This is a genomic window from Marinomonas sp. THO17 (genome assembly GCF_040436405.1).
Classification (GTDB): Bacteria; Pseudomonadota; Gammaproteobacteria; order Pseudomonadales; family Marinomonadaceae; genus Marinomonas.
Window position 1 is genome coordinate 3176949 of record NZ_AP031575.1, and the last position, 115343, is coordinate 3292291.

The window sequence follows — 115343 nt, forward strand, 5'->3', positions numbered from 1 at the left end:
GCGCAAATGGCATGGTACTGATGTTGCTCCAATATAGGGTGCCATCTGGACGCAGCAGAAATAAGCCCGGCTCAGTAAACTCGGCTGGCTCCTCAATGCCGATACTGGTGAGCCCACGGCCAGCACTGCGGTGCAACCCCCAAGCCTGGGACTGTTCCACAGTTAGCCCATAACCGATAGCCAGCTTGTCAACTTCCCATTCTGTGGCAACTTGTTGCGCTCGTTCTTGAGTGTCTGAACTCAGTGCCAATACCCCTACACCTTTATTTTCAAAGTCTTCTAATAAACGACTGAGTTCACGCAAGTAATTCTTACAGATAGGACAATGTAGGCCACGGTACACCACTATCATGGTAAAACACTCTGGTGTTTGCTCGGCCAGACGCCATTTGCCTTGTAAGGTGTTAACGCTGAGTTCAGGAGTTGCTTGTCTTGGTTTTAAAACTTGTGGAGTCATAATGCATCCTCTTGTTAGTGGTAGAACAATGAAGACATGATAGAAGATTTGATGATACGATGGATGCTTTAAAATATCATAAATGTTGCAGATCGTATTTTTAATGGGTGATTGATATGGACAGATTGTCTTCCGTACTAAGTGCTTTTCGACCCAGAACAACGGCCGTAACCGGCCTATTTGCGCAAGCGTCAGCACAGCCGCTGGCGTTAAAATCCCCAGCCTGTTACTGGCTTTATGGGCTAGCAGGCGAGGTGATTCTCAAAGATCAGCAGGACAGACATTTGCGACTGCATCAAGGAGAGGGCGCTTGGTTAGCATCAGGTATACATTTTACCTTAACCACAGGTACGACTGAGCAAGCTTCACAGCTGTTGATTTGCGAATACGATTTTGCCAGTAAAGCGTTAAACCCTTTGCTGGATGCTGATCTGCCTTGGGTGAAAATCACCGAGAAAGAGGACATTGGCCAATCGCTGCGACCCCTTAATGGCATCTTAATAGAAGAATTTGTTCAAGCCAGATGTGGTTCACAAGTGGTGCTGGAACGCTTGGCGGAAGCCCTATTAGTGCAACTCTTGCGCCTCTTTATGCAGAATAACCGTATGCCTTCGGGATTATTGGCCGGCTTGAGTGATGCCAAACTGGCTCGCGCTATTGTCGCTATGCATGAGCAACCAGAGCAGCCTTGGCATCTGGACGATCTGGCCGCCTTGGCGGGCATGTCGCGTTCCAGTTTCAGTCGTGCCTTTCGCGACACCCTCGCCATGACGCCTATGGCCTACCTCACCTTATGGCGCATGCGAGTGGCGGCACAAAGACTCAAAAGTGGCGACAAAAACCTTGCCCTGCTCAGCGATGAATTGGGGTATCAGAGTGAAGCCGCGTTTCGACGCAGTTTTAAAAAAGTCATGGGCGTGCCACCGGGCGCCATCAGCAGAGCTTACTAATACTCGGTCACCACTCACCTACAATGCTTACCTGCAAGGCCCCTTGAACACTAATTGCGTGAATTGACTCGCAAAATTAACATTACGGCTTGGCATCCCCAGCGCTTGTCGCTATAATTCGTTCCGCTTTTCGGGCCTGTAGCTCAGTTGGTTAGAGCATCCGACTCATAATCGGCAGGTCCCCAGTTCAAGTCTGGGCAGGCCCACCATATAAAATAAGCCTCTAGAGAGTTAGTGAATGCTAATTTCTAGGGGCTTTTTTATTCTTTTGGTGTGTAAAAAACGAATGGCAAACCTTATGGCTTTAATGATATGCGTTGGCAATTCCTTTGCTAACAAGTCTTACTTCCGACTTTGAATTATACTAGTATGATTTCATTTTCTATTATTATATAAGCCTTTTTACCAGCACTTTTATACAACAGGATCCTTGTATGACACCTCTTCAAAATATACTGGAACGCTACCGTTCTGTTTCCCAATCTGAACGTGAAAAAGGGACTTACTTTGAAGAGCTGATTGTTACCTACCTAAAGCACGAAGCCACCTACAAAGAGTTATACAGCCATGTTTGGCTTTATGCTGACTGGGCAAAAGAGCAAGGCATTGATGGACGAGACATCGGCATTGATCTGGTTGCGAAAACTCAAGGAACCGACGAATATCATGCAATTCAGTGTAAATGCTACGCAACCGATTACCGTGTACAAAAGCGTGACATAGACAGCTTTTTTACCGCCTCAGGCAAGAAGCCCTTTGCTCGCCGTGTCATAGTGACGACCTCAAATAATTGGAGCGAACACGCTGACGATGCTCTACGTGACCAGCAACCACCTGTCACCAAAATAGACCTAAATGACTTAGAAAATAGCCAAATAGATTGGTCTTTGTACCAGCCAAACCAAACACCGGTATTAAAGACAAAAAAATCCCTTAGAGATCACCAAATCAGAGCCCTTAATGCCGTGGAAAAAGGCCTACTGACTGCTGAGCGTGGCAAGCTCATAATGGCTTGTGGTACAGGCAAAACCTTCACCAGCTTAAAAATAGCCGAACAATTGGTTGGCAAAGGCAAACGTGTATTGTTCCTTGTGCCAAGCTTGTCACTATTATCGCAAACTCTGACGGAATGGACACAAGAAAGCCAAACACCCCTACATAGCTTTGCCGTCTGTTCGGACAGCGAAGTAGGGAAAAAACGTAAGAAAGACGATGATGCTGTTAATACTTACGCTCATGAACTGCGTTTCCCTGCCACCACCAACCACGAAAGCCTCGCTAAAGCGATGGAAAAACGCCACGACGAACAACACATGAGCGTGGTGTTTTCCACTTATCATTCCATTGATGTGATTAACAAAGCGCAAACCCTGTCTGGCTTAGCCGACTTTGATTTGATCATTTGTGATGAAGCCCACCGTACCACGGGTGCTACCTTTGTAGGAGATGATGAAAGCAACTTTGTCAAAGTTCACGATCAAGACTTCATCAAATCCCAAAAGCGCCTTTATATGACGGCGACCCCACGCATTTATCACGACCTTGCCAAAGCCAAAGCCGAGCAAGAAGACGCCGTACTCTGCTCTATGGACGATCCCGCGCTTTATGGTAAAGAACTGTTTACCATCAACTTTTCCGAAGCCGTACAGCGAGGCTTGTTATGTGATTATAAAGTGATTGTATTGACCGTTTCACAAGATCACATTAGTTCACGCCTACAGAGCTTGCTAAAAGACGAAGATAACCAGCTTAAAGTCGATGATGCCGCAAAAATCATTGGCTGCTGGAAAGCTCTTAGCAAGCAAAATGAAGAGGAAAGTGACGACCTAGAGCCAATGCGTCGTGCGGTGGCCTTTTGTCAGGTGATTGAACCAGCCTCTACAAACTCTAAGAGTACAACCCATAAAGTCAGTTCGAAAAATATTGCAGACATGTTTGAAGACGTGGTGGAGGCTTATCAAGCGCAAGACGAAGCGCACCACACATTAAAATGCCAAGCCGAGCACGTAGACGGCAGCATGAACGCCAGCGAAAAAGAAGCCAAACTCAACTGGTTAAAAGAAGCATCGCCAGATAACACTTGTCGTATTTTGAGTAATGTTCGCTGCTTGTCAGAAGGCGTGGATGTGCCCGCCCTAGACGCCGTGCTCTTCCTAACCCCAAGAAACTCCCAAGTCGATGTAGTGCAGTCTGTTGGCCGAGTAATGCGTAACGCGCCGGGCAAAGAACGTGGCTACGTGATTTTACCTGTCGTGATACCCTCTGGCATGGAGCCTCATAAAGCCCTAGACGACAACAAAACCTACAAGGTGGTATGGGAAGTATTGCAAGCCTTGCGCTCCCACGATGATCGCTTTGACGCCATGATTAATAAATTAGATTTGATCGGCCAAGATCACAGCAAGATGGAAGTCATCGCCATCACGGATCAAATTAATAAAAAATCTGACGGCAAAAAAGACAACAAAAACACCGGCAAGGGTGAATACCGCATAGGGGAAAAAGTAGCCAGTTATGATGTTGAAGGCCAAATGACAGATCAGCATGGTCTGCAATTTGAAGTGGGTGAAATCGAAAAAGCTCTGTATGCCAAAGTGGTTAAAAAATGCGGCAATCGTAATTATTGGACAGAATGGGCGAAAGACATCAGCGACATCGCCACAAGGCACATCAGTCGCATTACCGCCATTGTTTCGGACACGAACAATACCAACGAAGTGGCCGCTTTTACGGCTTTTGCTGACGAACTAAGAGACGATCTAAACGACAGTATCACCAATGACGAAGTGATCGAAATGCTGGCGCAGCATCTTATCACCAAGCCCGTGTTTGATGCCCTGTTTAAAGAGCACAGCTTTGCCAATAACAACCCGGTTTCCCTTGCCATGCAGCAAGTGTTGGACTTGTTGCAAGAGCACAACATAGACAAAGAAGCCGATACCCTAGAAAAGTTCTACGCCAGTGTGAAAATGCGAGCCGAGGGCATAGACAACGCTCAAGGTAAGCAAAAAATTGTTGTCGAACTGTACGATAAATTTTTCCGCAATGCCTTCCCGAAAATGACCGAACGCCTAGGAATAGTCTACACCCCAGTGGAAGTAGTGGATTTCATCATCCATAGTATTGATGACTTGCTAAAACAAGAGTTCGGGCAAAGTCTTGGTAGCGAAGGTGTGCATATTATTGACCCCTTCACGGGCACAGGCACCTTTGTCACTCGCTTGCTACAAAGTGGCTTGATTAGCAAAGAGCAACTGCCCCACAAATACCAGCATGAGATTCACGCCAACGAACTGGTGTTATTGGCCTACTACATTGCCGCCGTCAACATAGAAGCGGTGTATCACAGTTTAGTAGGTGGCGAATACCAGCCTTTTGAAGGCATTTGCTTAACCGACACCTTCCAACTCTATGAAAAAGACGACTTGGTAAGTGAATTATTGGCCGACAACAGCGACCGCCGTAACCGTCAAAAGAACCTTGATATTCGTGTGATCATGGGCAACCCGCCGTATTCGGCAGGTCAAACGAACGCCAATGACAACAACGCTAACATCGCCTACAAAGGGCTGGATAACCGTATTCGTGATACCTACGCCGCCCATTCCAGCGCCACCAATAAAAACGCCCTGTATGATTCCTACATTCGCGCCATTCGCTGGGCAAGCGATCGAGTAGGCAACAGCGGTATTATTGGCTTTGTTACCAATGCAGGCTTTTTAGAAGCCAATACAGCCGGCGGTTTACGAAAGTGCTTAGCCGAGGAGTTCTCTTCTATTTATGTGTTCCATTTGCGTGGTAATGCCAGAACATCGGGAGAAATACGTCGAAAAGAAAAAGACAATGTATTTGGTCAAGGCACTCGCACACCAATCGCCATGACTTTTTTGGTGAAAAATCCCGCCGCGATGACGAATAGCAAAATCCATTGGCACGACATTGGCGATTACCTCACTCAACAGCAAAAACTCGATAAAATTGCCGACTTCGCCAGCCTGAAAGGCATTACACAAGCCAATGCCTGGTCAGAATTGATACCAGATGAACATCATGATTGGGTTGGTCAGCGGGATGATAGCTTTGAAAACTTTATTAAAATTGGTGATAAGTCTTCTAGTCAGGATAAAAAGTCTATTTTTGAAAACTATTCTAGAGGTGTTGCTACTGCTAGGGATGCTTGGTGTTTTAATTCTTCCTATTTAAAACTACATGAGAACATGTATACATTGGTTAGCTTTTATAATTCTGAAGTGGAGCGATTAATTAAATATAATGATTTGAAAGAAAAAATTGATGATCTTATAAATTTCGATCCATCTAAAATAAGTTGGAATAGAGGTTTAAAAAATGATTTGATCAGAAAAAAAGAATTGCCTTTCAACAGATTTCTTATCTATAAATCATTATATAGGCCATTTACAGCTCAATGGCTTTACTTTGATAAGAACTTTAATGATATGACGTATCAAATGAAGAAGTTCTATCCGTTAGCAGAATCCGAAAACTTTATAATATATTTAAGTGGTTCAGGAAATGGAGGTAAAGCTTTTTCAGCAATGCTTTCTAAAGATGTCCCAGACCTAAATATGCAACATTCCGGTGGGCAAGGATTTCCACTTTACCTCTACGAAAAAGTTGAAGACGATACCATCGACTTTGGAGACAGTGGCGATTTGTTTGCCGCCAAACCAGAGGCAATAAGTGAAGACGGTTATACCCGTAAAGACGGCATTAGCGACGCAGGTTTAGCGCATTTCCAACAGGCGTACCCTAACGAGACTTTGAGTAAGGAAGACATTTTTTATTACGTGTATGGCTTGCTGCATTCACAGGATTACCGCGACCGATATGCGGACAATTTAAGTAAAGAACTGCCTCGTATTCCTTGTGTGAAAACCGCTAAAGATTTTTGGCATTTCAGCCAAGCAGGGCGCGACTTGGCCGAACTGCACATCAACTACGAAACCGTTACCCCTTACCCTGTCACCTTGGATTGCGGTAAACGCACCATCAAGCAATTGAGTAACGAGGATTTCCGCGTTACTAAAATGAAACTGGCTAAAAAAGGTGAAAAACACACCATCATCTACAACCACGCCATTACTGTGCGAGACATTCCAGTCGAAGCCTACGATTACGTGGTGAACGGCAAAGCCGCCATAGAATGGGTGATGGATCGCCAATGTGTAAAAACCGACAAAGCCAGCGGCATAGTGAACGACGCCAACGACTGGGCAATTGAAACTATGAACAACCCGAAATACCCACTGGAACTACTACAGCGCGTCATCACCGTCAGTTTAGAAACCATGAAAATAGTCAATAACTTACCCGCCTTAGACATAGATTAAAGAAGGAATAACACATGCTATTAGGGAAGATAGAAAAACTGTCTATACGTGAGCCGTTAGAAGCCTGTCTAACTGATTCACACACTACGTTATTTAACCTAGCGGAAGCGCCAGTCGCACAAACCTTATAACCAAGGAGGGTTTTGATTTGTCAAATACGAATGAGACCGCTCTTTATGTTTTGGGATTTACTGTACTTTTTTGCATGGTGCTGTCATATCTCACGTTTTTAAGATTTGAAAGTGAGAATATAAAAAAGGAAGGGCTGAATTTTACTTTAATTGGTGCTTTGTGTTTTATTTTTAGGCCATTAAGGTTTTTTTGGTCTTTTCTTAGAGAAACACTCTTTTTAATTGAGAATCTTTTCAGTGCTGAAGTGATCAAGAAAACGGCTAAAAACATAGCTTCTCCTATTTCATTATTTAAAATTTTGATTTTTCCTTTTAAATTTATAGGTGTGTTTTTTTGGAGGGTGATTTTTATTTTACCCTTTGAATTTATAAATGTGGTGTTTTGGTGGGGGGTTTTGATTTTAAAAAAAATTATGTGCTATGAGTGGAGGTTGCCAATACATTGGAACTTTGGAAACCTTGTTTTAACTTTTTTTGTTTTAATTTTTTTTGTTTTATATGGTGGGTATTTTTGGTCTCTAATATATAAAGTTGATATCTTTCTTATCTTGTCATTGTTTTTTGTATTAACTTTTTTCTCTCTTGCTACTTTTGTTTTGCAGTATGTGTATAAAAAAATGAAATATATTTTTTATTTTTTCGTTTTTTTAAATGTCGTAACGATAACCTTATCCCCTTATTTTACATCTGATTTCTTTTCCTATTATTCTGATGTTTCACCAGAGAAAGTAACACGTTTGCTGTATTTTATTAATGTGGTTGCTTACGTTTTTTGTTTTTATTTACTTTTTTATGTTGTCTATTGTTTTTTTTTCATATGTCTTATTTTTTTGAAGTTTTACTTCTTTTTGTATGCAAGATTTGATTTTTTTGTTGAAAGGCCTAAGCCAAATCCCATTAGGGATTTGTGTACAGGTAATTGGTTTGTTGTGCTTATGATACTGTGCTTTCTGAGTGTTCCTTTTGCTGTTTTTGGTAAAATTTTGGGCAGTCCTAGTTATCGTTTTGAGCAAATCATGTCTGAATATATGTTTACCGACAATAATGGCCGTTGTCATGATTTGAATAGCAAGGATAAAATTTATTTTTATGAGCAAGGAAGGGTTCTGCAATACATTCCAAAAAAAGAGGATCAAGATGAAGAGGAATATAGAGTTAAATACATAGACTATCAATGTAAGAATAAATCCAAAAATGAATCAAACGAGAATAAGTTAAAAGAAAATCAGTTAAAAGAGACGACACAATAAAAGCTCTGCATCTTTGGAAATATTATCAGCAATATGCAGGATTAGATTCTTTTTTACCCTAGCACCTGCCAATAACCTGTTTTATCGCCTCCACACGGGCTAATTTTCCTGCTTACTGTCGTTTGTTAATTGCACACGTAATGGTGCTCACGTCTTTGTTTAATGCAGTGGCAAGTTGTTGGCGTGTCGTCTGGGGGTTGCTTTGCATTAATACGAGAATCGCCTTGGGCTTTTCAGTGCTGACAAGTTTACAGGAGCATTTTGTGTTTCCTTTTACTTTATAGGGCTTACTTGAAAAAGTTAATAAGACCATTTTGTTATATCAGTTATCCAAATAAACGATTTTGGGAATAATGATAAAACCGTAAGAGAAAGGTATTGAGCCAAAATGGATTGGTTTTTGCTTAATCCTAGTGCGTATTTTAGGTGTCATTTTGGCCTCGCGATGGGATTTGAGGAGAATCTCAGTGAGAAAGCAGTCACATTGTCCCTAATTGGTGCGAGTCACCCTGCATAGTGCGTGGGAGTCGGTATGGTTAGATTGACGGATACACAACACCTGTTGCCAAAAAGGCAACAAATCACACCTTAAAAGACAACTTTAAAAAGCGTTTTATGAAAGTGTCATCAAGTTGAAATAACTGGAGTCACAAAATGAACGCACAATCCCCAATATCATTATTATTAAACTGGAGATTGCACTTAATTGTTATTCTATTTTCCGTCATTGCGGAATGGATAGGCATTCAGAGCATCCCCATTGCGAACGCAAAACTCTTATTTTTACCCTTGTTCTATGTCTTTCTATTTTGTCTTTTGTTGAACCCAAATATCATTGGGGCGGCGGCTAAGGTCATCAGCAAGAAAAATGCCGCCATTGCGGCGCCCATTATTAGTATTGCCATCCTGCCTTTTATTGCTAAGTTCGGTACCTTGATCGGCCCTGCTATTCCCAAAATTATGGACGCTGGTGCCGCTATGATTCTGCAAGAGTTAGGTAATTTAGGCACCATGTTGATTGCCATGTCTATCGCGGTATTGGTCTTTAAAATGGGCCGTGAAGCCATAGGGGCCACTTATTCGATTGCCCGTGAGCCAAATATTGCTCTGATTTCAGACCGTTATGGGCTGAAAAGCAGTGAGGGTATTGGTGTGATGGGCGTATATGTCATGGGAACCTTGTTTGGCACCTTGTATTTTTCATTGCTTGCTGGGTTTCTGGCGTCAACCGGTTGGATGGATATTCGAGCCCTTGCAATGGCGTGCGGTGTTGGCAGTGGCAGTATGACGGCAGCTTGTTCAGGCAGTTTGGCCGCATCGGTTCCAGATATGAAAGAAGACATTCTTGCTTTTGCCGGGGCCAGTAACCTTTTGACGAATGCTACTGGGCTGTATGTGGCCATCTTTATTGCCTTACCCTTTGCTGAATGGTTCTACAAGAAACTGGCCAGTAAACAAACACACGCAGAAACCCATGTCACCAACCAGCCATCAGACGATGAGGTAAGTAAAAATGCTTGATCAAGCCGTTAATCATGATGCTAATAATCAGCCTGAAGAAGTGAAACTGAATTTATCAGAAAGTGCGATCACCTTGATAGTGGTTGCTATTGTCAGTCTCTTTGCCAACTGGGCGGGCACTGGCGTGAATCCGCTTCAGGCCTTGCCTGCGATGTTAATTTTGTACGCCATGATCTTTGTCGGGCTCTTGCTGACTAAGTATGTCCCCATCCGTTTTCCTGCGGTTGCATGGGTTTCTTTGCTCAGTGTTTTGTTGACCATTCCCCTTTCCCCTGTCTCTGGGGTGATTCTTAGTGAGCTAAAAGAGCTGAACTTTTTATCTATCGTGACGCCCGTTTTAGCCTATGCGGCGATGGCCATTTCGCAAATGGAAGTGGCTGTTTTTAAACGTTCAGGTATTAAAATTATCGTTATTTCGTTACTGGTGTTTACGGGCACTTATGTCGGTTCTGCCTTGGTCGCGAACCTGTTTCTATAGGTTATTAACCCTCAATCACAATCACAATCACACAGAACAGCAGGAATGCTGTTCTGTATTTCAGCGAAATTTTGTCCTTTTGTTGCTTTTACGGCAACAAAAAATCGCCTCTCTTGTCATGTTAAATATCGTCATAATGGCCATGATTAACACAGCAAAGATAAATCGGTAGGTATTGAACTATGCAAGATGCAATTGGTGTCATTGGGTTAGGGAATATGGGGCGCAATATGGCGGCGACCTTAGTAAAAAAAGCCTTTACTCTTTATGGTTTTGATTTGTCTGAAGAAGCACGTCAGTTAGCCTCAGAGCAAGGCATTGCGGTGGTAAAAGAGATTTCAGAGTTGGCTGAGAAGTGCTCTGTTATCATCTTATCTCTGCCCAAAGCGGAGCATGTTGAAGCGGTTTGTCTTGGCAAACAGGGACTGAAAGCCCTGCTTAAAGAAGGCAGCAAGGTTATTGATACCACCACTTCTGTGGCGGAAACCAGCCGTAAGGTAGCGAATGAGTTGCAATCCATCGGAGTGGAATTTGTTGATGCCCCTGTATCTGGCGGGCCAGCGGGGGCCGCAGCAGGAACCATGAGTATGGTGGTGGGTGGCAGTAAGGAGGCTTATGAAGCCTTGCTTCCTATCTTTGAGGCAATGACTCGGGTGCGCATTCACGTTGGTGAAGTGGGTGCGGGAAACATAGCTAAAATTGCCAATAATCTATTGGCAGCGGCACATCTGATTACCACGGCGGAAGCCGTTTCTATGGCAGAAAAAGCGGGACTGGATCCACAGCAAGCACTGCAAGCCATTAGTGCTGGTTCGGGCAGCAGTGCGGCGAGTCAGGTCATGTTTCCTAATTGGGTGATGAACAAGGCTTATAACTCAGGCTTTACTATGGCGTTAATGCGTAAAGACGTTGGTCTGGCGAAAGACTTAGCCGAATCCCTTGGATTAGATCTGCCTATGTTGCAAAAGACCGCAGAACTGTGGCGCGCGAGTGACGGTAAAGTAGGTGCTGCTGAGGATTTCTGTGCCATTGTTAAATGTACGGACCCAGAACTATTCGGTGAGGAAGGATAGCAATGAAAGAGCAATATAATGCCATCATCCGTCAATACTGGGACGATGTAAAAACGGTCAAAAACTTTGTCGGTGGTGAATTTGTTTCCGGTAAGGGGAGCAAGGTGGTTATTCACAGTGCGCACGATGAAAGTGAATTATTGAGTTATCCCGATGCCGATGCCAGCATTATTGACATGGCCGATAAGGCCGCACAACTGGCTCGTAAAGCATGGTGGGGTCTGACGGCACAGGCGCGTGGTCAGGTTATGTTTCGTATTGGTGCTAAGCTGCGCGACAATTTAGAAGATTTAGCGATTGTCGAAGCCTATTCTTCCAATAAGCCAATTCGTGATGCGAACGTGGAAGTGGCGAAAGTAGCAGAAATGTTCGAATACTATGCTGGCTGGACGGATAAATTGCACGGTGACGTGATTCCCGTGCCAACTTCGCACCTTAATTATGTGACGTATCAGCCTTTAGGGACTGTGTTGCAGATCACGCCGTGGAATGCACCTATCTTTACTTGTGGTTGGCAGCTAGCGCCGGCGATTGCGGCGGGCAATGCGGTTATTTTGAAACCTTCTGAGTTAACCCCTGTTTCTTCTATTCTGGTGGCAGCCTTGGCAGAGCAAGCGGGACTGCCGAAAGGTTTGATCAATGTGATTGCCGGTTATGGCCATACAGCGGGTCAAGCGGCGATTCAAAACGCGGACATTCGTAAAGTGGTGTTTGTTGGCTCGCCTGCCACGGGCAAGAAAATTGCCATGACTTCTGCTGAGCGTGGTATCCCATGTGTGTTGGAATTGGGGGGTAAATCGGCCAATATTGTCTTTGAAGACGCTGATCTTGATTTGGCGGTTCGCGGTGCCCAAGCGGCGATCTTTGCGGGAGCGGGGCAGAGTTGTGTGTCTGGCTCACGTTTGTTGGTGCAAGAGTCAATTTATAATGAATTTTGTACCGCAGTAGCGCAAGCGGCGAAACATTTTATCATTGGTGATCCCTTGTCTGTAGAGACGCAAGTTGGCCCCATTAACAACGCTAAGCAATACGCTCATGTGACCAAAATGCTTGATGTGGCGAAAGCAGAAGGGGCAAAAGTGGTGGATAATGGTTTACCCAGCGTTCCTGAAGGGACAGGTTTCTACGTCAATCCAACCCTGTTGAAAGGGCGAAATTCGATGGCCTGTGCGCAAGAAGAAATCTTTGGCCCTGTGGTGGTGGCGATTCCCTTTAAAGACGAGGATGACGCCATTGCGATTGCCAATGACAGTCGCTTTGGTTTGGCGGGGGCGGTCTGGACCAAAGATGTAGGTCGAGCGCACCGCATTGCCGACCAAGTAAAGGCGGGTACTTTCTGGATAAACAGTTATAAAACCATTAACGTAGCCTCTCCGTTCGGCGGCTTTGGTGACAGTGGTTATGGTCGCTCTTCTGGAATTGATGCACTTCGTGAATACAGTGAAGTAAAGAGTGTGTGGGTGGAGACAGCAAGAACACCCGCTATGAATTTTGGCTACGGTGCAAATTTAGGATAAACAGACTATGCAATTTAATCATCTTATGTTGGATGTTATCAAATGGAGAAAAGAGATCCATCAGCATCCCGAACTGGCTTTTCAGGAGCATAAAACCTCTAACAAGGTGGCAACCTTATTGAGAGAGTTTGGGGTTGATGAAGTCATTGAAGGAATTGGCGAAACCGGGGTCGTCGGTGTTATTAAAAACGGTGATGGTCCTAGCATAGGTTTGCGAGCCGATATGGATGCCTTGCCAATGCAAGAGCTAGGAGAAAGCCAGCATAAGTCACAGAACCAAGGCTGTATGCATGCCTGCGGTCACGATGGACATACCGCTATGTTATTAGGAGCGGCAAAATACCTTAGTGAGCATAGGTCTTTTAACGGCACGGTTTATTGTGTTTTTCAGCCGGCTGAGGAAGGCTATGCTGGTGCGCAAAAGATGATTGATGATGGTTTGTTTGAACGTTTTCAGATGGACGCCATATATGGTCTGCATAACTGGCCAGGCTTACCGGCTGGTGATATTGCGGTCAATGAAGGTGCCATTATGGCATCGGTTGATACCTTTGAAATTAGTGTTGAAGGAAAGGGCTGTCATGCCGCTATGCCGCACTTGGGGGTCGATCCTATTGTCTATGCGTCCGAGTTGGTGCTGGAATTGCAAACCATTGTGTCGCGCCGACTGTCGCCGCTGGAATCGGCGGTGGTCAGTGTTACGACTTTTCATAGTGGCGATGCCTTTAATGTGATACCTGAAGTGGCCTCTCTAACTGGATGTGTGCGGTGTTTGGCTCCTGAAACCCGTGTGCGTGTGGAAGCGCTCATTAAGGAGTATATGGATAGTGTGAATACCGCTGGCAAGGGGGTAACGGCGAAACTTACTTATCATAAAGGGTATCCTGTTACGAAAAACCATAAAGAGCATGCGCACATTGTTTACCAAAATGCCTTGTCTTTGGTGGGTGAAAATAAAGTGCACCTTAACCTTGATCCTTCAATGGCATCGGAAGATTTTTCTTTTATGCTACAAGCCTGTCCAGGAGCCTATTTTTGGCTGGGGGTGGATAAAGCCGGAGAAGAAACCGTGTCTTTGCACAATCCATATTATGACTTTAATGATGATGTGATTGAGACGGGGATTCGTTTTTGGTGTTCTCTGGTTGAAAATAGATTGTTAAAAAGAGACTGAAAGGCGGTAAATTAGTCGCAATTTAGAGAGTTAAAGCGACTGTCCTTGTTCAAGATTAGAAAATGGTAGTAAGTTTTGCTTACTGCCATTTTTTTGTCTGGGCATTTCGTGAAAGAGCAGAGAGGTAAAAGAGCGATGAAGGAAATTAATGATAAACGCGTCAGGTATTTCTATGAGGCCGTCTCTCTTGGAACAATACGTGCCGCGGCAGACAAATTGGATGTGGCGCCATCCGCGGTCAGTAGACAGATTGCCCATCTTGAAGAAGAACTGGCCTGCATTTTAATTGAGCGAAATCGTAAAGGGGTTTGTCCAACAGAAGCGGGGCAAATTTTATTACGTTATTTTCGCGAAACCACTTCACATAAAGAGTCCTGCCTTGCGGATATTGAAGCCTTGCAAGGTCTTAAGTCAGGGCATATTTCTTTGGCATTGGGGGAGGGCTTCATTGGCGATATTATGTCTCGTGCTTTGCCTGAATTCCAGAAGCGTTATCCTAATCTGACCTTATCAATTCATATTGCAGGTACCAATGAACTGATTCGTAGAGTGCATGAAGATGAAGCACATATCGGTGTGTTATTTCATCCTCCGCATAATGAAAAATTGCGCTCTCATCAGATTTCCAGTCATCCCTTATGTGTCATTGTTCCTCCTGAGCACCCATTAACCCAGTTAAAGCGTCCAATAGAGCTTGAAGAAATTCTGCCTTATCAAATTGCTTTGCAAGAAAAAGAATTTGGTATTCGTCAACTGATTGCCGTCGCCGAGTTCAAGAACAGAGTAAGGTTTACCCCATGTATTACGGTAAATTCCATGTCTGTTGTAAAGGAATTTGTTCGCTCTGATATGGGGGTGACGATTTTACCTGAGTTTATTGTTAGACGAGAGGTAGCCGACGGTCATCTTATCTCCTTGCCAATCGTCGATCCTATCTTGTCATCCGGTGAGATTCATTTGGTAACGCGCATTGGTAGACAGTTAACAGAAGCGCCATTGGCCCTGCTAAATCATTTGCAAACTTGGATGAAGCATTTTGATAAGTAAGCGGGGAAATGGGCTTTAGAGGGGGATGGCATGTTTAGCCTTGCTGGCATCCATGCGGTTTTGTTGCGCTGACCCTATTGTCAGCGCTGCTTATTGCTATGTTTGTCTTAGCTCTATTTTGCCTTAGTTATCCATTGCTTGGTTTGTTGGCTGCGCTGTTTGGCTTGCGCTTGCGTCTAGCTGGTGCCAAAGGTTTGCTGCGTAATCCCGGGCCGGGCGTAACATCGGCTTTTGGCGCTGGCTTTTTCGCTTTTCTATTGCTGTTAGCTGAATTGGCCGCCGCATTGCCTGTTTTGGGCTTCTTAGGCTTTTTCGGTTTTTTCGGCTTAATAGGGCGCGTATCCAGTGTGGTATCTGGCAACATATGGGTTGGGAAAAAGTCATCAACATAGCGACGCTCGATGAGCTTTTGGGTGAGTCGCTCAATGGCTTTGAGTTGATCCAGTTCGTCAGCAGATACTAAAGAGATGGCTTGCCCAGTGGCGCTGGCTCGACCTGTACGACCAATACGATGAACATAGTCTTCCGCCACATCAGGTAAATCGAAATTCACCACATGAGGTAACTCTTCGATATCAATGCCGCGTGCGGCAATGTCGGTGGCGACCAAAATACGAATACGGCCTTCTTTAAAGTCTGATAAGGCACGGGTTCTCGCTCCTTGGCTTTTGTTGCCATGAATGGCACTGGCGCGGATGCCAGCGTCTTCTAATTGTTTGGTGATCTTGTTGGCACCGTGTTTGGTACGAGAAAAAACCAAGGCTTGTTGCCATTGCCCTTGGGCAATCAAGTCGATCAATAAGTGGATTTTTTGTTTTTTATCCACTGGGTGTAGCCATTGTTCAACGGATTTTGCTGTCGCATTTCGTGGTGTAACGGAAATTTCCACAGGATGGTTCACTAAACCTTTGGCCAGATCTCGAATCTCTTGCGAGAAAGTCGCTGAGAAAAGAAGGTTTTGGCGCTTTTTCGGCAAAATCGCCAGCACGCGTTTGATGTCGTGAATGAAGCCCATGTCCAACATGCGATCCGCTTCATCCAATACCAAGACTTCAAGTTGGTCAAATTTGATGGCGTTTTGTTGGTACAAATCCAATAAGCGGCCCGGTGTGGCGACTAGTATGTCTGCACCACGGCGCAAGGCCATCATTTGTGGGTTGATTTTGACACCACCAAATACCACGCAGGATTTTAACGGCAAATGCTGACCGTACTGTTTTACGCTCTCACCTACTTGCGCAGCCAATTCACGGGTTGGTGCTAATACCAGCGCACGCACTTGGTTGTGGTTGGCCAGTTTGCCCGCACTTAATCTTTCTAAAAGAGGCAAGGTGAAACCAGCGGTTTTTCCAGTACCCGTTTGCGCGGCGGCCATGACGTCTTGACCTTCTAAAATGTCTGGAATGGCTTGCGCTTGAATGGGCGAGGGTGTGCTGTAGCCTTGTTCTTCAATGGCTTTAAGAATCGGTGCTGACAGACCCAGTTGATTGAAACTCATAGATGTACTCGTGTCATGACAAAGGCAGGTGTACAGACAGGCTGTACAAGAATTGCGCGAAGCTTACCCTATATTCTCTTGTGTCGCCATTAAAGATGACTTAAGTCGCTTTTTTTTAAACGTAAATTCGCTACCATGATGAAGCAAAGTGACCTTATACGTTGAAGGACAAAGAGATTGGATCAAGTAAAGCAGGTAATCATAGCGGGTGCTGGCATTGGTGGGTTAACCGCTGCCTTAGCTTTGGCGCAAGGTGGTAGGCAAGTTGTGGTCTGTGAACAAGCCACGCAGTTAGGGGAAGTGGGCGCAGGTTTACAGATTAGTCCGAACGCCAGCAAGGTATTACGTGCCTTGGGTTTGCAAGGCAGATTGCAAGCTCTCGCCTTTGAACCCCAATACGCCAGTATTCGTGATTATCGCAGTGGCGAATATTATCTGCGCGCGCCTTTGGGTAAAGCGGCGGAATTCCGCTATCGCGCACCTTATTGGCATTTGCATCGTGCGGATTTACACGCCGTGTTGGCAGAGGCTTGTCAGTCTGCTGGTGTATCCATCCGTTTGAATTCACCTGTGATGAGTTATCAACAAGAAGCGGATAAAGTGGTGTTGCAACTTGCTAATGGCGAAACCCTTACCGGAGATGTGCTGATCGGTGCGGATGGTATCCGCTCAAAAATTCGCGAACATTTGTTGGGCCCAGAGCAACCGACCTTCATGGGGCAAGTGGCGTGGCGAGGTGTGATTCCTGTCGATGATTTGGCAGTAGCCATCAAGCCTGAAGCCTGTGTTTGGGCTGGGCCTGGTAAGCATCTAGTGACTTACTATGTAAGTGGTGGTAAGCAAGTGAACTTTGTGGCGGTGGAAGAGAAAGCCGTCTGGCGGTCTGAATCATGGCGCGAAGAGGGCGACATTTCGCATTTGCGTCATGCCTTTGCGGATTGGCATCCACAAGTCACAGGTTTGTTGGACGCTGCGAAAAGCAGTTTTATCTGGTCACTCAATGCTCGAGCTGAGCTAAGCAAATGGCATGACAATCGAGTGGGATTATTGGGCGATGCTTGTCATCCTATGTTGCCCTTTATGGCACAAGGTGCGGCCATGGCGATAGAGGATGCTTATGTGTTGGCCAAGCAGCTCGGTGAGCATGATGTACCTACAGCTCTAATGAATTATGAAGCCATTCGCAAACCCAGAACGACTAAAATTCAACAAATGTCTGCGGCCAATGCAGGCTTGTATCATATGCATGGCGGTGTGTTAGGCAAAGCCAAACTTAAAGCCATGCAGCTTGCTACTGCTGTGGCACCTAAGATTATTCAGTCTAAGTTAGACTTTGTTTATGGTCATGATGTCACAAGCTAATCAAACACAAGAAAAGCGAGCTTGTAGTGAATAAAGCGGAATATCGCTTCCTCATGGATTAAAGTGTTGTCACTGGCGCTGGTTGGTTATGTGCAGTACTCTTGCTTGAGGCGGCGGCTTTAGCAGAAGTATTCAGGTTTTTGCGTCACCGTACGTACCCTTAAAGGGCATGATTAATAAGGACATCCATTGAAACAGGCCAGTCATTTTAAAGCCGAAGCCATTTTAGTCTTGGTAACCATTATTGCCGGTCTTGGTTGGATTTTTTCAAAAGAAGCTCTAGTCGGCCTGCCACCTTTATTTTTCATGGGGATGCGCTTTTTGGTAGCGGGTTTTGTCTTGTTTCTAGTAGGACAAAAGTTCTTTTATGGCTTGAACTGGCAAAGTGTTCGTCAAGCTTGCTTAGTTGGTGTCTTGTTTGGCGTCACCATGATGTTTTGGGTGACAGGTTTGGATCAAGGTTCAAACTTGGGAGTAGGCGCTTTTATTACTAGCCTAGGCGTGGTGTTAGCTCCTTTGGTCGCGCATTTTATGTTTGCTGAACGAACGCCAATGAGTATTTGGGTCGCTTTACCTTTTGCCGTGATAGGTTTGGGCTTTTTGGCTTTGAACAACGGATTGGATTTTGAATTAGCGCATTTTTATTTTTTAGCTGCCGCCTTGGGTTCCGCTTTACAGCTTAACCTTTTGGCACGTTTTTCTTTGCGCATGCATGTTCTGGTATTGACGGCCATTCAATTATTCACCGCAGGTGGCGTGTTGCTTGGGTTGTCTTTGCTATTTGAGACGCTACCCCATAGTATCAGTGTTAGTGTTGCAGGTTGGTTTTTGGCCAGCGCTTTAATTGCCAGTAGTTTACGTTTTTTATTGCAAACCTACGGCATGAGTCTTACCCCAGTTAGTCATGCTGCCGTGATCATCAATCTTGAGCCAGTCTGGGCGGCTATTTTCGCTGTGTTTTGGTTCAATGAAACGATGAATGTAGGACAAATATTTGGCTGTATGCTGATTTTTGTTGCCATGTTGGTGAGCCGTTGGCCGCAAGTTCGCTCTATATTACGTCGTTTTAAGCTTGGTTAATCGGGGAGAATCTGATCGATCACTTGGTTGTAAAGCCTTGTGACTTCCTGACTAAGAGGGCGCTGCTGAAATTCCCAGCGGGCGAACAAACCTTCAGTTAAAGTCACCAAGATTTCGATTTTCGCGCTGGCTTCAGCCTCAGTCATTTCCGGTACTTTCTTTTGTAGTAAGGTTACCGCATGCTTATGGAGGCGCGTTTGTGAGTCCTGACATATCTTGAATACTACTGGATTGCGCGCTGCTTCGGCTTGGATTTCAGCATGCATAACGCGGATTTTATAGGTTTCCTCACTGTCGTCCAGAAAGTGACGATCTAGCCATTTTTCTTTATCTAGAAAGGATGACATAAAGTGTAATTTTTTCTGTGTAGACTGCTCAACTAGGGCGCGAATAATGTCATCTTTGTGGGCAAAGTAACGATAAATTTGTCCCACACTTAACCCTGCGGATTTGGCAATCTCACTCATACTGGCTTTGTGGAAACCTTTAGTCAGTACATGTTGTTCCGTAGCATCAATAATTTTTTGGATGCGTTGGTCCTTGTGACAAGGCTCTTTATTACTTCTCATTTATTTGCACGTTTAGATCGTATATTTGGGATTTGGCTTAGATTATAGTTTTGTGAATGATCATTCTCAATGTTTCTAAAGGAAGTCTCCTCAATGTTGTCTAAATTCAAATACGCATCAGCTTTATTGCTTATATTATTACTGGCGGGCTGTCAGGAAGAACCGGCAAAGTCTGCAAATAATGCTGCAGCCGCTCCAAAAGTAGCGGTGGGTGTCATTACCATAGAACCACAAGCGGCAGAACTCGTTGCAGAATTGCCAGGTCGAACTACCTCCAGTCTGGTGGCGGAAATTCGCCCGCAAGTGGGCGGCATTGTCGAAAAGCGTTTCTTTGAAGAAGGGCAAGACGTTAAAACGGGTGACGTTTTATATGAGTTGGATGATGCCACTTACTTGTCTGCCTATAAGCAAGCTCAAGCGGACCTAGAGTCCAGTCGGGCCAGTCTAAAATCCGCTCAACTTAGATATGAACGTTATCAAGAACTGCGTAAGCAGAATAATGTCTCTCAACAAGATTTGGATGATGCTCAAGTCGCTTATTTGGAAGCCAAAGCCAGTCAGAGGGGGTCCGAAGCGGCTTTAGAAAGCGCCAAGATCAACCTAGGCTATACCAAAATTCGTGCTCCGATTGATGGCCGCATTGGTATTTCGCAGGTGACGGTTGGTGCTTTGGTTACTGGTAGTCAAACTACTGTGATGACAACTATACGTTCTTTAGATCCTATTTTCGTTGATCTAGCGCAAACCAGCTTGGATCAGCTAAAACAGCGTAACTTGCTTAAGCAAGAAGAAGTGGAAAGAGGCTCAAACCGCGTTACCTTAGTGTTAGAAGATGGTACCAAGTACGAATATCAAGGTCAGTTAAAAGCACGTGAAGTCAGTGTGGATGAAAATACCGGCAGTGTGACCTTGCGTGCTGAGTTTCCTAATCCTGATGATTTGTTATTGCCCGGCATGTTTGTGCGCGGCTTTGTACATGAGGCCACTCATACTCAAGCTTTGTTAGTTCCTCAACAGGGTGTAACGCGTGACGTGAAAGGTAACCCAATCGCTTATGTAGTGAACGATAAAAATGTAGTAGAGAAGCGCATTCTGACTGTTGACCGTGCTATTGGTAATCAGTGGTTGGTATTGTCGGGTATCAATGCCGGCGACAAAGTGATTGTGGAAGGTTCTTTGAAAGTTCGTACTGGAAGCGAAGTGACGACTTCTCCAATGGTACGTGATCCTGAAACGGGTGAAATTGTATCCAGCGATAAGACTTCCGCAGCACAAGGGAATTAATCTATGTTTGCTCAGTTTTTTATTAATCGACCTGTATTTGCGTGGGTAATTTCCATTGCGATCATGTTGGTAGGTTTGGCGTCTATTAATAACTTGCCGATTGCACAATACCCAAATGTGGCACCACCAACCATTAGCATTAGTGCTACTTATTCCGGGGCTTCTGCGGAAACGGTTGAAAACAGTGTGACGCAAATCTTAGAACAACAGCTTACTGGTTTGGATGGCTTGTTGTATTTTTCTTCTTCGAGTAGTTCATCTGGTAGTGCCACTATTAATGTGACCTTTGAACAGGGAACAGACGCAGATATTGCTCAGGTGCAAGTGCAGAATAAGATTCAACAAGTGACTTCCAGCTTACCCAATTCGGTTCAACAAAATGGTGTAACAGTTGCTAAGTCAAATTCGGATTTTTTACTGGTTGCAGCCTTGTATGATGAAACGGATAACGATACGGCCAATGATATATCGGATTATTTAGTATCCAGTATTCAGGATCCGGTTGCACGTGTTGATGGCGTGGGAAGCGTACGTGTTTTTGGTGCTGAGTATGCCATGCGTATTTGGTTGGATCCCTTAAAATTGGCCTCGTATAAGTTAATGCCATCTGATGTTTCAGCGGCCATTGAAGCGCAAAATACTCAAGTTGCCGCAGGCAGTTTGGGGGCTTATCCAATTATTAAGGGCCAAGAGCTTAACGTTACTGTGACAGCTCAATCCAAACTGCAAACAGCAGATCAATTTAAAAACATCATTTTGACTTATGATGACAGCGGCGCCACGGTACGTTTGAGTGACGTGGCTAAAGTGGAATTAGGCAGTGAATCTTATTCCTTTATCCCACGCTTGAATGGTCACCCAGCCTCAGGTATTGCTGTGATGTTGGCACCAGGTGCTAACGCATTGTCGACATCGGAAGCGGTGAAAAATGCTTTGGGCAGTTTGGAAAAAAACCTCCCAGACGGGTATAAACTCTCTTACCCTGTAGACAATACTAGCTTTATTAAAATCTCCATTGAAGAAGTGGTAAAAACCTTGTTTGAAGCCATCGCTTTGGTGGTGATTGTGATGTTTGTCTTCTTGCAGAATTGGCGAGCCACCTTAATTCCTGCCATTGCAGTTCCTGTCGTGTTGTTAGGCACCTTTGGGGTATTGGAGCTGTTTAGCTTTTCCATTAATACTTTGACCATGTTCGGTATCGTGTTATCGATTGGTCTGCTGGTGGACGACGCTATTGTGGTAGTGGAAAACGTGGAACGTATCATGGAAGAGGAAAAACTGTCGGCCCGTGAAGCGACGATCAAATCCATGAAAGAAATCACCAGTGCTTTGATCGGTATTGCTGTTGTCTTATCGGCGGTATTTTTGCCAATGGCCTTTTTCAGTGGTTCTACTGGAGTAATTTATCGTCAGTTCTCAGTGACTATTGTGGCGGCAATGACACTGTCTGTATTAGTGGCATTGACTTTGACTCCCGCCTTGTGTGCGACCATGCTCAAACCCAATCATCATGATGAGAAAAAAGGTCTAGGTGCTTGGTTTAACCGTAATTTTGATCGTTTCACCAATAAATATTTTGGTGGCGTGAGCAGTATCATCAAGCGTCCATTTCGTTGGATGCTGGTTTATGGTGCCATAGTAGCCGGTTTGAGTGGTTTGATGATGAACTTGCCATCTGGTTTCTTGCCAACTGAAGACCAAGGGCGAGTGATGGTGATGGTATCATTACCAGAAGGCGCTTCTATGTCTCGTACCGATAAGATAATGCGTCAAATCGAACAACATTTCATGGTAGCGGAAAAAGCGAATGTAGATGCTATTTTCACTATTTCTGGCTTTAACTTTATGGGTACAGGGCAAAACGCAGGCCTGGCTTTCGTTGCATTGAAAGATTGGAGTCAACGAATTGGCCCCGCCAATAGTGCGAGTGCGATTGTAGGTCGCTCTTATGGTGCTTTTGCAGGTATCAAGGATGCGATGATTTTTTCTTTGATTCCGCCGTCTATCCAAGGATTGGGGCAAAGTAATGGTTTTACCTTTCAGCTATTAGCTTCGGGTAATACTGATCGAAGTACCTTAATGGCGATGCGTGATTCTTTATTACAAGACGCTAATGCTAGCCCACTATTAGCCGGGGTGCGTTTAGGTGCACAATCAGAAGCACCCCAGTTGCATATTGATATCGACCAGGAAAAAGCATCGGCTCTAGGGCTGTCTATGGCGGATATCAGCTCGACACTCAGTAGCGCTTGGGCTGGTAGTTATGTCAATGATTTTGTGGATCGAGGTCGTGTAAAAACGGTGTACATGCAAGGTGAAGCGGAATATCGTTCATCACCGGAAGACTTACAGCACTGGTATGTACGTGGAAGTGATAACACCATGACGCCTTTTTCTGCGTTCGCTAAAAGTGAGTGGACTTATGGGCCTAAAACTCTGACTCGTTTTAATGGCACGGCGTCTTACGAAATTCAAGGTTCTGGCGCCAATGGCGTTAGCTCGGGTGCGGCAATGGATGAGTTGCAACGTTTGGCGAATGCTTTGCCTGCAGGTACAACGGGGGCATGGAGTGGTTTGTCCTATCAAGAACGTTTGTCTAGCGGTCAAACGCAAATGCTTTATGCGATTTCCATCTTAGTGGTGTTTTTATGTTTGGCAGCGCTTTATGAAAGTTGGACGGTACCATTATCTGTCATATTGGTGATCCCACTGGGGGTGATAGGTTCTGCTGCTGCAGCGCATTTACGTGGATTGGAAAACGATGTGTATTTTCAGGTGGCCTTATTGACAACCATAGGTTTGTCTTCGAAAAACGCTATTTTGATCGTTGAATTTGCGGAAGCAGGTTACCGTAGAGGAATGAATGTATGGGATGCAGCAGCACAAGCAGCACGTTTGCGTCTGCGTCCAATTATTATGACTTCCATGGCTTTTGTCGTAGGTACTTTACCTTTGGCCCTATCTACTGGAGCTGGGGCAAACAGCCGAATCTCGATTGGCTCAGGTATTGTTGGTGGTACTTTGACGGCCACTTTCTTAGCTATCTTTTTTGTGCCTTTATTCTTCGTTATTGTACGTCGTATTTTTTCAAAACGACCAGAAGCTTTGTCGACTGTTAAGGCTGAAGAGTAAGTTAAGACTGGATAAACAGTAAAAAAACAAAAGTAAAAGAACAAAAAAAAGGAGCCTTGATTTTCTTGGCTCCTTTTTTGTTTGGCTGATATTCGTTTATTTTATAGTCGTTTGTTTTATAGTCGTTTTTTATAGTCGTTGTAGACCCCACAACAAATACAAGCCACCTAAAACAGAAGCTACCATACCGGCTGGGATTTCTTGCGGATAGAGCCATTGTCTGCCTAACCAATCAGCAAATAACATTAAGAAGCTGCCTACTAAGGCCGCAGCAAGCAAATGTTCTTTAGCGCGATTAAAGCCTAATATGCGAGCTAGATGTGGGGCCATTAGACCAACAAAGCTGAGTGGTCCAACCACTAAGGTTGCAGAAACAGTTAAGCAAGCTGAAAGAGCCAAGAGTAACAATCTCGAACGACTTACTTTCATTCCTAACGACTGGGCGCTTGCTTGGCCTAAAGGTAAAATGTCTAACCACTTTGTAAACAGAAAAACCAAACATACCAATGCTATGGTAATGACCAGTGTCATGAGTAAGGTTTGATAAGTGACGTTGTAAGTTGAACCTGACATCCATGCAAGGAATTGATAGTTTCTCGGATCACCGCCTGCTAGGATGATGGTTTGAATCGCATGCATCAAAGCGGTAATGGCGACACCAGTTAATAAGACCCGTTCAGGTTGGAAGCCAGACTTACGGTTTAGCAAAACAATAATCAGCATGCTTAATACCGCTCCGATCAAACCACTTATGTACATTCCTGTAATCCCAGTAGCCAGGCCCGTATACAAGGATAGAATTAAACCAATAGCCGTACCTGAGCTAATACCAATCACTTCCGGGCTCGCCATAGGGTTACCACTGATGCGTTGAATAATGGTACCAGCTACGGCCAACATAGTGCCACCTAACACTGCAGTTAATAATCTGGGTAAACGCCAATCAAGCATGGACCAGTCACCATTGAGTACTAGCCATTGCCAGCCTTGGTTTTGCACTGAGAAGGTGGAAAAAATCCCTACTCCTAAAAACAGTATCAGTGCCGTGAGTAACAGGGATGTTCTGCTAAAATAGCGTATTTTGGGCGTGTGGCGGGTCAGTACCGTTTCGGTCTGAGTTTGGTTTTTCATGGAGAGTTTGGGCAATAGCCACAACATTAGTGGTGCCCCTAATACTGCTGTGGCGGCACCGGTTTGAACATACATCGGCATGTAACCCGGTAGTGCTTGTATTAACAAGTCTGCCAATGTGAGCAGTAAGGCGCCTATGATCATGGCGATGATGAGTTTGGGCGCCAGTCGACGTACGCCCAACAGGCGTGTGATTGCAGGCGCTGCTAAGCCAATAAAGCCAATTACCCCCACACTTGCCACTACCCATGAGGTTAATAACACCGCTAAACCTAGGCAAATAAAGCGTAGTTTAGCTAAAGATACGCCCAAACTTTTTGCACCTGATTCCGTTAACTCCAATAGACTTAAAGGCTTGAGGAAGAGAAAAGCAGCGCCAATTGCGAGGATGACTTTAGGAAATAAGTAATGAACATTTTCCCAACCAGTCTGTACCAGAGAGCCCGCTCCCCAAATCATTAAACCTGAGAGTTGTTCTTGATTCAGAATCAAAAGAACCGTACTAAAGGCACCAAAATAGAGATTAATCACCAAACCTGTTATGACCACAATGGTGGGGGATAGAGCACGTCGCCATGACAAAGCAAAGACCAGTGCCATAGTGATTAAGCCTCCCATCAGAGCAACCAGACTGTGTGATATTTCGATTAACCAAGGGGCGTATAAGGTGGCTAGCATTAAGCTAAAACTGGCGCCAGTTGCGACCCCTAAAGTGGAGGGTGAAGCAATAGGGTTGCGTAAAACTTGTTGCATTAACACGCCAGCGACTGCCAGAGCGGCACCACAAATTAGGGTAGTAAAGACCCTTGGCCACCAAGTCAAAGATAACTTTATCGAGACGACTGACTGCCAGTCCGTATTGGTCATACTTTGTATCGCCAAATTTAGTGGTAATTGTGCCGTCAGTTGTGCATAGCTAATGGCCAATACGGCTAATAAGAGAAGAGTGATGAAGCTAAAAGGTAGAACACGCATTAGTTTGCCTCCTGCTCTTGTATAGCGGACGTTATAAGCTTGGCAAAGCGCACAGTAGACGGAATTCCACCAAAGCTCCATACTGGTTCAATGTTCAATACTGGGTGCCCCGATTCTTTAATTAAGTATTGCCAGAGTTGATCATGTTCAAGATGTTCTCTGGTACCCGCAGGAAGTGGATCCACCACCACAAATTGCCCTTTCATGCCCAATAACTGGTCAATACCAATTAGGCTAAAGCCCCAAGAATTTGTCTTCCCATCCCAAGCATTTTTGATGCCTAGCTGATTCAGAGCAATTTGAAACATGCTGTTTTGACCGAATATGCGTACATGACGAGTATCCATAAACTGAATCATCAGTAGATTGGTTTTAGGTTTGCTTGATAATGACTTCTTAAGTTGCTGAAAGGTGTCTTTAGAGGTTTGAATGAGTTGCTTTGCAACCTCTTCTTTACCAATGGCAGATGCCATGGTTTGAGTAAAGTCTTCTAGCGCTTGCCAGTTCGCTTTGCCATCAGCATAGATAGAAATTGCGGTAACTGGGGCGATTTTTTCCAGCCTAGTTTGGTGATATTGATAAGCTGGGGAGACAAATATGTGGTCGGGTTTTATCTCTGCTAAACGCTCCAAATTAGGTTGCGTTCGTAAACCGATATCAACCGTCTCTGCTGGAATTTTAGGCTCTTTAACCCACGCATTATAAGTGGCTACATCTGTGGCTCCGACTGGTGTTACTCCTAAACCTAGTAAGGTTTCAGTGTGAGACCAGTCAATGGCTGCGAAGCGTTGTGACTCAGCATGCAGGGTCCAACTGCTTAGGCACAAGAATAAGCTCATCAGCCCTAAGCGTATTATCGAGTGAACAATCATGGGAATTCTCATTAAGTTGAGTGTCGAGGCTGTTAAATTGGCATGGCAACTGGGTAGCCTGCAGGGTGATCAGCCACGTGCATGTCAATATCGTAAATCTGTTTTAAATGTTGTTGATCGAATAGCTCATCGACAGCGCCAGCCGCAATTAGCTTGCCGCTGTGTAAGGCAATAATTTCATCGCAAAAACGAGCCGCCATATTGATGTCATGGATAACAATAATGACGCCAAGATTGAGCTGTTGGCTCAGCTTTTTGATCAGTTTTAACATGTCGACTTGATGCGCTATGTCTAAAGCAGAAAGAGGTTCGTCAAGCAGCAAATATTCGGAACGTTGAGCCAGTAACATGGCGAGCCACAGACGTTGGCGCTCACCTCCAGATAGGGTATCCACCATACGATCTGCGTAATCCGAGGTATCGGTTAACTGCATGGCTTCTTCAACAATGGCTTTGTCTTGCTTGGTTAAACGGCCTAACAAGCCATGCCAAGGGTAGCGCCCAAATCCGACCAAATCACGTCCAGTAAGTGTGTCTGTTGAAGGGGTATGTTGAGGGAGGTAAGCGACTTTTTGCGCAAATTTCTTACTCGGCCAAGCGGATAAAATTTTATTATCTAACATAACCTTGCCATCACTTGGTGATTCTTGCTGCGCCAAAAGTTTTAGTAGGGTCGATTTCCCTGAGCCATTGTGCCCGACCAAGGCGTAAATCTTACCGGGTTTAAATTGCATGGAAAAATCGGATAAAAGTGAGCGATCACCAACGCGGAACTGCAGATTCTTAGATTCAATCATTCTAGAAAGCCAAATTAGAGTTGAGTGAAAACTGAGCTTGTTATTAAACAAGCACACATTTTGTTACATTTTATTAGTCTTGCTAATGATAATGCAAATTGTTTGCAATAATAATCTGGTTTTTACTCTTTTACCTTTCTTTTTACTGTCTCGATTTAAAAAGTGATTCAAGGCGTGCCTTTAATGAATAGAGGCGTATAATACGCACAATTTTTAAAAGCTTCTGGAGCGACCTTGCTCGGAGCAAGTGTTCATTTATGTTTGCACTCGTGTAGGGTGCAAAGCGGAGAATTGTTTACATGGCTGAAGCCAATTTTATTAGCGAAGTGAATAAACGTCGCACATTTGCCATTATTTCCCACCCGGATGCGGGTAAAACCACCATTACTGAAAAGGTCTTGCTATTCGGACGTGCGATTCAATCTGCAGGTACGGTAAAAGGTCGTGGTTCAAACCAGCATGCTAAGTCGGATTGGATGGACATGGAGAAAGAACGTGGTATTTCTATTACCACTTCTGTGATGCAGTTTCCGTACAATGACAGCTTGGTGAATCTCTTGGATACACCGGGACACGAAGATTTCTCGGAAGATACTTACCGAACGTTAACAGCGGTAGATTCTTGTCTTATGGTCATCGACGCGGCCAAAGGTGTTGAGGATCGTACTCGTAAATTGATGGAAGTGACGCGTTTGCGTGACACACCTATTGTGACTTTCATGAATAAGTTAGACCGTGATATTCGTGATCCAATGGAATTGTTGGATGAGGTGGAAAATGAATTAAACATCATGTGTGCGCCGATTACTTGGCCAATAGGTTGTGGTAAGGAGTTCAAAGGCGTGTATCACATTCACCGTGATGAGACTGTGCTATATTCCACAGGGCAGGGTCATACGATTCAAGCATTGCGTGTGGTAAAAGGCTTAGATAATCCCGAATTAGATGAGGCAGTCGGCGATGAACTGGCTGCACAATTGCGTGAAGAGCTGGAGTTGGTGATTGGCGCGTCAAATGAGTTTGATAAAGAGCTTTTCTTGGAAGGTGAGCTGACGCCAGTATTCTTCGGCACGGCATTGGGCAACTTTGGGGTTGACCATATGTTGGATGGTTTAACGGAATGGGCACCTGCGCCGATGCCACGACAAACAACAGAACGTGCAGTAGAGGCAACGGAAGAAAAATTTTCTGGTTTTGTCTTTAAGATTCAAGCCAATATGGATCCAAAACACCGTGATCGCATTGCATTTATGCGTATTGTATCGGGCACCTACAAGCAGGGCATGAAAATGAATCACGTACGTATCGGTAAAAACATCAGCATTTCTGATGCGGTTACCTTTATGGCAGGAGATCGATCTCGTGCAGAAGAGGCGTTTGCTGGTGACATCATTGGTTTGCATAACCATGGTACGATTCAGATCGGCGATACCTTTACGCAAGGTGAAAATCTTAAATTTTCTGGCATTCCGAATTTTGCGCCAGAATTATTCCGCCGTATCCGTTTAAAAGATCCATTGAAACAAAAGCAGTTGCTAAAAGGTCTGGTGCAGCTTTCGGAAGAAGGGGCCGTGCAGGTTTTCCGTCCATTGCAAAGCAATGATTTGATTGTGGGTGCAGTTGGTGTTCTTCAGTTTGATGTGGTCGTGGCTCGTCTCAAGGCAGAATACAATGTAGAAGCTATTTATGAAGCCGTGAATGTGGCAACGGCTCGATGGGTCGATTGCGCAGATAGTAAGACTTTGGAAGAGTTTAAACGTAAAAACCAGGCTAATTTGGCATTGGATGGCGGTGATAACTTGTCTTACATTGCACCAACTATGGTGAATTTGAACTTGGCACAAGAGCGTTTTCCAGAGGTTACCTTCCGAGCGACTCGCGAGCATTGATCAATACTTGACTAAAATACTTGGTTAAGCGGATAATTTAACCATTCAAATTTTATATGGTGTTAAAACATGAGTGGGGTTGAATCAGTCGATCCAATTGAATTTACAGAAGCAGCGGCAGCAAAGCTAAAAGCCCTGATTGAAGAGGAAGAAAACGAACGCTTGATGTTGCGTGTTTACGTGACGGGTGGTGGGTGTTCCGGATTTCAATATGGCTTTACCTTTGATGAAGAGCATCAGGAAGACGATACCGAAGTAGTACGTGATGGTGTGACCTTAGTAGTTGATCCTTTGAGTTTTCAGTATTTGGTGGGTTCAGAAGTGGACTACAAAGAGAACTTAGAAGGCTCGCGCTTTACGGTACAAAATCCAAATGCTACTTCTACTTGTGGCTGTGGTGCCAGCTTTAGTATTTAGTTTTCAAAGCTTAGTTAAAAAAACTTAGCTAATAGTTACTTGGTTAATGCTAATAGTTACTTGGTTAATGCTAATAGTTACTTGGTTAATAAATAAAGAGGCTTTCATTTTGGTGAAGGCCTTTTTCGTTTTTTATCTCTGTTTACATCCCTGTAGGGCTAGGTCATTTAAGCTTTGGTGTAGAGTTTTCTGGCTTGACGAGCGCGTTCTTGCTCGCTGATGATGCTGCTATCGATAGGTTTGTGGTGACCAATGAAGATAAGTCCAATCTTTTCATCACCTAGTATTACGGGTGTCAGCACTTTATTACGTACTTTCCAAATTCTCAGGCCGCGTATGGCAGTAGGTAGGCCTATTTCGAGCAGTTTGCTTTGGTTTACTTGCGCATAAAGGGCCGACAGTTGGTCTGCCTCACCGTCTTGATCTAAAAGAATATGATAGTGAGTTAGCTGCTGTTCAATGAAATCTGGTGAATAGGGTGTATTCAAAGGTGCCAAGCGGGTTTCTTTTGGCAAGTTATAGAAAAAGCTTGGTACTTCTGGCGAGCCTTTATGAGGAGACATCAACAAGGTCATCTCAGTTGCTAAACCATAAGCTGGTTTTACCGGAATATGAAAAATAAGCTGTTTAGCAGGTGGGTGATTTTTAATGGCCGGTGCACCATATCCTGCTTTGGGAGCATTGTCATTCATACCAATTGGAGGAACTTGTAAAAAAAGTTGCCAATCTTTTTGATCCAATTCGAGCTCTTCTGGCGAATACACTTTAAGATTGGATTGGATTAAATAGTGTAAAACGTGCTCCAGTAAGTTGGCAAAAATGCTACTGGAGGCAGTTAAAGGTTCTTTTATATTGGCGTCTACATGAATTTCTTTCACTTGGTTAGCCGCGCTGCTGAGAGCTACTGAGTCTTTACTGCTAATGAACAAGCGTGACTTACCTCTGCTCAGAATTCTTCTGTCAGTTGGTTTAGTACTGGTTCTGTTCAATGCCTCAATGAATAGCATGGTGCGGCTCCTTTGATCGCTGTGCAAAGCTATCGGCAAAGGTGATTAAGAGTTTAGTATTTTGCGCACTTATTGCACAAAAATACTATCATAAAGAAGTAAACTAATTGTAAGTAGTAATGAATTGGGAGGAGTGTGAGCCCACTTCCTTGTAGGCTTTGTGCGTTAGTAGGCACGAGATTAACGCAATAGATTTGATAACTTTGGATTGGGTTCTAATGCAGCGCGGTACAAAAGGGCTACTTTACCGATAACTTGTACGGTCTCGCATTTCATGATTTTGCTGATTTCTGCAATGATGGCAGTGCGCACATCGCGATCTGTAATGCTGATGCGAACCTTGATTAATTCGTGGTCTTCTAGAGCTCGGTCTATTTCTGTTAGGACAGCTTCAGTAAGACCGTTTCCTGCTATCATAACGACAGGATTAAGGCCGTGACCGATTAAACGGTACTGTTTTTTTTGGACGTTTGTCAGACTCATAGTAAATTTTTCTCATCTTGGTTAATCCTCTTTATTGGAGGCTTAAGAGGTTAAGCGATATTATAGCGGAATATTGACTGATTTAGGTATGATGAAAACGTGGCAAGGTCAAAAAGTAGTAACAATTGGATGAAGGAACATTTTGACGATCCCTATGTCAAAAAATCCCAACAAGATGGCTATCGCTCTAGGGCGAGCTACAAGTTGATCGAAATTAATGAAAAGGATAAGTTGATGCGCCCCGGAATGACGGTGGTGGATCTGGGGGCTGCACCAGGTGGCTGGTCGCAAATTGCGGCTAAGTTAGTTGGAGATAAAGGCACCATAGTGGCCTCAGACATTCTCGAAATGGCGCCATTGCCAGGTGTGCGTTTTGTGCAAGGGGATTTCACTGAACAAGAAGTGTATGAGGCCATATTAATGGAAATTGGTGATCAGAAAGCCGATCTTGTAATTTCCGATATGGCCCCCAATATGAGTGGTAACAGTTCCTCAGATCAGCCTCAGGCTATGTATTTAGTGGAACTTGCTCTCGATATGGCGGCACATGTGTTGCGTCCTGGTGGTAATTTTTTGGTTAAGGTGTTTCAAGGCGAAGGCTTTGAAGCATATCTAAAAGCCATGCGAGCTCAGTTTGGCTCTGTTGTCACGCGAAAACCGGATGCTTCTCGGGCGCGAAGTCGTGAAGTTTATTTATTAGGAAGACAATATAAGGGTTAATGTGAAATGTTCTGGTATGATAGCCAGAATACTTAAAATTAACCGTTAAGAGGTGTGCTCTTGAACGATATGCTAAAAAATATACTGTTGTGGTTGGTCATTGCGGCTGTGCTACTAACAGTTTTTAATAATTTTAATACCACATCGGAAACAAACCGAATTTCTTATTCTGAGTTTGTTAAAGAAGTGCAAGACGGTCGTATCGCCAAAGTGGTTGTCGATGGATACACCATTAGCGGTACTCGTAGCAACGGCGACAGTTTTGACACGGTTCGTCCGGCGGCATCGGATCCTAAATTAATGGATGATCTGTTGGCTCAAAACGTTGTGGTGGAAGGTCGTATGCCTGAGCAACAGAGTATCTGGACTCAGTTGTTGGTTGCCAGTTTCCCGATTCTATTAATTCTTGCCATCTTCATGTTCTTCATGCGTCAAATGCAAGGCGGTGGCGGTGGTAAAGGCGGCCCAATGTCCTTTGGTAAGTCCAAAGCGCGTCTGCTGCCAGAAGATCAAATCAAAACCACTTTTGCTGATGTGGCTGGTTGTGATGAAGCGAAAGAAGACACTGAAGAATTGGTGGACTTTCTTCGTGAGCCAAGCAAATTTCAGCGATTGGGAGGTAAAATTCCACGTGGTATCTTGATGTGTGGCCCACCAGGTACAGGTAAAACCTTGTTGGCAAAAGCCATCGCAGGTGAAGCCAAAGTACCCTTCTTCACGATTTCTGGCTCAGATTTCGTTGAGATGTTTGTCGGTGTGGGTGCGTCTCGTGTGCGTGATATGTTTGAACAAGCGAAAAAACATGCGCCTTGCATCATCTTCATTGACGAGATCGACGCAGTGGGCCGAAGCCGTGGCTCAGGTATGGGCGGTGGTAATGACGAGCGTGAACAGACCTTGAACCAGTTGCTGGTGGAAATGGATGGTTTTGAAGGTAACGAAGGTATTATCGTTATTGCTGCCACCAACCGACCAGATGTGCTTGACTCCGCTTTATTGCGTCCAGGCCGTTTTGACCGCCGTGTTGAGGTTGGTTTGCCAGATATCCGTGGTCGTGAACAGATTCTGAAAGTGCACTTGAGAAAGGTGCCTTGTGATGATGACGTGAAACCGCGTGATTTGGCTAGAGGAACGCCAGGTTTTTCTGGTGCTCAACTTGCAAACTTGGTCAATGAAGCCGCTTTGTTCGCAGCCCGTTCTAATCGCCGTTTGGTGAATATGGAACAGCTAGATCTCGCGAAAGACAAGATCATGATGGGGGCTGAGCGTAAGACTTTGGTGATGTCAGAGAAAGAGAAGCTGAATACGGCTTATCACGAGGCGGGCCATGCCATTGTTGGTTATCTAATGCCTGAGCATAATCCAGTTTACAAAGTCACCATTATTCCACGTGGTCGTGCCTTGGGTGTGACTATGTTCTTGCCAGAAGACGATCAAACCAGTGAGAGTAAGCTGGGATTAGAGAGTTATATCTCTGGGTTGTTTGGTGGACGTATTGCAGAAGAAATTACCCTTGGTTTTGAAGGGGTAACGACAGGGGCCTCTAACGATATAGAGCGTGCCACTAGTGTTGCTCGTAACATGGTCACCAAGTGGGGATTGTCTGAAAAATTGGGGCCTTTTGCTTACGAGGAAGACGATAACTCTGGTGCTTATATTGCAAGTTCTACCGGCAGCAAAGCTAACTATTTCTCGCCAGAAACAGGAAAAGTGATTGATGCTGAGGTGCAGGAAATCATCAATCGTTGTTATCAGAAAGCGACTCAAATTCTGACTGATAATCGTGATAAATTGGATGTCATGGCGGAAGCCTTGATGCAGTACGAAACCATTGATGCTAAACAGATTAAAGAGATCATGGAAGGTAAAAAACCTTCTGCGCCTGAAGGTTGGTCTGATCCAAGTGCGAATTCTCCTAAGGGGGGTGAGCAAACTCCTGTTGAAGATGAGCCAAAGGATGAAGTGTCATTGGACGATGTAAAGGATTCATCTGATGGTGTGGTAGGTGGAGCTTCTTCGCGACCCGCTGGTGATTAATACAAATTAACTCAGATATGGATATTTCATGTCGTTAATGTCATTTGGGGATAAGTCGCTCGACTTATCCCTTCCTCATGTTATGGGGATATTGAATGTCACCCCAGACTCTTTTTCAGATGGCGGTGCTTTCAACTCCCTCGATTCTGCGTTACGTCAAACCGAAAGAATGATCAGTGAAGGCGCTAGCATGATAGATGTGGGTGGAGAGTCCACTCGTCCCGGCGCTTCACCTGTGTCTTTGCAGCAAGAGTTAGATCGTGTGTTGCCCATTGTTGAAGCAATAAAATCTCGTTTTGATACCATAGTTTCGGTTGATACCAGCACGCCTGAAGTCATGCTAGGTGCTGCGAAATTGCATGCAGGCTTGATTAATGATGTACGTGCTTTAGAGCGTCAAGGGGCCTTGCAAGCGGCAGCGCAAACACAGTTGCCTCTGTGTTTGATGCACATGAAAGGCATGCCGCAAACTATGCAAGAACAGCCAGATTATCAAGCGGTAGTAAAAGAAGTCAGTGATTATTTGCTGTCGCGTGTAATAGCTTGTGAAGAAGTTGGTATTACTGCCGATAAGATTTTGCTGGATCCGGGCATAGGTTTTGGTAAGCAACTGTCGCACAATTTGCAGTTGTTGCAACATACAGAGGATTTTAAGCGTTTAGGCTTTAATGTCCTGATAGGTGTGTCTCGTAAAACCATGATAGGGGATGTGTTGGGCTTGCCAGTGGAAGAGCGTTTGCATGGTACTATGGGCGCTAATGCAGCAGCTTTTGCACGCGGAGCAAGGGTGTTTCGAGTTCATGATGTTAAGCCACACGTGGACATGTTGACGTTAATGTCGCGTATTGAGAGAGAAGAGTAATGCGTAAGTATTTTGGAACAGATGGTATTCGTGGCCAGGTTGGCACTCACCCAATTACACCTGAATTTATGTTGAAGCTGGGTTGGGCTGCTGGCCAAGTGTTTAAAGAAAAAGATAAGAAAATACTGATCGGTAAAGATACGCGTATTTCCGGATACATGTTTGAATCGGCATTAGAGGCCGGGATTGTTGCTGCTGGTGCTGATGTGCGTTTGGTCGGGCCAATGCCAACGCCTGCCATCGCGTATTTAACAAGAACATTTCGTGCCAGTGCAGGCATAGTAATCAGTGCTTCTCACAATCCTTTCTACGATAACGGTATAAAGTTTTTTTCAGCCGAAGGTGGTAAGGTTTCCGACGAAATTGAAGAACGTATCGAGTACTTTTTAGATCAACCTATGGAAGTAGTGGAATCCAGTTTAATTGGGCGTGCACGACGGGTGGATGACGCTGCTGGTCGTTACATAGAATATTGTAAAGGTACCTTCCCAATTGGTTTGCAATTAAGTGGTCTTAAGATTGTTGTGGATTGCGCTGATGGGGCGACTTATCACGTTGCGCCTCGAGTCTTTTCCGAATTAGGTGCCGAAGTTATTCCTATCGGCGCCAATCCAGATGGATTGAATATTAATGAATTCAGTGGTGCAACTAAGCCAGAACTTTTGCGAAAAAATGTTTTGGCGGAAGGTGCTGATATTGGTATCGCTTTGGATGGTGATGGCGATCGTTTGATTTTAGTAGATCGTAACGGTGTGGTTCGAGATGGTGATGATATTTTGTATATTATTGCCAATCATCTCATGTCGACAGGTCGCTTTAGTGGCGGTGTTGTTGGTACTTTGATGAGTAATTTTGGGCTTGAATTGGCCTTTTCTGAAACCGGCATAGGTTTTAGTAGGGCGGCCGTTGGCGATCGCTATGTAAACGAGAAGCTGGTGCAACATGGTTGGGTGTTGGGGGGTGAGCCTTCAGGGCACATTGTATGTCGCTCGATCACGACCACAGGTGATGGTATTGTTGCCGCTTTACAAGTCTTGCAAGCCATGGTTGAAGAAGACAAAGCCTTGGATGAGTTGCTCTCTGGTTTGGTTAAGTTTCCACAAAAACTAAAAAATATTCGTGTTACCGAACGTTTTGTACCGAACGAAGAGCCTGCTTTGCAAAAAGCCATCGCAGCGGCAAATGAAAAATTAAATGGCTTAGGTCGTGTGCTGTTAAGGGCCTCTGGTACCGAACCTTTAATACGCGTCATGGTTGAAGGACGTGATGATGAAACAGTGGATGAATTGGTAGATTTTTTAGTGGAAGAAGTTAACGCTGTTGTTGCAGCGAAGCAGACAGCGGTATAACTACTCACTAGGTTTATCACTCAATAAAAATAAATACTTGAAACCAACAAAGGCTTTCCATAGAATGGGCGCCTCGAATTTAAGGGCTAGATTATGATTCGACAAAAAATAGTGGCTGGAAACTGGAAGATGAACGGCTCGAAAGAGTCTATTTTGAACTTGGTTAATGGCTTACTAGAAGGGTCAAAGTCTAGTGCTGAAGTGGTCATTGCTCCATCATTCCCTTATTTATCTCAGGTTGCTGACTTAACGGCTAATAGTCAACTGACATTGGCTGCGCAAAATGTGAGTGAGCAAGCGAAAGGGGCATACACGGGTGAGGTTTCTTGCTCAATGTTGGCTGACTTCAATGTGAAATATGTGCTGATTGGTCACTCAGAGCGTCGCTCTTTGTACGGCGAATCAGACCAGCTGGTCGCTGAGAAAGTAAAGGCTTGTTTGGCGTCTGGTTTTAAACCTATGTTATGCATAGGCGAGACCCTTGCTGAGCGTGAAGCAGAGCAAACCATTGCGGTGTGTGAGCGTCAAGTGGCAGCGGTTGTCGATACGGTTGGTATCGAAGCGTTTAAAGATATTGTTATTGCATATGAGCCTGTGTGGGCGATTGGAACGGGATTATCCGCCAGCGCGCAGCAGGCTCAAGAAGTGCATCAGGCGATTCGAGCGTATCTTGCAGGATTGTCTGCGTCAGTTTCTGAAGGAGTTCAGATTCTTTATGGCGGAAGTGTAAAAGCCTCAACCAGTGCTGAGTTATTTACTATGCCTGATGTTGATGGAGCCTTAGTAGGTGGCGCATCCTTGGATGCAAAAGAGTTTTTAGACATTATCAAAGCAGCAGGTTAATTGATGGAAGCGCTAATTTTAGTTTTTCATGTTCTCGCCGCAATTGCGATCATTGCATTGGTGTTGTTGCAGCAAGGTAAGGGCGCAGACGCTGGTGCTTCGTTCGGTGGTGGTGCATCACAAACGGTTTTCGGTAGTCAAGGTGGCAGTAGTTTCTTTGGTAAGCTGACCGCTGTATTGGCATTGGTTTTCTTCATTACTAGCTTCGGTCTGGCTTTCTATGCCAGTGAGCAAGCAAAAAGTGTTTCTGGTGCTATTGATTTACCTAGCGCGGCACAAGTGCAAGAAGATGCCGTTGAGTTACCCATCTTAGGTGAAGAGAAAAAAGCGTCGTCTGACCTTCCTGTTACGGAATAACGACGAGATAACAGGTTTTGCCGATGTGGTGGAATTGGTAGACACGCCATCTTGAGGGGGTGGTGGCCTACGGCTGTGCCGGTTCGAGTCCGGCCATCGGCACCAATCTTGAATTGACGTCTTACTTTCTGTATGATGTCGGCTATTACTACAGAGTTGTTTGGGACTCTGCTAATAGTCCGGATTGACTGCCTTCTTTGTTTGTAAAGAAGGATGTTTGCAGCTAAGTCAGTATGCAAGCACCGAGAGCCCCTTTATGGGGTTTTTTGTTATCTGAACTGCATAAATGGGCCTTGAGCCCGTTTTTTGTTTCTGCGTTTTGCAAATCAAAACGTACTTTTCGGAGAAAACGATTGTCAGCTAAATTTACGATTTTAGAAGAACTTATTCGCCCTGTCGTGGAAGGCTTAGGGTTTGAGTTTTGGGGGATGGAGTATTTATCGCAAGGTAAAGATTCTGTGCTGCGTATTTTTATTGAAACTGATGCTGAAAAAGGGATCGACATCGAGGATTGTGCTCGAGTCAGTCGTCAAGTGAGTTCTATTCTAGATGTTGAAGACCCTATTACTGGGGAATATAACTTAGAAGTATCTTCACCGGGACTGGATCGACCTTTGTTTAGTTTGGCTCAATATCAAGCCTATGTTGGTGCCATAGTGTCTTTGCGTTTACGTGTGCCATTTGATGGGCGTCGTAAATTTAAAGGCCAATTAGTGGGCATTGAAAATGAGGATGTCGTCGTTCGCGTCGATCAAGAAGAATACTTGTTGCCAATCGATTTAATCGATAAAGGCAATATTGTTCCACAATTTTAAAAATTAACCTTTAAGAGAGGCTAAAAGGATGAGCAAAGAAATTCTTTTGGTAGTAGAAGCCGTTTCAAACGAAAAAGATGTTCCGAAGCAAGTTATTTTCGAAGCTGTTGAAATTGCTTTAGCCAGTGCTGCCAAGCGTCGTTTTGAAGAAGATGCATTAATTCGAGTGTCTATCGATCAGCGTTCTGGTGACTATCAAACTTACCGTCAGTGGAACATTGTTGCCGACGAAGATTATTCAAACCCGGCGTTTGAATTAACAATTGATGATTCTGAAGAGCAAAACTTAGGTCTCGGCATAGGTGAAGTCTATGAAGAGGAAGTGGAATCTGAACAATTTGGCCGCATTGCTGCACAAACAGCAAAACAAGTTATTGTTCAGAAAGTTCGTGAAGCAGAGCGCGCCAAGATGGTGGCTTTGTACGCGGAGAAAGTGGGCAAATTGGTCCACGGTCAAGTAAAGAAAGTGACTCGTGATAGCTTGATTATTGACCTTGGTGAAAATGCCGAAGCAAATTTGCCAAAAGATCAATTGATTGCTCGTGAAACTTTCCGTATGAATGATCGCATTCGTGCCTTGTTGTTGGAAATTCGTGAAGACAACCGCGGTGCGCAATTAATTCTGTCGCGTAATGATCCTGCTTTCATGGTGGAATTGTTCCGCTTGGAAGTGCCTGAGATTGCAGAAGAAGTGATCGAAATTCGCGGTGCCTCTCGTGATCCAGGTTTGCGGGCTAAGATCGCAGTCAAAACCAATGACCGTCGTATCGATCCTATTGGTGCCTGTGTTGGTATGCGTGGGGCTCGTGTGCAAGCGGTTTCAAATGAAATGAATGGTGAGCGTGTCGACATCGTATTGTGGGACGATAACCCTGCACAATTGGTAATCAATGCCATGGCACCTGCTGAAGTCGATTCTATTGTGATTGATGAAGACGCACACTCTATGGATGTGGCGGTAAAAGGAGACAACTTGGCGCAAGCCATTGGTCGTAACGGCCAAAATGTTCGTTTAGCCTCTTCTCTAACGGGTTGGACATTGAATGTCATGACCAGTGAAGATGCGCAAGCGAAGCAACAAGAAGAATCACAGAAACTGATTGACCTATTTGTTTCTGGTTTGAATATCGACGACGATTTAGCCATTCAAATGGTAGAAGAAGGGTTCACATCACTTGAAGAAGTGGCTTATGTGCCTATGGAAGAAATGTTAGACATCGACGGATTTGATGAGGATTTGGTAAACGAACTGCGTTCACGCGCCAAAGAAGCTCTATTGAATCAAGCGCTGCAAGCAGAAGAGCAGCTTGATGGCGCTAAGCCAGCAGAAGACTTGTTGACAATGGAAGGAATGGACAATCATCTTGCCCTAGTTCTTGCTTCTAAAGGCGTGATTACTATGGAAGATCTAGCAGAGCAATCGGTAGACGAATTGCTGGACGTGGAAGGTATGACGGAAGAGCGCGCAGCCAGCTTAATTTTGACAGCTCGTGCACCATGGTTTACTGAATCTGAATAAAATCTGAGTACAAGAGGGGGAACTTAATGACAGTTCAAACCGTAAAGATACTATCCGAACTGGTTAACAAGCCAGTCGATAAGCTACTAGCTCAGATGAAAGAAGCTGGTTTACCGCACACTGCAGCGGAGCAAGAAGTTTCTGAAGTTGAAAAGCAAGTGTTATTAAATTATTTAAAACGCCAACACGGTGAAGAAGGTGATAGTAATCAACGAATTACGTTACAACGTAAGAAAACCAGTACGCTAACAAGTGGTGATGGTGGTAAAGCGGTCAACGTAGCGGTGAAGAAAAAACGTACCTACGTTAAGCGTGATGATGTTGACGAAGAGGCGCAAAAACAGGAAGAATTGGCAAAACGTCTTGCTGAAGAGCAAGAGCAAGCTCGTCAAGCAGCGGAAGAGCAGGCTCGCTTAGAAGCTGAGCGTAAGCTTGAAGAAGAGAAAGCAGCGAAAGTAGAAGCTGAAGAAAAAGCGCGTCAAGAAGCGGAAAAAGCCGCAGCCACTTTGGACGAAGACGTGCAAAATGCAACGGAGCAAAATGTCTCCGATCTAGGAGCGGCTGAACCCGTGGAAGAAGTAAAGCAGAAAAAAGCGCCGAAAAAAGCATCTCAGCCAGCGATGGACAATAAAAAGTCTAACGCTTCGCCTAAAGGCAAAAAGGGCGCTCGTCATGATAATGACAAAGAGAAAGATAAGCCTCGCGGTCGTAACAACCCTGAGAACAAGCGTACTCGTATCAACGTAAACGATGAAGAAGAGTTTAGTCGTCGCGGTGGTAAACTGGGTCGTAAGCATAAAAAACCGGTGAAACAAGAGCACGGCTTCCAAAAGCCAACGGCGAAAATTGTTCACGAAGTGGCCTTGCCTGAAAGTATTACTGTTGCGGATTTAGCTGAAAAAATGGCGGTTAAGGGCGCAGAAGTCATTAAGGTGATGTTCAAAATGGGTGCCATGGCGACCATTAACCAAACGATCGATCGTGATACGGCGACCTTGGTTGTCGAAGAAATGGGTCATACGGTTAAGTACATTGATGAAAATGCATTAGAAAACGATGTAGTGGATGCCATTGATTATGATGGTGAAGCCATTAAGCGTGCTCCTGTTGTAACTGTCATGGGTCACGTTGACCATGGTAAGACTTCGTTACTTGATTACATTCGTACTACCCGCGTAGCTGCGGGTGAGTCTGGTGGCATTACCCAGCACATTGGTGCTTATCACGTAGAAACACCACATGGTATGGTCAGCTTCTTGGATACACCTGGACACGCGGCCTTTACCTCTATGCGTGCCCGTGGTGCCAAAGCCACGGACATAGTTATTCTCGTGTGTGCTGCTGATGATGGTGTTATGCCGCAAACCATTGAGGCTATTCAGCATGCCCGTGCAGCAGAAGTACCTATGGTGGTTGCCATCACTAAGGTAGACAAAGAAGGCGCTGATGTTGAGCGTGTTAAGAATGAATTGGTAGCGCAAGAAGTTGTACCTGAAGAATGGGGCGGTGACGTTCAATTCGTAGGGGTATCTGCTAAGTCAGGTCAAGGCATTGAAGAATTGCTTGAAGCTGTGTTATTGCAAGCTGAAGTATTGGAATTGAGTGCAGTACCAAGCGCGCCAGCAAAAGGTGTTGTGGTCGAGGCTCGTCTAGACCGTGGTCGTGGTTCAGTGGCAACCTTGTTGGTACAAAATGGTACTTTGCGTAAAGGTGATATTGTTCTTGCCGGTCTGCAAATGGGGCGTGTACGTGCCTTACTTGATGAAAATGGTAAGTCAATTAATGAAGCGGGTCCGTCTATCCCTGCCGAGATTCTTGGTTTGGATGGTACGCCAGAAGCCGGAGAAGAATTCATTGTTGTTGCTGATGAGCGTAAAGCGCGTGAAGTCGCCAATTTCCGTCAAGGCAAATACCGTGAAGTGCGTTTTGCGCGCCAGCATTCTGCGAAGTTGGAGAACTTGTTCTCTGAGATGGGTAAAGACGAAGTTCGTACTTTGAACGTGGTCTTGAAAGCCGACGTACGTGGTTCATTGGAAGCCTTGATCAAGTCCTTGACTGATCTTAATACTGATGAAGTAAAAGTAAACATTGTTTCCAGCGGTGTCGGTGGCATTACGGAAACAGATGCGACTTTGGCCTTGGCCTCAGAAGCGGTTATCTTTGGTTTTAACGTACGTGCAGACAGTTCTGCAAAGCAGTTTATCGAGCGTGAAAGCATTGATCTACGTTACTACAGTGTTATCTACAACATCATCGATGATGTGAAACAAGCCTTGTCTGGTATGTTGACACCGGATCTTCGTGAAGAGATTCAAGGCACGGCTGAAGTACGTGATATCTTCCGTTCACCTAAGTTCGGTTTGATTGCTGGTTGTATGGTGCTTGAAGGGACGGTTTACCGTAACAAGCAGATTCGTGTATTACGTGATGATGTGGTGATTTACGAAGGTGAACTGGAATCTCTACGTCGCTTCAAAGATGCGGTAAACGAAGTGAGCCGCGGCATGGAATGTGGTATCGGTGTGAAGAATTACACAGATGTCAAAGTAGGCGATAAGATCGAGGTTTTCGAAACCATCGAAGTTGCGCGTACTCTTTAATAGGACAAAATCATGGCAGGCGAATTTAGTCGTACTAGTCGGATTGGTGACCAGCTCCAAAAGGAGCTGGCGTCCTTGATCCAGTTTGAAGTGAAAGATCCTCGTTTAGGCTTGGTGACCATTAACGAAGTGCGTGTGGCGAAAGATTTGGGCTACGCGGACGTGTACTACACTGTGTTAGGTAAAGACGATCAGCCAGAAGTCTTGGCTGAGAATCAGGCGGCGTTAGACAGCTCAAAAGGCTTTTTGCGTCGTCGCTTGTCACAAGAAGTGAAATTGCGAGTGATGCCTCATTTGCGTTTTCATTACGACCAGAGTGTGGTGAATGGCTCCCGTATGTCGGCTTTGATTGACGAAGCAATTCGTGATGATCAAAGCAAAAGCGGGAACGAAGACGAGTAATCCAGTTTTATGTCAAAAACCAAATGGCGTTCAGTAGACGGTATTGTGCTACTGAACAAGCCACTCGGCCTAAGTTCTAATCAAGCCTTGCAAAAGGTTCGTCGTTTGTATCGAGCGGCAAAAGCTGGTCATACAGGTGCGCTTGATCCTTTAGCGAGCGGTATGCTACCGCTTTGTCTGGGCGAAGCCACCAAATTTTCGCAATTCCTGCTAGACGCTGATAAGCGTTATATCACCTGTTTGAAGTTGGGCAAACGTACCACGACAGGGGATATGGAGGGCGAGATTTTGAGTGATGAAGCCGTTCCACAGTTGTCTGACGCAGAGTTTGAAGTCATTCTTGATCGTTTTCGTGGCGAAATTGAACAAATTCCCCCTATGTATTCAGCCTTGAAACACCAAGGTAAACCTTTGTATGAATACGCTCGAAAAGGCATTGTGATTGAGCGTAAACGTCGTCAAGTGACTATATCCAACCTTACCTTGGTGTCACGAACGGAAGATACCTTGACACTGGATGTGCAGTGCTCAAAAGGAACCTATATTCGCACTATAGGGGAAGACATTGGTGAGGCTTTGGGTTGTGGTGCGCATTTGCAATCTCTGCATCGTGTGTCAACGGCGGGTTATGATTCGCAAGACATGATGACGTTGGAAGAATTTATGACCTTGGCTGAAGCCGGTGAAGTACAATTAGATGCAAAATTAATGTCTATGGATACTGCCGTTGCACATCTAGATCAGGTAGAATTGTCAGCGCTCGAAGCAAGGGAAATGGTGTTTGGTCGTCAGGTTGAAAATCATACCAATTTGGCGAAAGGCAGCTTGGTGAGATTATATAATCAAGCGGAACATCGTTTTTTAGGCCTTGGCATGATAAAAGATCGTTTTATTAAGCCACATCGACTTATAAATACCAGTGAGTTAGCCAACAAATAGTGTTAAACTAGCTCGCTTAGGGTAACTGAAAATATGCTCGGCTATCCTTTATTTTAAATCGCATATTATTATTTGGAGATAAAGATTATGGCATTGTCTGCAGAAGCTAAAGCAGCATTGGTTAAAGAGTTTCAAGTTGCTGAAGGCGACACTGGTTCACCTGAAGTACAAGTTGCATTGTTGACTAAGAACATCGAAGGTCTACAAGGTCACTTTAAAGCTCATATCCATGACCATCATTCTCGTCGCGGTCTAATCCGCATGGTAAACCAACGTCGTAAATTGTTGGACTACCTTAAGCGTAAAGACGCAGCGCGTTACACTAGCTTGATCAAAAAGTTAGGTCTACGTCGCTAAGACTGAAGAAGGGCCATAGAAATCTATGGCCCTTTTTTTATTGGCCTCCCAAGGGACAGCCTGTACTTCAAATGTGTTTTTCTTACTCCTTGATAGTGTATTAAGAACATATCTGAGTACTGGCTACTAAAGCATGTCTTTGGGAGAAAGTTACAAAAAATAAGTTAAGGAATACCAGTGAGTATTACAACAAAAACCTTCCAATACGGAAACCAAGAAGTGACCTTAGAAACAGGTCGCATCGCACGTCAAGCGACAGGTGCTGTGCTATGTACTGTGGGGGATGCGCAAGTGCTTGCAACTGTGGTTGGTGCAAAGAGCGCTAATCCTGGTCAAGATTTTTTCCCATTATCAGTACACTACCAAGAGCGTACCTATGCGGTAGGTAAAATTCCAGGTGGTTTCTTGAAGCGTGAAGGTCGTCCTTCCGAAAAAGAAACCCTCACGTCTCGTTTGATCGACCGTCCAATTCGTCCATTGTTTCCAAAAGGTTTCATGAACGAAGTACAAGTTGTTTGTACCGTTATGTCGACTAATACTGATTTAGACGCGGACATTCCAGCAATGCTTGCAACCTCTGCAGCGCTTGCTGTGTCTGGCATCCCATTTAATGGCCCAATTGGTGCTGCCCGTGTTGGCTTTACTGATGAGTCTGGTTACCTACTGAACCCAACTAACTCCGAGTTGACAGAATCACTACTAGACATGGTGGTTGCTGGTACAAAAGACGCGGTATTGATGGTTGAGTCTGAGGCACAAGAGCTGACAGAAGACGAAATGTTGGGTGCGGTTTTGTTCGCACACAAAGAAATGCAAGCAGCAGTTAATGCCATTAACGAATTTGCCGCTGAAGCTGGCAAGCCACGTTGGGACTGGGCACCAGAAGCCACTAACGAAGAGCTAAAAACGGCCGTTCAGTCTGGTTTCGCTGCACAAATCGAAGAAGCTTACACCATTAGTGATAAAATGGATCGTTACGCTAAGTTGGGTGAAGTTCGTGAAGCGGCCATTGCTGCTTTAGTGACAGAAGAAGGCCCATACTCTGAAGCCGACGTGGCTGCGACCTTTGGTAAGCTTGAGAAAAACATAGTGCGTCGTCGTGTTATCGATGGCAAACCGCGTATCGATGGTCGTGACAACAAAACCGTTCGTCCGATTGCTGTTGAAGTGGGTATGCTGAAGAAAACTCACGGTTCTGCTTTGTTTACTCGTGGTGAAACGCAAGCCATTGCAACTTGTACTTTGGGTACTAGCCGTGATGCGCAAATTGCTGACGGTCTTGCTGGTGAGTCAAAAGACAGCTTCATGTTGCATTACAACTTCCCTCCATACTCTGTTGGTGAGTGTGGTCGTATGGGAGGGGTTGGTCGTCGTGAAATTGGTCACGGTCGTCTGGCGCGTCGTGGCGTTCAAGCGGTTCTGCCTACCGAAGAAGAATTTCCATACACTATTCGTGTGGTATCTGAGATCACTGAATCTAATGGTTCCAGTTCTATGGCATCGGTATGTGGTGCGTCTCTATCTATGATGGACGCTGGTGTGCCTCTTAAAGCTCCGGTTGCTGGTATCGCCATGGGTCTGGTTAAAGAAGACGATGGCTTTGCAGTCCTAACTGACATTCTAGGTGATGAAGACCATCTAGGTGACATGGACTTTAAAGTAGCAGGTACCGAAGAAGGTATTACCGCTTTGCAAATGGACATTAAGATCGAAGGTATCAATGAGGAAATCATGGACATCGCCTTGAGTCAGGCGTTGGAAGCTCGTACTCATATCCTTCGTGAAATGGCGAAAACTATTGGTTACGCTCGTCCAGAAGTGTCTCCAAATGCGCCTTCTATGGCGACCATTAAGATTGATCCAGAGAAAATCCGTGATGTGATTGGTAAAGGCGGTGCAACTATCCGTTCTATTACTGAGCAAACAGGTGCTTCTATCGATCTTGATGATGACGGTACCGTCCGTATCTACGCTGCAGATAAAGCGTCTTCTGATGCCGCATTGCTGAAGATTCATGAAATCACAGCAGAAGCAGAGGTAGACAAACTTTATAAAGGTAAAGTTGTGCGTTTGGCGGAATTTGGTGCCTTCGTAAACATCTTGCCTGGTAAAGATGGTTTGGTTCACATCTCACAAATTGCTGAAGAGCGTATTCGTGCGGTAACGGATTTCCTAGCGGAAGATCAAGAAGTGATTGTCAAAGTATTGGATGTGGATGCGCGTGGTCGTATCAAGCTGTCCATGAAAGACGTAACCGAAGAAGAAAAAGCCGCGTTTGCTGAGTAATATCTGTTAGCGAGTCTTATGCTTAAAAAAAGGTGCTGAAAAGCGCCTTTTTTGTTCTTAATAAGCATAGATCATAGTATTCTTATCTTTCCATGTTTCTGGATGTAAAAAGGAAAAAGTCATGAAACTAAAATTAGTGAGTGTATTTGCTGCTGGCGTGTTGTTGGCTGCTTGTAGTAAAGAGGTTGTACAACAAGAGGTTGCTGCGCCTGCACCTGCGCCTAGCTGCGTATTTGCAGATGGCTCAAATCAAGCCGCTCCTGATTGGGTATGTGGTGCACCGGTAGAAGGTGTCGCTTTGTCTGCGGTAGGCTACAGCGAGAAGTCTACGGCGGGTCCGAATTACATGAAGCAAATGGCTGCGACCTCAGCTCGTGTTGAATTGGCACAAATTTTAAGTGTTGACCTTCAAAACATGGTGAAGCAGTACGTTGAAACAACAGGCGCTGCTGATGCGGAAACGGTGGATCGTGTGAATAGTGTTGTGACCAAACAAGTCACAGAGCAACAACTTGTAGGCTCGCGCGTGATTCGTCAAATGCCAACACCTAGCGGTGGTCTTGTGGTTTTGGTTGGTTTAGATCCATCACAAGTGGAAGGCGTCGCTGAGAGCATTTTACGTACTTCCATGAAGAATGAAGCAGCTTTGTACCAGAAGCTTGAATCTGACAAGAGCTTTGAAGAGTTGGCTGCAGAAATCGCGAAACGTCACTCTAATTAAGATAATGATTAGATAAAAGCGGCCATTCTTAGAAAGGGGAATGGCCGCTTTTTTGTGTATGCAAGCGTCTCTGTTGAGGCTATAAATTGCCATCTTCATCAAATATCGGTGTGGCCTTTTTGTTCGCATCGACAGCAACGAAGTTAAAATGCCCTGTAATGGCCTTAGTGCGTTTGTCACTGTGCAGTTCTTCCAGAAATATAATGACTTCGACTTTCAAAGAAGTTCGACCAACATGAACGACACGGGCTACAAGCTCGACTAAAATACCTGATGGGATAGGCTGTTTGAAATCCACTTTTTCAGTGGATATGGTGACCATGGGTTTACGGGAAAAACGTGTTGCTGCTATGTAAGCTACTTCATCCATCCATTGCAAAGCGATGCCACCAAATAGAGTATCATAATGATTAGTGGTTCCAGGAAAGACCATTTTGGCCACACGAGTTTCGGAGATTTCTTCACGCTTCTGAATGAGTAGCTTATTCATGTACTTAAAACCTTTTTACACAATATTCTATTTGAGTCTTATTATACTGGTAAGTGGTTGTGATAGTCGTTATCAAGCTCAAAACTTATTAGATGACTATGTAGCGGACTTGAATCGTTCCCAGTTAATTCGTCTGGATTCTCCAGCAATACTAATGCCAATCAGCTTGCCAACAGCGCGAGACCGAGCCAATAGCTTATCGACTTTTGATGTGAGTTTGCTGGAGTTTTTATCATTACAGCAATGTGATGTGGGTATTGTGGCCGGTAGAAAGAATAGCATTCTAGGACGTGTCATGGCTGACAGTCAGCGTTTTCTGTATGAAATAGATATTATCAGAGCCATTGAAAGTTGTTCGATAAAGGATAAGGAATTGGCGCAAACACTCGAACAGGTAGCACAACAGAAGCGTGTAGAGCTTCCCAAAGCCTTTGGCAATGGGATTTTTAATGGCGCAGAAAGTGAGGCTTTTTTCAGCCTGTCGAATGGTTTTCTTCCGTTGACCTACCGCACTGCGGATCAACAGGACTTGATTAATGCTCTTACGCAATTGGTTCAACTGGGAAAGCAGATGCAGACTTTGCCTAAGCTGGACAGTGAGCAGTTTGAACAAAACTTAAAAGTCATGATGGACAGTGAATACGCAGGAAGGCTCTTATTTAGCTTGGTTCAAATTCGAGTTTATCTCACCGCTGTAGGGCAACAAATTCAGGCGTTAACAGCAGATGATTGTGGCGCTCCTATGGCCTATTTGAAACAACAGTTTGAGCGGCATTATGTTAAGCAAATTCAGCCTTATATGGGGCGCATCAGTCAGACGGCTTATCAGGTGTTACCCTTGTTAAATCAGTTGGCGGAATTGTCTTTTCTTAGTCCTAAGATGATGGTGTTTCTGACGCAGTTCGACATGTCGGCAGAACAAAGTGAATGGCGTCGTTATCAGCTTGCTTCACAGCAACATGCTAGGGCCTGGAGTCAGTGGTTTACGCTTTGTGGTGTTGGTATCGCGCCGAGCAATTAGTGGCGGTGTCAGACCCGAGTGTTAATTTGATTTTCTAAGCTTTCCACTAGATCATATTCAAAGCTTGGGCCGTCTGCTAAAGGTTCTTCATTTAAAGCTTTTAATAAAGCAATATTGGCCTCAGGGTTACTGGCGATACCATGAGCAAACTGCATAGGACGAGTAATGGCATGAGGCGAGTGTGCATTTAATTTGTCCTTGCTATTGATCAGAGAAGGACCTGGTTGGCTGAATAAGCTCATCATCAAAGCAAACTGTGGGCTGCCCGAAACGGACTGGCCGGTAATGCTGCTTTGTGTGACTTGTGTCTCGACGATTTCTCTAATGCTCATCAAGCTACCTACTGAATAGATTTGTCACTTTTATCGGCATTGATTGGGTTTTCTTAAGTGAGACGATGAAATATTTCTGTCTGCAAAATAAAGGTGAGATGCTTGGAATCTCTTGATCTGATTGTAATTTTTTGTAGAAAGCTTGCTTAATTACACGCTAAAGATGGCTGAAATTGCTCAAGCATCGTACTATAAGATCTTGTAGAAATGATATTTTTTGATTTATGTATCAGGGACTAGTTGGCTGCTAGGATCTTGTGGCAGGGCGTTATGAATGCAGGATATTAACGAATTAATTGACAATGTTAGGCACAATGAAGCCATTGCACGCAAGTTTTTTGAAATAGAGCGTTGTATTTTGTCGATTGGACGCTGCGATCAATTTGTTTCGACTCTGACCAAAGAAGTTCAGAAACAGTTCAATGTACCCTATGTTTGGGTCAATTTAATTAACGAAGCGCCTTTATCTCACCTAATTGAAAGCCTAGAAAAATTACCTGATTTACGTGATCGCGTGCTGTTTACCCGCCGCGGTGCAATGGTAGACATCATTAAATCAAGCAGTAAAACCATTTTGGTGAATACTAACCTGAGTTTTTGTCGAGAAATTATTCCCTCTGTATATCGTGATGTGATTGGGTCAGTGGCGATTTCTCCTTTGACCATTGATGGAGAATTGGTTGGTTTATTTTGTCAGGCAGATGCAGACATCAGTCGTTACGATGCCAATACCAAGGACACCTTTTTATTGGATCAATTGGCAATCAAGATCTCCATTTGTTTGAGCAATGTAACGGCCAGAGAAAAACTGGAGTATTTGGCGACCCGTGATCCATTAACAGGCTTATTGAATCGTCGACAATTAGAGCTAATGTTAGATCGCGAATTCGCTCGTTCTAAGCAACAAGAACGTGATTTAACCGTGGTATTTATTGATTGTGATGCCTTTAAGTCCATCAATGACACCTTAGGCCATAACTGTGGTGACGAGGTGTTAGAGTACATTGCCAAGCGACTACTAAAATACGTACATAAACAAGGTTTGGCATTTCGCTTTGCCGGAGATGAATTTGTTTTCGTGATGCCAGGTAAAAGTTACGAACAAGCCATTGCGGTGGCTGAATCTATTCAAGAATACCTACAGTCTAATCCTTTAAGGTATAAATCCAATTTGGTTCCTATTACTATTAGCTATGGTGGAGCCAGTGTTTTATCCGATGTTCCAAGTAACTATAAACATCTGCTAAAAGTTGCAGATGAGCGTCTCTACGACTATAAAAATAACCGTAAAAGATTGGTGCCAACCAAGGTCTTTAAATTTTTAAATAAGCTAAGATAGTTTTGTAATTTTATTACATTATTTCCTATTTGCTTTATAAAAATCGGTATTTTTTGCCTGTATTTTGTTGTAAAATTTCAAAAAAATGAATTTAGGGTTCACATATGTCCCATGCTTTAATTGCCGACCTTGGCGGTACTAATGCGCGTTTTGCCTTAGTGCCCATTCACCAATTTGAGCCACTTGAAGTAAAAGTGCTAGCCTGTAAGAACTACACTACTTTCTTTGCTGCAGCAGCCGATTATATTGCCCATTGCAGTGTTGCTATGAAAGATATTGATGCCGTTGTGCTTGCTATCGCAGGCCCAGTCAATCAGCCTGTGATACGCTTTACCAATAACCCTTGGCAGTTCAGCCGAGAAGAGGTGCAAAATTATTTTGGCGTGGATAAAAAAGTCGCCTTATTGAATGATTTTGATGCTATTGGTCATTGTCTTGAAGTCTTGCCAGAAAAAGATAAAGTTCAGTTGGGCGAACCAAGTAAAGTGGATCCGCAAGGTGCCAGTTGGGTAATAGGCGCTGGTACTGGGTTGGGCGTGGCTTGTGTGGTGCCACAAGATAATGGGCCAAACATTGTGCTGCCCGGAGAGGGTGGTCATGTGGACTTGTCTACTTGTAATGAAGTCGAAGATGATATTCTGGTGTTTTTGCGCAAACGACACAAAAGAGTGTCGGCGGAACGTGTTTTATCTGGCATGGGGCTGGAAAATATTTACGAAGCACTTGCCGCTCGCGAAGGCCTTGAAAAGCGTCTTAGTGCGCCAGAAATTGGCGAGGCGTTAACAGTAGGAAATGACCCTATTGCAAAAGCCGCACTTGAACAATTTTTTGTTTTCTTAGGTCGAGTGATAGGGAACTTAGTACTATCTGTCGAAGCCCGTGGCGGTGTTTATATTGCCGGTGGTATAGTGCCACGTTACTTGAAGGATATATTGTGTAGTGGCTTCCGTGAAGCTATGCATGACAAAGGTCGTATGAAAGAGTTTGTATCACCTATACCGACCTTTGTTGTGATGTCTGAATACCCAGGCCTGATGGGATGTGCATGTTATGCTTCCTATCTTGTGTCGAAAGCCTAGATTAGTTGGAGATAAAATAATGAAGGCCAGTTTAAAAGCCTGTGATGTGGTTATCTTTGGTGGCGGTGGCGACCTCGCCATGCGTAAGTTATTGCCTGCTTTGTATCATTTAGATATGGATGGCTTATTAGCACCAACGACTCGCATCATAGGGGCTTCTCGACGTGAAGTGAGCGATGTGGATTACCAAACCAAAGTACGCGATGCTTTGGATGAGTTTGTACCCTCGAGCATAGGTGACAATAAAATTTGGCCACGTTTCAAGGAGCGTTTAAGTTACGTTTCTGTTGACGCTCAACAAGAATCTGATTTTGCTCGTTTCAATGATCATCAAGTCGGCGGTGATGATAGGGATGTTGTTTTCTATTTGGCCACTTCTCCAGATTTGTTTGGCTCCATCTGTTCTTCGTTAGCAACTCATGGTTTAAACCAAGATCGTATGCGTGTGGTACTGGAAAAACCACTTGGTCGCGATTTAATGTCTTCCCGTGCGATCAACGACGAAGTAATGAAAAACTTTAAAGAACAACAGGCATTTCGTATCGATCATTACTTAGGTAAAGAAACGGTACAAAACTTGTTGGCTATTCGCTTTGGTAATACTTTATTTGAGCCTCTTTGGGACAGCGCGCACATTGATAATGTGCAAATCACCGTGTCTGAGACAGTCGGTGTTGAAGGACGTTGGGGTTACTATGACAAAGCTGGCGCCATGCGCGATATGGTGCAAAACCATCTGATTCAATTGTTGTGCTTGGTGGCAATGGAGCCTCCCGGTCGAATGGACTCTGATTCCGTTCGTGATGAAAAAATCAAGGTATTGAAAGCATTACGTCCAATTCTAGGAGCCAATGCCTATACTAAAACCGTTCGTGGCCAGTATGCGAAAGGCATGATCAAAGGCAAAGAGGTGCAAGGCTACTTTGATGAAGAGGGCAGTAATCCAGATTCTCGTACCGAAACCTTTGTCGCTTTGCGTGCTGATATTGATAATTGGCGTTGGGCGGGCGTGCCTTTCTACTTGCGCACAGGTAAGCGTTTAGGTCAGCGTTACTCAGAAATTGTTATTCAGTATAAATCTGTACCTCACAGCATTTTTAGCGACGAAAGCAATCGTCAACTGCAGCGTAACCAGTTAGTGATTCGTCTTCAGCCAGAAGAGAAAATTTCCCTTACAGTAATGAATAAGGTACCGGGGGCTAGTGAAGGAATGAACTTGCAACCTGTTGACCTTAACCTGAGTTTGACGGAAGCCTTTAATGACAAACGCAGTCCAGAAGCCTACGAGCGTTTATTGCTGGATGTAATGCGTAATGACGCTACCTTGTTTATGCGTTATGACGAAGTAGAGGCTGCCTGGAAATGGGTTGACGGTATTATGTCTGCTTGGAGTCAGACCAGCGAACGTCCAAAAGAATACGCTGCTGGTTCTTGGGGGCCTGCCGCTTCCATGGCCTTGCCAATTAAAGATGGCCGTAATTGGCATGACTACTGAGTGAATTTAGGCAGTAGTAATCGATAGAATAAGCTGAGCAAAAGAGTCGAAAAAGGAAAATAAAATGACACAAACTTATACTGCAGAGCAGGTGATGACAGCCACGCCTGTTGTGCCTGTGATTGTTGTAGACGATGTTGATCAAGCTGTCGCTTTAGGCAAAGCCTTAGTAGCTGGTGGTGTGCCTGTGCTGGAAGTCACTTTGCGCACACCCGCTGCTTTAGATGCCATTGCTGCGCTGCGTAAAGAAGTACCAGACGCTATTGTCGGTGCCGGTACTGTATGTTCTCGTGAACAGTATGTGCAAGCTATTGAAGCCGGTTCTCAGTTCATCATCAGTCCTGGAATGACTGCAGACCTATTAACGGTCGGTAACGAATATGATGTGCCCTATCTACCAGCAGTGGCAACCATTTCTGATGTGCTTTTGGGAATGGAGTACGGCTATGATCGCTTCAAATTTTTCCCAGCTGAGGTCAACGGTGGCGTCAAAGCTTTGAAAGCCTTTGGTGGTCCTTTACCTCAGATTAAATTCTGTCCAACTGGTGGTATTGGTGCCAATAACTTCCGTGATTACTTAGCATTAGATAATGTGCTTTGTGTTGGTGGTTCTTGGATAGTGCCGACAGATTTGGTTCGAGCTGGTAAGTGGGATGAGATCACTGAACTGGCCAAGTCGGTCGCTCAATAGCATTGTCAGATGAAATATCAAAAAGGGAAGATGATGCGTCATCTTCCCTTTTTTGTGTTACAGATTTTCTTCAGCAAATTCTGCTAAACGGCTTCTTTCAATGCCGTTAACATGCATGATGCTCGCGTACTTAAAGGATTTTGACTTTTCTACTAAGTAAGTTAATCCTGAAGTGAGTGGCGTAATGTACTTGTTGTCTATTTGAGCTAAGTTGCCTAACACAATGATTTTAGAGTTGCTACCAATTCGTGTCACAATGGATTTGAGTTGGAACTGAGTTAAACCTTGCGCTTCATCAACTATGATCAAAGCGTTGTTGAAGGAACGGCCACGCATAAAATTCAGTGATTTGAATTGAATGTTGGCTTTTTGTTTTACGTAATCAATGCTGCTAATAGAATGCTCATCCGCGCCATGGAGGATTTCCAAGTTGTCATCAAATGCCGCTAACCAAGGAGCCATTTTTTCTTCCTCTGTTCCCGGTAAAAAACCAATGTCTTCTGCCATAGGAGGTGTTGAGCGAGCGACGATGATTTTATTGAAGCGTTTCTCTTCCATGGTGACCTGTAAGCCATAAGCCAGTGCTAATAGAGTTTTACCTGAGCCAGCTGGCCCTGTCATGACCATAAGATCTGAGTTCTCGTGACGTAGTAAGTAAAATGCCATGGCTTGTTCAAGGTTTCTTGGCTGGATACCCCAAAAATTTTGGTGCATTAAATGTTGTTTATTGATGTCCAGTAAATAAACGTATTCCTGATCTATATTGACGACAAAGCCGACAAAATCTTCATCATCGACAACAAACATATTTAAATACAGATTATTGAGTAAACTTTTACTGATGATGTGGACTGTGTGTTGCCCGTGAGCTTCGGTTCTGACACTGTCAATGCTAGACCAAAAACTGCCGCTGAATTCTACGTAGCCCTTGGTCATTAAATCCAAGTCGTCTAGCACCTTGTCCTTACGATAGTCTTCAACCCTTTCTAAGCCAGAGCCCTTGGCTTTGATACGCATATTAATATCTTTGGTGACCAAGCAGACGGAAGATCTCAGATGCGTAGCCTGAAGACTGAGTGCCACATTAATTATACGATTATCGTTAGCATGGTCATGGTTGCCATTAAGGAAGGGGACATTGTCAGTGGAAGTGATTTGTTGGTCAGGAAAAATGGCTAGAGAGCCTTCGCAGGCCTTGGTTTGCTCTGTGTTGTCTGTGTTTTTGTCTAGGGTATGAATAGGAACACCAGCTTGCAGTTCTCTTGGTGTCGCGTCACCTACTATTTTGTCTATGGTGTTGATGGCCAATCTGGCTTCTCGGCTGACGTCTTTGTCACGCCTATCTTTGATGATATCGAGCTCCTCTAATACCGTCATGGGAATGACCACCATATGCTCGGCAAACGCGTAAATAGCTAATGGATCATGAAGTAACACATTGGTATCGAGAACGTAGATTTTTTCCATAGACAAGTACTCCTGTAGTCAGGGTGAAGTTTTTGGATTGTTAAGAATCGGCTTCGAAAAATGCTTTGAACTGAGTAGTAAATAAAAGAAATTGCAGCGAAAAATGTGTTTCTGCCACCTGTTAATGTGCAGAGAGAGGGGAGGATGTGTGGATAATATTGGCTTTTGTACAAGCTAAACCTCGCTGTCTTTATCCAAACTCTAATTCGAGTGTATGACAATTTGGTGTCTGATGCTTGTTTTTATTTAAGTTTTTGAATAAAAAGCAATAAAAAAGCCGTTATGGTCAGTAACGGCTTTTCAAATTGGAGTGATATTTACTCGTCCAAGAAACTGCGTAAATGCTCTGAGCGACTTGGATGACGGAGTTTACGTAGTGCTTTCGCTTCAATCTGACGAATACGCTCACGCGTTACATCAAACTGTTTACCGACTTCTTCCAGAGTGTGATCTGTGTTCATGTCGATACCAAAGCGCATTCTTAGTACCTTTGCTTCACGGGCAGTTAAGCCAGCAAGAACAGTGGTCGTAGACTCACGTAACCCTTCGATTGTCGCAATGTCGATAGGTGATTCTGCGCCATCGTCTTCAATGAAATCGCCAAGATGCGAATCTTCATCGTCACCGATAGGTGTTTCCATAGAAATAGGCTCTTTGGCTATCTTCAAGACTTTACGAATCTTGTCTTCAGGCATATCCATACGAGCAGCTAGTTCTTCTGGTGTCGCCTCACGACCCATCTCCTGCAGCATCTGACGAGAGATACGGTTCAGCTTGTTGATGGTTTCGATCATGTGTACTGGAATACGAATAGTACGTGCTTGGTCAGCAATCGAACGAGTGATCGCCTGACGAATCCACCAAGTTGCGTAAGTTGAGAACTTATAACCACGTCGATATTCGAACTTATCCACGGCTTTCATCAAACCTATGTTGCCTTCTTGGATCAGATCTAAGAATTGTAGGCCACGGTTAGTGTACTTTTTAGCAATGGAAATCACCAAACGTAAGTTGGCTTCAACCATTTCTTTCTTAGCACGGCGAGCACGAGTTTCACCAATCGAAATACGGCGGTTAATTTCTTTTAGCTCAGCGATAGTCAAATCTGTGTCTTTCGCAACAGCACGCAACTTGCGCTGGCTGCGCATGAATTCTGCTTCGTTTTCTTCTAGCGCGCTAGAGTAGTCAGCTCCTAAAGCAATTTGCTCTTGTAACCAATCAGGATTAGTTTCATTACTTGGGAAGCGCTTTAAGAACTCGGTTCTTGGCATACCAGATTTACGCACACAAACTTGCATGATCAATCTTTCTTGCTCGCGAACTTTTTCCATTCGAGAACGCACACGATCAATCAGCTCATCAAAGAGTTTTGGAACCAACTTGATTGGGGCAAACGCAATACTGAGTTCTTCTTGTTTGCTTAACACCAGAGCATCTTGGCGATCACGAGTTTCCAACAAGACTTTCAGTTCATCGTAAATTCGTGAGATCTCATTAAAGCGAAGGGCTGTCTCTTCTGGATCTGGGCCGTTGTCAGTTTCTTCTTCGCTTGCTTCAGAATCGTCGTCATCGTCGTCGTTATCAGTTTCTTCTGCTTCGTCTTCGATTGGTAATTCATCAGCATTGTCTTCAAATATGGGCTCTTCGCCGTCACCGTCGATGAATCCACTGAAGATATCGCTTAAACGACCTTCTTCTTCCTGCACCTTAGCGTAGGCATCAAGCAATACATCAACGGCACCTGGGAAGTAAGAAATGGCCGCCATGACTTCGCGTGTACCTTCTTCGATACGTTTCGCAATGGCAATCTCACCAGCGCGAGTTAATAGCTCAACCGTACCCATTTCACGCATATACATTCGTACAGGGTCTGTTGTTCTAGTAATATCGCCTTCTACCGCAGCAAGGGCGGCAGCGGCTTCTTCAGCAGCCGCTTCATCCGTTGTGTCGCCTTCTTCCATAAGAAGGCTTTCTTTATCTGGAGCATACTCTGAAACCGTGATGCCCATGTCATTGATCATGGCAATGATTTCTTCGACCTGCTCCGGGTCTGAAAGGTCATCGGGGAGGTGGTCATTAACTTCTGTAAAAGTTAGGTAACCTTGTTCTTTACCCTTAGAGATCAACTCTTTAAGACGTGACTGTTGAGTGTCTGGCATTCGACAACCTATCGTTAGAAATTCAATTGAAGTTTTGCAAGCCGCATATTATAACAAAATCAATGAGTTTTATCCACTTAATCCTGTCTTTTTTGAGTGATTTTTAGACAGAATTTATGACTTTTTCTGCCGGATTAAATCCATCAAATTACGCAGTTCTTGTTTGCTGTTCGTATCCTTTATGGATTCGTTGCCTTTATTTTTCAAGCGCTCTTTACTGTTAGTCAAACCCAAATCTCGCTCAAGTGTCGATACCATATCTTGCACTTCTTGCTTGGAATTACTGATTTTTTGCTTGTTTATCGCGTCTTGATGGTTTAATAAATCAATAATTCCAAAATATATGGCATTATCTACCAATTCACCCAGTAGATGACCCGCATTGTTTTTCGGATTTTTTGTGAAATATCTCCATATTTTGCTAAAAATTTTTATTTCGTCATTGGCCTGATTGATAATGGGATCTGGAATATCAAGCTGTTGCGCAATGTGAGGGTGCAAGAGTAAACATAAAGAGGCTTGTTTGATTTTACTCAAACTGGATGGGGCTGGAGGTAAGGTGTTTTCATTTTTGCGTTTACTAAATCTTCCCTTGTACCCTGATTGTTTATTGCTACCTGTATAGGTTTCAGCAGAATAAGCTGGATGATAACTGTCATTAGCAAAGTTATCCTCATGATGAAAGATTTGGTCCTGATCAAAGTGATTATTTATCTCTGTTTCTGTGTTATTAGCACTACTATTAACAGAATGGCTGGGGTTGTTTTTAGGAAGGGCGGTGTGTCCTAAGGTCTCACTGTCGATACCGGATTGCTCACTGAGTTGCTTAATTAAAATTGAGCGAAATGTCAGTTCTTTTGGGATTTGCTGAATCATACCCATGGCATTTCGAGCAAATTGCGCTTCACCTTCTTCATCTGCTAGCGTGACTTGGTTTCTGGCGTGCTCGAAGAGAACGTGTGACAAGGAAGCGGCATCTTCGAGTCGATGATTGAAAACCTCTTTTCCTTCTTTACGAACCAGTGAATCCGGGTCTTCTCCCTCTGGCAAAAATAAAAAGCGAACTTGTTTTTCATCTTGCATGACGGGTAAAGAAGCTTCCAAACCGCGTATAGCAGCCGAGCGTCCAGCCTTATCACCATCAAAACAAAGAATGACTTTGCTCACTAATTTGAATAATTTGCGAATGTGGTTGCTATTAACAGAGGTACCTAAAGTGGCAACCGCATTAGTAATACCGTGTTGTGCTAATACGATGACATCCATGTAGCCCTCAACCACTATGATTTGATCCAGCTGTTGAGTGTTTTGCTTGGCTTCAAATAAGCCATACAATTCTTGGCTTTTTTGGAAAACGGGTGTTTCAGGAGAATTCAGGTACTTAGGTTTTTCGTCACCAAAAGCGCGACCGCCAAAACCAATAACACGACCACGAGAGTCGCGGATAGGAAAAATAATACGATCACGAAAGCGGTCATAATAATGACCTGCCTGATCTTTCTTTTCGATCAGCATGCCGCCACGGAACAATTGCTCTTGATGTTCTGCTCTTTGACCAACGGCTTTTAATAAATTATCCCAACCGCTTGGGGCATAACCCAAGCCAAATACTTTGGCGATTTGACCAGATAAACCGCGTTCTTTGGATAAATAGTCTGTGGCTTTGCGTTTGTCGGGGTGCTCAATTAACTGGCGCTGAAAGAAGGTAGAACTTTCAGAAAGTCGCTTAAGTAATTCAGCGTTTTGCTCATAACGATCAGGGGCACCTTGCTCGCGTGGCACTTCCATGCCTGCGTCTTTGGCGAGGACTTCAATGGCTTCAACAAAATCAAGGTGATCGTGTTCCATAACGAACGAAATAGCGTTACCGCCTGCGCCGCAGCCAAAGCAGTAATAAAATTGCTTGTTAGGATTAAGACTAAAGGAGGGGCTTTTTTCGTTATGGAATGGGCATAGGGCACTGTAGTTTTGCCCGGTTTTTTTCAGACTGATACGGGACGACACCACATCGGTTAAGTCGGTGCGAGCCAATAGCTCATCAATAAACTGATCCGGAATGCGTCCCGCCATAGGATTTAACCTAACTGTGCTTTAACTTGTTTGCTGATTTGCCCCATATCGGCACGACCTTGCACTTGAGGTTTAACAATGGCCATTACCGCGCCCATTTGTTGCATGGAGGTTGCGCCTGTTTCAGCAATCGCAGCTTTTACGATTTCAGCGATTTCGTCCTCACTGAGTGGGGTTGGAAGAAATTCGGCAATGATAGCCAATTCGTCTTGTTCCACTTGAGCGAGATCGTCGCGACCTCCCTCTGTGAATTGCTGAATAGAATCTTTTCTTTGCTTGCTCATTTTGTCAAGAATGGCAATTACGCGAGCATCATCTAACTCAATACGTTCATCGACTTCCACGCGCTTGCATTCCGCTAAGATAGTACGAATAACAGTGACGCGATGCTTTTCTTTTGCACGCATGGCGGTTTTTAACGTATCGGAAATATGTGCTTTTAATTCTGACATGAGGGCCTCTTATAGGTTAAGCAAAAGCGGTTAAATAAAAAAACGGCTAGTTTTTAAAACTAGCCGTTTTTATAAACCTAATCACGGAAAAGGTCTAGGTGTTTGTATACAGCAGGTTAGCTTAGTACAAACGTTGGAATTTTTTCTGCTCGCGAGAAACTTTCTTAGCGTGACGCTTAACCGCAGCGGCTGCAGCACGTTTGCGAAGAGTAGTGGGTTTTTCGTAGCATTCACGACGACGAACTTCAGCCAAAACACCTGCTTTTTCACAAGAACGCTTGAAGCGACGTAGAGCGATGTCAAATGGTTCGTTGTCTTTTACTTTAACTGCTGGCATGTTTCTACCTTTAATAATCTGTTGTATGTTTAAGTTATTCACAAAAACGGCGTGCATCATACCTTGTATTGTATATGCTTTCAAAACTCGTTTCTGTGGGACAGAGAGTGGGCCAAAGTTGGCCGATTTTTCTAACCCTTGAAGACGATAACTTTCGTCTGTGTGTATCAATTTTCTAACATAGGGTGTTCGGTTGTTTCACCTATCACATTCACTTTTTGAAAGTTGTGTGGTGTTCAGAACCAAACGAGAAAAATCACCTGCCTTTTAAATAAACATTGAAAACGCGCGCATTATAATGATTTGACCAAGCATTGTCCAGTCTGTTGTTCTGCTACGCTGCCAAGCGATGAGGAACTGAGGTACAATGCAGCGCAACTATAGAATGAGATTGTTTCGATGAAAGTATTGGGTCTTGAAACCTCTTGCGATGAAACTGGTATCGCCATCTACGATACCGAAAAGGGTTTGTTAGCGCACAAAATTTACTCGCAGATTGCTCAGCATGCGGAGTACGGTGGTGTTGTGCCTGAGTTGGCATCACGAGATCATGTTCGTAAAACATTACCGCTTATCGATGAGGTATTAGCGCAAGCGGGTATTCGTAAACAAGAATTGAATGCCGTGGCGTACACCAGTGGCCCAGGTTTGGTGGGAGCCTTGATGGCAGGGGCAACTATTGGCCGTTCATTGGCTTATGCACTCAATATCCCTGCTTTGGGGGTGCATCATATGGAAGGCCATCTGCTGGCACCTATGCTAGAGGAAACTCAACCAAGCATGCCTTTTATTGCTTTATTAGTGTCGGGTGGCCACACGCAACTGGTACGTGTGGATGGCATTGGACAATATAAGCTGCTCGGTCAATCTTTGGATGATGCCGCGGGGGAAGCCTTTGATAAAGCGGCAAAAATGATAGGTTTGCCCTATCCTGGTGGGCCGCAGATTGCCAAGTTAGCAGAACAAGGTAATAAAGAATCTGGTTTGAAATTCCCGCGTCCTATGACAGATCGTCCAGGTTTGGATTTCAGTTTTAGTGGTCTAAAGACCGCTTTCTTAACTGCTGTACATGACGCCTTAGACGAAGGTCGTTGCGATGAGCAGTTTAAAGCCGATGCTGCTTTGGCGTTTGAATTGGCGATAGTCGATACGCTAGTGATTAAATGTCGTCGCGCCTTAGAGTCAGAGGGACTAAAAAGTCTGATCATTGCCGGTGGCGTCAGCGCTAACAAAAGATTGCGTGAACAACTGGAAACTCAATTGAAAAAAATGAAAGCCAGTGTCTTCTACGCGCGCCCAGAGTTTTGCACGGACAATGGGGCAATGATCGCCTATGCAGGTGCTCAGCGCTTGTTGGATGGTCAGTCTTCTGAGCTGAATTTATCCATTCGTGCACGTTGGCCCTTGTCAGATTTGCCGCCTTTGAATGAGGTAGCGCATGGCTGATTTCGTCTTTATTGAAGGTTTGCAAGCCAAGGCTGTGATTGGTGTTTACGATTGGGAAAAGGAGATTCAGCAGGATTTGGTGTTTGATTTAGAAATGGAGCATGACAATCGTTTGCCTGCTGCCACAGACGATCTTAGTAAAACATTGGATTATGAAGCCATTGCCAATTTTATTTTGTCCTACTGTCTGGATCATCAATTTGAATTGATCGAAACCTTAGCGGAGCGTTTATTAAAGGATCTGGCTCAGCAATTTCATTTACAGGCAGTACGATTAACCTTGCGAAAACCCGGTGCCGTGCCTGCTGCCAATGCCGTTGGCGTAAAGCTGTATCGACGTTTTACAGATTAATTTTTAAGTAAGGGTGAATCGAGCACTTGTAGGGCTTTAATTCGTTCCTTGCGCAGAGCTTCCCCAAGCTCGGCACCGCTAAAGCCCTGTTTGATCAAATCGGTGGCGTTGAGTTTGGCAATGGCCAAACGCAGCGCTTGCCAGTCTTTCGCTTGCGTTGATGTTATTAAACTTAACACTTGAACCAGCTTATCGAATGCTTGTGGTTTTTTGATGGCGCTGACCGACATTAACCATGCTTGCCACGCTTCAGCTGTCATGCCGATGGCATGTTGTTCAATAAAACTACGCACTTGCTGGGCTAAATTTTTATACTGATTTGGACAACGTAATGCGTTTTGCAACCTGTTAAGTTGCTCCAATGGCGTGTGCTGACAGATCATTGCCCAGCGTTGTGCTTTATCCAATGCCAGTAATTGCGTTTCGCTAACAGGAGGTTTTGGCCAGACTAATTCAGTAAATAAGTACGACATTGCCTTGGCCTCTATGAGGACATGGAAAAAAGTCAGGGGATGTGATGTTGCCAAGGCCTTTTCTAATTCTCGCCATACTCGTTCAGGGCTTAAGCTTGCTAATTCTCCTGAAGTACTAATGGTCTGCATTAACCTCATGGTTTCAGCTGCAATGTGAAAGTTGAACTCTTTAAAGCGTGCGGCAAAACGAGCCACTCTGAGAACTCGCAAAGGGTCTTCCACAAAAGCATCAGAAACGTGACGTAAGCATTTGTTGGCAATGTCTTGCTGGCCATGAAAAGGGTCGATCAGTTCGCCGTTTTCCGCTTGCGCAATCGCATTAATGGTCAGGTCACGTCTTTCAAGGTCTTCTTCAAGGCTAATGGATGGAGAGAAGTCACAGATAAAACCAGTATAGCCTTGTCCTTGTTTTTTCTCCCGTCGAGCAAGGGCGTATTCCTCTTTGCTTACCGGGTGAAGAAACACGGGAAATTGTTTGCCAACTTGTTGATAGCCTTGTTGTTCAAGTTGTTCTGGTATGGCGCCAGTGACGACCCAGTCACGGTCGACGACATCGAGACCAAGTAGTGCGTCTCGGACCGCACCGCCCACCAGATACACTTGATAAGTCATGGTGTTATTGGCCGATTTCACATTGCTCTGGGAACATGGCGCTCCATTGGCTGAAGCCACCATTTAGTGAATACACTTCCTTAAAACCTTGTGAGGCAAGGTATTCCGCGGCACCTTTACTGCTGTTGCCGTGATAACAACAAACAATAATAGGTTGTTCTTTGTCGGTGTTGTCGATGAAGTCCTGCACATTATCGTTATTAAGATTAATGGCATTGGTCATATGACTATTTTGGTAGCTGGTTAAATCGCGAATATCAACGATGGCAGCATTGTCTTCCAAAATGGGCAAAGCGTCAGCGATATCGATACAAGTATAGGTCATGGGTTTTTCCGATTGAGTGTACAAGGCATACTGAAGCGTTCCTTATCCTCCAGTCGTAAAGCAGTTAGACTGCCCCCCCAAACGCATCCTGTGTCAAGCGCATGAATGTGTTTGAGATGAGTTTGCCCCTCAAGGGCTGCCCAATGTCCAAACACAATATGGCAGTTTTCTGGTACCTGACTTGGGTAGCTGAACCAAGGTGCAAAACCTTTAGCTGCTGTATTAATGCCTTCTTTTGATTTTAAGTCTAATTTACTGTTTTCTTTGCAAAATCTCATTCGAGTCAAATAGTTAGTGATGACTCTCAAACGATCTAAGCCAATCAAATCATCACGCCACTTGTTCGGTGTATTACCATACATGGCTGCAAAATATTCATCAACCGTGTCAGATTGCAGTTTGGTTTCCACTTCTTTTGCTAAGGCAAGCGTTTGTTCAAGACTCCAGCAGGGTGGAATACCTGCGTGTGTCATGATCACATTAAGCTCGGCATCATAGTGACAGAGTGGCTGATAGCGAAGCCATTCCAAGAGTTCATCACGGTCACTGGCCATCAGTATATCGCTTAGGGTATCGGCTTTTTTAAGTGTGCCATGACCATAAGACACTGCCAATAAATGCAGATCGTGGTTGCCCAATACAACTTTAGTTGTATTGCCGAGAGACTTTATAAAGCGCAAGGTATTTAATGATTCGGGGCCGCGATTAATAAGGTCACCAGCAAACCAAAGTGCGTCTTGATTCGGTTGATATTGAATGTGTTTTAGGAGCCGCTCTAATGGCTCTAAGCAGCCTTGTAAGTCACCAATCACATAGGTTGCCATAGAATCGAATCCTCAGTGTACTTTGTTGGGGACAGATAAGGTGAAAGGGCGGATGTCGGCAGAAAATTCTGTGCCGTCGTCGGCAATAAATTGATAACTGCCATGCATGACGCCCACCACGGTTTCAATCACTGTGCCACTGGTGTACTGGTATGACTCACCAGAACGTAAATAAGGGTATTCGCCAATGACGCCACTGCCTTTCACTTCTTGAACTTGCTGATCGCCATTGGTGATGATCCAGTGACGGGTCTGCAATTTTGCCGCTTGCTCACCACAGTTGGTGATGGTGATGTGGTAAGCAAATACGTAACGAGATTCTGCAGGTGTAGATTGTCTAGCAAGATATTCGGTTCTGACGTCCACAACGATATCGTATTTTTCCATTTAACTGTCCTTCTTGAGAAGGTAGTTGGTGATGGCTACGAAGTCGGCAAGATCCAAGCGCTCTGGTCTCAGGCTAGGGTCAATATCTAACGCAGCAAAGTCATCTTGATCCAATACGCCTTTATAGTTGTTACGCAGTGTTTTACGACGCTGCTGGAAGCCAACACGCACTACTTCCTCCAGTTTACTAACGTTTTCAGTTGGATAAGGTAGCGTTTTATATGGTGTCATGCGAACAATAGCAGAGTCCACTTTTGGTGCTGGATCAAAAGACTCTGGCCCAACCACAAACAAAGAATCCACCGCACAATAATATTGTGCCATGACACTGAGTCGACCGTAGAGATTATCACCCGGACGAGCGGCAAGACGGTCAACCACTTCTTTTTGCAACATGAAGTGCATGTCTTCAATGATACTGGCCTGACTCAGTAAATGGAAAATCAGTGGTGTGGAAATATTGTAGGGCAGGTTGCCGACCACACGAATGGCCTGATCATCACTTGCTAATGCACTGAAGTCAAATTTTATGGCATCCGCTTCATGAACAGTTAATTCTGGGTAACGAAATAAATTCACCTTTAAAATTGGGATCAGATCACGGTCAAGCTCAACCACATCCATGCGTTCCGTAACGCTAATGATACCCTCTGTCAAAGCGCCTTTTCCTGGGCCGATTTCAACAATACGTTGTCCTTTTTTAGGGGCAATGCAAGCCAGGATACGACGAATTACGCCATGATCATGTAAGAAATTTTGGCCAAATCTTTTTCTGGCTTTGTGAGGTTGTGCTTTACTCATTTAGGAAACTTTTTTACGTTATTAGCCATGTCTATGGCATGTTGGATGGCGACTTTTAGGCTGCCATGATTGGCCTCACCTGTGCCAGCTAAATCAATCGCTGTGCCGTGATCTACGGACGTACGAATAATGGGTAACCCCAACGTGATGTTGACGGCATTACCAAATCCTGAATATTTTAACACAGGTAATCCCTGATCGTGATACATGGCCAGAGCGCAGTCGGCTTGTTGCAAATATTTATCGGTAAACAAGGTGTCTGCAGGTAATGGACCAATTAGATCGAGACCTTCATTGCGCAGGCGATCAAGAGCAGGGCCAATGACTTGGATTTCTTCATTACCCAAATGGCCGTCTTCGCCCGCATGAGGATTGAGACCGCAGACTAAAATACGTGGTTTAGCGATGCCGAATTTGCTTTGTAAATCCTGATGTAAGGCAAGGGCGACTTTGCGTATGGTTTCCTCGGTAATGGCATTTGACACCTCTTTTAGTGGTAGGTGAGTAGTTACTAAGGCCACCTTCATCACATCGCTTGCTAGCATCATCACCACGTGAGGTGAGCGGCACTGCTGCTGGAAAAATTCCGTGTGTCCCGAAAAGTGTTGTCCAGTTTCACACAAGATTCCTTTGTGAACTGGAGGGGTGACAAGGGCATCAAATTCTTTATCTAGACAACCTTGGCAAGCTCGTCTTAAGGTTTCTAGCACATAAGGCGCATTCGCCACATCGAGTTCACCTGCTATGGAAGGTTTTGCCAAAGGGACAGACATTAAACAGAGCGAGCCTAGTTGATGAACAGGCGTATCTTCAGCAGATGAGATAACCTGAATGGTGATATCAATCTTTAGGCTTGCTGCTCTTTGCTTAAATAACAGCTCATCTCCCAAAATCAGCAAGCGAGCGTTAAAACTATGTTCTGATAAGGCTTGCAGAATAATATCAGGGCCAATACCAGCAGGTTCCCCTGAGGTAATGGCAATGATAGGAAGATTGACCAACGCGTCTGACATAATGGAGTTAGCCTTTGATGTCGATGAAGGCATCGGCACGTAATTCGTCTAGCCAGTTGCCAAGTACTATGTCTTGTTTTTGACGTGTTAACGCTTGCTTGGCATTGCTACGTTTTACTTGATCACTGATATCCGCTTCACGACGGCCTTCAACTTGTAAAATATGCCAACCGAACTGAGTACGGAAGGGTTTGCTGATGTCACCAACTGGAGTGGCGTTCATCATGTCTTCAAAGGCAGGAACCATAGTGCCAGGTGTTACCCAACCAAGGTCGCCACCTTGCAGAGTGGAACCTTGATCTTCACTGTACTCTTTGGCTAATTCGGCAAAATCGGCGCCCTTGCTTAACTGATCATAAAGATTGTCTGCAAAGGCTTTGGTTTGGGTCATGTCACGAATTTCATTGGGGCGAACCAAAATGTGGCGAGTCTTCGTTTGCTCCTGTAAGGTCACTGATGCTGAACGCTTATCGATTACCCATAATAGGTGGTAGCCCGCGTTACTTTGTAGTGGACCAACAAGAGGGCCCTGCTCTGCGTCCAAAGCACGGACGAAAAGAGGTGGGAGCTGATTCATTGGGCGCCAACCTAGGTCCCCACCTTCAATGGCAAATTGTCCCGCGGATTTGGCAACGGCCTGTTGGATAAAGTCGTCTTCTGATTGGATCTTAGAAGCAATGTTGTCGATTTCTTGTTTGGCTTCTTCTGGGTTGCTGGCACGAATCAAAATATGTCGAAGATGCACCTGATCCTTATCTTTGGTGATGCTGGTTTCTGAGCTTAAATAGTCATCAATTTCTTGCTCTGAAATGACAATGCGACGTTTGATAATTTCGCGTTTGATATTGTTGATGAGGATTTCCTGCTCAATCTGTTTGCGATAGCGTGAATAGTTAATGCCTTTGCTGGCGAGTACGGCTTTCATACCTTGTAGATCAAGATTCATATTTCGAGCCACGCTCAGAATGGCATTATCGACGTCGGAACTGGAGGCTCGCATACCGATTTTTTGGGCATAATTGGCTTGCAGGGTTTCATCAATCAGTTGGTTTAAAATTTGACGATGAATGTTATTTGTCATGATTCCGCCTGGAACACGATCCTTTACAATCTGAAAACGGTTTTGTATGTCGCTTTCTAAAATGGCGGAAGAGTCCACAATGGCAGCAATGCCGTCAATTTTTTCAGTGTTAGCCTGCGTTAAAGTGGAAAATGTTAAGGCTAGTGTAAGGGTGAAAAAAGAAAATAACTTCATAATTAATATCCGACTTTTCCTTGATTCCAGAAGGTGTCAGCTATGCTTGATGCATCGCTGTTAGCACGACCTGCTGTACTCAAACTACGTAAAATAAATTGTAAAAACACACCGCGATCTCTGACATCATCGTCATCAATCCAATCTTGATAGCTGAGCGATACCTTAATACAGCAGTTTTCATAACCCAAACCAGAAATTTGTTTACTGGCTTCATCGTCCATGAAGTCATAAGTGTATTGGGCAAAGGCTGACCAGTTTCGATTAAGCGGAAATATGGTACCAAAGCTAGCTTGTTTGGCATTATCATCCGGATCTGAATTATTGATGGTATACAGGTAACTCAGATTGACCTTGACTCTTTGTGCCGGGGTAATGCTGGCAACAAGCTGAGCCAGGTTGATTTCTTCTTCATCAGCGTCAACATTCAAATTGGCGGTTAGCGTGTAATTATCACCATACATACTTGCAGAGGAAAGTAAGTCGCTGCGCTTACTATCTTGCCGGCTGATGGTTTTGTCTGTTGACCCACTTACAGCAACATATCTATCGTCTAAATAAAAGACCTGACCCGCTTTTAATGCCCATTTTTCATTATTGTTTTCATCATATAGACGACTTTCTAAGCCAAAAGTGATTTGCTCAGTATCACCAATTCTATCGTTGCCACTAAAGCGTTTATGATTAAAAGCAGACGAGTAAGTGAGTGTTGATTCACTGGCGTCAAAATCTGGGATATCGGATTGTGATTCAAACGGAGAATTAAGATAGCTCAACCTTGGAGATAGGGTTTGTCGCCAAGTACCATAGTCATCAGTAAAACGTCGTTCAAAAGCCAACGCAGTATCTAGGTAATGCGTAACATGATTGACTGAGGTGTCTATATCTGTATCCGATGAGTAATAGTGAAGTTGATAGTCGCGATTTTGTATTAATACCCCCGGAGTGAAGGTTAGCCAATCATTCCCTAAATCAAAGTTAATGTCTTGATTTAGGGCTATACGCTCACCATCAAAATTATTCTCTTCTGGGTCGTAGAAGTCAGTGTATTGAAGGTTAATTGAGTAATTTAATAGACTGTTCGCAATTTGGTAAGAGCTAGCAAGTCTTGGTTTCCACTCAAAAGGGGCGTCATCTGAGCTATCAGGTGTTTGATAGGTTAGATAGGTCAGTGTGTTGTAAAAGTTTCCGTTATTAACATTGATATAGGCTGTTCTTTGATAATGGTCTTTTTCTCCAATGGAGGTGGTATTGGCTTCTGGAAACTTAGTTTCAGTAGGATTGGACTCATAGGTGAATCCACTACTAATATGAGCATTAAGTGTCTGCTTAGAAGTAAGCTTTAGAAGAGTTTGCTCCCCTTCATCATCGTCAAAAAAACTCGATTGTTCATAGCTGGTTTCGCCATATGGGCTGAGATGACGAAATTCCACATCAATACCTTGGCCTTTTTTCTGAATCAAATTAGGCGTTAAGGTTGCATCAAAGTTGCTTGCCAAATTTAGGTAAAAAGGGGCGGATAGGCTCAAGCCGTCATTATTGGAATAGCCAATGCTGGGAAACAAAAAGCCCGTTTGTCGTCTATCGTCGATTGGGAATCTTAGCCAAGGAGAGTAGAAAATTGGCACGTCAGCAATTCGTACTAGAACGTGTTTGGCGGTACCAAAGCCTGTGGTTGCATTAAGTTCAATGGAACTGCCATAAAGGCTCCAGCTTTCTTGATTGGGTTCACAGGTAGTGAAAAAACCTTCTTCAATAAAAATGACAGCGTCATTTTCTTGTATCAGTGCTTTTGCTTGGCCGCGAGCCTTGCTGCTGTGACTAAGGAACTTGGCGTCTGAAAATTCGGTGGCAGTATCACCATTGCTGGAAATATAGCTTTTACTGCTGCGAATGAGCTCGTTTTTGGTTCTTAATGTGACGTTACCTGAGGCTTGGTAGTATTCTTGTGGAATGCCTGAAATAGAGTCAGCCATTAGATGAGACTCAGGCTGCTTTACAGTGGCGTCACCTTCTAAATGTATAATACCCATTTTATCGCGAGTAATGAGGTCCGCTTGCAATACTGTATTTTCGCTCTTGCTGGCTTGCCACTGGTTGAGATAACTGCCTTGGCAGTATTGGTTGAGTTGCGCTTGCTGTTTAGCACTTAATGATTCTCTTGGTGCCCAATCCCATTGGTTCACTTGCGCATGTGCCAGCGGCAATATGAAAAGACCTTGAAAAAACAGAGCGTAGTTGCGTAAATGTTTAACCATGCAGGGTATACTTATTTACCGAAATTATTGTCCGAAGTCGGAGGCTGCCGAGTGAGGCTCCACGTAATAAGACAAATGATAATCTATGCAGGCCCATAGGGGCTACCGATTCTGGAGAAATATCTTTATGTGGAAATTTGTATGTGCCATTTTGGGGTACATCTTAATGAGTAATATCCTTGGTGCAATACTTGGCTTTTTTGTTGGCATGATGCTGGATAGAGCACAAGCTGGCGGTGCTTTTAATGGCGTAAGACGAGGTAATTTACTGCTACAGCAAGAGACTTTTTTTCGTACTTTATTTTTGTTGATGGGACGTCTTGCCAAATCTGATGGCCAGGTTTCTGAGGCTGAAATCCAGTTAGCGCAATCGGTTATGCAGCGTCTTCGTTTGTCACCACAGGCGCAAGAGCAGGCCAAACGCTTATTCAATGAAGGTAAATCAGCCAACTTTGATTTCACTGCGGAACTGAATCGCTTTAAAGAGATTGTCGGGCCTGGGGATTTGACCCGAACCTTATTAGAAGTGTTATTGGTTTCCGCCTATGCTGATGGACATTTTAGTGTAGAAGAAAAGTCGTTTGTTTCGAAAGTCTGTGCGATCTTAGGCATCTCAGTTGCCGAATTTGAGTCTCTGCATATTCAGGTTAAGCAACAGGCACATTTCCGTCAGGGATATCAGTCGACTGGCAATAGCATGGGCTCTAAAGATTTGCTTAAGTCCGCCTATGAGGCACTGGGTGTGAAACCAGAAATGACAGATGCTGAGATCAAAAAAGCCTACCGTCGCCTGATGAGTAAGAATCACCCTGACAAACTCAGTTCGCAAGGTTTGCCAAAAGAAATGATTGAGCTCGCCAAAGAGCGTACTCAAGAAATTCAATCGGCTTATGAGTTGATTAAGAAATCGCGTTCATAGCGAGACTGTTAACCGAACTTGAATAAATAAGGGGCGATTAAAAAAGCCCCTTATTTACTTGGGGTAAAGGGCGGCGTTGAGTAATTTGTTTTGTGTTCTGCTTCAAGAAACCTCGCACTCTTTGTACTAATAAGGCTTGGCTATCTTGCCCTCTTGCGCGGTCTGGAATGGCATCTTTTTGAATGAACTCACCATTAACGGTTTGACGTTTTGCGGCAGCTTGCTTGCGCCAATTGGCAAACAGGTTATTGCGATTAGGGCGGCTTAGGTAATAGTCCAAAATGGCTTGTGGAACGCTGCTAATGAATTGTGCGATTTGATACGCTGAGATATTAGGGGGTGCCTGAATGTCGATGAGCGCGAGAGCGTTTGCCAAAGTAGGATTTTGTGCGAGAAAGACCAAGGCATAACTTGCTCCAGTGCGATATCCGGCTAAAGCAAAATAGTCGACACCGTTATTTTGTGCCAAGGTCATGGCCGCTTGTATACGTGCAAAAACAATGTCCTGGTTTGCCAGTGTAATCGTTTCAGTTGTTTCACTATCTGTGGTGAGGGTTTTCGGTGTTGTTTGCCCGCGTTTAACAATATCTGGCACTTCTATGGCAATGGTGCACCAACTGTATTCCGGCAATTTATCACGTAACGGTGCGATGGCGTCTGGCCAATCTGGATGTTCATTGTCAGAATGTAAAAGAATGACACAACCTTGCGTGGAAGAGGTCATCGCATCTTGATAAAGGGCAAGAAAACTCCCTCCGCTGGCTTCTAAAGATTGGATTTGATGCTCTAGTTGACGTTCTTTAAGACTGTCTTCTAGGGCGGCAATTCTTTCTGCTTGCGGTTGTGGCGTAACGTATTCTGTTGCTGGCGTGTCACCACTTGAGCTTTCTGCCCGAGTAAGGCTAGCGAGGGCACACAGCAAGACTAGGTTCGTTAAGAGAAGAATTTTCTTCATTGTTTTCAATACTTCTTTGTTCCACCTTGTTAAAATAAACCAAATTTGCTGTTGATAACAGCCTTTAGGGAAAGGTGAGTAACATCAAGCTGAGATAGCGCGCTTATCATCATTTCCTTATCGCATTTATTTTGTCATTGCTGGAGCCAGATATGAATGACTTTATCATTGCCCCTTCGATTCTCTCTGCCGACTTTGCTCGCTTAGGAGAAGAGGTTGATCAAGTGTTAGAAGCCGGTGCAGACATCATACATTTCGATGTCATGGACAATCACTATGTCCCCAATTTAACGATTGGGCCTATGGTCTGTAAAGCGTTGCGTAAGCATGGTGTGACAGCGGACATTGATGTGCATTTAATGGTAAAGCCTGTGGATCGTATGATAGGTGATTTTATTGAAGCGGGAGCGTCTTATATTACCTTTCACCCTGAAGCCAGTGAGCACATAGATCGCTCATTACAAATGATCAAAGACGGCGGCTGTAAAGCCGGTTTGGTGTTTAATCCCGCAACCCCCTTGCACCATCTAAAACATGTAATGGATAAGGTGGATATGGTGTTGTTGATGTCTGTGAATCCAGGCTTTGGTGGGCAAAAATTTATCCAAGGCACATTGGAGAAGTTGCAAGAGGCTCGAACTCTGATCGACGCCAGTGGCTACAATATTCGCCTAGAAGTCGATGGGGGTGTCAGTGAAAAGAACATTGCACAAGTGGCCAGAGCTGGTGCAGATACCTTTGTTGCTGGTTCTGCTATTTTTGGTAAGCCAGATTATAAAGCGGTGATTGATGCGATGCGAGCCGAGCTGGCGAGTGTGCGTTAATGAAAACACCTAAGTATTTCAAACAATGGTTTGAAGGTTGGCCAGACCTTGTGTGTTTTGATTTGGATGGCACCTTATTAGATAGTGTGCCTGACATTGCGGCGGCTGTGGATGCTTTTCTTGTTGAGTTTGGTGCCCCTTTAGCGGGTGAAGATAAGGTGCGCCAATGGGTTGGGTTAGGAGCGGCTAAACTGATTGAACAAGCATTAGACTGGGCGGAGTTGGATCCGCAGCGCCATGAAGAAGCCTATCGCTTGTTTTTGTTGCATTATCATCAGCATCTTACTGATCATTCCCGCTTGTATCCAAATGCAGTAGCAATACTTAAGGCTCTAAAACACAATGGAGTGCCTGTTGCATTAGTGACCAACAAGCCAAGCGTGTTTATTCAACCTATTCTAGATAAATTCCAACTTACCGAACAATTTGCGTGGTTTTTGGGTGGTGACACACTGGAAGAAAAAAAACCGTCTGCCATGCCTTTATTGCATTGCAGCGAATCTATAGAGGCGGAACCACAAAGTTGTTTGATGGTGGGGGATTCGATTACCGATTTTAAAGCCGCGCAAAATGCTGGCTTTAAATCCGCATTAGTGACCTATGGCTACCACCAAGGAATAGACCTAAAAGCCTTGGGGGCCGATGCTGTGATCGATGACCTTGCGGAACTCCTTGTTTGATTTTTATTCATTAATGAAAAGGCGCTCATTCTAAGATTATTAGCGCCTTTTCATTTTTAAATGAGCTTGATTGAACTGGGCTTACTTGTCTGTTGCGTTATTGCTAAAACTTATCTGCCCATCATTACCAAAGTGCAAGGTTTGAGTTGGGAAAGCCACTTCTGCGCCATGTTGCTCTATGATTTGCATGGCTTTGAACAACACATCTTGTTTCACTTCATGGTAGATTCGCCAATCCACTGTTTTGGTGTAGGCGTAAATGAAAAAGTCTAATGACGATGGGCCGAACTGATTGAAGTTCACCATATAAATTTGCTCTGTGTCTAAATCTTCATGATTGGCAATCATTTCTTTAATGTCTTTTAAAATGTTAGGCAATAAAGAAAAATCATTGTAGCGCACGCCAATGGTTTCATTGATACGTCTGTGCGTCATACGTGATGGGTTTTCTACCGAGATCAATGAGAATGTGGAATTGGGTACATATAAGGGACGCTTGTCGAAGGTACGAATACGCGTTTGACGCCAACCTATGTTCTCCACTGTGCCTTCAATATTTTGATCGGGTGAGCGAACCCAGTCACCAATTGCAAAAGGGCGATCCAAATATATCATTAGGCCACCAAAGAAATTGGCGAGCAGGTCTTTGGCTGCGAAGCCTACTGCGATACCACCAATACCGCCAAAAGCCAGTACACCGGAAATGCTATACCCCAGAGTTTGTAAGACAACTAACGCTGCCGTAATGATGACAGACGCTCTAAGCAACTTACTAATGGCGTTGGCGGTGGTGTAATCGACTTTATTTTTAACCTTGCTGGAGCTAGTAATCGTTTTTTCACTTTGCGAAATGCAGCGCAAAATAAACCAAGTTAGAATGACAATCACACCGACTTCACGAACGGCATTAATCAAAGAGGATAAATCAGGGTCAAGGTTTGTGCCGGATATTTCTGCCGCTACACTGAGTCCAACCAGCCAGATAAATACCCCGATGGGTTTTTGTGCTGCGATAATGAGTACGTTATCCCAAGGTGTTTTGGTGCGTTCTAACTGGTTGTTTAGACGCATTAGTAAACGGCTAGCAACAAAGTTAACCACTAGTGTGCCGAATACGACTAAAAATACGCGAGCTACCCAATGCATTTCGGTATCGCCTAGACCAAAATACATTTGTACCGTTTCCCAATTCATAACAAATCTCTATGTGGTGAATGTAAAAAAAACTCTGCTATCTCAAAGTAACAAGAGGGTGCCTAATCCTAAAAAAGCAACGAAACCAGCCACGTCAGTGACTGTGGTGAGAATGACTGAGCCCGATAGGGCTGGATCAATGCGCAGTTTATCCAGTAAGACAGGAATCAAAACGCCTGATAAGGCAGCCATCAAGATATTAATGATAATGGCCATGGCGATCACAGCGCCTAACATAGGGTTACTAAACCACCAGTAAGAAATAATACCTATGATGATGGCCCAGACAATACCATTTAGCCAACCTACTTTTAGCTCTTTACCGAGTAAGGATTTGAGATTGCTTCGTGTAATTTGACCAAGGGCTAAACCACGTACTATCAAAGTAAGTGTCTGACTGCCCGCAATCCCTCCCATAGAAGCCACTACAGGCATCAACACTGCAAGGGCAACCACTTGTTGCAAGGTAGCTTCAAATAGGCCGATAAAGGCTGACGCTAAGAAAGCCGTTAAGAGGTTAATGCCTAACCATATGCCACGTCTCGCAGCACTTTGTTTAACGGGGGCGAAGAGGTCCGTTTCTTCGTTTAACCCCGCCGTCGACATTTGTTGAGCTTCGTTTTCTAAACGTAAGGTTTCCAGTGCTAGTCCAACGTGAAAACGCCCTAGCAATACTAAGTTTTGGTCTACTACTGGTAATGCTGAAAAACCTGATTTTTCTAACATTTCTGAGGCTTTTATACGTTCTGTTTCAGCTTGAATGACGGTGCATTCTTCATCCATAAGATTGGACACGGGCTCGTGATCTTGTGCTTTGAAAAGTTTATTGAATTTTACACAACCTACCCAACGACCTGTACGGTTGACTAAGTAAATCATGTCGGTGTAATCCGGTACGGTTTTCTTTAGCAGTCTTAGGGCTTCGCCAACACGAATGGATTGCGAAGCGATGAGTAATTCGTGATCAATCCAACGACCCACAAGGTCATCTTGGTAAACAATACCTTGTTGATAGTATTCACGTTGCTTATTGTCCATCTGGCTAAGGGCCAGATCGACAAAACGATCCGGTAAGGAGTCGGTAATTTCCAACAGGCCTTCGGCATCAACGTCTGCGAATAGGGTTTCGATTTCGCTGTCGTCAAGTTCTTTGAGCAATAGTTGACGAGATTCGCCACGCATTTCAACAAGGATGTCTAAGCGATTTGCTTGTTTAATGTTGGCCCATGCTTGGCGGCGTTGTTCAAGAGGGATGGATTCCAATGCCAGAGCGACATCGTCAGGGCTGTATTCCGCCATTAACTTATTGATAGACTCTGGTGAATGTTCATCTTGAATAAGATGTTCAATCAATAGGGTGACTTGGCTATGCATTGGCATTCTCTAAAGCTGACAAAGAAGCAAAATCAATAGTTTGCGTGATATGTCTAGTAATATCAAACAAGGTTTTGTTTTTTCGAGAGATTCATTCGATGTGACAGGCTGACCAGTCACCACATTGGGTCTAGGACTGTATGTTGGGTCTGTGACGGCATGGCGAAAAATACAACCTAAGGTTTTTTTGTTTGACTTACAGAGACAGTAACTCTGCTTCCGTGTAGAATTCAGCCTCTTCAAAATGGTCTTTTGTATGAAGAAAGGCCTGATAAGTGCTTATAGATAAGCTAATTGTCTGTGGTTGCAAAACCAGCAAACTTTAGCTTTGTTATGGATTTATTCTTAATCATGTTGCTAGTTATAGATAATTACGATTCCTTCACCTACAACTTGGTACAGTATTTTGGTGAGTTAGGTGTTGAAGTATTAGTACATCGTAATGACCAGATTACGGTAGCGGAAATAGCAGCTTTAGCACCTTCACATTTGGTCATTTCTCCAGGACCTTGTACACCGAATGAAGCGGGTATTTCTATGGCGATCATTCAAGCATTTGCGGGTAAAATTCCCATTTTGGGTATTTGCTTAGGTCATCAAAGTATTGCGCAGGTCTTTGGCGGCGAAGTGATTCGTGCTAAAAATGTTATGCATGGTAAAACATCAAGGATATACCATAAAGACCATGGGGTTTTTACAGATTTAGTAAATCCTCTATCAGCCACCCGTTACCATTCTTTAGTCGTGGCGCAAGACACTTTGCCAGAATGTTTTGAAGTAACAGCCTGGACGCAAAATGAGCAATTCGAACTTGATGAAATCATGGGCATTCGTCATAAAGAGATGGAGCTTGAAGGAGTGCAGTTTCATCCAGAATCTATACTAACCGAGGCGGGACACGCTTTATTAGCTAATTTTTTAAAACGATAGGAGAGTCTGGTGGAGATTCAAAAAGCAATTGCTGCCGTTGTAGAACATCAAGATCTGAGTGCAGAAAACATGCAAGCCGTAATGACTCAAATCATGACAGGTCTAGCGACACCAGCACAGATAGGCGGCTTTTTGATAGCGCTACGCATGAAAGGTGAAACGGTAGATGAAATTGCCGCCGCCGCCAAGGTGATGCGTGATTTGTCTAATAAAGTCAGTTTACCGATAGATGGTGTTGTGGACACTTGTGGTACAGGTGGAGACGGAGGTAACTTGTTTAATGTTTCGACCGCATCCGCTTTTGTGGTCGCTGCCGCTGGCGGTAAAGTTGCCAAGCACGGGGGGCGTTCAGTATCTTCCAAGTCTGGCAGTGCGGATGTATTAGAACATGCTGGTATTTATCTTGGATTAAATGCGGAACAAGTTTGCCGCTGTGTCGAAGAGATTGGCTTGGGCTTCATGTTTGCCCCTAATCATCATGCCGCTATGAAACATGCTGTCGGGCCACGAAAGGAAATGGCGACCCGAACCATTTTTAATTTGTTAGGTCCGCTAACGAATCCAGCCAACGCGAAACGGCAAGTGATGGGTGTTTTTCATCAGAAGTGGGTGCGTCCGATAGCTGAAGTGCTAAAAGCATTAGGCAGTGAACATGTGATGGTAGTGCATTCGGTTGATGGTTTGGATGAAATCAGTATTGCTGCACCGACTTATGTGGCGGAATTGAAAGATGGTGAGATTACTGAATATCAGATTCAACCAACAGACTTTGGTATCTCGTTGCAGTCAATTGAAGATATACATGCCTACGATGCTGAGCAGAGTCTGGCCCTGATAAAAACCGCTTTAGATGGCAAGGGTAAAGTGAATCCTGCTCGCGATATTGTGGCCTTAAATGCAGGTGCAGCTATTTACGTTTCAGGTGTTGCATCCACTCTAGCTGAAGGAGTAAGTATTGCCGAAGATGTTATTGGCGGGGGCACAGCGAAAGTTAAAATGTCTGAATTAGCCAGTTTTACACGTTGTTTTATGGACACTAACTCATAAAAGAATTGCGAGGAGAAAGTGGATTATGCAGGTTGAAACACCGACTATCTTAAAAAAGATTGTGGCACGTAAGTTTGAAGAAATTGCTGAGCGAAAAGCGCATACGCCATATCATAATTTGGAAGTAGCGGCGTCTGTTGCCAATGTACATAATGCTCCGCGAGGCTTTGCACAAGCCTTAAAACATCAGATTGCCATGGGTAAAGCCGGTGTGATTGCGGAAATAAAGCAGGCTTCACCAAGTAAAGGAATCTTGCGTGAGCCTTTTTATCCAGGTGAAATCGCCAAATCTTATGAACAAGCAGGTGCTGCTTGCCTGTCGGTTTTAACCGATCAAGACTTTTTTAAAGGTCATGAAGATTATCTAGTGGAAGCAAGATCAGCCTGTAAGCTTCCTGTGATTCGTAAAGACTTTATTGTTGATGAATACCAGGTGATTGAAGCGAGATCCATTGGCGCCGACTGTATTTTGTTAATTGCGGCCTGTTTGTCTGGTGAAAAACTACAGGCACTGGATACTATGGCGCGAGACCTTGGTATGGATGTGCTGGTGGAAGTGCACAATCAGCCGGAATTGGATTTGGCGCTTGAGTACACGCAAACGGAATTATTGGGTATTAATAATCGCGATCTACATACCTTTGAATTGAGTCTGGATCATACTTTTGAATTAATGAATAAGATACCAAAAGACAGATTGATCGTGACGGAAAGTGGTATTCACACCCATGAAGATGTGGCAGTAATGCGTAATCACGGAATCCATGCGTTTCTTGTTGGCGAGGCTTTCATGCGCGCCGATGATCCTGGTGAGAAGTTAGCCGAGTTGTTTGAATATTAATTGACTGTGGCGGTATAGGAATAAGATAAGGTTGTATATGAAAACAAATGTGAGTTGGCAAGAAGATGTTCATTTTACCGCTGAGACGGGATCTGGTTTTAAGGTTGAAATAGACGGAAATCAGGTTGCAGGTCCTCGTCCAATGGAATTGATTTTGGCAGGATTAGGTGGTTGCACTTCTTACGATGTGGTTGGTATTTTGAAGAAGTCTCGGCAAGATGTTGTGTCTTGCGTGGCGAAAATTGATGCTGATAGAGCGGATACAGTACCTGCTGTATTCACTGAGATCAGAGTGCATTTCGTGGTGACTGGACGTAACTTGAAAGAGACTGTGGTCGCCAGAGCGGTCAAACTCTCGGCTGAAGAGTATTGCTCTGCATCTCTCATGTTAGAGCGTGGCGGTGTTAAGATCGAGCACAGTTATGAGATAGTGGAAGTCGAGTAAGAAGAAGCTCTGCTATTTGCAAAGTTTGACTGATTTAACAAGTGATTGATTTAACAAGTGTTAGATGTAAAAAGAGCTTATGGCTCTTTTTTTGTTTCATGACGTTTTGGTTTTATGGCGTCCTCACCAGGACTCGAACCTGGAATAGCTGCTTAGGAGGCGGCTGGTATATCCTGTTTACCTATGAGGACTTAATATTGAGTATTGTATACTTTTGATTGTTAGAATATCAAATGATAAAAAATTATATCATTTTGATTTATATGCAGTTTTAAGCTCTTCCTAAGGTTTGCTTACTGCTGATAGGGCGAGTGGATCCACGAGAGGTGTAGACCTTGTTTTTATTGTTGTGACCTTGCATTAGCTCAAATAATTGTTTGTTTCGTTTCTGCAAAGTGCTGAGAATTTGCGCATTGGTGTTGTTCTTGGTTTTACACACCTTTAGAAGTTCTTCACACTCTTTCATTAAAAGTCTAACTTCGTCCAATGAACTATCTTGGTCTTTTAGCCAATCTTTAAAATCCTGCTCGGTGGGATCTTTACGATCAAGGACATCAAATTTGATAAGAAGATTAATCCGCTTATCATTTAAGGTGTTCATTTCGTCAAGAAGAGCTTGCTTTTTTTCAGCCAGAGAAAGGATCAGATGGTTGTCTTGCTTGCCTAGTGCTTGTCGTTCTTCGTCGAGAAGAACGGACAGTTCTATCAGTATTTCTTTGCTTTTGGTGAAGATGGGGGAGATAGGGATCATAAGATCAAGCCTTCAATGGTCGCAGATTAGAATAGCGAATCCATTGAAGCCATGTTGTTTGCGAGACGTTGGGTGTCAATCTTGTATTCACCAGCCGCTAGCGCACTTTTGATTTGCTCTACTTTTTCCATATCGACCTCAGGCAAACTGTTCAATTTAGCCTGTTGATTTTGTAGTGTTTGTGCTGTGCCGCTAAGACGAACGGTATCCTCAGCCATGGTACCACTTGGTGTACTGCCTCTATTTTCAGTTGCACTAGCTGCCGCGTCATCTTTGTGCGCGCGCTCGCTTTTGTTGATCGTGCCCTGATTTGATAGACCTGTTAAATTGATTGCCATTGGGTTTTTCCGCCCTTAAATGATTTGCATGTCTATGATGTCGGCTGAGCCTAGAAGAACTTTAGTCAAAAACCTCACAAAAGGGAAATTTATATTTGTTTAAGCTCTAAGTACTCAATAGTTTACAAGAACCTCACTGTCAGTTACAACTTTAGCGTATATAATTCGTCCTGAACTAGCGTTTTTGACACGAATTTGTTGTCCCTTTACGCCATTCTCTAAAGCTACGCCGTTCATTCGCACCATAATGCTACCACTATTGGCCGTGATAGTAATGGCGTCACCTTTTTTTATGAGTGTTGGTAAACGCGTTAAGTTGTCTGTGATAAAGGTATTAATGCGTATATTGCGCGAAGCGATCAAACCAAATGGTGGATTGTCTTGAGTATAAATATGACCTCTTAGGTCAGCTATGTCTACTTCGCCAATATCTGTGTTTTCCTGTGTGATGCTCTGTCCTCGATTAATTGGGGTGATGGCGCGAATGGCAGGAATTCGAATGGATTGTACGGCAGGCAAGTAGGACTTCCAGATTGGGTTGTCACAGCTGATTTCGTAGTTGGTACGCTGTCGGGCTTCTGGACGCTGGTTTTGAATGCTGATGTTACCGTCGCTGCAATCGGGTAAGTAGTTGAGTGAAGCCAAATTATTAAGCTTTATTTCGATGGATGCTTGAGGGTATATAGCAGACAAGCGCGGTACTTCAACTTGGTTGATGAAGCGGTTAACGATTTCTTCAAGTGATTGTGCCTGAAGAAAATTGATTTGGAGACAAAGCAAGGCCAAAAATAGCCTTTTGATTCGCATGATTGGCACTCTTTGTTTATGATTTCGTTATGAATAAGTTAGTAAATTGTTAATATTCACTCTATCATTGGTGAATGCATTTTAACAATTTTGAGGGTTTCCCCTCATTATGCAGTTTATACATTTTGGAGGCGTATATGGCTGGGGTTCTAGATACAGTTAATCAACGTACACAGCTGGTCGGGGAAAATAGACTTGAATTGTTGTTGTTTCGCTTAAATGGTAAGCAAATCTACGGTATCAACGTTTTTAAAGTGAAGGAAGTATTGCAGTGCCCTAAGCTCACAACTATGCCCCATAGTTCTCCTGTGGTTCGCGGTGTGGCACATATTCGTGGTGGGACCATTCCAATTTTAGATCTAGGCTTGGCAACAGGAGCAAGTCCAATTGAGAACATCAGCCAGTGTTTTGTTATTATTACGGAGTATAACCGTCGTATTCAAGGTTTCTTGGTTCGAGGTGTGGAACGAATAGTAAACATGAACTGGAGTGATATTCAGCCACCACCAAAAGGTCTTTCAAATGATAATTATCTGACGGCAGTTTGTCAGGTAGAGAAAGAAATGGTCGAGATCATTGATGTGGAGCAAATTCTCTCTGAGGTGGCGCCAATGCGTCAGGATATATCAGACGGGATTGTAAACTCAGATGTTCAAGAGAATGCCAAACAACATCATATTTTGATCGTCGATGATTCATCTGTTGCTCGTAAACAGATTAAGCGTTGTATGGAACAAGTGGGCTTTGCTACCACAGTCTTGTGTGATGGACGTGAGGCACTCGAGTATCTGCAAAATTTGGCAGCAGAAGGTACCGATGTAACAGAAGAGTTTTCTATGGTAATTTCTGATATCGAAATGCCGGAGATGGATGGCTATACATTAACCACAGCAATTCGTAACGATAGCCGCATGCAGGACTTATTTATTCTTCTACACACTTCCTTAAGTGGCGTATTTAATGAAGCTATGGTCAAGAAAGTAGGTGCCGATGGCTTCTTGGCGAAATTCCAGCCAGATGAATTGGCACGTCTAGCGATCGAGACGGTAGAAGTGCAATCTGAGTAAATATTTAGCTAGGCAATGTGGTTTGGCCTAGCTGTCATTAAATAATGGAGTTTTAATGCTCAGCACGACTAATGCAATCAGCCCTGCTGGTTACAATCGCTTCCGAGATTATTTGCAAAAAGTGTGTGGAATCTCGTTAAGCGACAATAAGCAATATCTTGTGGCAAGCCGTCTTGGCAAAATTTTAGAAAGAGAGAACTTTTCCAAAATTGAGATGTTGGTGGATGCTCTTGATAAGCCATTTAATTCCAAGTTAAAGGAAGAAGTCATTAATGCGATGACCACAAATGAAACTTTGTGGTTCCGTGATACGCATCCCTTCACTATTTTGCGTGAGAAAGTGTTGCCTGAAATGACTGGTGCGCCTTTGCGTATTTGGTCAGCCGCTTCTTCAACCGGTCAAGAGCCTTACTCTATTAGTATGGTGATAGAGGAGTTCAAAAATGCTCGACCTGGTTTGCTTAAACCGGGTGAGCGAATTGTAGCAACCGATATCTGTACCAATATTTTGCAGCATGCTAAGCAGGGTGAATACGATAGTTTGGCCATTGCTAGAGGTTTGGGGCCAGATTTGCAAAAACGTTACTTCGACAAGATTAATGAGGCGACGTGGAAAATAAAACCAAATCTAAGTTCGAGAGTTGAATTTAAATACCTAAATTTGATTGATTCTTTTACTGGCTTGGGTAAGTTCGACGTGATTTTTTGTCGCAATGTACTGATTTATTTCACGGTAGAAAGGAAACAAGACATTCTCAAACGCATGCATGCATCCTTAAAACCCGGGGGGTACTTGTTCTTGGGAGGCTCTGAAGCTTTAAGTGGCTTGTCAGATTACTTTGAAATAGTTCAGTGTCATCCTGGCATTGTTTATAAAGCCAAAGCGAATTAGACCTCATTAATGGGATTATGAAAAGCTCATCTTAGGATGGGCTTTTTTTGTTTTTGTTATCTATATTTTAATTGCCGCTTTTTGCCGTTTTTATAATGTCTATTTTTAACTTATTGAAAAATAATGATATTTTTTTTGGCATCATAATTGCTTTATACAAAACATCTTAGAAAAATTGGATTAAGAGTAAAATGGCGATTTCCTTTGCCGGTGCCTTTGCTGGCCATGATAAAGCGTTAGAGTTTCGTAGTGCGCGTGCGGCCGTTTTGGCAAATAACATTGCCAACGCAGATACGCCTAATTACAAAGCGCGTGACATTAGTTTCAATGCATCGCTTAACAACGAAATGAGACGTTTGCAATTAAAAGGAACCAATGCTCGTCATTTTACCGAATCAGCTGAGACGGAATTGACTGGCGATTTGCTTTATCGCAACCCAAGTCAGCCTTCTCTTGATGGAAACACAGTAGACATGCAAAGAGAGCAGGCAGAATACGCACAAAACTCTTTGCAGTTCGACACCAGTTTTATGTTTTTAGATAGAAAAATCAGTGGCATGAAAAAAGCACTGACTGGGAATTAATGATTATGTCTTTGAGTAATATTTTTACCATATCCGGTTCGGCAATGAGTGCTCAGACAGTACGACTGAATACCGTGGCGAGTAATATGGCAAACGTAGACAGTGCAGCCAGTTCTGCGGATCAGACTTATCGTGCTCGCAAGCCTGTTTTTTCTCAAATGATGAATGACTCTATGCGTAAGCGGGGTTGGGGATCCACCAAATTGGACAACACAGGTGCGGGTGTGGGCGTCAAAGTGGATGCGATAGTTGAGTCAGATGCACCCTTGCAGCCAAGATACGAGCCAGATCATCCGATGGCAAATGAAGAGGGTTATGTGTTTTATCCAAACGTTAATCCGATGGAAGAGATGGCTGACATGATGTCTGCGTCGCGTTCCTTTCAGACTAATGTAGACGTTATGAACTCAGCGAAAAGCATGATGCAGAAAATGCTCACGCTTGGGCAGTCCTAGGAGCAGATAGATGGCAAATATATCTGATAAAAATGGCTTAAGTGGTCTGATCTCGCAATACGGTACTGATGCGGCAAAATCCAAAGCTGGTATAGAAAAGCCCGAGGTAAAGTCGGAAAGCGCAGCCTTGGCAGATCAAAATGTATTTCTTAAGTTATACATTGAGCAGTTAAAGGGACAAGATCCGACAGCGCCTCAGGATGCAAATGACATGGTGGCTCAAATGTCACAGTTTAGTTCCTTAGAGAGATTGACCAGTATTTCCGATCAATTGGAAACCATGGCGACATCATTGACATCCAATCAGGCATTAAGCGCTTCGACCTTGGTAGGCAAGTCCATTCTTATGGATGGTAATAAGGCCAAAATGGTAGAAGGCTCTGATCCTTTGCTAGTGAAAGCCGTGGTGCCGGAGTCATCTAAGAGCGCAGTGATTAAAGTTTATGATGCTGACAATAAGTTGGTTAGAACGGCACCAATGGATACAGGCGAATTTAGCTGGGATAAATTGGATGATGAGGGGAATCCTTTGCCGGCAGGTGAGTATCGCTTTGTCGCTACCTCGACTGATGCGCAAGGAGAGACATCCTCTATGTCAACGCGTGTACCAACTCGAATTCAAGGTGTCACCATCAATGGTGAAGATGGCACCGTCTTGAACGTGGAGAACCACGGCAAGATTAAATTAACAAAAGAACTAGAAATCTTAGGGTAACTGGAGAGCGTTATGGGATTTAATACTGCACTGTCTGGCATTAAAGCCTCGGCTGATTATTTGGGTGTTACGGGTAATAACATTGCCAACGCCGATACCACTGGCTTTAAGAAATCACGCATTGAATTTGATGACTTATACAATACCAGTGTACTGGGCGCGGGCAGCGGTAACAGTATTGGCTCTGGTGTAAGTGTGAGTAAAGTGGCGCAAGAATTTTCGCCCGGTAACCTTTCCTATACAGATAACAATCTGGATTTGGCTGTTGATGGTGAGGGCTTTTTTGTATTGGATGCGGGGATAGCGCAATCTTATACACGAGCTGGTAACTTTAAATTGGATGAAAACGGTTTTCTTGTTACTAATACAGGCAGCCATGTACAAGGCTTTAATGCCGTTGACGGTGTTGTTGGAGGAAATCTGGATGATTTGCGGATACCAACGGAAAGAATCCCGCCTGAACCCACGAGTGAGATGGAGCTTCAAATCAATCTAAACTCTAAAAGTGAGGATGTCCCTCCATTTATAAAGGTGGATTTCGATCCGTTGGACCCTGATACTTTTAATTATACACAAACTCAAGGTGTTGCCGATGCCAATGGTAATACGCACATTGTTACTTATTACTACGCAAAAAGTGAGTTACCAAACACCTACCGAGTATATGCCACGGTAGACGGCAATCTTACAGATGATACGGGTGCCGCTTTCTTGCCAGAGACCTACGCAACTTACAATTCTGCGGAGGGTGGAAAGGATTTTAACGGTGATGGCATTAATGAGGCCCCTTTCGAACTATTGTATTTGGGCGGAGCTAATCCTGGTGTGGCGGATATTGTGGCAGGAACCAGAACCCCAATAACCATTACTGGCACCCTAGGTGGTGCTGCACTTACTACCACATTGACGCCTGAAAATGTGCGAAATCCAAGTTCTGTTGCTCGTGAGGCATTTGATGCATTGGATCCTGATACTTATACCTATGGTAATACTCGAACGATTTATGACTCTTTGGGTGAACCCCATACTATTGGTTACTACTTTGTTAAGCAGGGTGAAGATAATACCTACGAGATGAGGGTGACCGTGGATGGTGAAGAAACGTTTGAAGATCCGCTTACTGGAATGGAGACTCGTTTCCTTGAGGAGGACACCTCGATACGTTTTGACAACGCAGGGAACTTGATGGGGGCATACAGAGGTTTACCGCCATTTGAGGTGACTCAACCTATTAGTCTTGAAATTGTTGGTCTGGATCCAACTAATCGCACGCGTATTACTCCGATCGATATGGTTGGGTCTACACAATATGCCCTTGAAAATACAGATACTTTTGAACAGGATGGTTTTTCGGCTGGTGAGCTACAAGGGGTTTCTTTTGATGTTGATGGCTTGTTAATTGCCAGTTATACCAACCAACAAACGGCAACACTTGGCCAGGTTGCCTTGGCAACCTTTGACAGTACTGATGGTTTGGTGCCGACAGGTCATACTTCGTGGTTAGCGAGTAAAGGGTCAGGCCCAGCTGATATTGGTCGTCCAAACAGCGGAACCTTGGGTAAAATTCAGGGGGGAGCATTAGAGGAATCGAACGTTGATTTGACGGCAGAACTGGTCTCTTTAATCGAGGCTCAGCGTAATTATCAAGCGAACAGTAAAACATTAGAAACAGAAAATACTGTTACGCAAACTATAATAAATCTACGTTAAAAAAATTTTCTGGAGAGAGAAGTTTAATGGCCGAAGCGGCATGTCTGCTTCGGTTTTTTTTTGTTTTTAATAAGTTGGTACGCTTTTTGAAAGAAGGTTAACAAGATAGCCTAATTTTGATGGGAGCAGGCAATGGATAAAGCATTATATTTGGCGATGAGTGGAGGCGTGCAGACTATGAATGCACAAGCCATTCATGCCAATAACCTAGCCAATGTGAATACCACTGGATTTCGTTCGGATTTTGAGCAAGCCCGCGCTATGCAAGTCTATGGAGACTATTACCCTAGCCGTGTTTACGCTATGACGGAGAATCCAGCTACGCGATATACCCAAGGGGATATGATTCAAACAGACCGGAATCTGGATGTGGCAATCAATGGTGAAGGCTTTATTACGGTTTATGATGAGAATGGTCAAGAGGCGTATACACGTGCCGGTGACTTGCAAATTAATGCCGCTGGGCAATTAGTAACGGGACGAGGTTTGCCTGTTGCCGGTGTTGGAGGCCCAATTTTTCTTCCGCCGGTAGATAACATAAATATTATGGCAGACGGTTCCATCTCCGTGGTTCCACAAGGTGGTGCTGCTAATGAAGTGGCGGTGATCAATCAAATTAAGCTGGTAAACCCAGACAGTCAAAATATCCGTAAAGGTCAGGATGGTTTGATACATACCAAGAATGGCGAGTTTCTTGAGCCCGACCTCAATGTTCAGTTAGTCAGTGGTTTTGTTGAAGGCAGTAATGTAAACGCGGTTGAGGAGATGACGCACATTATGAACTTGGCAAGGCGTTTTGAAATGAATGTCAAAATGATGGATACAGTGAGTGAGAATGGCAATGCTTCTGCGCGTATTTTGCAGCGTACCGCTTAACTAATATTTGATTAACCAATCAATTTACAGATTAGAGAAAGAGACAGTTATGAATTCAGCATTATGGGTAAGTAAAACCGGCTTGAGTGCTATGGACAAGCAGCTTAACGTGGTTGCCAACAATTTGGCGAACGTTTCGACTACTGCATTCAAAAAAGACCGTGCGGTATTCGAAGATCTTATGTACAAAACGGTTCGTGCACCAGGTGGATTAAGTGCGCAAAATGCTGAGCTGCCTTCAGGCTTACAGTTGGGAACGGGGGTAAAGGTTGGCGCAACACAAAAAGACTTCTCTAGCGGCGATTATAATATGACGGATCGTCAGTTAGATATTGCCATTCAAGGGAAAGGCTTTTTCCAAGTGGTACAGCCTGACGGAACCATGGCTTATACTCGTGATGGTAGTTTTCAGTTGAACAGTGAAGGGCAAATCGCTACGTCCGGGGGCTTGGTGTTGGAGCCTGGAATTCAGATTGATCCTAATGTGTTAGAAATTATTGTCGCGGACGATGGCGTGGTTTCTGTCAGAGTGAGTGGTGAGACTGACCCTCAAGAAGTTGGGGCAATTAACCTGGCGGGTTTTATTAATCCAACTGGTTTGAACTCAATTGGGCAAAACCTCTTTACTGAAACCAATGCCAGTGGCCCGCCAATTGTGGCTGCTCCAGGTGAGGACTCTCTTGGTTCTTTAGGGCAAGGCATGTTAGAGGCATCTAACGTGAATTCCATCGAAGAATTGGTAAATATGATTACCACTCAGCGTGCTTACGAGATGAATTCGAAAGTTATTTCCTCAGCGGATGGCATGATGAGCTTTGCGATTCAGCAGTTATAATGAAGAGTAGTGGATGATGAAGATTAAACTTTTTCTATTGGCTTTACTCAGCTCTTGTCTTACCGGTTGTTTGACTTGGGATATTGATCAGCAGGCGGTGGCGAATGCAGCGGCTGCTGGAGCTGTTGGGGCTGTGGCAGAGGCCGTGGCTGAAGCTGTTGCAGATAATAATGAAGCTGATGAAGAAGAGGAAGACGCTGAAGAGCCGAGAAAGGGGTTTGTGCCGGATCCTAATGATCCGCTGAATGGTCCAGAAATAGTGACAGCTATTGAACAAGATGATCCGTATTACACACCAATTTACCCGAATGATATGACATCGGCGCAAGCACCAACGGGTGGCATTTATCAGACGTCTATGGGGGATGTTTTCTTTGGTGATCAAAAGGCCAGTAAAGTCGGCGATATATTGACGATCAACCTAAATGAAACCACGACTTCCACAAAAGCGAATGCGGCGTCTGTGTCTAAATCCTCTTCTGCGACCATTGAGAACCCAACGGTGCTTGGTCAGGAATTAAGAATGGATACTAGCTTGCCACAACAAGGGACAGATTTTTCCGGAAACGCGTCAGCAAACCAGAATAATAGTTTAAGTGGTACTATTACGGTAACGGTATATAAGACCTATTCAAATGGTTTGCTGGCAGTACGTGGCGAGAAGTGGTTACGCTTGAATCAGGGTGATGAGTATATTCGCTTTTCAGGGCTAGTACGTAAACAAGATATTTCGCCTAATAATACTGTTGAGTCACAACGTGTTGCGGATGCGAGAATCACATACTCAGGTACGGGTGAAGTGGCTGCTGGTAGTGAACAAGGTTGGGTAAGTCGTTTATTAAACTCAAGAGATATGCCTAATTAGTAGAATCAGCTAACGTGAGAGAGAAAAATAAGAAGCAAGGTCTTTTTAAAATGGGTGACCGAATGAAACGTATTGTATTGTTGATCATGTGCCTTTGGGTGGTTTCTGTTCAGGCCGAACGCTTAAAAGACATTGCTAGTGTGCAAGGGGTGCGCGATAACCAGTTATTTGGTTACGGACTGGTGATTGGTTTAAATGGTACGGGTGACAGTACACCATTCACCAATCAAAGCTTTGCGAGTATGTTGTCTCGTTTTGGCGTTACCTTACCTGAAGGGGTGAGCGCTACTTCACAGAATGTGGCTGCGGTTTCCCTTACCGCAACCTTACCAGCCTTCGCTAAACCGGGTCAGAAAATTGATGTGACAGCTTCGTCTATCGGTAATGCCAGTGCGTTAAGTGGCGGAACTTTGTTGTTGTCCACATTAAAAGGAGCAGATGGTGCTGTGTATGCCATCGCTCAAGGCAATGTGGTCGTAGGCGGTTTGGGGGCTAACGGTGCTGATGGTTCTCGTATTTCAGGTAATGTGCCTACTGTTGGGAGAATTCCTAATGGGGCGAGTGTGGAGCGTATAGTGCCCAGTAGTTTTAACCGTGGAGATACTCTGACATTTAATTTGAATCGTCCCGATTTTACTACCGCCAAACATGTTTCTGACAAGATTAACGATTTGCTGGGGGCCGGTGTGGCAACGACTCTTGATGCGACTTCGATCCGAGTATCCGCGCCAAGAGATCCTAGCCAGCGAGTAACCTTTTTGTCGATATTGGAAAACTTGGAAGTGGATGTGGCCGAAGAGCGTGCTCGTATTGTGGTGAATTCACGAACCGGTACCATTATTATTGGTCAGCATGTTAAGGTCTCACCTGCCGCTATTACTCATGGTAGCCTTACTGTCACCATCACAGAAGTACCGCCACAAGTCGGGCAAGATGGTACGGTGACGGGCGGAGAAACCATTGTTTCTCCTCGAGCTGGAATTGATATTGCCGAGGACAGTGGGCATATGTTTATGTTTGATCCCGGCGCGTCGTTGAATGATATTGTTCGTGCCGTCAATCAAGTGGGTGCGGCTCCGGGAGATGTCATGGCGATCTTGGAAGGATTGAAGCAAGCAGGTGCGATTAACGCTGATCTGGTGGTGATTTAATTATGATCAATTCAGTACCACCCAAGCAAGACTTCTTTGCTGACTTTTCCTCTTTGACGGATTTAAAAACCAAAGCTAAGAAGGATCCAGATGCTGCGTTGCAAGAGGTTGCCCAGCAGTTCGAGTCGATTTTTATTAATATGTTATTGAAGAATATGCGCAGCACTAATGAGGCAATTGGTGATGGCTTATTTTCAAGTGCGCAGACCAAACAATATCAGGACCTGATGGACTCTCAGATGGCACAAAGTATGGCCAAATCAGGAGGCATAGGTTTGGCAGATGCCCTAGTGCGTCAATACCAGACGCAGCAACAGAATCGTATCAGTCAGCCTGAGGCATCGGGTCTTGATGATACAGAATTTCTTAATCAAGTTGCCAAGCAAGATATGATTCGCATTCAGGCGCTTGCAAAACAAGCTTCTTCTGAGTTTATTGAAGCCATTCAGCAAGAAGGCGACGTCACAGAAAGTCAGCAGCTGAGTAAGCCTTCTGCTTTATCTGTGGTGTTTCGTTCCCCGCAAGAGTTTGTGGATACCTTGTGGCCTTATGCACAACAAGCAGCTGAAAAGCTTGGCGTCAATCCTAAGGCGATTCTTGCACAAGCCGCTTTGGAGACGGGCTGGGGGAAATATCCAATCGCTAAAGAGGATGGTACGGCAAGTTTTAATTTGTTTGGTATAAAAGCGGATAATCGTTGGTCTGGTGATCGTGCTGTGGTGAGTACTTTGGAATTTCGTGATGGGGTTGCGCAGCGTGAGAAAGCAGCCTTTCGAGCGTACGATTCTTTTTCTCATAGCTTCAATGATTATGCTGATTTCTTGACTTCCAGTGAGCGGTATAAAGATGCCTTAGGTGCTGGAGACGACGCGTCAAAGTTTGCCGCTTCCCTGCAATCTGGTGGTTATGCTACCGACCCTCAATATGCTCAAAAGATAGATAACATCTTGTCTAGTCAATGGTTTGAGCGTCTTTAGAAAGAATTTTTTGGGCTTTTTATTAAGTTGGTAAGCTTCTTGCTATCTCTAGCTATTGTAGGAATTTTTTCTGCAATTTGATTTTTAATTTAGGCTAGAGGTGTGAGCTATGAGCTCAAATTTATATTCCGTTGGTTTGTCTGGGCTCATGTCCAGCAATGCTCGTATTAATACTACGGGACAAAACACGACCAATGTGGATACGGAAGGTTACAGTCGTCAAAGAACCGACACGGTGAGCTCACCTGTGGGCGGCGTTGTAATCCGAGATACCTCTCGTCTAGTTGATAATTTTGTTAGCCAACAAGTTCGTACAGATACTTCTAAGCATTCATACTATGATGCTTATTTGTCGATGATTTCCACTTCAGATAGTTTATTGGCTGAAGACAGTATTTCTTTGAATACCTATCTTAATAATGCTTTTGATGCTTTGCAGACGGCAAATAATGACCCAACGTCTGCTTCTCTAAGGGCATTAACTTATTCCAGTTTAGAGAATTTGGTACAGCAATATAAGGTGTTGTCCAGTATTGTCAGTGATCAGGAAGGCTTGATTGATGAGCAGTTAGGCTCTTCTCTTGACGATCTAAATGCCATTACATCAGAAATATCAAATTTGAATAAGGCCATCTTAAAAAACGAAAGCTTTTCTATTTCTCCTGCGAATGAATTACGAGATCAGCAAGAAGTATTAGCTAAAAAATTATCCGAGTATTTAGATGTTAAAATCCAATACAATGATGATGGCTTGATGTCGGTTCAGCTGGCGAATGGACAGCCCCTAGTAATGGATAAAAATACCACGGAATTAGTCGTTCGTCCTAATGCTCTTGATCCCAAAAAAGTCGATTTGATGGTTAACTTTGGGGATTATGAAGTCGGATTAAAGACGGAAAACTTAGGAGGTAGCCTTGGCGGTTTGATCGACTACCGTTCTGAATTTAGTACATACTCTGACAGAACATTAGGCCAACACGCAATTTCAATGGCAGATGCCATGAATACGCAAAACAAAAAGGGTGTTGATGCGAATGGACAGCTTGGCCAAAACCTATTTACTTTAGGTGAAATTAAGGTTTTTTCTTCAATAGATAACCTTGATAAGGCAGAAAATATTTCGGTCAAGGTTGCCGATGGGCAATCCAGTAAAGTGTCCATGGACACTTTTGAGTTGACTCGAACAGATGATGATTACTTTGTTATCAAAACAATCGACATGAATGGTAAATATATTGGTCAGCCTATTACATTAGACTTAGACAATTTACCTAAAGACAGTAACGGCTATTTTAACATTGCCGAACTTGGTCTGGATTTGCGTTTATCAGACATTGATGACATTGATTATGATGACATATTCCGTTTTACGCCAACTGAAGGGGCTGCTTTAAACTTAAGCATGTTCGCTAAGAATGGTGAGGCATTGGCGTTGGGAGCACCTTTAGCAGTAAATACAAGCTCAAATAATTTATCTGATGCTCGAATTTCGCTTAGCACAGTCACCAATACAAACCCAAATTCTTCAGCTTTTGCCTCTGATGGAAGTCTCTACCCGAGTGCTCCCCATCAAATTTATTTCACTTCACCAAGTTCTTATGTGGTTAGAGACGCGTCTGGTGTTGAGATTGCCTCGGTGAAAAATGTCACTCAGTATACCAGATTGCTTGAGCAGGCTGGTTTAGCAGAGGAGGCCGGTTTTGATGTATCCGTTTCTTCGAAACCAAAACGTGGGGACGAATTCACCATATCTACCGAGAATTTGGGGGTATCGGATAACTTTAATGGTCTGGCTCTTGCGGCCTTACAAACTAAAGATATCGTTGCTGGTAAAGCGACGCTCATGAAAGCATTTTCAGGTTATATCTCTTACGTTGGGAGTAAGACTGCGGAAGTAGAGGGACATGCTGATGCCACTCGAATCGTTATGGAGGAAAGTGTTGCGCGTCGCGATAGACTTTCAGCGGTGAGTTTGGATGAAGAGGCTGTTAATTTATTAAAATATCAGCAGTCTTATTCAGCGTCTGCGCAAGTAGTAACAGCCGCTCGAACAACGTTTGAAACCTTGCTTGGTATTATGAGGTAATGTTATGCGAGTAACGAATAATTTGATCTATGATCAAGCAAGTAAGTCGATCAGTCAGGGAAATGATAAAGTTCTTGATATACAAAGAAAAATTTCTGCTCAGACAAACATAATTAAGCCCAGTGATGACCCTGTTGGGGCGAGTCAAATTTTGTTGTATGAGGGTAAGAACCGTACCTTGCATCAGTATGACGATGCGATAAAAATGGCGAAGGGGAACTTGGAGTATCAAGAAGTCGCAATGGAAGGTTTGAATGATTATTTGGATTCCGCTCGTACGTTATTCATTCAAGCTCAAAATGACATCAATACCCAAGAAGATATTAACGCTATCGTTCATGAAATCTCTTTGATTACCGAGTCTATGGCGGACCTCATGAACTCTCGCAGTGCTGATGGTAGTTATATTTTTGCCGGTACGGACTCTCTTAGCCCTGCTTATATGCTGGGCAGTGATGGGCGTTACCATTGGTCAGGTAATGAAGGACAAAAATACGCTCAAATATCGGAAGACTTAAGAATCCCTGTTACCAATTCTGGCAAGTCTTTGTTTCAAGATATTTGGACCAACCCAACCTTTACCTCAAAATTAATATCTGGCAATGTTCTGCTGACAGATAAGGTTCAGGATCAGGCTGACTTTGATAGTTTTATGGACAAACACTATGACCCTGAAGAGCCGAATTTAAATAAGTATCAGCTGATTACTTCTTATCCTGAGGTCAATGATGCCAGTGCAGGTGATGACCTTGATTATCGCCATGTCAATGTTGCCGAGGATGATTATCAATTTTATACTGGAAAACAAGCAGACTATGCGATTATGAACAGCCAAGGGGAAGTGATAGATTCAGGTCGCTACTCCATTGGTAAGCCTATTGTATTTGCAGGCATGTCTTTTATATTAGAGGGCGCGCCAGAGGCGGTTGTTGATATCACTCTTAACCAACCTAAAAAAGATAATGTATTAAATCAAATCAAGGATTCACTTGCTGTATTAACGGATGTGAATTCTACACATGAGCAACGAGAAGATGCCTTCTTTAGTGCGACTTACAGTATTAATGAAGCACAGCAACGACTTGGTGATAGTCGTTCTGAAATTGGTGCGAGATTGAATGTTATCAGCGATAGGGAAGATTTCAGTTCAGCAAATCGCCTGAATAACGCAGTAGCGCAACATCGTGAAGGTGAGTTAGACATGGGCGATGCTGCTACGCAATTGTCAATGAAAGAAGCCGCATTGGATGCATCGCAAAAAGTATTTTCACGCGTCAGTAATCTATCGTTATTTAATAAAATGTAATCATGCGGAGTACAAGCTGAGCAATGTCAGCATTTAAAATAGAATCATGTTTTGGGGCTGATATTAATGTTGGTTACTTTGATGTTGAAGAAATCCTCGACATCATGAAAATTAAATCGCAAGTCCTCGGTAGTAAACGCATTAAAAGCCTTATTAGAATGCATGGTAAAAAAGATCGTATTGTTGGTATCGCAATGCGTCAAGTGGCTTTTGAGGTACTTCGCACATCATTGGATGAAGCATTCTTACCTTACGACCCCTATTTTAATGATGGTACTTTGCTGAATAGTCGTCGTGAACGTTTGTACGATGCCCAAGAACGTTTTTTGATTTTGTGCATGTCTTTGGTTGCTGGGCGCTCTGTGCGTAGCCTAAAAAAGCTCAATCCAGGTTTAAGTACAAAAGATCTTAGATCCAAACATGGCCGTGGACAGAGTTTGTTTCGTTATTTCCGTCAAGAACTGAATGAACAAACCCGTGAACAAGTTTTGTCTTACAAAGCGCGTATGAATAACAATATGGAAGGCGCTGACGGCGAAGCGAAATTGACTGAAGAGATGGCTGCTGAGCAAAAAGCTCGTGCTGCTTTAATGAAGAAAGCGCCTAAAGATACTCGTTTCATTCCCACTAGTTTTGATGATGAAGTAGTCACAGGGCTGAAAATTTTCCGTGATGGCCATGAGTTGCTTGCACAACAGGTAGAAAGTTTTAAACGTGGTCAGCAATTAGATGTTGAGGCGTTGAAGAAGTTCTGTCGTCGCTTGATTGATTCTCATACCCGCAATAATTTTGCTGTCATGGCGTTACGACATATAAAAGACGCTGATACTTATTTAGAGCAGCATGCTATTGGTATGGCTGTGCTGGGTATTCATTTTGCTAAGGCGATGCAGTTAAATAATGCTTATGTAGAAGTGATTTCTTTAGGTGCATTGTTATTTGATCTAGGACGTTTTCGATTGCCAGCAGCAATGATGGCAAAGACCACCAAAATGACTGATGGTGAATTTGAGTTGTTTCGCAAGCACATTCAATTTGGTGAGCAAATTCTGCAAAAGTGTGAGTCTGTTCCCAAAGCAGTGTTCCAAATGCTATACGACCATCATGAAAAAGTAGACGGCTCAGGTTACCCAGAAGGTAAACAGGGTCAAGAAATTTCTGTTTACGGTAAGATTGCCGCTATCATTGATGCGTATGATGCCATTACTTCGGAGCAAGCTCATAAACCTTCTATGGGGCCGATTAAAGCCTGCGCTAAGCTTGAACGTGAAGCCGGATTGGCATTTGATAAAGATCTAATCAAGGTATTTCTGAAAAGTATCGGTCCAGTTCCTGTGGGTTCTTGCGTGTCTTTATCTAATGGTCGTATTGGTTTTGTGCTTACTTTGAACAAAAATTTTCAGCCAAACCTGGTGCGTCAAGTATACAGCATTACCAGCAAAGCCTTTATTGAAGCAACTGATATTGAGCTGAACAAATCTGCCAATCTGAAATCCGATGTAGTGATCGAAGAAGGAGTCGATCCACAAGATTACGGTTTGCAGTTCATTAATCACATCTCATAAATTTTACCCTTTTCCTTAACAACCTTTCTCAATGTCTCTGTATGTTATTCCCTTACAGAGTATGGCGATCTTTTATCTCTATTTATTTTCCCTAAAATAAAACCATCTTAAATTTCCTTGAATGATTGGCTAGTCGAATAATAAAAGTTAATTCTTTTTAATCTTTTTTATTAAAGCTAAAAGAAAAATTGATTTTTTTATTTGAGTGGAATTCATTTGAAGGGTTTCTTTCGGCAAAAGACAGAAAAACTTTAATAAAAATTTTAATGTTTTTTTGGTCGATTTTTAACCATCAAAATTGCTTTTCCAAACTTGTTTATTATAGTTAAGTTATTGTTTTATATGAATTTTATTTTTTATTTCTCTATTGTATTGTAAAAAGTTTAAAGTTCCTTTTGTTTTGTTCGATAAATCAAGTATCGCCACAAAGAGCACTCTAATAAAACCAATTAGCTCTAAAGAAAAAAGCGAAAAAAACGTTAAAGATAAAAATCGAAATGACGATAAATTTAATAAGAGACAAAAGAAGCCTTAATAATTAATTAAACAAAAAGGCCGGTCTCTTTGATTAAAAAATTTAGGAGAGATTAAAATGGCTTTATACGTAAATACAAATGTGTCCTCGCTGAATGCTCAGCGACAACTAACCAGTAGTGGTAAGGCATTAGATACTGCCTTTCAAAGATTATCTTCCGGTCTACGTATTAATAGTGCGGGCGATGATGCAGCTGGTTTGCAAATATCCAATCGATTGACTTCTCAGATTAATGGTTTGAATCAGTCTGTTCGAAATGCAAACGATGGTATCTCTTTGGCTCAGACCGCAGAAGGGGCATTGCAAGAAACAACAAACATGCTTCAGCGTATGAGAACCCTGTCGATTCAATCTGCAAACGGTTCAAACGCGGACGAAGACCGTATAGCCCTGCAACAAGAGATGGGTCAGCTAGCACAAGAGATCAACCGAATTGCTGATATTACTACCTTTGGTGGCCGAAGCTTACTGGATGGAACTTATCAAGGTATTTTCCAGGTGGGGGCGGACGCTAACCAAACAATCAGTTTTTCCATGCAATACGGTGGTGTTAATAACTCCATTAACCTTGCTGGTAACGGTGGCTTTACTGTTTCAGGTTTAACTTCCGGTGTTCCTTATGAAGAACCAGAAAAAGAGCCTGTGCAAGTCATCCCAACTGAGGATGGTGGCTTTGTTAACCAATATGGTGATGCTGTCAATGAAGAAGGTCATTTGATTAACGAAAATGGCGAGTTAATAAATGAAGAAGGCAAGCTTGTTAATGAGAATGACGAGTTGATCGATGAAGAGGGTCGCCTAATTAATCAGCATGGTGTCTTGATTGATGAGAATGGTACACCAATCAATGAAGATGGTACGCCACGAGAAGATGTTGTTAATGAAGATGGCACTATTCTTAATGCGGACGGTACGACAACGCTAAATGATGGCAGCATCGAGTTCCCTGATGGTCGTGTTGTTCAGCCCGATGGATCCATTGTACATCCTGATGGAACCATTAATCATCCTGATGGTTCAATTACACAGCCTGATGGAACAGTAATAGAAGCTGAGAAAAAGTATGGAACACCACTGATTACAGCAGACTCTGTGTCTATTACGGATGTGAAAAACTCGCAAAGTATGATCGCATTGTTAGATGTGATGATTCAAGCGGTGGACTCTAAGCGTGCAGAATTGGGTGCGGTTCAGAACCGATTTAGTTCAACGGTTAATAACTTGTCCAGTATTTCTGAGAACGTATCTGCTGCACGATCTCGAGTACGAGATGCTGATTACGCTGCTGAAACGGCTGCGCTAACCAGTTCTCAAATTATTCAACAAGCGAGTTCTACGATTTTGGCTCAAGCGAATCAAAGACCGCAAGCTGCATTAGCATTGTTGGGAAATTAATGATTCAGTGAGGACCTCTCTACTTTAGATTGTACGTTAAGGTGTGAGCTCTTCTCGGATTATAGGCAACTTCTCTCTCCTAGAGGTGCCTTTTAGCCGGGAGATATTCTCCCGGCTTTTTTTATGGCCGAATTTTTTGAATCAGTATGTTTGTAAGGATGGAGCATTTACTAGAGTAGCGAAATAACATTTTCTAGTGGTAACTGTTTAGGCTAATGCCTTAATTATCTTGTTGATTGAGCTAAGAGATGTAGAGCTCAGTGAGAGTAGGTTAATTATGAGATTAGTTTAGAGGAGTAAATTGATAGGGAAGGTCCGAATAAATCCATTGATGACGGTGACTGTTGTTTTTGTTGCTTTAATCTTTTACCTCCATGAAGGGAGGCGTGTGGATAACTCTCTTATTCGAGGCAAGTTTCGCTGTCCAATATAAGCATATTGGCAAGAAGTTTAACAAAGAATAAAGAGAGCTTAGCCCACGCTCGGCAGCAAGCTTTTGCGCTGTCCTAATGCCCTATATCCATGTAGGTTTCCTTCGGGTCTTTCAGTGAAACGGCCTCTCTGTGTTAAGAGTGATTGAAAGGTATATTTCTGTCCACTCTTGTCTTGATAGGCCATTTCTCTGATCAGACTGAGGTTCAGAAGACTTATTCGCACCTTCCCTAGAGTTTAGGGCTCTTAGTTTTTTTTATGAATGGGTTTTATGAATAGCTTGTTATAGATAGGTTTTGATAGATAGCTTGTTGCTGAGGAAAGGGTAATTAAAGTGGCTGGGATTAAGAAGCTTGTTTTTTCACATTGGAAGCGTCTCAGTGTCTCAAGTAATTGACCTATGCATTGGACATCTTGACTAAAGTGATTGTGCTAAGAAAGCCATCATTAAAGCGGAGATAATCATAGGATAGTTTGAGACTTACAGTGAATAAATATTACTTAATTTGGGTATAAGTATAGGTGTTGAATTTGAGCGAGGATGCGTTGTGTATCGCGATTGGTTTGACCTAAAGATGGCGCTTTTGATGCTTTATAGCACGAAATTTAAGGTATCTATCCAGTACATACATAGGCCCAGTTAGTTTATAAGAGGCTTTTTAGTCGTCAATTTTCAAGACGAGTGAATTGCGTGAATTACAGAAGGATTGGCTGTGAAATTAAAGGTGTTTGTACGTGGAATTGGTGAAATCTGTAAGTCACGAGCCGTAAATATATGGCTGAGAGTGATTGATCAATATGCACTAACGAATGCTTGTGTCCATAAAATTGTTGTCAGAGTAAGAAAACAAACAGGTAGAGATTTGAAGAACTTAGGAAAGGTGCGAACAGGCCCATTGGCGAAGGTGAATTTTATTGTATTGCTCTAGTGACCTAGGTGCATGTAGGAGCAGTAAGGGGATAACTCACTCTTATTCAAGGCAAGTTGCGCTGTCCAATATATGCATATTGGCAAGCGGCTTATCAATGAATAAAAGAGTTTAACCCTCGCTTGATAGCATACTTTTGACTGTCCTCATCCAGGATTCATGTTGGTTTTGTGGGGCTTTGATAAAAGTAGGTTTTCTTCGCTAAAACGGAGCGAAAGGTATCAGCGTTTTTGTTCGTTTTGCTCTAGATTGTTTGTTTCTGTGATGAAGCTCAGATGAGGTGTTCGTGTTTCTCCAGATATCAATGTACAGAATCTGGAGTGAAGTTTGGTACGAGCTTATTGTCAGATTTTTTGTTATCAGGGGGTTACTAATAATGCTGTTTTTGACGGTAAAGGAAGTGAGCTACCCCTGGGTAAAACCAGATTTATATGACTCTTCTATAAAAGGGTTTTGATTGAGGTTAAACAGTATTCGGCCAGTTTAAAAGATGGTTGTTTATCTTGTTTTTTAATGAATTCGAATGAGATCGAAAAGGTGAATTTATAGCGAAACTTTAACGAAATACACACTCGAAGAGAGTGAAAAATACCCATACACGCAGTGTGCAAAGAGCTTGTGTCAGATGATGCGATCTCAAGTAGCAGTAATCCAGCGTTTACAGTCATAAGAAACCTGTTTCTAGGGTTTCAGTGTCTATTAATAGGGCTGTATTTGGGTGCGAAGCAATGGTGTCGATATGCGCTAGGTAATCGTTATGCCGAAAACTTTGTCTTGAAGGGACCTAATGAAAAGTGGGTGTACCAAGCTGAAAGTATTTTAACTGAGCATAATCAAGTGCTGGAGCAATTTGGCAGGGTAGCTTTGTGCCAAAAAAACGAGAGCATTATCGCCGAAATATCGGCTTTGATAAGCGGCTCTAGTATAGCGGATTTATTACAGGCTTCAAACTGCTTTGATAGGAAGCTTGTTGCTGGATTGAGCGAAATAAAGTGAGTCGCTAATTGGTAGTGGATGTCATTGCTCAGTTGTCATTGCCGAGTTGGCTCAAAAGGTCACTGACGATTCTGATGAAACTCAGTCTGGATTGTACTGATTGGGAGAGTGTCTGGAGCGTGTCTAGAGATGGTGCGAATAGATTGCTTTTGGCGGCGAGCTTGTGTGCTGTCCCAATGCTCTGCATTCATGTGGATCTGCTTCGGCTCTTTCAGAAGGCTGGTTGTTACTTTCTCTAACTCAAGGAGCCAAGTGACTCTTTGGACTGTGAGCAGAATAGGCGCGAAACCATGGAAGTTACCTTCTTTGTTAGTCGGCGGTGGATTTTAGTCGGCGGTGGATGTTTGCAGAGGGTAAACATCAAGGGATAAAGCTGTGTTGCTGGTGGGTAATGACGTATGACCTATGGACATATCGTTAATCGAGAAGCTTTTTAAGGCAAGACGAACTCGCCGTGCATTAGGCTGAGTGGTTATTGAACGGAGCAATAGCATGACGCAAAACAGAGGCTTTTGGGAAAGTGATTTTTCTCGGTATTTATTATGGCTGGGTTGCTTCTTGTTCGATTGGTTTTCGTTTTCTTATTTTTCTTATGCCAACTCAAGCTCAGTAGGGTCGGGATGAAAAGGTCTTTTGCTTAATTTGCTATCAAGATTAATGGGGGTCTTGAAGTTGGTGTGGCCTGTGGGTTTGTACTTTATAGCTTTGAATACCTTGTTAACTGCGCCATGAGGTTAGGTTAAGTGATGAAGTTTTGATGGATTTTTGAACAGATGAATCATGGATTTATCGTCATTTGAGATTCTTATATCTAAGTGATGGTGGTTGAAATGAACAGGTTGGATAGACAAAGCATTATTGCTTTTGAATGGGTAGAGATTTGCCATTCAAGGAGGTGATTTTTTGCCTGCAGTGGTTGGCTTTTGTCTTGATAAAAAGAATAAGAAGTGAGTGCAAAGGGGATTTTTTGGGCTGTGCTTTTTGTATGTGCACGAATGTGCTCTTTTTTTGGCTTTTTTTTCTCTTTAAGGCGTTAAAAAAGGCATTTTTAGGGAAAAATTTAAATAATTTAATTGTTTTTCTTTCTCCAGTTAAAACAATTAGTTAAGGCATTTTTTTGCCGCTTTTGGGGAGGTTTTTTTCCACCTATAGGAAAAAAAATTCCGAAACTGACTAAAGGTTTTAAAAACCTTGTCGAAAACTTTATACGATCTGCTTTGGCAGGATTTAAAAACCTAGGAGGCTATGATGGCTCTTTACGTAAATACAAATACCTCATCAATCAATGCTCAGCGTCAGTTGATGAGTTCAAGTAATTCTTTGGATACGGCTTTCCAGCGTTTGTCTTCTGGCTTGCGTATTAACAGCGCAGCGGATGATGCAGCAGGCCTTCAGGTTTCTAACCGATTGACCTCTCAGGTTAATGGTTTGAACCAGGCGGTTCGTAACGCCAATGACGGTATTTCTGTTGCCCAGACTGCTGAAGGCGCTTTGGATGAGACAACGAACATGTTGCAGCGTATGCGTACTCTGTCTATTCAGTCAGCAAACGGTTCCAACTCGGATGATGACCGTAAAGCGCTACAGCAAGAAATCACGGCTTTGTCTACAGAGATTGACCGTATCGCTTCTGATACTACTTTCGGTGGACGTGCTTTGCTTGATGGTACTTACAATGGTGTTTACCAAGTAGGTGCAGACGCTAACCAAACGATCAGTTTTGACCTAAGTTCTGGTGATAACCAGGATTACGCCAGTAATGGTGGTTTTACTATGGCTGGTCTATCATCTAATGCTGCTGAAGAAGCAAAATATCAAGCAGAAGTAGACAGTTACGATGCACGTGTTGCAGAATATGAGTCAGCAAGAGCGGCAGCGGAAGAAAATGGTGATGAGTTTACAGCGACTCCACCTCAAATGCCTGAGCCGCCAGCAAGCCGCTCTAGAAGTTTCGGTGATACTTCTGAAGGCTTTGGAACACCATCTGTTACTTCAACTGAAAATGCGCAAAGTATGATTGCTATTTTGGATAACATGATTGCTGCAGTAGGTTCTAAGCGTGCTGAATTGGGTGCGATTCAAAACCGCCTTGGTTCAAGTATCAGTAACTTAAGTAATATTTCTGAAAACGTATCTGCTGCACGTTCTCGTGTTCGAGATGCGGATTTTGCAGAAGAAACTGCGAAACTAACCAGTTCGCAAATTCTGCAACAGGCAAGTTCATCTATTTTGGCTCAAGCTAATCAACGTCCACAAACTGCGTTGTCTCTATTGGGTTAATTTAGCCATGCAAAAAGCTGGAGCCATGTTCCAGCTTTTGTTTCTTTTAGAGGGCTACTTATATGTCAATTAATTCTAGTGATTTTTCTAAGCAGTCTGTAGGAGTTGTTGCAACTAGACAAGATCAACGTATGGGGGAACAATTTAGAGCGCAGCAAGAAGTAAATGCCAAAACCGTTCGAAATTTGTCCGATAGTAATAAAGCAAATAGCCAAGACAATCACGGATATACCGGTGCGGCTAAGGTAGATAAGGAATTAATTGATAGCGCTAATCGCACAATGTCTCAATTGAATGTCCATCTATCCTTTGAAATGACCGAAGATCGTAGTAAGAATATTGTTAAAGTATTAGATCAAACAACCGGTGATGTTGTTCGACAAATGCCGACCGAAGAGTTTTTGAAGATGTCGGCGAGAATTGATGCTATTATGAGTCAATTAAGTGATGTTAAAGGAACATTGGTTAATAGCGAAGTTTGATTTGTAGGTGTAAGCGGTTTTTACTGGGAGATTTGTATGGCAATTGGCTCATTAGGTGCAGGCAGTGGAATGGATCTAGAAAGCCTTGTAACAGACATGGTGAGTGCCAGACGAGATACGAAAGTAAAATTATACCAAGACAAACTAGCAGGCTATGAAGCAGAGCTCTCTGCATTAGGGACAGTGGGCTCTGCTATTGATAATTTCAAAAATTATGTCAAAGATCTGAATAAAGAAGAACTTTTCTCCGGCCGAAATGTCATCATGGCAAATGGTGATGAAACGCCATCATTTTCTGTTAACCCTGACAAAACCGCATCAACTGATGAATATTCTATTCAAGTTACTCAGTTGGCAAAAGGCAGCCGATTAATATCCGACATATCTTCATTCTCATCTAGGGACGAAGTGGTGACGTCTTCCGGTGGTACGCTCACTTTATCAATAGGTGATGAAGAGTTTGAGATACAAGTAAAACCCGAAACAACTTTGTCAGGATTGCGCGAACAAATTAATGCTGAAGGCAAAGACCATGGAGTCTCAGCCAACCTCGTAAATGATGGTGAAGGTCATACTTTCTTTACCATTACCTCTAATACCACTGGAGCCGGCAATACCCTTCATATTGACAGTAGTAATTTAACGTTAGACAGTGCTGCGCTTGGCGGGTTCTTTCCAGGTATGAGTGTGCCAGAGGGAGGTGAAGCACAAGATGCTTATATTGTTGTCGACGGGATTTCAGTGCGCAGTGACTCAAATAGTTTTGATGATGCTATTGCTGGTTTATCAATAGAGGCATTGGAGCTTTCTCAGGAACCAGTAAAAGTAGAAGTGACCTATAATCAGGATCAAGTTAAAGAGACGATTCAAGGGTTCGTCAGCGCCTATAATGATTTAATTGCTGTTTTCAAACAAAGTACTGCCAGAGGTGCCGTTTTAAACGGTAATAGTATGATACGTAACTTAAGCAGTTCATTGGCAGGTGAGCTAATGTCTACTCACGCAAGTGATGATAGCCCGTTCACCTCGATTTTTGATGTTGGTGTTGATTTACAAGACAACGGTACCCTTGCGTTTGATGAAAATAAGTTTAATCGTGCAGTGGATGCGGATTTTGACAGTGTTGCAACCCTATTTATTGGTCCAAATGGCCTAGCAAAATCTTTAGATGCTTTGTTAGATAATTATGTTGGTCCCAGAGGGATGAATAATACCCTAAAGGATTCGGTGAATAAGTCGATAAGTGATACAGAAGAGTCACTTGCTGACTATGAAGAACGTATGGAAAAATATGAAGCATCTTTACGAAGTAAATTTACTAGTCTTGATACGCAACTAGCAAATATGAATGCTCAAGGTGACTATCTTAATTCTATGCTGAATAAACTTTAAAACAAAACTACGATTTGTTGGTTTTGTAGATAATTTGAGGTTGTTATATGTACGGGAAAAAAGGGATTCAGGCCTACAAGAAGGACTCATTAAAATCCGATTTAGCCTCGGCAGATCCTCATAGAGTGATACAGCTATTGATGCAGGGTGTGTTGGATAGACTGGCCTTAGGTAAAGGGTGCATAGAGCGTGCAGATTGGGAAGGCAAAGCTTCCGCACTGACCCGTTCGATTGAAATAATAAATGCCCTAAGGGATGGCTTGGATCGTGATGCGAATCCTGAGCTTGTCGATAATTTAGATGGCTTATACGATTATATGGTGGTACGCATCAACGAGGCGAGTGTATCAAAAGATTGTGCTATTCTTGACCAAGTTATTGCTTTAATGCTGCAAATTAAAGGCGCTTGGGATCAGATAACAGAAGCCGATAAACAACAGGCTTACCATGCTGAAAATAATGAGTCTGCTGGTGCAGTGAATGTATGACATAGAAAGGTTATCTCAATTAGTAGATGACCTACAGCAAGCCGTTTCATCAAAAGATGTCGAAAAAATACTGAGCTTGTGCCTAGAAAACAATGACTTCATATTTTCACTGGAGCCAGAAAAAAAACACACCTTATTCAATAAAAGTTTAAAAAAACTCGTTGTTGTACATCAATCCGCTGTGCAATTGGTAAAAGAGAGCCGTCTTGAAATGCGAGATCAGCTGTATCAGTCTACCAAAGTTCGTAAAAGCATCAGTAAATACAAAGGCATAAAGCATGCAGAGTGAAAAGCAGGCTACGAATATTGAGCATGCAGAAAATTTTCTAGAAAGCTTTAGAGTCGGTGTTGCTCGACTAAGAGAAAAAGATCATGAGCTGTCAGACCGTTATATTAAAAATATGACGATGTTTTCTGAAGTCATGCCCCATATCTACGAAGAATTAAAAGATTACAAACCGAAAAAACGTTATGTCTACATGGAAGAAGTAGGCGACATGAACATTTATAGAGAAGACATTGGAGCCTCACTCTTCTCTACTTCTCCTAGATCTCAAGCAAAAGAAAAAGTAGATCATGCGTTAGCCTACCCAGCTAAAACCTTGCTTAACCTAGAGCGTTCAGAGGGCAATCAGAGTCGCCATGTTTTTTATAGTAATAAAATGTTGGATGAAATCGAACGCCAACGAGAAGGCATGGAAAAACAGCAAGGTTGGCCCCAATTTGTAGGGGCAACCATAGTATTTGGTATAGAGCTTGGGTATCAACTTGAGTTGCTGTTAGAACAAAGAGAGATCAAACACCTTTATTTGTATGAGAGTGACTTAGATTTTTTTCATTACTCATTGTATGCAATTGATTGGGAAAGGATTTTAGAGTATTTCAATCGAGACGGTCGAACCGTTCACTTTTTTTTGGGCATTCAGCCGGAAGAATTTACCGATACGTATCTTTTGCAGCTACAGGAAAATGGCTACTTTTTGGCGCCAGAAACCTATCTTTTTATAGGTTATAATAGTCCAGAAAATAATCAGGCCTTTGATTATTTTAAAAAGCATTATTCCCGTCAGGTAATGGGATGGGGGTTTTTTGATGATGCGTTAATTGGCATAGCGCAGGGATTACGCTCTCTGCCTAAAACTAAGTTAGCGCATTTCCAAGGTCGAGAAGCCATACCAAAATCCGTTTCTAATATTCCTGTTTTTATTCTCGGCAACGGTCCTTCATTAGATCAAAGCATTGAGCTGATTCAATCCGTTCGTCACCAAGTATTGTTGATTTCCTGTGGTTCAACCATCAATACCCTTCATAAATTAGGCATAGTGCCGGATCTTCATGTTGATATTGAACGCATGAAGCAAACCGTGGATAAATTTTTATTTTTAGACAAAGACTATTTAAAAGGCATCTGGGGATTGACCGTGGATGTGATGCACCCCGAGTTTTTTGATTATTTTGAGCGTACCGGCATGGGGCTGAAACCCGGTGAAGCGGTGACGTCATTAATTTTAAGTCATGCAAGGAATCACGGAGACCAAAAGAACTACGTTCAATTGAATTTCTGTAACCCAGTAGTTGCTAATTTGGCTTTGTCTTATGTGCACTTATTTGGTTTTAACAATGTTTACTTTGTTGGTGTGGACAATGGCTTTAAGGATAAATCTGTTCATCACTCAAAACACAGTGGTTACTACAAAGATGGTAAAGAAACAGGTTTTCAATCCTTTCAGGAAGTCAAGTTGGTAGAGCGAGAGGGAAATTTTGGCGGTACAGTGTACGCTACTGGCATGATGGATACGTCTCGAGTTCAACTGGAATCCTTAATTCGTTTACTCAAAAAACGACGCAATTTTGAGAGCTATAATTTATCCGATGTTGCCAAAATAGAGGGTGTGACACCTTTGCAAGTGGACGATGTATTAATTACTGATCCTGAAGTGGATAAAACGCAAGTCATTAATCTTTTGGAAGAAGTATTTTTTACCGAGCCACCAGATTGTCTGCTAAGTGAAACGGCTGAGTCGCTTATTTCTGTTGAAGACTTTACTAAGATGAGTCATGAGTTGCAGCAAGGTTGGGATGAAGACTTTACTACTCGTGAGCAAGTTTGTGATTTTCTTTGGTCTCATCACCGTCATATTTTCTTTTTAAAAGGCAGTGTTCATCGACACATACACGATCTGTTATTAGGGTCTTTCACCTATTCTTCATTTTTGATCGTGCAATTTTTATTTGCCTATAAAGATGAGCAAGAAACCGTCAAGCGTGCTAAGTATCTATTTGAATCCTGGTGCGAATTCCTACAAGAAATGCCAAGCATGTTACAGCAAGCCTCTGAGTACGTGGATCAGGGGAACGATCACCTGATTACGCATTACAATGGTTAACTATGTTTGATGCTAAGCCTTTTATTATTGCCGAATTATCTGGTAATCACGATCAAGATTTTGAACTTGCCAAAGCCATGATTCATGCTGCGGCAGAGTCGGGTGTGGATGCCATTAAGCTACAGACCTATACCGCCGACACCATGACGTTAGACGTGCGTGAAGGGGAGTTTATGGTATCGGAGGCAGACAGTCTCTGGCAGGGCAGCAACCTATATGACTTGTATTCAAAAGCCTCGACGCCTTGGGAATGGCATCAACCCCTGTTTGAGTTAGCGGAATCTTTGGGGCTGATAGCATTCAGTTCCCCGTTTGATTTGACGGCGGTGGACTTTTTGGAAAGCCTAGACGTGCCCTTATATAAAATTGCCTCTTTTGAAATGACCGATATCCCGCTTATTGAAGCCGTAGCGCGAACTGGTAAGCCGATTATTATGTCTACTGGTATGGCCACCAGAGAAGAAATTGATGAGGCGGTCGCGACCATTCGGGCTATTGGTGATAACCCACTGACACTATTGAAATGCACCAGTACCTATCCTGCCAAAATTGAAGATTCGAACTTGGTGACCATGGCGGATTTGGCCCAACACACGGGTTGTTCGGTTGGCTTATCAGATCATACCAAAGGCCTTGGCGTTGCGGTTGCGGCAACCGCATTAGGTGCCACTGTGATTGAAAAGCATTTTGTATTAGATCGCAGCGCTGGCGGTGTGGATGCAGAGTTTTCAATGGAACCAGACGAAATGAAAGCCATGGTTGAAGCCTGTCGTGCCGCCAAAGCATCATTAGGCCAAGTTACTTATGGTGGTTCTGAAGCGGAACAAGCGGCGAAAAAGTATCGTCGGTCTATCTACATTGCCGAGAATTTACCAGCGGGCACAGTATTATCCGAAGCACACCTTAAAATTATCCGACCTTCTTTGGGACTGGCGCCAAAACATTGGTCACAAGTTTTAGGTAAAACCTTATCTCAAGATGTGAAAAAAGGTCAGCCACTCGACTGGAATCTAATGGTATGAAGATACTGATTCGTGCCGATGCGTCTGTGCATATTGGCATGGGTCACAGGGTACGATGTCAGGCCTTGGTCTCAGCTTTTGAGCGTCAAGGTCATTCATGCCAATTTGTTGTTCAGCAGGCTTGTAGCGCGTTCGCTGAACAGAATGATATTGTCATTTCACAAGAGGTAGAATTCTTGCCTATGGCCTCTGAAGCGGACCTAGTGATATTGGATCACTATGGTTATCAAGCAACAGACATTAAGACTTTGTATCATCATCAAGCGAATTTATTGGTGTTGGATGATATGAATAACCGCGGTGAATTTCCCGCTAAATGGGTATTGAACCCCCTTGAGCAGACCTATCCTAATGCCGTACTTATGCCTCTAACAGGTAGTCGTTACGCGTTATTGCGCCCACCATTTTTAACCGCTCAAGTGAATGAAAATCCTACCAAACTCCTAGTGACGCTGGGTGGAACAGACCCACTGGCATTGACTTTACCCTTATTAATACATTGTTTGCGGCTTGGCTTTGTGGCAAGCGATATTGTGGTTATGTTGGGCAAAAATGCCAAGCAAGCAGAACAAGTAAAAGCCTTTTGCAATTTGAATGGGATCGAGCTTCATCAAGGTGTGGTAGACGTAACGCCCTTGATGGCTAAAAGTAAAATGGCCATTTCTGCGGCAGGCAGTACCTTGTTTGAATTGGCTTGTATGGGCGTGCCAAGTCTTTTTGTACAAGTGGCGGATAATCAAACCTTATCCCTCGAACAACATTTACCTTTAGGCTGGTGTCGGGCTTTGCGATTTGATGACTTGCCTCAAGAGACTGTTGCTGAGCAGGTAGAAAGATTAATACATCTGGCTTGGGAGCTATGGCAAGATTCCATATGGCAAGCACAGGCGCGCAAAAAAGCACGGCAGCTAGTGGATGGAAAAGGTGCGGACAGAGTGGTGAACGCTATTCTAAGTGGTGTTAAATAGCTTTTTTATTGCGACTGGATGAACAGATAATTCTGCTTTCTGCTTACGGTGAAGAGCTTATAGGTTAAGAAAAATTAGCATGATACAAAGCTATAAGCTGCGTTAGGCGTTGCCAATCTTCTTCCGTATCCAAATCTTGAATACGATGTCTCGGCAACATGAAAGGTTTGGAATGTGCACTGAAAATCTCAACATCAAACCAATCTTTGGGCCTTGCCCAGTAGAACTGTCCTGCATCGTGAATGGCTTCGGTCAGATCTTGCGAACGTTTGTTAATGTGCTCAGGAAACATGGCTGTCAATTCCCCAGATTTTGTAACCTGTAAAGCCCTTAATATTGGGAAATCGAAGGTGGTTGCAGAGAAGCAAAAGCCAATATTGGGCACATTTTCAAGGCCTTTTTGTAAGTCTTGTACAGTTAATAATGGACAGGTGGCATAGATCAAACAGGCCATATCTACATTACAACCTTGTTGAGCTAAAAAGTGCAAGGCGTGCTGCATGACAGGGGTGGTGCCTGTGTGATGGTCGGCCAAGTCTGCTGGCCTTATAAAAGGCGTTTCAGCACCAAACTCACGGGCTACTTTGGCAATTTCTTCGCTGTCGGTGGACACAATGACTCGGTCAAAAAGCTCAGACGCCAACGCGGTTTCGATAGAATAGGCGATTAAGGGTTTGCCGTTTAAAGGCCTAATATTCTTCTTAGCAATACGCTGTGAACCGCCGCGAGCCGGTATAACCGCGATTCTAATAGGGGGAGAATCTGACATCAGGATAACACTCCATGTTCTTGTAGGGCCTGAGTCAATATGCTGACGACTCTTTCCTGCTCGGATCGTGTGATTTCATAAAATAAGGGTAAGCTCATGGTACGCTGATAATAATCTTCCGCGATGGGAAAGTCGCCCCAGTCAAAACCAAGGTCTTGGTAATAGGGTTGGGTATGAACGGGAATATAATGCACTTGTGTGCCAATTCCAGCGCTGCGTAATGCATCAAAAATGGCTTTACGAGCCTTTTTGTGTTCTTTAGGAATCAATATTGGGAAGAGATGCAATGCTGAATTGCTGTCAGTTGCTTGAGCTGGAAGAGTAATTGGTAGTTTTTTTAAGGTTTCCAAATAGTAAGCAAAAGCCGTGTGTCGTTTCGCGATAAAATCATCCAGCTTGTTAAGTTGCGACAAGCCTAAAGCCGCTTGCAACTCAGTCATTCGGTAATTGAATCCTAAAGTATGCTGTTCGTAATACCAATCACCAGGTTGTGTTATTAGGTCCTCAGCGTCTTTGCTGGTGCCTTGTTGAGCATGGGTTCGCATGTGCTTGGCATGACGTGCCGATTGTGTAGTAGCCATACCGCCTTCCCCTGTCGTGATAATTTTCACAGGATGGAAGCTAAACACACAGATATCACTATAGCGACAGTCACCAATATAGGAATCTTGATAACGTCCTCCAATGGCATGAGAAGCGTCTTCAATAATATAAAAACCATACTCTTGGCTTAATTCATGTATGGCTTTCATGTCACACGACTGGCCAGCAAAGTGTACGGGTATCACTACCTTAGGTAAGCGATTTTGCTGTTTTGCTTGTGCCAGTTTGTTGGCCAACTGTTTAGGGCAAAGGTTGTAGGTGTCAGGATCTATGTCAACAAAATCCACATTGGCGCCGCAGTAGCGGGCGCAATTGGCGGAGGCAATAAAGGTGTTTGGGGATGTCCAAACCCAATCGTCTTGGGTGACGCCAAGTGCCAAACACGCCAGATGAAGCGCCGAAGTGGCACTGTTGACCGCCACGGCATGGGCAGCTTTTACCTTATTGGCAATGGCCTGTTCAAAGGCGGTAACTTTTGGTCCTTGGGTTAAATGGGACGAGGTTAATGCTGATACCACCGCATCAATGTCATCTTGATCAATGGTTTGTCGGCCATAAGGAATAAAATTAGTGGCCATCGTCGAACGCCAAAATGTCTGCCGTACTTAAAAAGTGCGGGTTATTACCAGAGTGATACTCATAACCCGGTTCGACCAACTTGCCCGATTCTCCCAGTTTATTTTGATCAAAGGCCATGTCTTCTTGGTGAAATTTGATGCTGGGTGCAATCACATAATGGTCATCAAATTCAAAGGTATGAAAAGAGTCATCAGCAGGGCACATCACCTCATGTAATTTTTCACCAGGACGAATGCCGACTTCTTTGGTTGATAGATTCGGTGCATAAGCTGCTGCCAAGTCCATAATTCGCACGGATGGAATTTTAGGAATGAAAATCTCCCCCCCTTGCATGCGTTGGAAATTTTTCAGAACAAAGGCTACGCCCATTGGCAAAGTGATCCAAAAGCGTGTCATTTCAGGGTGAGTAATGGGGATGGCATCCGCTCCGTCAGCCACCAGTTTTTTAAAGAAAGGCACAACGGAACCACGTGAGCCCACCACATTACCGTATCGTACGACAGAAAAACGTGTACGACCTTGGCCAACCATATTATTGGCGGCCACAAAAAGCTTGTCTGAAGCGAGTTTGGTTGCACCATAAAGATTGATCGGTGCGGCGGCTTTATCAGTCGACAAAGCAATCACCTTTTCCACATCATTAGCAATGGCAGCGGCAATGACATTTTCAGCACCGTGAATATTGGTTTTGATGCACTCCATCGGGTTGTATTCCGCAGCAGGCACTTGTTTGAGTGCCGCTGCATGAATAACAAAATCCACATCCCGCATGGCTTGGGTTAGGCGAGCTTTATCGCGAACATCGCCAATGAAATAACGCATACAAGGCGCATCAAACTCTTGTTGCATTTCGTATTGCTTAAGCTCATCGCGGGAGTAGATAATCAAACGTTTTGGTTGGTAGTTAGCTAACAGGGTTTTAACGTACTGATGACCAAAAGAGCCTGTACCACCAGTAATAAGAATACTTTTGTTATTAAACATGTTGAATACCAAACCAAATTAGAGATTGTTGTCTTAGCAATGCTGGTGAAGTCGTAAAGTTAAATAAGATACAAACCAACTTACTGACTTAATTATACGCTTCATTAAGTCTATCTTATATCGGCGAGAATAGTGGAAACATTAATAAAATCAATCTCCTATTCCTGACGAGCAGGACAGTCCATGACATGGTCATTGACCATGCCTGTGGCCTGCATAAAGGCGTAGCAAGTGGTCGCTCCAAGAAACTTAAAACCGCGCTTTTTTAAATCTTTCGCGAGACGTTTAGAAAGCTCGGTTAGGGCTGGAACCTCTTGTAAAGATTGAGCCTGATTATCAATCACTTTATGATCAGAAAACGCCCAATAATAGTCACTAAATGATCCAAATTCTTCAGCAATAGCCAGAAAGGCCTTGGCGTTGTTAATGGTGGCTTCAATTTTGGCACGATGGCGAACAATGCGCTCGTCTTGCACAAGGCGATCCACATCCTGCTCTGTCATATTGGCAACTTTTACTGGGTCAAAGTTATAAAAAGCAGCGCGATAACCTTCTCTTTTACGTAAAATCGTAATCCAGCTTAGACCTGCTTGGGCGCTTTCAAGTACAATACACTCAAACAAGGTTGCATCATCATAAACGGGAATACCCCATTCCGTATCGTGATAGTGTATGTATTCAGGCGATCCTAAACACCAGCTGCAACGTAGGTTATCCATTGCTAACTCCTAATTAACAGCCACAAGCGGGCGCAGGTTAAAGTGGGTAATAATAGGTGTGAATACGAATGCGCATAAGCATGAGTTGGTTAATGGCCATCCAGATTCGCACTTTTCTCAACAACATAATACATTGAAAATAGAGTGATCACATCTGAGTGAGTCATAAAGACGGGATAGGATTTATCGGAATGAAATTTAAGCCAAGTTATCGTCGTGAAGATGTTGAAGTGATCAAAGACGAATGTGTTTATCAAGGCTTTTTCGAAATGCGCAAAATGACTTTGCGCCACAGAAAATTTAATGGTGAATGGAGTCAGCCCATGACACGGGAAATGATGGTACGCAATGATGCCGTCTGTGTGTTGTTGTTTGATCCAGTCGCGGACAAAGTACTCTTGATTGAACAGTTTCGTCCAGCAGTATTACGAAAGGAATCTCCTTGGTTATTGGAGTTGGTCGCTGGTATGGTAGAAGAGGGCGAAGACGATCAGCAAGTGGCTCGCCGTGAAGCCATGGAAGAAGCTGGTGTAGAAGTAAAACGTTTAGAGTACATGTTTAAGTTTGTTCCTTCGCCAGGCGGCTTGGTGGAATATTTGCGTATGTACGCTGGTGAATTTGATGCCAGTAAAGTGGATCTTAGTCGCAGTCATGGCTTAGCGGACGAAAATGAAGACATAAAACTGCATTTAGTCTCAGCGGATGATGCCATTGCTTTATTACAACAGGATATTGAAAACGCCAGTACCATTATGGGATTACAATGGTTTGCATTGCATAAATCAGAACTTGTAAACAGGTGGTGTGAATAACATTATGATAAAAGACTGTATTAAGGAGCTAAGAAAACTGCCTTTTTTCGAACCTGTACTAGGCTTGGCTTCTTTCCTATTCATGTGTGTAAATGTGTGTTTCTGGTCGCTAATGGCGCATTTAGTGGCGCCTTTATTATTAGGTAGTGACAAGCATAAAGCCATGGCTGAAGACTATTTTGATCGTTTGTTTAACGGTTGGGTGGCTGCGAATGAATGGTGGTTTAAACAGATTCTTGATGTGCATTGGGATTTAGATGACAGCATGGTCACTGACTTTAATCGCTGGAGTTTGATGATTTCCAATCACAGATCTTGGGTGGATGTGTTTATTCTCTTGGCGCAGATACAAGGCAAACGTCCATTACCAAGAGTCTTTATGAAACAGGCTTTATTTTGGATGCCGTTTGTTGGTACTGCTACCTACATCATGGGCTTTCCCTATATGAAGCGATACAGCAAGGAAACCTTGGCGAAAAAGCCTCACCTTGCAGGAAAAGATTTGGCCACCACCAAGCGCTCATGTGAGCGTTTGCTAAATCGCCCCAATTCCATTTTAACCTTTGTGGAAGGGACACGATTTACACAGGCAAAACAAGAAGCTCAGGCATCTCAATATCAACATTTGCTGAAGCCAAAAGCGGGTGGCGTAGGTTTTATTTTGCAAACCATGCCGCAACGTATTAATAGTATTACTGATCTCAACGTGCTGTACGATCAAGCCAATATTTCTGGCTGGGATGTGTTGTGCGGTCGCTTGAGTAAAGCTAAGGTGATGGTTCGAGAAGTGGCCTTACCTGAGAGTTTCTTGTCGGCTGAGTTTCGCCCAGCCGATCAAGACAGAGACGCCTTTTTTGAGTGGTTTAACCTATACTGGCACGATAAGGATGTCAGAATGGGTCATCAGTTAGACGCGCTTAAAGCATCTGAAGCCAGCCCAGAAAAAGCGGTCACGGAAGGAAAGACTTAACCTGAATGATGAGTGTGATGAAAAAAACCAACAAGCAATACGTTCCAGACTTGGTTAGCTTGCAGCTACTCGGCGAATTGAATTATCGTCGTATCGGCAGGATTATGCGCGGCCAAGAAAAAGCGTTGGAGTGGCATTTTTCCATTCACACAAACGGTGACCAAGAAAGTCGTTTGCGCTTGTCATTAAAGGAAGAAAGCAAATTCACCACGGAAATTGCCTTAGAGTTTGGTCCGCAAACTAAGAAAAAATTGCTGTTTGAAACCTCCTTGTCAATGACCATTCGCTTGTATCATGATGTCAGTATCGCTGAAATTACCGATGGTCATAGACAATACAGTGGCTCTTACCCTTATCCAAACGATGCCATGTTGCATCGTGATGAAAAGTTTCGTTTGAATCAGCAATTGGCAGACCTGTTAGAGCTTTGTTTAAAGCACGGACATCGACTTGATCACCCTTTACCTTTTCAGTTTGCCTAA

103 protein-coding genes, 3 tRNA genes and 1 pseudogene (1 of these 107 only partly in view) are annotated in these 115343 nt (G+C 43.7%); 73 read left to right on the top strand and 34 right to left on the bottom strand.

Annotated elements, in window-relative coordinates:
- Positions 1 to 457, bottom strand: partial view of a peroxiredoxin-like family protein gene (locus ABXS85_RS15060; RefSeq protein ID WP_353667346.1) — the 5' portion only. 80 nt of this gene lie to the left of the window's left edge; 457 of the gene's 537 nt are visible here — the first part of the coding sequence; it begins with the start codon at positions 455 to 457; the stop codon falls past the left edge of the window.
- A 116-nt stretch (positions 458 to 573) separates the two neighbouring features.
- On the opposite strand from ABXS85_RS15060, the gene ABXS85_RS15065 reads away from it, so the two are divergent.
- The 10 genes from ABXS85_RS15065 (at position 574) to ABXS85_RS15110 (ending at position 14949) form a co-directional block, all read left to right on the top strand.
- Positions 574 to 1407, top strand: coding sequence for an AraC family transcriptional regulator (locus ABXS85_RS15065; RefSeq protein WP_353667347.1), 834 nt, complete (start codon positions 574 to 576; stop codon positions 1405 to 1407).
- 132 nt (positions 1408 to 1539) lie between these two features.
- A tRNA-Ile gene (locus ABXS85_RS15070) sits at positions 1540 to 1616 on the top strand.
- Between the two features lie 225 nt (positions 1617 to 1841).
- Positions 1842 to 6758 (top strand): type ISP restriction/modification enzyme, encoded by a 4917-nt coding sequence (locus ABXS85_RS15075; RefSeq protein WP_353667348.1) that lies wholly within the window; start codon positions 1842 to 1844, stop codon positions 6756 to 6758.
- A 148-nt stretch (positions 6759 to 6906) separates the two neighbouring features.
- Positions 6907 to 8139, top strand: coding sequence for a hypothetical protein (locus ABXS85_RS15080; protein WP_353667349.1), 1233 nt, complete (start codon positions 6907 to 6909; stop codon positions 8137 to 8139).
- A gap of 654 nt (positions 8140 to 8793) precedes the next feature.
- Positions 8794 to 9660, top strand: a complete 867-nt coding sequence (locus ABXS85_RS15085; protein WP_353667350.1) for a DUF3100 domain-containing protein — start codon at positions 8794 to 8796, stop codon at positions 9658 to 9660.
- On the top strand, positions 9653 to 10138 hold the full coding sequence (locus tag ABXS85_RS15090; protein ID WP_353667351.1) for a hypothetical protein: 486 nt from the start codon (positions 9653 to 9655) through the stop codon (positions 10136 to 10138). The genes ABXS85_RS15085 and ABXS85_RS15090 overlap by 8 nt, the downstream gene beginning before the upstream one ends.
- Positions 10139 to 10320: 182 nt before the next feature.
- Positions 10321 to 11211 carry an NAD(P)-dependent oxidoreductase gene (locus ABXS85_RS15095; protein ID WP_353667352.1) on the top strand — a complete coding sequence of 297 codons (891 nt, stop codon included), beginning with the start codon at positions 10321 to 10323 and terminating at the stop codon, positions 11209 to 11211.
- Between the two features lie 2 nt (positions 11212 to 11213).
- Positions 11214 to 12728 carry an aldehyde dehydrogenase family protein gene (locus tag ABXS85_RS15100; protein ID WP_353667353.1) on the top strand — a complete coding sequence of 505 codons (1515 nt, stop codon included), beginning with the start codon at positions 11214 to 11216 and terminating at the stop codon, positions 12726 to 12728.
- Between the two features lie 7 nt (positions 12729 to 12735).
- Positions 12736 to 13902, top strand: a complete 1167-nt coding sequence (locus ABXS85_RS15105) for a M20 aminoacylase family protein (protein WP_353667354.1) — start codon at positions 12736 to 12738, stop codon at positions 13900 to 13902.
- Between the two features lie 135 nt (positions 13903 to 14037).
- Positions 14038 to 14949: a LysR family transcriptional regulator gene (locus ABXS85_RS15110; RefSeq protein ID WP_353667355.1), complete on the top strand. Its 912-nt coding sequence runs from the start codon at positions 14038 to 14040 to the stop codon at positions 14947 to 14949.
- Positions 14950 to 15076: 127 nt separating this feature from the next.
- Here the strand turns inward: ABXS85_RS15110 and ABXS85_RS15115 are convergent, their stop codons facing one another.
- Positions 15077 to 16447 (bottom strand): DEAD/DEAH box helicase, encoded by a 1371-nt coding sequence (locus ABXS85_RS15115; RefSeq protein WP_353667356.1) that lies wholly within the window; start codon positions 16445 to 16447, stop codon positions 15077 to 15079.
- A 177-nt stretch (positions 16448 to 16624) separates the two neighbouring features.
- Here ABXS85_RS15115 and ABXS85_RS15120 point away from each other — a divergent pair, with 177 nt between their 5' ends.
- Together ABXS85_RS15120 and ABXS85_RS15125 are read left to right on the top strand one after the other, a co-directional pair.
- Positions 16625 to 17809, top strand: coding sequence for an FAD-dependent monooxygenase (locus ABXS85_RS15120; RefSeq protein WP_353667357.1), 1185 nt, complete (start codon positions 16625 to 16627; stop codon positions 17807 to 17809).
- A 189-nt stretch (positions 17810 to 17998) separates the two neighbouring features.
- The gene (locus tag ABXS85_RS15125) at positions 17999 to 18889 is read left to right on the top strand and encodes a DMT family transporter (RefSeq protein ID WP_353667358.1); all 891 of its coding nucleotides are present in this window, start codon (positions 17999 to 18001) and stop codon (positions 18887 to 18889) included.
- Here the strand turns inward: ABXS85_RS15125 and ABXS85_RS15130 are convergent.
- Complete coding sequence (locus tag ABXS85_RS15130; RefSeq protein ID WP_353667359.1) at positions 18886 to 19458, bottom strand: TetR/AcrR family transcriptional regulator; 573 nt, start codon at positions 19456 to 19458, stop codon at positions 18886 to 18888. The genes ABXS85_RS15125 and ABXS85_RS15130 overlap by 4 nt on opposite strands.
- A 93-nt stretch (positions 19459 to 19551) precedes the next feature.
- On the opposite strand from ABXS85_RS15130, the gene ABXS85_RS15135 reads away from it, so the two are divergent.
- Both ABXS85_RS15135 and ABXS85_RS15140 read left to right on the top strand, forming a co-directional pair.
- Positions 19552 to 20742 carry an efflux RND transporter periplasmic adaptor subunit gene (locus tag ABXS85_RS15135; protein ID WP_353667360.1) on the top strand — a complete coding sequence of 397 codons (1191 nt, stop codon included), beginning with the start codon at positions 19552 to 19554 and terminating at the stop codon, positions 20740 to 20742.
- A gap of 3 nt (positions 20743 to 20745) precedes the next feature.
- Complete coding sequence (locus ABXS85_RS15140) at positions 20746 to 23874, top strand: efflux RND transporter permease subunit (protein WP_353667361.1); 3129 nt, start codon at positions 20746 to 20748, stop codon at positions 23872 to 23874.
- Between the two features lie 129 nt (positions 23875 to 24003).
- Here the strand turns inward: ABXS85_RS15140 and fhuB are convergent, their stop codons facing one another.
- The 3 genes from fhuB to ABXS85_RS15155 are packed head-to-tail and all read right to left on the bottom strand — an operon-like array spanning position 24004 to position 27649.
- Positions 24004 to 25980 carry a Fe(3+)-hydroxamate ABC transporter permease FhuB gene (fhuB, locus tag ABXS85_RS15145; protein ID WP_353667362.1) on the bottom strand — a complete coding sequence of 659 codons (1977 nt, stop codon included), beginning with the start codon at positions 25978 to 25980 and terminating at the stop codon, positions 24004 to 24006.
- Positions 25980 to 26852: an ABC transporter substrate-binding protein gene (locus ABXS85_RS15150; RefSeq protein ID WP_353667363.1), complete on the bottom strand. Its 873-nt coding sequence runs from the start codon at positions 26850 to 26852 to the stop codon at positions 25980 to 25982. Before ABXS85_RS15150 ends, fhuB begins: the two co-directional genes overlap by 1 nt.
- A 32-nt stretch (positions 26853 to 26884) precedes the next feature.
- A complete protein-coding gene (locus tag ABXS85_RS15155; protein ID WP_353667364.1) occupies positions 26885 to 27649 on the bottom strand; it encodes an ATP-binding cassette domain-containing protein in 765 nt (254 codons plus the stop codon).
- 299 nt (positions 27650 to 27948) lie between these two features.
- Here ABXS85_RS15155 and prfC point away from each other — a divergent pair, with 299 nt between their 5' ends.
- Both prfC and erpA read left to right on the top strand, forming a co-directional pair.
- The gene (gene prfC, locus ABXS85_RS15160) at positions 27949 to 29538 is read left to right on the top strand and encodes a peptide chain release factor 3 (RefSeq protein WP_353667365.1); all 1590 of its coding nucleotides are present in this window, start codon (positions 27949 to 27951) and stop codon (positions 29536 to 29538) included.
- 69 nt (positions 29539 to 29607) lie between these two features.
- A complete protein-coding gene (gene erpA / locus ABXS85_RS15165) occupies positions 29608 to 29955 on the top strand; it encodes an iron-sulfur cluster insertion protein ErpA (protein WP_353667366.1) in 348 nt (115 codons plus the stop codon).
- Positions 29956 to 30122: 167 nt separating this feature from the next.
- On the opposite strand, the gene ABXS85_RS15170 is transcribed toward erpA, so the two are convergent.
- Positions 30123 to 30962, bottom strand: a complete 840-nt coding sequence (locus ABXS85_RS15170) for a hypothetical protein (protein WP_353667367.1) — start codon at positions 30960 to 30962, stop codon at positions 30123 to 30125.
- A gap of 180 nt (positions 30963 to 31142) precedes the next feature.
- Entirely contained in the window at positions 31143 to 31445 is a 303-nt protein-coding gene (locus ABXS85_RS15175; RefSeq protein ID WP_353667368.1) for a YhbY family RNA-binding protein, read from the bottom strand.
- Between the two features lie 129 nt (positions 31446 to 31574).
- Here ABXS85_RS15175 and rlmE point away from each other — a divergent pair, with 129 nt between their 5' ends.
- The 15 genes from rlmE (at position 31575) to ABXS85_RS15250 (ending at position 47252) form a co-directional block, all read left to right on the top strand.
- Positions 31575 to 32165, top strand: a complete 591-nt coding sequence (gene rlmE / locus ABXS85_RS15180) for a 23S rRNA (uridine(2552)-2'-O)-methyltransferase RlmE (RefSeq protein WP_353667369.1) — start codon at positions 31575 to 31577, stop codon at positions 32163 to 32165.
- Positions 32166 to 32234: 69 nt separating this feature from the next.
- A complete protein-coding gene (gene ftsH / locus ABXS85_RS15185; protein WP_353667370.1) occupies positions 32235 to 34202 on the top strand; it encodes an ATP-dependent zinc metalloprotease FtsH in 1968 nt (655 codons plus the stop codon).
- A 28-nt stretch (positions 34203 to 34230) separates the two neighbouring features.
- Positions 34231 to 35064 (top strand): dihydropteroate synthase, encoded by an 834-nt coding sequence (gene folP, locus ABXS85_RS15190; RefSeq protein WP_353667371.1) that lies wholly within the window; start codon positions 34231 to 34233, stop codon positions 35062 to 35064.
- A complete protein-coding gene (gene glmM / locus ABXS85_RS15195; protein WP_353667372.1) occupies positions 35064 to 36413 on the top strand; it encodes a phosphoglucosamine mutase in 1350 nt (449 codons plus the stop codon). The genes folP and glmM overlap by 1 nt, the downstream gene beginning before the upstream one ends.
- Positions 36414 to 36506: 93 nt before the next feature.
- Positions 36507 to 37256 carry a triose-phosphate isomerase gene (tpiA, locus tag ABXS85_RS15200; RefSeq protein WP_353667373.1) on the top strand — a complete coding sequence of 250 codons (750 nt, stop codon included), beginning with the start codon at positions 36507 to 36509 and terminating at the stop codon, positions 37254 to 37256.
- Between the two features lie 3 nt (positions 37257 to 37259).
- Positions 37260 to 37613 carry a preprotein translocase subunit SecG gene (gene secG, locus ABXS85_RS15205; RefSeq protein ID WP_353667374.1) on the top strand — a complete coding sequence of 118 codons (354 nt, stop codon included), beginning with the start codon at positions 37260 to 37262 and terminating at the stop codon, positions 37611 to 37613.
- 19 nt (positions 37614 to 37632) lie between these two features.
- A tRNA-Leu gene (locus ABXS85_RS15210) sits at positions 37633 to 37718 on the top strand.
- A 248-nt stretch (positions 37719 to 37966) separates the two neighbouring features.
- Positions 37967 to 38428, top strand: coding sequence for a ribosome maturation factor RimP (rimP, locus tag ABXS85_RS15215; RefSeq protein WP_353667375.1), 462 nt, complete (start codon positions 37967 to 37969; stop codon positions 38426 to 38428).
- Positions 38429 to 38456: 28 nt separating this feature from the next.
- A complete protein-coding gene (nusA, locus tag ABXS85_RS15220) occupies positions 38457 to 39947 on the top strand; it encodes a transcription termination factor NusA (protein ID WP_353667376.1) in 1491 nt (496 codons plus the stop codon).
- A gap of 26 nt (positions 39948 to 39973) precedes the next feature.
- Positions 39974 to 42547 carry a translation initiation factor IF-2 gene (infB, locus tag ABXS85_RS15225; protein ID WP_353667377.1) on the top strand — a complete coding sequence of 858 codons (2574 nt, stop codon included), beginning with the start codon at positions 39974 to 39976 and terminating at the stop codon, positions 42545 to 42547.
- Positions 42548 to 42559: 12 nt separating this feature from the next.
- The gene (rbfA, locus tag ABXS85_RS15230; protein WP_353667378.1) at positions 42560 to 42949 is read left to right on the top strand and encodes a 30S ribosome-binding factor RbfA; all 390 of its coding nucleotides are present in this window, start codon (positions 42560 to 42562) and stop codon (positions 42947 to 42949) included.
- 9 nt (positions 42950 to 42958) lie between these two features.
- The gene (truB, locus tag ABXS85_RS15235) at positions 42959 to 43888 is read left to right on the top strand and encodes a tRNA pseudouridine(55) synthase TruB (protein WP_353667379.1); all 930 of its coding nucleotides are present in this window, start codon (positions 42959 to 42961) and stop codon (positions 43886 to 43888) included.
- A gap of 87 nt (positions 43889 to 43975) precedes the next feature.
- Complete coding sequence (rpsO, locus tag ABXS85_RS15240; protein ID WP_353667380.1) at positions 43976 to 44245, top strand: 30S ribosomal protein S15; 270 nt, start codon at positions 43976 to 43978, stop codon at positions 44243 to 44245.
- Between the two features lie 177 nt (positions 44246 to 44422).
- A complete protein-coding gene (gene pnp / locus ABXS85_RS15245) occupies positions 44423 to 46531 on the top strand; it encodes a polyribonucleotide nucleotidyltransferase (RefSeq protein ID WP_353667381.1) in 2109 nt (702 codons plus the stop codon).
- Between the two features lie 121 nt (positions 46532 to 46652).
- Positions 46653 to 47252, top strand: coding sequence for an LPP20 family lipoprotein (locus ABXS85_RS15250; protein WP_353667382.1), 600 nt, complete (start codon positions 46653 to 46655; stop codon positions 47250 to 47252).
- A 79-nt stretch (positions 47253 to 47331) separates the two neighbouring features.
- Here ABXS85_RS15250 and ABXS85_RS15255 read toward each other — a convergent pair whose 3' ends face one another.
- Entirely contained in the window at positions 47332 to 47742 is a 411-nt protein-coding gene (locus ABXS85_RS15255; RefSeq protein WP_353667383.1) for an acyl-CoA thioesterase, read from the bottom strand.
- Here ABXS85_RS15255 and ABXS85_RS15260 point away from each other — a divergent pair.
- A complete protein-coding gene (locus ABXS85_RS15260; RefSeq protein ID WP_353667384.1) occupies positions 47741 to 48763 on the top strand; it encodes a DUF3080 family protein in 1023 nt (340 codons plus the stop codon). The two genes, ABXS85_RS15255 and ABXS85_RS15260, sit on opposite strands and share 2 nt — an antisense overlap.
- Before the next feature lie 8 nt (positions 48764 to 48771).
- Here ABXS85_RS15260 and ABXS85_RS15265 read toward each other — a convergent pair whose 3' ends face one another.
- Positions 48772 to 49095 carry a hypothetical protein gene (locus tag ABXS85_RS15265; protein WP_353667385.1) on the bottom strand — a complete coding sequence of 108 codons (324 nt, stop codon included), beginning with the start codon at positions 49093 to 49095 and terminating at the stop codon, positions 48772 to 48774.
- Positions 49096 to 49369: 274 nt separating this feature from the next.
- On the opposite strand from ABXS85_RS15265, the gene ABXS85_RS15270 reads away from it, so the two are divergent.
- The 4 genes from ABXS85_RS15270 (at position 49370) to ABXS85_RS15285 (ending at position 53699) form a co-directional block, all read left to right on the top strand.
- The gene (locus ABXS85_RS15270; RefSeq protein WP_353667386.1) at positions 49370 to 50434 is read left to right on the top strand and encodes a GGDEF domain-containing protein; all 1065 of its coding nucleotides are present in this window, start codon (positions 49370 to 49372) and stop codon (positions 50432 to 50434) included.
- Positions 50435 to 50538: 104 nt separating this feature from the next.
- A complete protein-coding gene (gene glk / locus ABXS85_RS15275) occupies positions 50539 to 51513 on the top strand; it encodes a glucokinase (protein ID WP_353667387.1) in 975 nt (324 codons plus the stop codon).
- 19 nt (positions 51514 to 51532) lie between these two features.
- Positions 51533 to 53008 (top strand): glucose-6-phosphate dehydrogenase, encoded by a 1476-nt coding sequence (gene zwf / locus ABXS85_RS15280; RefSeq protein WP_353667388.1) that lies wholly within the window; start codon positions 51533 to 51535, stop codon positions 53006 to 53008.
- A 64-nt stretch (positions 53009 to 53072) separates the two neighbouring features.
- Complete coding sequence (locus ABXS85_RS15285) at positions 53073 to 53699, top strand: bifunctional 4-hydroxy-2-oxoglutarate aldolase/2-dehydro-3-deoxy-phosphogluconate aldolase (RefSeq protein ID WP_353667389.1); 627 nt, start codon at positions 53073 to 53075, stop codon at positions 53697 to 53699.
- A gap of 57 nt (positions 53700 to 53756) precedes the next feature.
- On the opposite strand, the gene ABXS85_RS15290 is transcribed toward ABXS85_RS15285, so the two are convergent.
- The 5 genes from ABXS85_RS15290 to rpsU all read right to left on the bottom strand — a co-directional run bounded on the left by ABXS85_RS15290 (position 53757) and on the right by rpsU (position 60184).
- Entirely contained in the window at positions 53757 to 55166 is a 1410-nt protein-coding gene (locus tag ABXS85_RS15290; protein WP_353667390.1) for a PhoH family protein, read from the bottom strand.
- A gap of 317 nt (positions 55167 to 55483) precedes the next feature.
- A complete protein-coding gene (gene rpoD, locus ABXS85_RS15295) occupies positions 55484 to 57325 on the bottom strand; it encodes an RNA polymerase sigma factor RpoD (protein WP_353667391.1) in 1842 nt (613 codons plus the stop codon).
- A 114-nt stretch (positions 57326 to 57439) separates the two neighbouring features.
- Positions 57440 to 59395, bottom strand: a complete 1956-nt coding sequence (gene dnaG / locus ABXS85_RS15300) for a DNA primase (protein WP_353667392.1) — start codon at positions 59393 to 59395, stop codon at positions 57440 to 57442.
- 5 nt (positions 59396 to 59400) lie between these two features.
- Positions 59401 to 59847 (bottom strand): GatB/YqeY domain-containing protein, encoded by a 447-nt coding sequence (locus tag ABXS85_RS15305; RefSeq protein WP_353667393.1) that lies wholly within the window; start codon positions 59845 to 59847, stop codon positions 59401 to 59403.
- A 121-nt stretch (positions 59848 to 59968) separates the two neighbouring features.
- Positions 59969 to 60184, bottom strand: a complete 216-nt coding sequence (gene rpsU, locus ABXS85_RS15310; protein ID WP_009835737.1) for a 30S ribosomal protein S21 — start codon at positions 60182 to 60184, stop codon at positions 59969 to 59971.
- A gap of 399 nt (positions 60185 to 60583) precedes the next feature.
- Here rpsU and tsaD point away from each other — a divergent pair, with 399 nt between their 5' ends.
- Together tsaD and folB are read left to right on the top strand one after the other, a co-directional pair.
- Positions 60584 to 61630, top strand: a complete 1047-nt coding sequence (gene tsaD, locus ABXS85_RS15315; protein WP_353667394.1) for a tRNA (adenosine(37)-N6)-threonylcarbamoyltransferase complex transferase subunit TsaD — start codon at positions 60584 to 60586, stop codon at positions 61628 to 61630.
- Positions 61623 to 61982 (top strand): dihydroneopterin aldolase, encoded by a 360-nt coding sequence (gene folB, locus ABXS85_RS15320; protein WP_353667395.1) that lies wholly within the window; start codon positions 61623 to 61625, stop codon positions 61980 to 61982. The genes tsaD and folB overlap by 8 nt, the downstream gene beginning before the upstream one ends.
- Here folB and ABXS85_RS15325 read toward each other — a convergent pair.
- The 8 genes from ABXS85_RS15325 to lptD are packed head-to-tail and all read right to left on the bottom strand — an operon-like array spanning position 61979 to position 69930.
- On the bottom strand, positions 61979 to 63088 hold the full coding sequence (locus tag ABXS85_RS15325; protein ID WP_353667396.1) for a tRNA nucleotidyltransferase: 1110 nt from the start codon (positions 63086 to 63088) through the stop codon (positions 61979 to 61981). The two genes, folB and ABXS85_RS15325, sit on opposite strands and share 4 nt — an antisense overlap.
- The gene (gene glpE, locus ABXS85_RS15330) at positions 63072 to 63392 is read right to left on the bottom strand and encodes a thiosulfate sulfurtransferase GlpE (RefSeq protein ID WP_353667397.1); all 321 of its coding nucleotides are present in this window, start codon (positions 63390 to 63392) and stop codon (positions 63072 to 63074) included. The genes ABXS85_RS15325 and glpE overlap by 17 nt, the downstream gene beginning before the upstream one ends.
- Positions 63389 to 64216, bottom strand: a complete 828-nt coding sequence (locus tag ABXS85_RS15335) for a symmetrical bis(5'-nucleosyl)-tetraphosphatase (protein WP_353667398.1) — start codon at positions 64214 to 64216, stop codon at positions 63389 to 63391. Before ABXS85_RS15335 ends, glpE begins: the two co-directional genes overlap by 4 nt.
- Before the next feature lie 12 nt (positions 64217 to 64228).
- Positions 64229 to 64603, bottom strand: coding sequence for a Co2+/Mg2+ efflux protein ApaG (apaG, locus tag ABXS85_RS15340; protein WP_353667399.1), 375 nt, complete (start codon positions 64601 to 64603; stop codon positions 64229 to 64231).
- Positions 64604 to 65404, bottom strand: coding sequence for a 16S rRNA (adenine(1518)-N(6)/adenine(1519)-N(6))-dimethyltransferase RsmA (gene rsmA / locus ABXS85_RS15345; protein ID WP_353667400.1), 801 nt, complete (start codon positions 65402 to 65404; stop codon positions 64604 to 64606). It abuts the gene before it with no gap.
- Positions 65401 to 66417, bottom strand: a complete 1017-nt coding sequence (gene pdxA / locus ABXS85_RS15350; protein ID WP_353667401.1) for a 4-hydroxythreonine-4-phosphate dehydrogenase PdxA — start codon at positions 66415 to 66417, stop codon at positions 65401 to 65403. The genes rsmA and pdxA overlap by 4 nt, the downstream gene beginning before the upstream one ends.
- 7 nt (positions 66418 to 66424) lie before the next feature.
- Positions 66425 to 67672 (bottom strand): peptidylprolyl isomerase, encoded by a 1248-nt coding sequence (locus ABXS85_RS15355; RefSeq protein ID WP_353667402.1) that lies wholly within the window; start codon positions 67670 to 67672, stop codon positions 66425 to 66427.
- A gap of 2 nt (positions 67673 to 67674) precedes the next feature.
- Complete coding sequence (lptD, locus tag ABXS85_RS15360; protein WP_353667403.1) at positions 67675 to 69930, bottom strand: LPS assembly protein LptD; 2256 nt, start codon at positions 69928 to 69930, stop codon at positions 67675 to 67677.
- A 127-nt stretch (positions 69931 to 70057) separates the two neighbouring features.
- Here lptD and djlA point away from each other — a divergent pair, with 127 nt between their 5' ends.
- Positions 70058 to 70849 carry a co-chaperone DjlA gene (gene djlA, locus ABXS85_RS15365; RefSeq protein WP_353667404.1) on the top strand — a complete coding sequence of 264 codons (792 nt, stop codon included), beginning with the start codon at positions 70058 to 70060 and terminating at the stop codon, positions 70847 to 70849.
- Positions 70850 to 70886: 37 nt separating this feature from the next.
- On the opposite strand, the gene ABXS85_RS15370 is transcribed toward djlA, so the two are convergent.
- Positions 70887 to 71804 (bottom strand): DUF3530 family protein, encoded by a 918-nt coding sequence (locus ABXS85_RS15370; RefSeq protein WP_353667405.1) that lies wholly within the window; start codon positions 71802 to 71804, stop codon positions 70887 to 70889.
- Positions 71805 to 71956: 152 nt separating this feature from the next.
- On the opposite strand from ABXS85_RS15370, the gene rpe reads away from it, so the two are divergent.
- Together rpe and ABXS85_RS15380 are read left to right on the top strand one after the other, a co-directional pair.
- Positions 71957 to 72628, top strand: coding sequence for a ribulose-phosphate 3-epimerase (rpe, locus tag ABXS85_RS15375; protein WP_353667406.1), 672 nt, complete (start codon positions 71957 to 71959; stop codon positions 72626 to 72628).
- A complete protein-coding gene (locus tag ABXS85_RS15380) occupies positions 72628 to 73308 on the top strand; it encodes a phosphoglycolate phosphatase (RefSeq protein WP_353667407.1) in 681 nt (226 codons plus the stop codon). Before rpe ends, ABXS85_RS15380 begins: the two co-directional genes overlap by 1 nt.
- Before the next feature lie 81 nt (positions 73309 to 73389).
- Here ABXS85_RS15380 and ABXS85_RS15385 read toward each other — a convergent pair whose 3' ends face one another.
- The gene (locus ABXS85_RS15385; RefSeq protein ID WP_353667408.1) at positions 73390 to 74502 is read right to left on the bottom strand and encodes a mechanosensitive ion channel family protein; all 1113 of its coding nucleotides are present in this window, start codon (positions 74500 to 74502) and stop codon (positions 73390 to 73392) included.
- Between the two features lie 42 nt (positions 74503 to 74544).
- Complete coding sequence (locus ABXS85_RS15390; RefSeq protein WP_353667409.1) at positions 74545 to 75876, bottom strand: magnesium transporter; 1332 nt, start codon at positions 75874 to 75876, stop codon at positions 74545 to 74547.
- A gap of 351 nt (positions 75877 to 76227) precedes the next feature.
- On the opposite strand from ABXS85_RS15390, the gene ABXS85_RS15395 reads away from it, so the two are divergent.
- The 4 genes from ABXS85_RS15395 to ABXS85_RS15410 are packed head-to-tail and all read left to right on the top strand — an operon-like array spanning position 76228 to position 79139.
- Positions 76228 to 76806 carry an aminodeoxychorismate/anthranilate synthase component II gene (locus ABXS85_RS15395; protein WP_353669783.1) on the top strand — a complete coding sequence of 193 codons (579 nt, stop codon included), beginning with the start codon at positions 76228 to 76230 and terminating at the stop codon, positions 76804 to 76806.
- A 9-nt stretch (positions 76807 to 76815) separates the two neighbouring features.
- Complete coding sequence (gene trpD / locus ABXS85_RS15400; RefSeq protein ID WP_353667410.1) at positions 76816 to 77853, top strand: anthranilate phosphoribosyltransferase; 1038 nt, start codon at positions 76816 to 76818, stop codon at positions 77851 to 77853.
- 25 nt (positions 77854 to 77878) lie between these two features.
- Positions 77879 to 78694: an indole-3-glycerol phosphate synthase TrpC gene (gene trpC, locus ABXS85_RS15405; RefSeq protein WP_353667411.1), complete on the top strand. Its 816-nt coding sequence runs from the start codon at positions 77879 to 77881 to the stop codon at positions 78692 to 78694.
- 37 nt (positions 78695 to 78731) lie between these two features.
- Positions 78732 to 79139: an OsmC family protein gene (locus tag ABXS85_RS15410; protein ID WP_353667412.1), complete on the top strand. Its 408-nt coding sequence runs from the start codon at positions 78732 to 78734 to the stop codon at positions 79137 to 79139.
- 115 nt (positions 79140 to 79254) lie between these two features.
- On the opposite strand, the gene ABXS85_RS15415 is transcribed toward ABXS85_RS15410, so the two are convergent.
- From ABXS85_RS15415 to flgA, 4 genes are all read right to left on the bottom strand, one after another.
- A tRNA-Arg gene (locus ABXS85_RS15415) sits at positions 79255 to 79330 on the bottom strand.
- 80 nt (positions 79331 to 79410) lie between these two features.
- Entirely contained in the window at positions 79411 to 79890 is a 480-nt protein-coding gene (locus ABXS85_RS15420; RefSeq protein ID WP_353667413.1) for a flagellar protein FlgN, read from the bottom strand.
- A 26-nt stretch (positions 79891 to 79916) separates the two neighbouring features.
- The gene (gene flgM / locus ABXS85_RS15425) at positions 79917 to 80228 is read right to left on the bottom strand and encodes a flagellar biosynthesis anti-sigma factor FlgM (protein ID WP_353667414.1); all 312 of its coding nucleotides are present in this window, start codon (positions 80226 to 80228) and stop codon (positions 79917 to 79919) included.
- Positions 80229 to 80342: 114 nt separating this feature from the next.
- Positions 80343 to 81035, bottom strand: coding sequence for a flagellar basal body P-ring formation chaperone FlgA (flgA, locus tag ABXS85_RS15430; protein ID WP_353667415.1), 693 nt, complete (start codon positions 81033 to 81035; stop codon positions 80343 to 80345).
- 137 nt (positions 81036 to 81172) lie between these two features.
- On the opposite strand from flgA, the gene ABXS85_RS15435 reads away from it, so the two are divergent.
- From ABXS85_RS15435 to ABXS85_RS15555, 25 genes and pseudogenes are all read left to right on the top strand, one after another.
- Positions 81173 to 82102 carry a chemotaxis protein CheV gene (locus ABXS85_RS15435; protein ID WP_353667416.1) on the top strand — a complete coding sequence of 310 codons (930 nt, stop codon included), beginning with the start codon at positions 81173 to 81175 and terminating at the stop codon, positions 82100 to 82102.
- Between the two features lie 55 nt (positions 82103 to 82157).
- Entirely contained in the window at positions 82158 to 82994 is an 837-nt protein-coding gene (locus ABXS85_RS15440; RefSeq protein ID WP_353667417.1) for a protein-glutamate O-methyltransferase CheR, read from the top strand.
- A gap of 191 nt (positions 82995 to 83185) precedes the next feature.
- Entirely contained in the window at positions 83186 to 83578 is a 393-nt protein-coding gene (flgB, locus tag ABXS85_RS15445) for a flagellar basal body rod protein FlgB (RefSeq protein WP_353667418.1), read from the top strand.
- A 5-nt stretch (positions 83579 to 83583) separates the two neighbouring features.
- Positions 83584 to 84033, top strand: a complete 450-nt coding sequence (gene flgC / locus ABXS85_RS15450) for a flagellar basal body rod protein FlgC (protein WP_353667419.1) — start codon at positions 83584 to 83586, stop codon at positions 84031 to 84033.
- A gap of 10 nt (positions 84034 to 84043) precedes the next feature.
- Positions 84044 to 84748: a flagellar hook capping FlgD N-terminal domain-containing protein gene (locus ABXS85_RS15455; protein WP_353667420.1), complete on the top strand. Its 705-nt coding sequence runs from the start codon at positions 84044 to 84046 to the stop codon at positions 84746 to 84748.
- A 12-nt stretch (positions 84749 to 84760) separates the two neighbouring features.
- On the top strand, positions 84761 to 86458 hold the full coding sequence (locus ABXS85_RS15460) for a flagellar hook-basal body complex protein (RefSeq protein ID WP_353667421.1): 1698 nt from the start codon (positions 84761 to 84763) through the stop codon (positions 86456 to 86458).
- Positions 86459 to 86590: 132 nt separating this feature from the next.
- Entirely contained in the window at positions 86591 to 87334 is a 744-nt protein-coding gene (flgF, locus tag ABXS85_RS15465) for a flagellar basal-body rod protein FlgF (protein WP_353667422.1), read from the top strand.
- 49 nt (positions 87335 to 87383) lie between these two features.
- Complete coding sequence (flgG, locus tag ABXS85_RS15470) at positions 87384 to 88169, top strand: flagellar basal-body rod protein FlgG (protein ID WP_353667423.1); 786 nt, start codon at positions 87384 to 87386, stop codon at positions 88167 to 88169.
- 13 nt (positions 88170 to 88182) lie between these two features.
- The gene (locus ABXS85_RS15475) at positions 88183 to 89034 is read left to right on the top strand and encodes a flagellar basal body L-ring protein FlgH (protein ID WP_353667424.1); all 852 of its coding nucleotides are present in this window, start codon (positions 88183 to 88185) and stop codon (positions 89032 to 89034) included.
- A 62-nt stretch (positions 89035 to 89096) separates the two neighbouring features.
- Entirely contained in the window at positions 89097 to 90185 is a 1089-nt protein-coding gene (locus tag ABXS85_RS15480; RefSeq protein ID WP_353667425.1) for a flagellar basal body P-ring protein FlgI, read from the top strand.
- Between the two features lie 2 nt (positions 90186 to 90187).
- The gene (flgJ, locus tag ABXS85_RS15485; protein ID WP_353667426.1) at positions 90188 to 91162 is read left to right on the top strand and encodes a flagellar assembly peptidoglycan hydrolase FlgJ; all 975 of its coding nucleotides are present in this window, start codon (positions 90188 to 90190) and stop codon (positions 91160 to 91162) included.
- 109 nt (positions 91163 to 91271) lie between these two features.
- Positions 91272 to 93248, top strand: coding sequence for a flagellar hook-associated protein FlgK (gene flgK, locus ABXS85_RS15490; RefSeq protein ID WP_353667427.1), 1977 nt, complete (start codon positions 91272 to 91274; stop codon positions 93246 to 93248).
- A 4-nt stretch (positions 93249 to 93252) separates the two neighbouring features.
- Positions 93253 to 94554: a flagellar hook-associated protein FlgL gene (flgL, locus tag ABXS85_RS15495; RefSeq protein ID WP_353667428.1), complete on the top strand. Its 1302-nt coding sequence runs from the start codon at positions 93253 to 93255 to the stop codon at positions 94552 to 94554.
- A 23-nt stretch (positions 94555 to 94577) separates the two neighbouring features.
- Positions 94578 to 96119, top strand: coding sequence for an HD domain-containing phosphohydrolase (locus tag ABXS85_RS15500; RefSeq protein WP_353667429.1), 1542 nt, complete (start codon positions 94578 to 94580; stop codon positions 96117 to 96119).
- 592 nt (positions 96120 to 96711) lie between these two features.
- Positions 96712 to 97191 (top strand): annotated as a pseudogene (locus tag ABXS85_RS15505) (flagellin); the annotation flags it as partial.
- A 609-nt stretch (positions 97192 to 97800) separates the two neighbouring features.
- Positions 97801 to 98049, top strand: a complete 249-nt coding sequence (locus tag ABXS85_RS15510; RefSeq protein ID WP_353669784.1) for a flagellin — start codon at positions 97801 to 97803, stop codon at positions 98047 to 98049.
- Between the two features lie 2075 nt (positions 98050 to 100124).
- Complete coding sequence (locus tag ABXS85_RS15515) at positions 100125 to 100406, top strand: hypothetical protein (protein ID WP_353667430.1); 282 nt, start codon at positions 100125 to 100127, stop codon at positions 100404 to 100406.
- A gap of 1248 nt (positions 100407 to 101654) precedes the next feature.
- The gene (locus ABXS85_RS15520; RefSeq protein WP_353667431.1) at positions 101655 to 102686 is read left to right on the top strand and encodes a flagellin; all 1032 of its coding nucleotides are present in this window, start codon (positions 101655 to 101657) and stop codon (positions 102684 to 102686) included.
- Between the two features lie 62 nt (positions 102687 to 102748).
- Complete coding sequence (locus ABXS85_RS15525) at positions 102749 to 103168, top strand: flagellar protein FlaG (protein WP_353667432.1); 420 nt, start codon at positions 102749 to 102751, stop codon at positions 103166 to 103168.
- 36 nt (positions 103169 to 103204) lie between these two features.
- Positions 103205 to 104560 carry a flagellar filament capping protein FliD gene (gene fliD / locus ABXS85_RS15530; RefSeq protein WP_353667433.1) on the top strand — a complete coding sequence of 452 codons (1356 nt, stop codon included), beginning with the start codon at positions 103205 to 103207 and terminating at the stop codon, positions 104558 to 104560.
- Between the two features lie 47 nt (positions 104561 to 104607).
- Positions 104608 to 105048, top strand: a complete 441-nt coding sequence (gene fliS / locus ABXS85_RS15535; RefSeq protein WP_353667434.1) for a flagellar export chaperone FliS — start codon at positions 104608 to 104610, stop codon at positions 105046 to 105048.
- The gene (locus ABXS85_RS15540) at positions 105041 to 105337 is read left to right on the top strand and encodes a hypothetical protein (protein WP_353667435.1); all 297 of its coding nucleotides are present in this window, start codon (positions 105041 to 105043) and stop codon (positions 105335 to 105337) included. The genes fliS and ABXS85_RS15540 overlap by 8 nt, the downstream gene beginning before the upstream one ends.
- Positions 105327 to 107435, top strand: a complete 2109-nt coding sequence (locus tag ABXS85_RS15545; protein ID WP_353667436.1) for a 6-hydroxymethylpterin diphosphokinase MptE-like protein — start codon at positions 105327 to 105329, stop codon at positions 107433 to 107435. Before ABXS85_RS15540 ends, ABXS85_RS15545 begins: the two co-directional genes overlap by 11 nt.
- A gap of 2 nt (positions 107436 to 107437) precedes the next feature.
- Positions 107438 to 108457 (top strand): pseudaminic acid synthase, encoded by a 1020-nt coding sequence (gene pseI, locus ABXS85_RS15550; protein WP_353667437.1) that lies wholly within the window; start codon positions 107438 to 107440, stop codon positions 108455 to 108457.
- Positions 108454 to 109425, top strand: coding sequence for a UDP-2,4-diacetamido-2,4,6-trideoxy-beta-L-altropyranose hydrolase (locus tag ABXS85_RS15555; RefSeq protein WP_353667438.1), 972 nt, complete (start codon positions 108454 to 108456; stop codon positions 109423 to 109425). Before pseI ends, ABXS85_RS15555 begins: the two co-directional genes overlap by 4 nt.
- A 64-nt stretch (positions 109426 to 109489) precedes the next feature.
- On the opposite strand, the gene pseF is transcribed toward ABXS85_RS15555, so the two are convergent.
- The 4 genes from pseF to ABXS85_RS15575 all read right to left on the bottom strand — a co-directional run bounded on the left by pseF (position 109490) and on the right by ABXS85_RS15575 (position 113079).
- The gene (gene pseF / locus ABXS85_RS15560) at positions 109490 to 110194 is read right to left on the bottom strand and encodes a pseudaminic acid cytidylyltransferase (protein WP_353667439.1); all 705 of its coding nucleotides are present in this window, start codon (positions 110192 to 110194) and stop codon (positions 109490 to 109492) included.
- A complete protein-coding gene (pseC, locus tag ABXS85_RS15565; protein ID WP_353667440.1) occupies positions 110194 to 111375 on the bottom strand; it encodes a UDP-4-amino-4,6-dideoxy-N-acetyl-beta-L-altrosamine transaminase in 1182 nt (393 codons plus the stop codon). The genes pseF and pseC overlap by 1 nt, the downstream gene beginning before the upstream one ends.
- The gene (gene pseB / locus ABXS85_RS15570) at positions 111365 to 112360 is read right to left on the bottom strand and encodes a UDP-N-acetylglucosamine 4,6-dehydratase (inverting) (RefSeq protein ID WP_353667441.1); all 996 of its coding nucleotides are present in this window, start codon (positions 112358 to 112360) and stop codon (positions 111365 to 111367) included. Before pseB ends, pseC begins: the two co-directional genes overlap by 11 nt.
- Before the next feature lie 158 nt (positions 112361 to 112518).
- Positions 112519 to 113079, bottom strand: coding sequence for a DNA-3-methyladenine glycosylase I (locus tag ABXS85_RS15575; protein ID WP_353667442.1), 561 nt, complete (start codon positions 113077 to 113079; stop codon positions 112519 to 112521).
- 191 nt (positions 113080 to 113270) lie between these two features.
- Here ABXS85_RS15575 and ABXS85_RS15580 point away from each other — a divergent pair, with 191 nt between their 5' ends.
- From ABXS85_RS15580 to ABXS85_RS15590, 3 genes are read left to right on the top strand one after another with little or no spacing between them, the layout of a single operon-like run.
- Complete coding sequence (locus tag ABXS85_RS15580; protein ID WP_353667443.1) at positions 113271 to 113891, top strand: NUDIX domain-containing protein; 621 nt, start codon at positions 113271 to 113273, stop codon at positions 113889 to 113891.
- A 4-nt stretch (positions 113892 to 113895) separates the two neighbouring features.
- Positions 113896 to 114861: an acetyltransferase gene (locus tag ABXS85_RS15585; RefSeq protein WP_353667444.1), complete on the top strand. Its 966-nt coding sequence runs from the start codon at positions 113896 to 113898 to the stop codon at positions 114859 to 114861.
- 17 nt (positions 114862 to 114878) lie between these two features.
- Positions 114879 to 115343: a DUF1249 domain-containing protein gene (locus ABXS85_RS15590; RefSeq protein WP_353667445.1), complete on the top strand. Its 465-nt coding sequence runs from the start codon at positions 114879 to 114881 to the stop codon at positions 115341 to 115343.

Coding starts and splice junctions, on each gene's coding strand:
- ABXS85_RS15065 (WP_353667347.1), top strand. CDS start 574: ATGGACAGATTGTCTTCCGTACTAAGTGCTTTTCGACCCAGAACAACG.
- ABXS85_RS15075 (WP_353667348.1), top strand. CDS start 1,842: ATGACACCTCTTCAAAATATACTGGAACGCTACCGTTCTGTTTCCCAA.
- ABXS85_RS15085 (WP_353667350.1), top strand. CDS start 8,794: ATGAACGCACAATCCCCAATATCATTATTATTAAACTGGAGATTGCAC.
- ABXS85_RS15090 (WP_353667351.1), top strand. CDS start 9,653: ATGCTTGATCAAGCCGTTAATCATGATGCTAATAATCAGCCTGAAGAA.
- ABXS85_RS15095 (WP_353667352.1), top strand. CDS start 10,321: ATGCAAGATGCAATTGGTGTCATTGGGTTAGGGAATATGGGGCGCAAT.
- ABXS85_RS15100 (WP_353667353.1), top strand. CDS start 11,214: ATGAAAGAGCAATATAATGCCATCATCCGTCAATACTGGGACGATGTA.
- ABXS85_RS15105 (WP_353667354.1), top strand. CDS start 12,736: ATGCAATTTAATCATCTTATGTTGGATGTTATCAAATGGAGAAAAGAG.
- ABXS85_RS15110 (WP_353667355.1), top strand. CDS start 14,038: ATGAAGGAAATTAATGATAAACGCGTCAGGTATTTCTATGAGGCCGTC.
- ABXS85_RS15115 (WP_353667356.1), bottom strand. CDS start 16,447: ATGAGTTTCAATCAACTGGGTCTGTCAGCACCGATTCTTAAAGCCATT.
- ABXS85_RS15130 (WP_353667359.1), bottom strand. CDS start 19,458: ATGAGAAGTAATAAAGAGCCTTGTCACAAGGACCAACGCATCCAAAAA.
- ABXS85_RS15135 (WP_353667360.1), top strand. CDS start 19,552: ATGTTGTCTAAATTCAAATACGCATCAGCTTTATTGCTTATATTATTA.
- ABXS85_RS15140 (WP_353667361.1), top strand. CDS start 20,746: ATGTTTGCTCAGTTTTTTATTAATCGACCTGTATTTGCGTGGGTAATT.
- fhuB (WP_353667362.1), bottom strand. CDS start 25,980: ATGCGTGTTCTACCTTTTAGCTTCATCACTCTTCTCTTATTAGCCGTA.
- ABXS85_RS15150 (WP_353667363.1), bottom strand. CDS start 26,852: ATGATTGTTCACTCGATAATACGCTTAGGGCTGATGAGCTTATTCTTG.
- ABXS85_RS15155 (WP_353667364.1), bottom strand. CDS start 27,649: ATGATTGAATCTAAGAATCTGCAGTTCCGCGTTGGTGATCGCTCACTT.
- prfC (WP_353667365.1), top strand. CDS start 27,949: ATGGCTGAAGCCAATTTTATTAGCGAAGTGAATAAACGTCGCACATTT.
- erpA (WP_353667366.1), top strand. CDS start 29,608: ATGAGTGGGGTTGAATCAGTCGATCCAATTGAATTTACAGAAGCAGCG.
- ABXS85_RS15170 (WP_353667367.1), bottom strand. CDS start 30,962: ATGCTATTCATTGAGGCATTGAACAGAACCAGTACTAAACCAACTGAC.
- ABXS85_RS15175 (WP_353667368.1), bottom strand. CDS start 31,445: ATGAGTCTGACAAACGTCCAAAAAAAACAGTACCGTTTAATCGGTCAC.
- rlmE (WP_353667369.1), top strand. CDS start 31,575: ATGAAGGAACATTTTGACGATCCCTATGTCAAAAAATCCCAACAAGAT.
- ftsH (WP_353667370.1), top strand. CDS start 32,235: ATGCTAAAAAATATACTGTTGTGGTTGGTCATTGCGGCTGTGCTACTA.
- folP (WP_353667371.1), top strand. CDS start 34,231: ATGTCGTTAATGTCATTTGGGGATAAGTCGCTCGACTTATCCCTTCCT.
- glmM (WP_353667372.1), top strand. CDS start 35,064: ATGCGTAAGTATTTTGGAACAGATGGTATTCGTGGCCAGGTTGGCACT.
- tpiA (WP_353667373.1), top strand. CDS start 36,507: ATGATTCGACAAAAAATAGTGGCTGGAAACTGGAAGATGAACGGCTCG.
- secG (WP_353667374.1), top strand. CDS start 37,260: ATGGAAGCGCTAATTTTAGTTTTTCATGTTCTCGCCGCAATTGCGATC.
- nusA (WP_353667376.1), top strand. CDS start 38,457: ATGAGCAAAGAAATTCTTTTGGTAGTAGAAGCCGTTTCAAACGAAAAA.
- infB (WP_353667377.1), top strand. CDS start 39,974: ATGACAGTTCAAACCGTAAAGATACTATCCGAACTGGTTAACAAGCCA.
- rbfA (WP_353667378.1), top strand. CDS start 42,560: ATGGCAGGCGAATTTAGTCGTACTAGTCGGATTGGTGACCAGCTCCAA.
- truB (WP_353667379.1), top strand. CDS start 42,959: ATGTCAAAAACCAAATGGCGTTCAGTAGACGGTATTGTGCTACTGAAC.
- rpsO (WP_353667380.1), top strand. CDS start 43,976: ATGGCATTGTCTGCAGAAGCTAAAGCAGCATTGGTTAAAGAGTTTCAA.
- ABXS85_RS15250 (WP_353667382.1), top strand. CDS start 46,653: ATGAAACTAAAATTAGTGAGTGTATTTGCTGCTGGCGTGTTGTTGGCT.
- ABXS85_RS15260 (WP_353667384.1), top strand. CDS start 47,741: ATGTACTTAAAACCTTTTTACACAATATTCTATTTGAGTCTTATTATA.
- ABXS85_RS15255 (WP_353667383.1), bottom strand. CDS start 47,742: ATGAATAAGCTACTCATTCAGAAGCGTGAAGAAATCTCCGAAACTCGT.
- ABXS85_RS15265 (WP_353667385.1), bottom strand. CDS start 49,095: ATGAGCATTAGAGAAATCGTCGAGACACAAGTCACACAAAGCAGCATT.
- ABXS85_RS15270 (WP_353667386.1), top strand. CDS start 49,370: ATGCAGGATATTAACGAATTAATTGACAATGTTAGGCACAATGAAGCC.
- glk (WP_353667387.1), top strand. CDS start 50,539: ATGTCCCATGCTTTAATTGCCGACCTTGGCGGTACTAATGCGCGTTTT.
- zwf (WP_353667388.1), top strand. CDS start 51,533: ATGAAGGCCAGTTTAAAAGCCTGTGATGTGGTTATCTTTGGTGGCGGT.
- ABXS85_RS15285 (WP_353667389.1), top strand. CDS start 53,073: ATGACACAAACTTATACTGCAGAGCAGGTGATGACAGCCACGCCTGTT.
- ABXS85_RS15290 (WP_353667390.1), bottom strand. CDS start 55,166: ATGGAAAAAATCTACGTTCTCGATACCAATGTGTTACTTCATGATCCA.
- rpoD (WP_353667391.1), bottom strand. CDS start 57,325: ATGCCAGACACTCAACAGTCACGTCTTAAAGAGTTGATCTCTAAGGGT.
- dnaG (WP_353667392.1), bottom strand. CDS start 59,395: ATGGCGGGACGCATTCCGGATCAGTTTATTGATGAGCTATTGGCTCGC.
- ABXS85_RS15305 (WP_353667393.1), bottom strand. CDS start 59,847: ATGTCAGAATTAAAAGCACATATTTCCGATACGTTAAAAACCGCCATG.
- rpsU (WP_009835737.1), bottom strand. CDS start 60,184: ATGCCAGCAGTTAAAGTAAAAGACAACGAACCATTTGACATCGCTCTA.
- tsaD (WP_353667394.1), top strand. CDS start 60,584: ATGAAAGTATTGGGTCTTGAAACCTCTTGCGATGAAACTGGTATCGCC.
- folB (WP_353667395.1), top strand. CDS start 61,623: ATGGCTGATTTCGTCTTTATTGAAGGTTTGCAAGCCAAGGCTGTGATT.
- glpE (WP_353667397.1), bottom strand. CDS start 63,392: ATGACCTATACTTGTATCGATATCGCTGACGCTTTGCCCATTTTGGAA.
- ABXS85_RS15335 (WP_353667398.1), bottom strand. CDS start 64,216: ATGGCAACCTATGTGATTGGTGACTTACAAGGCTGCTTAGAGCCATTA.
- apaG (WP_353667399.1), bottom strand. CDS start 64,603: ATGGAAAAATACGATATCGTTGTGGACGTCAGAACCGAATATCTTGCT.
- rsmA (WP_353667400.1), bottom strand. CDS start 65,404: ATGAGTAAAGCACAACCTCACAAAGCCAGAAAAAGATTTGGCCAAAAT.
- pdxA (WP_353667401.1), bottom strand. CDS start 66,417: ATGTCAGACGCGTTGGTCAATCTTCCTATCATTGCCATTACCTCAGGG.
- ABXS85_RS15355 (WP_353667402.1), bottom strand. CDS start 67,672: ATGAAGTTATTTTCTTTTTTCACCCTTACACTAGCCTTAACATTTTCC.
- lptD (WP_353667403.1), bottom strand. CDS start 69,930: ATGGTTAAACATTTACGCAACTACGCTCTGTTTTTTCAAGGTCTTTTC.
- djlA (WP_353667404.1), top strand. CDS start 70,058: ATGTGGAAATTTGTATGTGCCATTTTGGGGTACATCTTAATGAGTAAT.
- ABXS85_RS15370 (WP_353667405.1), bottom strand. CDS start 71,804: ATGAAGAAAATTCTTCTCTTAACGAACCTAGTCTTGCTGTGTGCCCTC.
- rpe (WP_353667406.1), top strand. CDS start 71,957: ATGAATGACTTTATCATTGCCCCTTCGATTCTCTCTGCCGACTTTGCT.
- ABXS85_RS15380 (WP_353667407.1), top strand. CDS start 72,628: ATGAAAACACCTAAGTATTTCAAACAATGGTTTGAAGGTTGGCCAGAC.
- ABXS85_RS15385 (WP_353667408.1), bottom strand. CDS start 74,502: ATGAATTGGGAAACGGTACAAATGTATTTTGGTCTAGGCGATACCGAA.
- ABXS85_RS15390 (WP_353667409.1), bottom strand. CDS start 75,876: ATGCATAGCCAAGTCACCCTATTGATTGAACATCTTATTCAAGATGAA.
- ABXS85_RS15395 (WP_353669783.1), top strand. CDS start 76,228: ATGTTGCTAGTTATAGATAATTACGATTCCTTCACCTACAACTTGGTA.
- trpC (WP_353667411.1), top strand. CDS start 77,879: ATGCAGGTTGAAACACCGACTATCTTAAAAAAGATTGTGGCACGTAAG.
- ABXS85_RS15410 (WP_353667412.1), top strand. CDS start 78,732: ATGAAAACAAATGTGAGTTGGCAAGAAGATGTTCATTTTACCGCTGAG.
- ABXS85_RS15420 (WP_353667413.1), bottom strand. CDS start 79,890: ATGATCCCTATCTCCCCCATCTTCACCAAAAGCAAAGAAATACTGATA.
- flgM (WP_353667414.1), bottom strand. CDS start 80,228: ATGGCAATCAATTTAACAGGTCTATCAAATCAGGGCACGATCAACAAA.
- flgA (WP_353667415.1), bottom strand. CDS start 81,035: ATGCGAATCAAAAGGCTATTTTTGGCCTTGCTTTGTCTCCAAATCAAT.
- ABXS85_RS15435 (WP_353667416.1), top strand. CDS start 81,173: ATGGCTGGGGTTCTAGATACAGTTAATCAACGTACACAGCTGGTCGGG.
- ABXS85_RS15440 (WP_353667417.1), top strand. CDS start 82,158: ATGCTCAGCACGACTAATGCAATCAGCCCTGCTGGTTACAATCGCTTC.
- flgB (WP_353667418.1), top strand. CDS start 83,186: ATGGCGATTTCCTTTGCCGGTGCCTTTGCTGGCCATGATAAAGCGTTA.
- flgC (WP_353667419.1), top strand. CDS start 83,584: ATGTCTTTGAGTAATATTTTTACCATATCCGGTTCGGCAATGAGTGCT.
- ABXS85_RS15455 (WP_353667420.1), top strand. CDS start 84,044: ATGGCAAATATATCTGATAAAAATGGCTTAAGTGGTCTGATCTCGCAA.
- ABXS85_RS15460 (WP_353667421.1), top strand. CDS start 84,761: ATGGGATTTAATACTGCACTGTCTGGCATTAAAGCCTCGGCTGATTAT.
- flgF (WP_353667422.1), top strand. CDS start 86,591: ATGGATAAAGCATTATATTTGGCGATGAGTGGAGGCGTGCAGACTATG.
- flgG (WP_353667423.1), top strand. CDS start 87,384: ATGAATTCAGCATTATGGGTAAGTAAAACCGGCTTGAGTGCTATGGAC.
- ABXS85_RS15475 (WP_353667424.1), top strand. CDS start 88,183: ATGATGAAGATTAAACTTTTTCTATTGGCTTTACTCAGCTCTTGTCTT.
- ABXS85_RS15480 (WP_353667425.1), top strand. CDS start 89,097: ATGAAACGTATTGTATTGTTGATCATGTGCCTTTGGGTGGTTTCTGTT.
- flgJ (WP_353667426.1), top strand. CDS start 90,188: ATGATCAATTCAGTACCACCCAAGCAAGACTTCTTTGCTGACTTTTCC.
- flgK (WP_353667427.1), top strand. CDS start 91,272: ATGAGCTCAAATTTATATTCCGTTGGTTTGTCTGGGCTCATGTCCAGC.
- flgL (WP_353667428.1), top strand. CDS start 93,253: ATGCGAGTAACGAATAATTTGATCTATGATCAAGCAAGTAAGTCGATC.
- ABXS85_RS15500 (WP_353667429.1), top strand. CDS start 94,578: ATGTCAGCATTTAAAATAGAATCATGTTTTGGGGCTGATATTAATGTT.
- ABXS85_RS15510 (WP_353669784.1), top strand. CDS start 97,801: ATGATTCAAGCGGTGGACTCTAAGCGTGCAGAATTGGGTGCGGTTCAG.
- ABXS85_RS15520 (WP_353667431.1), top strand. CDS start 101,655: ATGGCTCTTTACGTAAATACAAATACCTCATCAATCAATGCTCAGCGT.
- ABXS85_RS15525 (WP_353667432.1), top strand. CDS start 102,749: ATGTCAATTAATTCTAGTGATTTTTCTAAGCAGTCTGTAGGAGTTGTT.
- fliD (WP_353667433.1), top strand. CDS start 103,205: ATGGCAATTGGCTCATTAGGTGCAGGCAGTGGAATGGATCTAGAAAGC.
- fliS (WP_353667434.1), top strand. CDS start 104,608: ATGTACGGGAAAAAAGGGATTCAGGCCTACAAGAAGGACTCATTAAAA.
- ABXS85_RS15540 (WP_353667435.1), top strand. CDS start 105,041: ATGTATGACATAGAAAGGTTATCTCAATTAGTAGATGACCTACAGCAA.
- ABXS85_RS15545 (WP_353667436.1), top strand. CDS start 105,327: ATGCAGAGTGAAAAGCAGGCTACGAATATTGAGCATGCAGAAAATTTT.
- pseI (WP_353667437.1), top strand. CDS start 107,438: ATGTTTGATGCTAAGCCTTTTATTATTGCCGAATTATCTGGTAATCAC.
- ABXS85_RS15555 (WP_353667438.1), top strand. CDS start 108,454: ATGAAGATACTGATTCGTGCCGATGCGTCTGTGCATATTGGCATGGGT.
- pseF (WP_353667439.1), bottom strand. CDS start 110,194: ATGTCAGATTCTCCCCCTATTAGAATCGCGGTTATACCGGCTCGCGGC.
- pseC (WP_353667440.1), bottom strand. CDS start 111,375: ATGGCCACTAATTTTATTCCTTATGGCCGACAAACCATTGATCAAGAT.
- pseB (WP_353667441.1), bottom strand. CDS start 112,360: ATGTTTAATAACAAAAGTATTCTTATTACTGGTGGTACAGGCTCTTTT.
- ABXS85_RS15575 (WP_353667442.1), bottom strand. CDS start 113,079: ATGGATAACCTACGTTGCAGCTGGTGTTTAGGATCGCCTGAATACATA.
- ABXS85_RS15580 (WP_353667443.1), top strand. CDS start 113,271: ATGAAATTTAAGCCAAGTTATCGTCGTGAAGATGTTGAAGTGATCAAA.
- ABXS85_RS15585 (WP_353667444.1), top strand. CDS start 113,896: ATGATAAAAGACTGTATTAAGGAGCTAAGAAAACTGCCTTTTTTCGAA.
- ABXS85_RS15590 (WP_353667445.1), top strand. CDS start 114,879: ATGAAAAAAACCAACAAGCAATACGTTCCAGACTTGGTTAGCTTGCAG.